Origin of the sequence: Kitasatospora sp. NPDC089913, from assembly GCF_044748625.1 — a bacterium.
Lineage (GTDB): Bacteria > Actinomycetota > Actinomycetes > Streptomycetales > Streptomycetaceae > Kitasatospora.
This window is the reverse complement of record NZ_JBIVGI010000026.1, coordinates 1-114831: the sequence shown is the minus strand read 5'-3', so window position 1 is coordinate 114831 and position 114831 is coordinate 1. Positions and strand designations below refer to the sequence as shown.

Annotated in this window: 89 protein-coding genes, 7 tRNA genes, 1 pseudogene and 1 riboswitch (1 of these 98 only partly in view); of the genes and pseudogenes, 47 read left to right on the top strand and 50 right to left on the bottom strand. The window is 74.2% G+C overall.

The window, feature by feature from the left end:
- The 4 genes from ACIPYS_RS31245 to ACIPYS_RS31230 all read right to left on the bottom strand — a co-directional run.
- Nucleotides 1–871: part of an Ig-like domain-containing protein coding region (locus tag ACIPYS_RS31245; RefSeq protein WP_400752409.1), annotated on the bottom strand (this coding region is incomplete at its 3' end). Its footprint begins 2093 nt before the window's first position; the window shows 871 of its 2964 annotated nt.
- 295 nt (nt 872–1166) lie between these two features.
- Nucleotides 1167–1242 (bottom strand) — tRNA-Arg (locus ACIPYS_RS31240).
- Between the two features lie 31 nt (nt 1243–1273).
- Nucleotides 1274–1349 (bottom strand) — tRNA-Arg (locus tag ACIPYS_RS31235).
- Between the two features lie 166 nt (nt 1350–1515).
- Nucleotides 1516–1606, bottom strand: a tRNA-Ser gene (locus ACIPYS_RS31230).
- A gap of 180 nt (nt 1607–1786) precedes the next feature.
- On the opposite strand from ACIPYS_RS31230, the gene ACIPYS_RS31225 reads away from it, so the two are divergent.
- The gene (locus ACIPYS_RS31225) at nt 1787–5521 is read left to right on the top strand and encodes a PAS domain-containing protein (protein ID WP_400752406.1); all 3735 of its coding nucleotides are present in this window, start codon (nt 1787–1789) and stop codon (nt 5519–5521) included.
- A 91-nt stretch (nt 5522–5612) separates the two neighbouring features.
- Here the strand turns inward: ACIPYS_RS31225 and ACIPYS_RS31220 are convergent, their stop codons facing one another.
- Nucleotides 5613–7274 (bottom strand): long-chain fatty acid--CoA ligase, encoded by a 1662-nt coding sequence (locus ACIPYS_RS31220; protein ID WP_400752403.1) that lies wholly within the window; start codon nt 7272–7274, stop codon nt 5613–5615.
- 179 nt (nt 7275–7453) lie between these two features.
- Here ACIPYS_RS31220 and ACIPYS_RS31215 point away from each other — a divergent pair, with 179 nt between their 5' ends.
- The gene (locus tag ACIPYS_RS31215) at nt 7454–7651 is read left to right on the top strand and encodes a hypothetical protein (protein WP_159424945.1); all 198 of its coding nucleotides are present in this window, start codon (nt 7454–7456) and stop codon (nt 7649–7651) included.
- 7 nt (nt 7652–7658) lie between these two features.
- Here the strand turns inward: ACIPYS_RS31215 and ACIPYS_RS31210 are convergent, their stop codons facing one another.
- Nucleotides 7659–8537, bottom strand: a complete 879-nt coding sequence (locus ACIPYS_RS31210; RefSeq protein ID WP_400752399.1) for a DUF1906 domain-containing protein — start codon at nt 8535–8537, stop codon at nt 7659–7661.
- Nucleotides 8538–8689: 152 nt separating this feature from the next.
- Here ACIPYS_RS31210 and ACIPYS_RS31205 point away from each other — a divergent pair, with 152 nt between their 5' ends.
- Complete coding sequence (locus ACIPYS_RS31205; RefSeq protein ID WP_400752396.1) at nt 8690–9760, top strand: EamA family transporter; 1071 nt, start codon at nt 8690–8692, stop codon at nt 9758–9760.
- Between the two features lie 171 nt (nt 9761–9931).
- On the opposite strand, the gene ACIPYS_RS31200 is transcribed toward ACIPYS_RS31205, so the two are convergent.
- The 8 genes from ACIPYS_RS31200 to ACIPYS_RS31165 form a co-directional block, all read right to left on the bottom strand.
- Nucleotides 9932–10702, bottom strand: a complete 771-nt coding sequence (locus ACIPYS_RS31200; protein WP_375916117.1) for a pyridoxal 5'-phosphate synthase — start codon at nt 10700–10702, stop codon at nt 9932–9934.
- Nucleotides 10703–11217: 515 nt separating this feature from the next.
- Nucleotides 11218–11547, bottom strand: coding sequence for a hypothetical protein (locus tag ACIPYS_RS31195; RefSeq protein ID WP_093861109.1), 330 nt, complete (start codon nt 11545–11547; stop codon nt 11218–11220).
- A 426-nt stretch (nt 11548–11973) separates the two neighbouring features.
- Complete coding sequence (locus ACIPYS_RS31190; RefSeq protein WP_400752391.1) at nt 11974–13338, bottom strand: FAD-binding oxidoreductase; 1365 nt, start codon at nt 13336–13338, stop codon at nt 11974–11976.
- A 127-nt stretch (nt 13339–13465) separates the two neighbouring features.
- The gene (locus ACIPYS_RS31185) at nt 13466–14887 is read right to left on the bottom strand and encodes an MFS transporter (protein ID WP_400752388.1); all 1422 of its coding nucleotides are present in this window, start codon (nt 14885–14887) and stop codon (nt 13466–13468) included.
- A 79-nt stretch (nt 14888–14966) separates the two neighbouring features.
- A complete protein-coding gene (locus ACIPYS_RS31180) occupies nt 14967–15803 on the bottom strand; it encodes a MerR family transcriptional regulator (RefSeq protein ID WP_093861112.1) in 837 nt (278 codons plus the stop codon).
- 94 nt (nt 15804–15897) lie between these two features.
- A complete protein-coding gene (locus ACIPYS_RS31175) occupies nt 15898–17025 on the bottom strand; it encodes a peptidoglycan-binding protein (protein ID WP_197698772.1) in 1128 nt (375 codons plus the stop codon).
- Between the two features lie 199 nt (nt 17026–17224).
- Nucleotides 17225–17312: transfer RNA gene (locus tag ACIPYS_RS31170), tRNA-Ser, on the bottom strand.
- A 66-nt stretch (nt 17313–17378) separates the two neighbouring features.
- Nucleotides 17379–19175, bottom strand: a complete 1797-nt coding sequence (locus ACIPYS_RS31165) for a S1C family serine protease (RefSeq protein WP_400752383.1) — start codon at nt 19173–19175, stop codon at nt 17379–17381.
- 184 nt (nt 19176–19359) lie between these two features.
- A riboswitch (TPP riboswitch) is annotated at nt 19360–19509 on the top strand.
- On the opposite strand from ACIPYS_RS31165, the gene ACIPYS_RS31160 reads away from it, so the two are divergent.
- From ACIPYS_RS31160 to ACIPYS_RS31145, 4 genes are all read left to right on the top strand, one after another.
- Nucleotides 19502–20902 carry a purine-cytosine permease family protein gene (locus ACIPYS_RS31160; RefSeq protein ID WP_400752380.1) on the top strand — a complete coding sequence of 467 codons (1401 nt, stop codon included), beginning with the start codon at nt 19502–19504 and terminating at the stop codon, nt 20900–20902. It overlaps the preceding riboswitch by 8 nt.
- A gap of 309 nt (nt 20903–21211) precedes the next feature.
- On the top strand, nt 21212–22069 hold the full coding sequence (locus ACIPYS_RS31155; protein ID WP_231978645.1) for a glycerophosphodiester phosphodiesterase family protein: 858 nt from the start codon (nt 21212–21214) through the stop codon (nt 22067–22069).
- Between the two features lie 497 nt (nt 22070–22566).
- Entirely contained in the window at nt 22567–22971 is a 405-nt protein-coding gene (locus ACIPYS_RS31150) for an ATP-binding protein (protein WP_353653573.1), read from the top strand.
- A 175-nt stretch (nt 22972–23146) separates the two neighbouring features.
- Nucleotides 23147–24133, top strand: coding sequence for a DUF5926 family protein (locus tag ACIPYS_RS31145; RefSeq protein WP_093861114.1), 987 nt, complete (start codon nt 23147–23149; stop codon nt 24131–24133).
- A 281-nt stretch (nt 24134–24414) separates the two neighbouring features.
- Here ACIPYS_RS31145 and ACIPYS_RS31140 read toward each other — a convergent pair whose 3' ends face one another.
- Nucleotides 24415–25071 carry a bifunctional DNA primase/polymerase gene (locus tag ACIPYS_RS31140; protein WP_093861115.1) on the bottom strand — a complete coding sequence of 219 codons (657 nt, stop codon included), beginning with the start codon at nt 25069–25071 and terminating at the stop codon, nt 24415–24417.
- 711 nt (nt 25072–25782) lie between these two features.
- Here ACIPYS_RS31140 and ACIPYS_RS31135 point away from each other — a divergent pair.
- On the top strand, nt 25783–27381 hold the full coding sequence (locus ACIPYS_RS31135) for a PP2C family protein-serine/threonine phosphatase (RefSeq protein WP_400752375.1): 1599 nt from the start codon (nt 25783–25785) through the stop codon (nt 27379–27381).
- Between the two features lie 259 nt (nt 27382–27640).
- A complete protein-coding gene (locus ACIPYS_RS31130) occupies nt 27641–29146 on the top strand; it encodes an aminopeptidase P family protein (protein WP_231978647.1) in 1506 nt (501 codons plus the stop codon).
- Nucleotides 29147–29301: 155 nt separating this feature from the next.
- On the opposite strand, the gene ACIPYS_RS31125 is transcribed toward ACIPYS_RS31130, so the two are convergent.
- The 3 genes from ACIPYS_RS31125 to ACIPYS_RS31115 all read right to left on the bottom strand — a co-directional run bounded on the left by ACIPYS_RS31125 (nt 29302) and on the right by ACIPYS_RS31115 (nt 33260).
- Nucleotides 29302–30963 carry a hypothetical protein gene (locus ACIPYS_RS31125; protein ID WP_400752371.1) on the bottom strand — a complete coding sequence of 554 codons (1662 nt, stop codon included), beginning with the start codon at nt 30961–30963 and terminating at the stop codon, nt 29302–29304.
- A complete protein-coding gene (locus tag ACIPYS_RS31120; protein WP_400752369.1) occupies nt 30960–31655 on the bottom strand; it encodes an RNA polymerase sigma factor in 696 nt (231 codons plus the stop codon). The genes ACIPYS_RS31125 and ACIPYS_RS31120 overlap by 4 nt, the downstream gene beginning before the upstream one ends.
- 216 nt (nt 31656–31871) lie before the next feature.
- Entirely contained in the window at nt 31872–33260 is a 1389-nt protein-coding gene (locus ACIPYS_RS31115) for a hypothetical protein (protein WP_400752366.1), read from the bottom strand.
- 199 nt (nt 33261–33459) lie between these two features.
- Here ACIPYS_RS31115 and ACIPYS_RS31110 point away from each other — a divergent pair, with 199 nt between their 5' ends.
- Entirely contained in the window at nt 33460–34575 is a 1116-nt protein-coding gene (locus tag ACIPYS_RS31110) for a helix-turn-helix domain-containing protein (protein WP_093861122.1), read from the top strand.
- 34 nt (nt 34576–34609) lie between these two features.
- Here ACIPYS_RS31110 and ACIPYS_RS31105 read toward each other — a convergent pair whose 3' ends face one another.
- Nucleotides 34610–35407 (bottom strand): MerR family transcriptional regulator, encoded by a 798-nt coding sequence (locus tag ACIPYS_RS31105; RefSeq protein ID WP_400752363.1) that lies wholly within the window; start codon nt 35405–35407, stop codon nt 34610–34612.
- A gap of 262 nt (nt 35408–35669) precedes the next feature.
- On the opposite strand from ACIPYS_RS31105, the gene ACIPYS_RS31100 reads away from it, so the two are divergent.
- Nucleotides 35670–36575: an aquaporin gene (locus tag ACIPYS_RS31100; protein ID WP_400752360.1), complete on the top strand. Its 906-nt coding sequence runs from the start codon at nt 35670–35672 to the stop codon at nt 36573–36575.
- Nucleotides 36576–36696: 121 nt separating this feature from the next.
- Here the strand turns inward: ACIPYS_RS31100 and ACIPYS_RS31095 are convergent, their stop codons facing one another.
- From ACIPYS_RS31095 to ACIPYS_RS31075, 5 genes are all read right to left on the bottom strand, one after another.
- Nucleotides 36697–37926, bottom strand: coding sequence for a hypothetical protein (locus ACIPYS_RS31095; RefSeq protein WP_231978796.1), 1230 nt, complete (start codon nt 37924–37926; stop codon nt 36697–36699).
- Nucleotides 37927–38197: 271 nt separating this feature from the next.
- Complete coding sequence (locus tag ACIPYS_RS31090; RefSeq protein WP_400752357.1) at nt 38198–39484, bottom strand: LPXTG cell wall anchor domain-containing protein; 1287 nt, start codon at nt 39482–39484, stop codon at nt 38198–38200.
- 260 nt (nt 39485–39744) lie between these two features.
- Nucleotides 39745–40749 carry an NAD(P)-dependent oxidoreductase gene (locus ACIPYS_RS31085; RefSeq protein WP_400752354.1) on the bottom strand — a complete coding sequence of 335 codons (1005 nt, stop codon included), beginning with the start codon at nt 40747–40749 and terminating at the stop codon, nt 39745–39747.
- A 53-nt stretch (nt 40750–40802) separates the two neighbouring features.
- The gene (locus ACIPYS_RS31080) at nt 40803–41216 is read right to left on the bottom strand and encodes a hypothetical protein (RefSeq protein ID WP_400752351.1); all 414 of its coding nucleotides are present in this window, start codon (nt 41214–41216) and stop codon (nt 40803–40805) included.
- Between the two features lie 292 nt (nt 41217–41508).
- Nucleotides 41509–42072 (bottom strand): heme-binding protein, encoded by a 564-nt coding sequence (locus ACIPYS_RS31075; RefSeq protein ID WP_093861127.1) that lies wholly within the window; start codon nt 42070–42072, stop codon nt 41509–41511.
- A 300-nt stretch (nt 42073–42372) separates the two neighbouring features.
- Here ACIPYS_RS31075 and ACIPYS_RS31070 point away from each other — a divergent pair, with 300 nt between their 5' ends.
- The 4 genes from ACIPYS_RS31070 (at nt 42373) to ACIPYS_RS31055 (ending at nt 47428) form a co-directional block, all read left to right on the top strand.
- On the top strand, nt 42373–43668 hold the full coding sequence (locus ACIPYS_RS31070; protein WP_400752348.1) for a sensor histidine kinase: 1296 nt from the start codon (nt 42373–42375) through the stop codon (nt 43666–43668).
- Nucleotides 43665–44309 (top strand): response regulator transcription factor, encoded by a 645-nt coding sequence (locus tag ACIPYS_RS31065; protein ID WP_093861128.1) that lies wholly within the window; start codon nt 43665–43667, stop codon nt 44307–44309. The genes ACIPYS_RS31070 and ACIPYS_RS31065 overlap by 4 nt, the downstream gene beginning before the upstream one ends.
- 504 nt (nt 44310–44813) lie before the next feature.
- Nucleotides 44814–45464 (top strand): TetR/AcrR family transcriptional regulator, encoded by a 651-nt coding sequence (locus ACIPYS_RS31060; RefSeq protein WP_231978651.1) that lies wholly within the window; start codon nt 44814–44816, stop codon nt 45462–45464.
- 179 nt (nt 45465–45643) lie between these two features.
- Nucleotides 45644–47428, top strand: a complete 1785-nt coding sequence (locus tag ACIPYS_RS31055) for a hypothetical protein (RefSeq protein ID WP_400752343.1) — start codon at nt 45644–45646, stop codon at nt 47426–47428.
- Here ACIPYS_RS31055 and ACIPYS_RS31050 read toward each other — a convergent pair.
- Together ACIPYS_RS31050 and ACIPYS_RS31045 are read right to left on the bottom strand one after the other, a co-directional pair.
- A complete protein-coding gene (locus ACIPYS_RS31050; protein ID WP_400752340.1) occupies nt 47343–49520 on the bottom strand; it encodes a tetratricopeptide repeat protein in 2178 nt (725 codons plus the stop codon). The two genes, ACIPYS_RS31055 and ACIPYS_RS31050, sit on opposite strands and share 86 nt — an antisense overlap.
- A 491-nt stretch (nt 49521–50011) precedes the next feature.
- Nucleotides 50012–50085 (bottom strand) — tRNA-Gly (locus ACIPYS_RS31045).
- A 275-nt stretch (nt 50086–50360) separates the two neighbouring features.
- Between ACIPYS_RS31045 and ACIPYS_RS31040 the strand changes: the two genes are divergently transcribed.
- Nucleotides 50361–50582 (top strand): hypothetical protein, encoded by a 222-nt coding sequence (locus tag ACIPYS_RS31040; protein WP_030392517.1) that lies wholly within the window; start codon nt 50361–50363, stop codon nt 50580–50582.
- An 82-nt stretch (nt 50583–50664) separates the two neighbouring features.
- A complete protein-coding gene (dcd, locus tag ACIPYS_RS31035; protein WP_093861129.1) occupies nt 50665–51240 on the top strand; it encodes a dCTP deaminase in 576 nt (191 codons plus the stop codon).
- Nucleotides 51241–51313: 73 nt separating this feature from the next.
- Here the strand turns inward: dcd and ACIPYS_RS31030 are convergent, their stop codons facing one another.
- From ACIPYS_RS31030 to ACIPYS_RS31015, 4 genes and pseudogenes are all read right to left on the bottom strand, one after another.
- On the bottom strand, nt 51314–52204 hold the full coding sequence (locus ACIPYS_RS31030; RefSeq protein WP_093861130.1) for a metal-dependent hydrolase: 891 nt from the start codon (nt 52202–52204) through the stop codon (nt 51314–51316).
- 150 nt (nt 52205–52354) lie between these two features.
- Nucleotides 52355–53398 (bottom strand): YIP1 family protein, encoded by a 1044-nt coding sequence (locus ACIPYS_RS31025; protein ID WP_400752334.1) that lies wholly within the window; start codon nt 53396–53398, stop codon nt 52355–52357.
- Between the two features lie 216 nt (nt 53399–53614).
- Nucleotides 53615–54688: pseudogene (locus ACIPYS_RS31020) on the bottom strand (sugar phosphate nucleotidyltransferase); the annotation flags it as partial.
- Between the two features lie 374 nt (nt 54689–55062).
- Nucleotides 55063–57285 (bottom strand): (Fe-S)-binding protein, encoded by a 2223-nt coding sequence (locus tag ACIPYS_RS31015; RefSeq protein WP_093861133.1) that lies wholly within the window; start codon nt 57283–57285, stop codon nt 55063–55065.
- A gap of 322 nt (nt 57286–57607) precedes the next feature.
- Here ACIPYS_RS31015 and dnaK point away from each other — a divergent pair, with 322 nt between their 5' ends.
- The 6 genes from dnaK to ACIPYS_RS30985 all read left to right on the top strand — a co-directional run bounded on the left by dnaK (nt 57608) and on the right by ACIPYS_RS30985 (nt 64300).
- Nucleotides 57608–59455 (top strand): molecular chaperone DnaK, encoded by a 1848-nt coding sequence (dnaK, locus tag ACIPYS_RS31010; RefSeq protein WP_400752329.1) that lies wholly within the window; start codon nt 57608–57610, stop codon nt 59453–59455.
- Nucleotides 59452–60087 (top strand): nucleotide exchange factor GrpE, encoded by a 636-nt coding sequence (gene grpE / locus ACIPYS_RS31005; RefSeq protein WP_093861135.1) that lies wholly within the window; start codon nt 59452–59454, stop codon nt 60085–60087. Before dnaK ends, grpE begins: the two co-directional genes overlap by 4 nt.
- A 158-nt stretch (nt 60088–60245) precedes the next feature.
- On the top strand, nt 60246–61400 hold the full coding sequence (gene dnaJ, locus ACIPYS_RS31000) for a molecular chaperone DnaJ (RefSeq protein WP_093861136.1): 1155 nt from the start codon (nt 60246–60248) through the stop codon (nt 61398–61400).
- A gap of 49 nt (nt 61401–61449) precedes the next feature.
- Nucleotides 61450–61920, top strand: a complete 471-nt coding sequence (locus ACIPYS_RS30995) for a heat shock protein transcriptional repressor HspR (RefSeq protein WP_375969123.1) — start codon at nt 61450–61452, stop codon at nt 61918–61920.
- Nucleotides 61921–62115: 195 nt separating this feature from the next.
- The gene (locus tag ACIPYS_RS30990) at nt 62116–63126 is read left to right on the top strand and encodes a helix-turn-helix domain-containing protein (protein ID WP_093861138.1); all 1011 of its coding nucleotides are present in this window, start codon (nt 62116–62118) and stop codon (nt 63124–63126) included.
- Between the two features lie 547 nt (nt 63127–63673).
- On the top strand, nt 63674–64300 hold the full coding sequence (locus tag ACIPYS_RS30985; protein WP_093861139.1) for a hypothetical protein: 627 nt from the start codon (nt 63674–63676) through the stop codon (nt 64298–64300).
- Between the two features lie 7 nt (nt 64301–64307).
- Here the strand turns inward: ACIPYS_RS30985 and ACIPYS_RS30980 are convergent, their stop codons facing one another.
- The 3 genes from ACIPYS_RS30980 to ACIPYS_RS30970 all read right to left on the bottom strand — a co-directional run bounded on the left by ACIPYS_RS30980 (nt 64308) and on the right by ACIPYS_RS30970 (nt 68073).
- Complete coding sequence (locus ACIPYS_RS30980; protein WP_400752322.1) at nt 64308–65327, bottom strand: LuxR C-terminal-related transcriptional regulator; 1020 nt, start codon at nt 65325–65327, stop codon at nt 64308–64310.
- The gene (locus ACIPYS_RS30975) at nt 65314–66342 is read right to left on the bottom strand and encodes a LuxR C-terminal-related transcriptional regulator (RefSeq protein ID WP_400752319.1); all 1029 of its coding nucleotides are present in this window, start codon (nt 66340–66342) and stop codon (nt 65314–65316) included. The genes ACIPYS_RS30980 and ACIPYS_RS30975 overlap by 14 nt, the downstream gene beginning before the upstream one ends.
- A 606-nt stretch (nt 66343–66948) precedes the next feature.
- A complete protein-coding gene (locus ACIPYS_RS30970) occupies nt 66949–68073 on the bottom strand; it encodes a C4-dicarboxylate ABC transporter (protein WP_093861142.1) in 1125 nt (374 codons plus the stop codon).
- A 71-nt stretch (nt 68074–68144) separates the two neighbouring features.
- Between ACIPYS_RS30970 and ACIPYS_RS30965 the strand changes: the two genes are divergently transcribed.
- From ACIPYS_RS30965 to pyrE, 8 genes are all read left to right on the top strand, one after another.
- The gene (locus tag ACIPYS_RS30965) at nt 68145–69212 is read left to right on the top strand and encodes a LysR family transcriptional regulator (RefSeq protein WP_400752315.1); all 1068 of its coding nucleotides are present in this window, start codon (nt 68145–68147) and stop codon (nt 69210–69212) included.
- Nucleotides 69213–69283: 71 nt separating this feature from the next.
- The gene (clpB, locus tag ACIPYS_RS30960) at nt 69284–71890 is read left to right on the top strand and encodes an ATP-dependent chaperone ClpB (RefSeq protein ID WP_093861144.1); all 2607 of its coding nucleotides are present in this window, start codon (nt 69284–69286) and stop codon (nt 71888–71890) included.
- A gap of 161 nt (nt 71891–72051) precedes the next feature.
- A complete protein-coding gene (locus ACIPYS_RS30955) occupies nt 72052–72615 on the top strand; it encodes a YbjN domain-containing protein (RefSeq protein ID WP_093861145.1) in 564 nt (187 codons plus the stop codon).
- Nucleotides 72616–72763: 148 nt separating this feature from the next.
- Nucleotides 72764–73954, top strand: coding sequence for a pyridoxal phosphate-dependent aminotransferase (locus ACIPYS_RS30950; protein WP_400752310.1), 1191 nt, complete (start codon nt 72764–72766; stop codon nt 73952–73954).
- A gap of 444 nt (nt 73955–74398) precedes the next feature.
- Entirely contained in the window at nt 74399–74926 is a 528-nt protein-coding gene (locus ACIPYS_RS30945) for a DUF2617 family protein (protein ID WP_093861147.1), read from the top strand.
- A gap of 142 nt (nt 74927–75068) precedes the next feature.
- Complete coding sequence (locus ACIPYS_RS30940) at nt 75069–76718, top strand: spermidine synthase (RefSeq protein WP_400752306.1); 1650 nt, start codon at nt 75069–75071, stop codon at nt 76716–76718.
- A gap of 129 nt (nt 76719–76847) precedes the next feature.
- Nucleotides 76848–78095, top strand: a complete 1248-nt coding sequence (locus tag ACIPYS_RS30935) for a hypothetical protein (RefSeq protein WP_400752303.1) — start codon at nt 76848–76850, stop codon at nt 78093–78095.
- 51 nt (nt 78096–78146) lie between these two features.
- Nucleotides 78147–78683 carry an orotate phosphoribosyltransferase gene (gene pyrE / locus ACIPYS_RS30930; RefSeq protein WP_093861149.1) on the top strand — a complete coding sequence of 179 codons (537 nt, stop codon included), beginning with the start codon at nt 78147–78149 and terminating at the stop codon, nt 78681–78683.
- Between the two features lie 55 nt (nt 78684–78738).
- Here pyrE and ACIPYS_RS30925 read toward each other — a convergent pair whose 3' ends face one another.
- Complete coding sequence (locus ACIPYS_RS30925; protein WP_197698774.1) at nt 78739–79458, bottom strand: DedA family protein; 720 nt, start codon at nt 79456–79458, stop codon at nt 78739–78741.
- A gap of 150 nt (nt 79459–79608) precedes the next feature.
- Between ACIPYS_RS30925 and fbaA the strand changes: the two genes are divergently transcribed.
- From fbaA to ACIPYS_RS30910, 3 genes are all read left to right on the top strand, one after another.
- Nucleotides 79609–80850 (top strand): class II fructose-bisphosphate aldolase, encoded by a 1242-nt coding sequence (gene fbaA / locus ACIPYS_RS30920; RefSeq protein WP_286158640.1) that lies wholly within the window; start codon nt 79609–79611, stop codon nt 80848–80850.
- A gap of 56 nt (nt 80851–80906) precedes the next feature.
- A complete protein-coding gene (locus tag ACIPYS_RS30915) occupies nt 80907–81320 on the top strand; it encodes a DUF3151 domain-containing protein (protein ID WP_093861152.1) in 414 nt (137 codons plus the stop codon).
- Between the two features lie 352 nt (nt 81321–81672).
- Nucleotides 81673–82512: a DUF3152 domain-containing protein gene (locus ACIPYS_RS30910; RefSeq protein ID WP_400752296.1), complete on the top strand. Its 840-nt coding sequence runs from the start codon at nt 81673–81675 to the stop codon at nt 82510–82512.
- Between the two features lie 70 nt (nt 82513–82582).
- On the opposite strand, the gene ACIPYS_RS30905 is transcribed toward ACIPYS_RS30910, so the two are convergent.
- From ACIPYS_RS30905 to purS, 4 genes are all read right to left on the bottom strand, one after another.
- Complete coding sequence (locus ACIPYS_RS30905) at nt 82583–83419, bottom strand: sterol carrier family protein (protein WP_400752293.1); 837 nt, start codon at nt 83417–83419, stop codon at nt 82583–82585.
- A gap of 72 nt (nt 83420–83491) precedes the next feature.
- Nucleotides 83492–85747 carry a phosphoribosylformylglycinamidine synthase subunit PurL gene (gene purL, locus ACIPYS_RS30900; protein WP_093861155.1) on the bottom strand — a complete coding sequence of 752 codons (2256 nt, stop codon included), beginning with the start codon at nt 85745–85747 and terminating at the stop codon, nt 83492–83494.
- Nucleotides 85747–86424: a phosphoribosylformylglycinamidine synthase subunit PurQ gene (gene purQ, locus ACIPYS_RS30895; protein WP_093861156.1), complete on the bottom strand. Its 678-nt coding sequence runs from the start codon at nt 86422–86424 to the stop codon at nt 85747–85749. Before purQ ends, purL begins: the two co-directional genes overlap by 1 nt.
- Nucleotides 86421–86681 (bottom strand): phosphoribosylformylglycinamidine synthase subunit PurS, encoded by a 261-nt coding sequence (purS, locus tag ACIPYS_RS30890; protein WP_078879748.1) that lies wholly within the window; start codon nt 86679–86681, stop codon nt 86421–86423. The genes purQ and purS overlap by 4 nt, the downstream gene beginning before the upstream one ends.
- Nucleotides 86682–87141: 460 nt before the next feature.
- Here purS and ACIPYS_RS30885 point away from each other — a divergent pair, with 460 nt between their 5' ends.
- The 7 genes from ACIPYS_RS30885 (at nt 87142) to ACIPYS_RS30855 (ending at nt 91760) form a co-directional block, all read left to right on the top strand.
- Nucleotides 87142–87459 (top strand): Lsr2 family protein, encoded by a 318-nt coding sequence (locus ACIPYS_RS30885; RefSeq protein WP_030304494.1) that lies wholly within the window; start codon nt 87142–87144, stop codon nt 87457–87459.
- 127 nt (nt 87460–87586) lie between these two features.
- Nucleotides 87587–87659: transfer RNA gene (locus ACIPYS_RS30880), tRNA-Gly, on the top strand.
- Nucleotides 87660–87693: 34 nt separating this feature from the next.
- A tRNA-Gly gene (locus ACIPYS_RS30875) sits at nt 87694–87769 on the top strand.
- A 164-nt stretch (nt 87770–87933) separates the two neighbouring features.
- Nucleotides 87934–88938, top strand: a complete 1005-nt coding sequence (locus ACIPYS_RS30870) for an ATP-binding cassette domain-containing protein (protein ID WP_400752288.1) — start codon at nt 87934–87936, stop codon at nt 88936–88938.
- Nucleotides 88935–89789, top strand: coding sequence for an ABC transporter permease (locus tag ACIPYS_RS30865; protein WP_400752285.1), 855 nt, complete (start codon nt 88935–88937; stop codon nt 89787–89789). The genes ACIPYS_RS30870 and ACIPYS_RS30865 overlap by 4 nt, the downstream gene beginning before the upstream one ends.
- Nucleotides 89790–89887: 98 nt before the next feature.
- Nucleotides 89888–91114, top strand: coding sequence for a sensor histidine kinase (locus ACIPYS_RS30860; RefSeq protein ID WP_093861159.1), 1227 nt, complete (start codon nt 89888–89890; stop codon nt 91112–91114).
- A gap of 25 nt (nt 91115–91139) precedes the next feature.
- Entirely contained in the window at nt 91140–91760 is a 621-nt protein-coding gene (locus tag ACIPYS_RS30855; RefSeq protein ID WP_030392485.1) for a response regulator transcription factor, read from the top strand.
- Between the two features lie 71 nt (nt 91761–91831).
- Here the strand turns inward: ACIPYS_RS30855 and ACIPYS_RS30850 are convergent, their stop codons facing one another.
- From ACIPYS_RS30850 to purD, 4 genes are all read right to left on the bottom strand, one after another.
- A complete protein-coding gene (locus tag ACIPYS_RS30850) occupies nt 91832–92731 on the bottom strand; it encodes a phosphoribosylaminoimidazolesuccinocarboxamide synthase (protein WP_093861160.1) in 900 nt (299 codons plus the stop codon).
- Between the two features lie 117 nt (nt 92732–92848).
- A complete protein-coding gene (locus ACIPYS_RS30845; protein WP_400752280.1) occupies nt 92849–94390 on the bottom strand; it encodes a N,N-dimethylformamidase beta subunit family domain-containing protein in 1542 nt (513 codons plus the stop codon).
- Between the two features lie 234 nt (nt 94391–94624).
- On the bottom strand, nt 94625–96202 hold the full coding sequence (locus tag ACIPYS_RS30840; protein ID WP_093861162.1) for a hypothetical protein: 1578 nt from the start codon (nt 96200–96202) through the stop codon (nt 94625–94627).
- Between the two features lie 648 nt (nt 96203–96850).
- A complete protein-coding gene (gene purD / locus ACIPYS_RS30835) occupies nt 96851–98128 on the bottom strand; it encodes a phosphoribosylamine--glycine ligase (protein ID WP_093861163.1) in 1278 nt (425 codons plus the stop codon).
- Nucleotides 98129–98597: 469 nt separating this feature from the next.
- Between purD and ACIPYS_RS30830 the strand changes: the two genes are divergently transcribed.
- Nucleotides 98598–99383 (top strand): SLATT domain-containing protein, encoded by a 786-nt coding sequence (locus tag ACIPYS_RS30830; RefSeq protein ID WP_400752275.1) that lies wholly within the window; start codon nt 98598–98600, stop codon nt 99381–99383.
- A gap of 127 nt (nt 99384–99510) precedes the next feature.
- On the opposite strand, the gene ACIPYS_RS30825 is transcribed toward ACIPYS_RS30830, so the two are convergent.
- The 3 genes from ACIPYS_RS30825 to ACIPYS_RS30815 form a co-directional block, all read right to left on the bottom strand.
- Nucleotides 99511–100158: a hypothetical protein gene (locus ACIPYS_RS30825; protein WP_093861165.1), complete on the bottom strand. Its 648-nt coding sequence runs from the start codon at nt 100156–100158 to the stop codon at nt 99511–99513.
- 120 nt (nt 100159–100278) lie between these two features.
- Entirely contained in the window at nt 100279–101385 is a 1107-nt protein-coding gene (locus tag ACIPYS_RS30820; RefSeq protein ID WP_400752272.1) for a GntR family transcriptional regulator, read from the bottom strand.
- A gap of 251 nt (nt 101386–101636) precedes the next feature.
- Nucleotides 101637–102434: a carbon-nitrogen family hydrolase gene (locus tag ACIPYS_RS30815; RefSeq protein ID WP_400752269.1), complete on the bottom strand. Its 798-nt coding sequence runs from the start codon at nt 102432–102434 to the stop codon at nt 101637–101639.
- A gap of 174 nt (nt 102435–102608) precedes the next feature.
- Between ACIPYS_RS30815 and ACIPYS_RS30810 the strand changes: the two genes are divergently transcribed.
- Together ACIPYS_RS30810 and ACIPYS_RS30805 are read left to right on the top strand one after the other, a co-directional pair.
- Nucleotides 102609–103430, top strand: a complete 822-nt coding sequence (locus ACIPYS_RS30810; RefSeq protein WP_093861168.1) for a maleylpyruvate isomerase family mycothiol-dependent enzyme — start codon at nt 102609–102611, stop codon at nt 103428–103430.
- Nucleotides 103431–103580: 150 nt separating this feature from the next.
- Nucleotides 103581–104420, top strand: coding sequence for a Bro-N domain-containing protein (locus ACIPYS_RS30805; RefSeq protein WP_400752266.1), 840 nt, complete (start codon nt 103581–103583; stop codon nt 104418–104420).
- A 59-nt stretch (nt 104421–104479) separates the two neighbouring features.
- On the opposite strand, the gene ACIPYS_RS30800 is transcribed toward ACIPYS_RS30805, so the two are convergent.
- On the bottom strand, nt 104480–105856 hold the full coding sequence (locus tag ACIPYS_RS30800) for a nitrate/nitrite transporter (protein ID WP_400752263.1): 1377 nt from the start codon (nt 105854–105856) through the stop codon (nt 104480–104482).
- Between the two features lie 86 nt (nt 105857–105942).
- Nucleotides 105943–107178, bottom strand: coding sequence for a M64 family metallopeptidase (locus tag ACIPYS_RS30795; protein ID WP_093861171.1), 1236 nt, complete (start codon nt 107176–107178; stop codon nt 105943–105945).
- Nucleotides 107179–107562: 384 nt separating this feature from the next.
- Here ACIPYS_RS30795 and ACIPYS_RS30790 point away from each other — a divergent pair, with 384 nt between their 5' ends.
- Nucleotides 107563–108639 (top strand): hypothetical protein, encoded by a 1077-nt coding sequence (locus ACIPYS_RS30790; RefSeq protein WP_400752259.1) that lies wholly within the window; start codon nt 107563–107565, stop codon nt 108637–108639.
- A 343-nt stretch (nt 108640–108982) separates the two neighbouring features.
- On the opposite strand, the gene ACIPYS_RS30785 is transcribed toward ACIPYS_RS30790, so the two are convergent.
- From ACIPYS_RS30785 to pdhA, 3 genes are read right to left on the bottom strand one after another with little or no spacing between them, the layout of a single operon-like run.
- On the bottom strand, nt 108983–110386 hold the full coding sequence (locus ACIPYS_RS30785) for a dihydrolipoamide acetyltransferase family protein (RefSeq protein ID WP_093861173.1): 1404 nt from the start codon (nt 110384–110386) through the stop codon (nt 108983–108985).
- Between the two features lie 15 nt (nt 110387–110401).
- Complete coding sequence (locus ACIPYS_RS30780; protein ID WP_400752255.1) at nt 110402–111376, bottom strand: alpha-ketoacid dehydrogenase subunit beta; 975 nt, start codon at nt 111374–111376, stop codon at nt 110402–110404.
- Nucleotides 111376–112518, bottom strand: a complete 1143-nt coding sequence (gene pdhA, locus ACIPYS_RS30775; RefSeq protein ID WP_093861175.1) for a pyruvate dehydrogenase (acetyl-transferring) E1 component subunit alpha — start codon at nt 112516–112518, stop codon at nt 111376–111378. The genes ACIPYS_RS30780 and pdhA overlap by 1 nt, the downstream gene beginning before the upstream one ends.
- Before the next feature lie 380 nt (nt 112519–112898).
- Here pdhA and ACIPYS_RS30770 point away from each other — a divergent pair, with 380 nt between their 5' ends.
- Nucleotides 112899–113558, top strand: a complete 660-nt coding sequence (locus ACIPYS_RS30770) for a response regulator transcription factor (RefSeq protein WP_030392468.1) — start codon at nt 112899–112901, stop codon at nt 113556–113558.
- A 65-nt stretch (nt 113559–113623) separates the two neighbouring features.
- A complete protein-coding gene (locus tag ACIPYS_RS30765; protein WP_093861176.1) occupies nt 113624–114712 on the top strand; it encodes a phosphotransferase enzyme family protein in 1089 nt (362 codons plus the stop codon).
- Nucleotides 114713–114831: the final 119 nt, after the last annotated feature.

Here is a 114831-nt window from a genome sequence, read left to right as displayed (position 1 = left end):
CCGCGCCGTCCGCCCGCCCGGCGTCGGACCGCCGGAACAGCCAGCCGGGCCGCCCGTCGGCCTTGGCCCCCTGGGTGGCGGCGTCACCGCCCAGGTAGAGGTCGGAGAGCAGGTGGGAGGCGTTGCCGTAACCCTGCGGCGCGGTGCCGACCCCCTCGTCGAGGGTGACGGTGTAGGCCTGGGTGAGCGGGGCCGGGGCGGTGGTGGAGCCGGCCCGGGCGGTCGAACGCCGCTCGACCCGGAAGACCGCCGTGCGGAAGGTGCCGGCCAGCTCCAGACTGCCCTCGGCGGCGGACCCGGGGTCGCCGTCGGCGCCGCCGTCGGCCCGGGCGGGGGCGAGGGTGTTGCCGTCGACCGTCCAGCCGGGCCAGTCGGTGCGGTTGACCAGGGTGGGGGCGGCCGGTGAACCACCGGTCAGGGTGAGTCTGGTCGCGGTGCCGGTGGAGCCGGATCTCGCGGTGGTGGTTCCGGCGAGTCCGCTGAGGTGCAGCCGGGGATTGCGGACCGCCCGGGAGAACGTCAGCCGAAGCGTTCCGACGGTGCGCCAGGAACCGTCCGTCTGCGGACGGTCCTCGGCGATCCGGAAGGACTGCGCGGGGTCGCCGGGCCGGAGTCCGTCGGAGTAGAGCACCCGGGAGCGGCCGGCGCCGACGCGGTCCGCCAGCTTCCCCGGGCCGGCGGTGACCGACATCCCGGGGTCGGCGGAGAAGTCCAGTCGGACGGAGAGCCCGGAGGGCAGCACCGCGCCGCGTTCGGCGGTCCAGCTCCCGGGCGACTGCTGGGCGGCCGAGGGCGGCGGGTTCCAACCGATCAGCAGCCCGGCCGCCAGCACCGCGGCTGCACCGGCCGCAGCCGGGAACTGTCGGTTCATCCGGCTCTCCTTCGGATCGGCTGCCGGGCGGCCTGGGTGACCGGGCAGTATCGACACAAGATGTGACAAAACGGAATCACGATCCTGGTCCGGTCATACCGCGACACTTGCACTATTGGCCGTATGACACCCGATTGGCAGCCTCGGGCTCCCGGCAGGACGGGATGTACCCGAATGGATCGCCGTCCACCCATCGGCCCCCGCGCGGGACGGACGGCCCGCGCCCGCCCGGAGCACGGCCGGGGAGCCCCGGAAACGAAAGAACCCCCGGCCGCCAGGGCCGGGGGTTCTCTTCTGGTGCGCTCAGCAGGATTCGAACCTGCAACCTCTTGATCCGTAGTCAAGTGCTCTATCCGTTGAGCTATGAGCGCAAGTGCCGGACGGATCCGGCCTTGCGGGGTTTGGTGCGCTCAGCAGGATTCGAACCTGCAACCTCTTGATCCGTAGTCAAGTGCTCTATCCGTTGAGCTATGAGCGCTCGCCCTGGTGAACGTTGCCACCGGGGCGGTGCGGGAACAACATTACATGACCTGCGGCGCGGGACGAAATCGATTGATCCGGGCACCTCGGGCGGTCCGCGCCGCCGGACCCCGGACACGGGAAGAGCCCCGCCGACAAGATCGTCGACGGGGCTCTTCCGGCTGCGGAGGCTGAGGGATTTGAACCCTCGATCAGGAATAACCCCGAAACCGCATTAGCAGTGCGGCGCCATAGACCGGACTAGGCGAAGCCTCCTCCACATGGACCAACCCCGCATGCGCGGAGCCGTTCCCTGTGCCTGTGATGATGCCACAACCCGGGGGCCCGGCACCAACCGCCGACAACGTTACTAGGCGGGTCGTCCTCGCCGCAAAGAAGAATGAGATACTGCCCTCTCCGGAGAGAGCTGCCCTGAAGCCGAGGAGACCTGTCGACGTGAGCAGCAGGCCGATCCGAGGCGCTGCTCGCCTCGCCGCCATACTCGACGCCCTGCCCGATGCGTTGTTGCTGGTCAACAGCAACGGCACGGTCGTCGACGCCAACACCGCGGCCGTACAGGCGCTCCAGGCGCCCGGCACCTCGCTGGTCGGCATGGGTGTGCTCGACCTCCTCCCGGAGTTCGACCCGAGCCGGATCCCCGGTTCGATGAGACCGGCCACCCGCGAGGACGAGGCGCTCGACCGCCCGGTCCGGATGACGGCCCGGCGCACCGACGGCAGCACCTTCCCGGTCGAGGTCTCCGGCAACGACTTCGACGACGACGGCTCCGGCGCGGGCGAGGGCCGCGGATACGCGGTCTCCTCCCTGGTCCCCTACGACCCGTACCGCGAGGGCTCCCGCTCCTCCGACCTGCTCCTGCTGCTGGTCCGCGACCTGACCGGCCGGCTCGGCGTCGAGGCCGAGCTGCGCCGCCAGCACAAGCAGACCGAGATGATCCTGCGGGCCGCCGCCGAGGGCGTGCTCGGTGTCGACCTCGAAGGCCGCTGCGTGCTGGTCAACCCGGCCGCCGCGCACATCCTGGAGTACCGGGCCAGCGAGCTGGGCGGCCGTGAGCTGCACCCGCTGATCCAGCACTCCCGGGCCGACGGCACCCCGCTGTCGCTGGAGGAGTCCGCGCTGCTGGACACCCTGACCTCCGGCCGCAAGCACCGGGTGCGCGGCACCGTGCTGTGGCGCAAGGACGGCCGGCCGGTCACCGTCGACCTCACCACCGCCCCGGTCAGGGACGGCGACCAGCTGGTCGGCGCGGTGATGACCTTCACCGACCGCAGCCGCGAACTCGCGCTGGTCGCCCGGAACGAACACCTCACCGCCGTCCTGGAGAGCGAGCTCGGCGGCGCGCTGACCGCGCTGCACCGGCGGATCGACACGCTCGCCGCGGACCCGGCCGGGCAGCTCTGGCCGGAGGCCAACTGGACGCTGCGCCGGCTCGCCGACGAGTGCCGCCGGTTCGGCAAGCTGATCGACGGTGTGCTGGCCCACCAGCGGTCCGAGGCCGGCGAGAGCGCCGCCGTCGCCGCGGCCGCGGACGGCAAGGGCGGGCCGAAGCCCGCCGAGCGGGTCCCGGTCGCCCTGGACAAGGTGGTCCGCCGGGCCGTCGAGCACGCGGGCGAACTGGTCGGCGCCGGACGGGTGCGGTTCTCCGTGCACGCGGCCGCCGTCGAGGTGATCGCCGACGAGCAGCGGCTCGCCCAGGCGCTGGCCCACCTGGTCGCGGACGTCAGCGGGGTCGGCCTGTCGCTGGACGCCGAACCCGAGCTGCCCTCCCCCGGGCTCGCCGCCCCCGGTGCCCCGGCCCTGCCGCCGGGCGGGGGCGACACCCCGGCCGTGGTGCTGGCCGCCGCCCAGCGCGGCGAGGTCGCCCGGGTGGAGATCCGCGGCCCCGGACGCGGCGGCAGCCCCGTCCACCTGCCGATAGCCCGCGCCGTGGTCGAGCGCCACGGCGGGGTGCTCCAGCCGCACGAGCTGCCGGGACGCGCCGGCACCACCTATGTCGTCGAACTGCCGCTGGACCCGGTCGCCGCGAAGGCCGCCGCCGAGCGGGCGGGCGCCGAGGGCCGCTCGGACCGGCCGAAGGAGAGCGACAGCGCCGTCCTGCCCGACCTGCCGGGCATCCCGCCGCCGCCCACCGCGCGCGCCGGGGAGTCGGCCGCCGAGAAGACCTCGCCCACCGGTCCCGGCACTCCGGGCCCCGGTGCGGATCGCGACTCCGCGACCACCCCGGCGGACGGCACCGCCCGGGAGGCCGGGCGCGGTGCCGCCGCGGCCGCCGCCCCCGACGGTCCGCCCGCCGCCCCGGCCGTCGAGCCGGGCACCGACCCGGCGCCGGTCGCCGAGCAGCGCCGGGGCCGCCGCGGGCGCCCCGCCGTCGAGCAGCCGGCCGACGGCCCCGAGGCCGCCCAGGACGCCCCCCGCCCGGGCGACCGTCCGGACATCCCGGCCGACCAGTGGCCGAACGCCCCGGCCCGGATCGAGCGCGCCGTCCCCGAGCAGTGGAACGGCACCGGCAACGACCCCGCGTACGGGCGGCAGGGCCTCGGCGGCCCGAACGACCCGCAGAGCGACCCGTGGGGCAAGGACGACGGCCGCTCCGGCACCGCCTACGCCGTGCCGGTCGACGCCGGCCGCCCGGCCCCGGGCCCCGGCGACGGGGTCACCGGCGCGGACGACGAACGCCGGACCGCCGACGCTCCGGCGGACGGCCCGCGCACGCCGATCGCCCTCGGCCCCGGCCCCTCCTCCCCGGAGGAGCCGACGGCCGGGCAGGGCGGTCAGGACGCGGCGGGCGGTCCGGAGGAGTCCGGTTCCGAGCCCCGGCCGTCCCGGCGCCGCCGCGCGCTGCCCGGCAACGAGGACTCCTCCGGCGGCTTCGCCCTGCCCGGCGTCCCCGAGACCCCGGTCTACCCCGGACTGGAGCACGCCCTGCCGGCCGGTCCGGCCCCGGCTCCGGCCGATCCCGCCGGTCCGACGCCGACCGGCCGCCGCCGCCGGCTCGCCGTCCCGCCCGGTCCCGGCGGTGAGAACGGCGGCCCGGCCGAGCCCGTCGGTGTCGCGGCGGGTGCGCCCGCCGCGCTGCCCGCGCTGCCGTCGGCGGCCCCGGCGCTCCCGGACGGCGCCGCACCCGGCGGCCCCGCCGGCGACCGCCACGAGGGCGGACCGCGACCGGTCGGCACCGGTCTGGGCGAGCTGACCCCGCCGCGGCCGCTCGGCGGCACCGGTGGGCCCGGCGGCTCGGGGCCGGGGGCCCAGGCGGGCCCGGTCGCCCCTGTCGTCCCCGTACCCGCGGCGGCACCCGTCGAGGTCCGGCCCGCGCCGAGAGCGGTGGCCGAGCTGCCCGCCGCGCCCGCGCCGGCGGTTCCGGCGGCCCTGCCGATCGCCCCGGCGGGCGGCCGTCCCGAGTCCGGCGAGCGCCCGGTGCCCGCGCCCGCCCCCGACGGCGGGCCGCGCCGGCTGCTGGTCTGGCCCGAGCCCGACCCGGCCACCAGCCAGGCCCTGCAGGACCGCGGCTACCGCCCGGTGATCGTCCGCTCCCGCGAGGAGGTGGACGCACAGGTCTCCGGGTTCCCCGCCGCGCTCTTCGTCGACCCGCTGACCGGCCCGATCACCCGCACCGCGCTGCAGTCGCTGCGCACCGCCGCGCTGAACAGCCGGGTCCCGGTGGTGGTCACCGCCGGTCTCGGCCAGGCCACCCGGGACGCCGCGTACGGCGCCGACCCGGCCGTGCTGCTGCGCGCCCTCGCCCCGCGCGACGGCGAGAACCACGCCCCGCGCGTGCTGCTGGTCGAGAGCGACCCGGACATCGCGGTCGCGATGATCGGCAGCCTGGAGCGGCGCGGCATGCACGTCGAGCACGCGGTGGACGAGAACGACGCCGTGGCCCGGGCCAGCAGCGTGCAGCCCAACCTGGTGGTGATGGACCTGCTCCAGATCCGCCGCCGCCGGGTCGGCCTGCTCGACTGGCTGCGCGCCAACGACCGGCTGCACCGCACGCCGCTGGTCGTCTACACCTCGGTGGACCTCGACCCGCGCGAGCTGCCCCGGCTGCGCACCGGCGAGACGATCCTGTTCCTCGCCGAGCGCTCGACCAGCGAGGACGTCCAGTCCCGGATCGTCGACCTGCTCGGGCGGATCGGCGCCATGGGCGAGGCGGGCGTCGCCGCGGCGGGCTGAGCGCGCGGGTGCGGAACGCCCGGGGCCGGCCACCCCCCTTCGCGGGGGGCGGCCGGCCCCGGTGGTTCCGGCGGGGGTGTCCCGCCGGGTGTCACTCCTTGCCGAGCAGCGTGACGTCCAGCTTCCGGTCCGCGTAGTCGGCGCGGATCACCTTCTTGTCGAACTTCCCGACCGAGGTCTTCGGCACCGCCTCGACCAGCGCCCAGCGCTCCGGCAGCTGCCAGGAGGCGATCCGCCCGGCCAGGAAGGCCCGCAGCTCCGGCAGCCCGACGGTGGCGCCCGGCCGCAGCACGACGGTCGCCAGCGGACGCTCGCCCCACTTCTCGTCCGGTACGGCCACCACCGCGGCCTCGGCCACCTCGGGGTGCGCCATCAGGTGGTTCTCCAGGTCCACCGAGGAGATCCACTCGCCGCCGGACTTGATCACGTCCTTGGCCCGGTCGGTGAGGGTCAGGTAGCCGTCCGCGGTGATGGTGCCGACGTCGCCGGTGCGCAGCCAGCCGTCCTCGGAGAACTTGTCGTCCGGGCGCTCCGGGTCCTGCCCGGCGCCGCCGTAGTACGCCCCCGCGATCCACGGGCCGCGGACCTCCAGCTCGCCCGCCGACGCTCCGTCGTGGGGCATCCGCTCGCCGCCCGGGCCGATCAGCCTGGCCTCGACGGAGGCCGGGAAGACGCCCTGGCTGACCCGGTAGGGCCACTCCTCCTCCGGGGTGAGGCCGCCCGGCGGCTGGGCGAACGAGCCGAGCGGCGAGGTCTCGGTCATGCCCCAGGCGTGGATGACCCGGATGCCGTGGCGCTCCTCGTACCCCTGCATCAGCGAGGGCGGACAGGCCGAGCCGCCGATGACGACCATCCGCAGGCTGGAGGTGTCGTAGTCGCCGGCGTCCAGCTCGTCCAGCAGCCCGCTCCAGATCGTCGGCACGGCCGCGCTGACGGTGGGCCGCACGGCGGCGATCATCTCGGCCATCGGCCGGGGCTGCAGGAAGCGGTCCGGCATCAGCAGACTGGCGCCGGACATGAACGCGGCGTGCGGGATGCCCCAGGCGTTGACGTGGAACATCGGCACCACCGGCAGGGCGGTGTCGCGCGGGGTGAAGGCGAAGTTGTCGCCGGTGTTGACCTGGAGACAGTGCAGGTAGACCGAGCGGTGGCTGTAGAGGACGCCCTTCGGGTCGCCGGTGGTGCCGGAGGTGTAGCAGAGCACGGCGGCCCGGCGCTCGTCGATGTCGGTGAGCCAGGGGTACTCGTCCGGCCGGCCGGCGATCAGCTCCTCGTAGTCGTGCACGCCGCCCGCGAAGCCGGCCAGTACCGAGCGGTCGCCCGGGCCGCTGACCACGATGTGCTTGAGCGTCGGGGCGAGCCGCGGCAGCACGGCGGCCAGCAGCGGGAGCACCGTGCCGTTGACGATGATCACGCGGTCGGCGGCGTGGTCGACGATGAAGGCCAGCTGGTTCGCGGGCAGCCGCAGGTTGAGCGTGTGCAGCACCGAGCCCATCGCCGGTACGGCGAGGTAGGCCTCCAGGTGCTCGGCGTTGTTCCACATCAGGGTGGCCACCCGGTCGTCCGCCGTGACGCCGAGCTCGTCCCGCAGGGCCCAGGCCAGCCGGGCGGCCCGCGCCCCGACCTCCGCGTAGGTCCGGACCACCGGTCCGGTGCCGTCCCAGGTGGTGACGGTCGAGCGGGCGTGGACGGTCGACCCGTGCTCAAGGATTCGGGCGACGGTGAGCGGAACGTCCTGCATCGTGCTGAACACGGGTCCTCCTCGACCTGGGCTGCACTGCGGCGGTGCTGCCCCCGGCCCGGCCGGAGTCCGGCTACTGGGCGGTAATACGGGGCAGGTGAGCCCGATTGTGCCGCGCCTCACCCCCGCTGTCAGCATTCCGGCACAGTTGCCCCGATCACGGCCGCCGGGACGGGCGGGATACTGGGGGCATGGGTGACGGGCGTGACGAACGACGGGCGGGACCGCTGCCGAGCGGGCTCCGGATGCCGTGCCCGTCCTGCGCGGAGGGCGTGCGGACGGAGGCGCGGATGGGCCTGCGCGGGGGCCGGACCGGCACCGGGCACATCCCGCAGACCTGCCGCCACTGCGGCGGCCTGGGCTTCCTGGGGCTCGCCCTGCGGGAGTGACGCCGCCTCAGCCGGCCAGCGGGGCGTCGACCTGGTTGCGGTCGACGGTGAGCGTCGCCCCGCCGTAGGTCTCCTCGACGTTGCCGCGGTACTGGTGGACGCGCTGGTGCGAGGTCCAGAGGTCCGGGGCGAGCGCCCCGCCGCCCGCCGTGTCGGCCCGGTCGTCCCAGCGGGCGTACCAGAGCGTGTCGGGCAGCGGCGAGCTGCCGGCCCGGGCGGCCGCGGCGAGGTCGGCGATGCCGGAATCGAGACTGGAGTAGAGGCCGGAGCCGTAGCCCGCCAGGTGCAGGGCCTGGGTCCAGCCGAGGGTGAAGTCGACCACGGCCTGCCCGCACGCCGGGTCGCGCGACGGGTAGGCCTCGATGTCCAGGAAGACCGGACTGCCCTTGCCGAGCCCGACCGCCTTGAGACCGGCGACCGCCTCGAGCGCCTCCTCCCGGCCCTGCCGGACCGCCCGCGCCGGGTCGATCCGCTTCGGCTTGCGGCTCAGCTCGCTGCACGGTGCCTGGAGGCCGACGTGGACGGGCAGGAAGCGCCACCCCATCGCCCTGGCCTGCCGCACCCAGTCGGCGCCGAGCCTCGGCTGGGCGCAGCCGCGCTGGCTCCCGCTGGTATAGATGCCGACCGCCCCGTACGGCGAGGAGTCGCGCCAGGCCCGCATGGTCTCCAGCGGTGGCGCGGTGCAGGCGTCGAAGGCCGCGCCGGTGAAGAGGTCCCGGGCCCGGGCGGCGGGCGGACCGAACCGGTCGGGGAGGACGGTGGCCCGGATCCGGGGGGCGGCGGCGACCACCGGCACGGTCTCGTCGGCGCTCGCGCCCGGACCGCCGGCGGCCAGCAGCAGGACGAAGGAGGCGGCGGCGATGGCCGCGGGGCGGAGATAGCGCACGCCGCCTTGATACTGACGGAGCGTCGGACAACCGCGGCAACCGCGCCGCACGGGCCGGGAAAGCCCACCCTTTCGGACGCACCCGTCCGCATCCGTCCCGATATTTGTAACGAGCTTGCTGCCCGGTGGCTCCTTACGGCAAACTCGCCTTTATGCCCACGCCCCACCTCAGCGAAACCTCCGCCCCGACGACGGCCTCCGCCGTCGCCGAGGCGCTTGTCATGCCGCCCGCCCCCAAGGGCGAGCCCGCCGGCGAGCGGGGCGGCTGGCGACGAGGCGGGGCGCCCGCGGAGGGGCTGCCACCGGACCCGCGACCCGGCCGACCGTCCGGCCGACGGTTCCCGAACTTCCTGCGGCGCCCGGAGAGGATCCCGGCGCCGCTGCTCTGTCTGACGGCGATGTTCCTGGTGCAGACCGGGATCGCGTTCTCCAAGCCGCTGTTCGGCCCGCTCGGGGTCAGCGGCACCACCTTCCTCCGGCTGGGCTTCGCGGCGCTCGTCCTGCTCGCCGTCACCCGGCCCCGGCTGCGCGGGCGCCGGCCGCGCGACCTGGCCGCCGCGGGTCTGCTCGGCATGGCCTCGGCCGGGATGACCCTGCTGTTCGCCGGGGCGATCGACCGGCTGCCGATGGGCACCGCCGCCACCATCGAGTTCCTCGGCCCGCTCGCGGTGGCGCTGTTCTTCGCCCGCCGCGCCAGCCACCTGCTGTGGGCGCTGCTCGCGGCCGGCGGGGTCGCCCTGCTGACGCTGCTCGGCGAGGGCGGGGAGGGCGGCACCGGACTGGACCCGGTCGGCCTGCTCTGCGCCTTCGGGGCGGCGGCCTGCTACGCCGCGTACATCCTGTTCACGGACAAGGTCGGGGCGGCGTTCCAGGGTTTCCAGGGGCTGGCCGTGTCGATGACGGTCGGCGCGCTGGTGGTGGCGCCGTTCGGGCTCGGCGAGGCCTGGGACGGACTGTTCGCGCCGGACGCCTCGCCGCTGTTGCTGCTGCTCGCGGTCGCCGGGGTGTCACTGCTGCTGCCGGTGATCCCCTACGCGCTGGAGATGACGGCGCTGCGGCGGATGCCCCAGCGGGTCTTCAGCGTGCTGGTGAGCCTGGAGCCGGCGGTCAGCGCGCTGGTCGGGCTGGTGGTGCTCGGACAGCTGCTGGGCGCGTCCCAGCTGGCGGGCATCGGCTGTGTGGTGGTGGCGAGCGTCGGGGCCACCCTGACCGGGCGGCGCTGAGCCGGGCCGGGGCGGGCCGGGGGCGGGGGCGGGGGCGGGGGCGGGGCGCGCATCCGGTCGATGCGCGCCCCCGGCCGTCCGCCGCGGTACGTCGGGTACTGCGGGTGCTCCCGGCGCCTCGGGTCCTTCAAGTGCTCCGGGTGCTGCGGGTGCCTCCGGCACCCGGGTGCTTCAGGGCCAGAGCAGGGTGCGCGACCACTCCGGGGTGAGCACCGGTCCGGTTCTGGTGTAGCGGAGGCGGACGTGGTGGCGCTCGGCCTCGCCCTGCCAGAACTCGACCTCGTGCGCCCAGAGCGTGTAGACGGCGTGCCCGGCGGCGACCGCGTCCGGGGTGGCCTCCAGCCGGCGCCGGGCCACCGCCACCGCCTCCTCGTACTCGGCCGGCGAGGCCAGCGGCTCGCTCTGCCGCCCGACCAGCGCGCCGATCCGGGCATCCGGGGAGCGGGTGGCGAACTCGGCCGCCGCGACCAGGTCGGCGGCCCGTTCGACGGTGCCGCGGACCCGCACCTGCCGGCCGAGCCGGGGCCAGTAGACGGTGAGCGCGGCGGCCGGGTGGTCGGCCAGCTGGCGGCCCTTGGGACTGTCGGCGGCGGCGGAGAAGACCCAGCCGGTACCGGCCGCGTCCACGTCGCGCAGCACCAGGACGCGGGCGTCCGGCAGGCCGTCGGCGTCGACCGTGGAGAGGGTGAACACCTGCGGGTCCAGCACCCCGGCGTCGACGGCGGTGGCGAGCCAGTCGACGAAGAGCGGGCCGGGCTCGGCCGGGGCCGCCCCGGTGTCGAAGCCCGGCAGCGGGCGGGCCATCGGCGGACGGCCCAGCATCAGCTCGGGCACGGAACGGGGCTCGGACCGCGTTTCCGGGCGCGGCTCCGGGCCCGACCCGGGACCGGGTGCGGGCGTCGTCCCGCCCGGGCCGCTCAGGTCCTCGTCCTCGGCTGCCATCGCGCCCTTCCTTCCGGTTGCCGCCGCCGCAGCCCCTCGCCGGACGGGCCGCCGGGGGCGCCGGGCTCGGGGGTGCACTGTCGGAGCGCAACCGTACCGCCGCACGGTGACGGCTCAGGGCGCGGGCCCCGCGCCGGCCCGCCCGCGCCTGCCCGTGCCCGCCCCCGGGAACGGGCGGCCGCACCCGGTGCGCCCGGACACGCCGGAACACTCCCGGCTCGCCCGGACACGCCGGACACGCCCGGACACGCCCGTGGGCGGCACCGGTGCTCGGTGCCGCCCACGGGGCCGGTTCGCGGTGACCCTTTCCGCTGCCCGGTTGCGCACTGTGCGATCCGTTCCGATCGCGGTTCTTCCGATCCACTTCGCGGTCCGCTCCGGACCCGTCGCGGGTGCTCAGCCCACCCGCGTCCGCCCCGGCCGGCCCCGGTGCCCCGTCGACGGCGCCCCCGCCGTCGACGGCTCCCGGTCGGTGCCGGCACCCGGGACGTCCCGGTGCCCGATCGCCCGGGTGCTCAGTGGAAGATCGGCGCGAAGACGATGCTGTAGTTCTTGTTGGACTGGCCGGCCAGGATGGTGCCCGAGTTGTCCTTCACCGCCAGGGTGTTGGACTGGTTCGAGGCCCCGGAGCCGGTCGCGGTCTGCTGGTTGGAGATGTAGTTGCCGTCGACCGAGCCGAAGACGTTGCCCGTCCCGACGTTCGACACCACCCCGCTGTTGGACCCGTCGTTGGCGAGCGCGCCGTTGTCGGCGGCGGCGGCACCGGCACCGGCGAGCAGCAGGCCGGCCGCGAGCGGGGCCGCGAGCAGCACACCGGCGGTACGGCGGATTCGGTTGCGAGCCATGGGAGCCTCCAAGAAACGGTAATCGTGCATTGGGTGCGGGAGTTCGCCGGCCAGACGAACACCTGCGGGCTGCGACGCCGGGTCACAGACTTCCGCAACAAATCGACAAAGCACCACCCCCGGGTGCCCTTTTCGCCCTTTAGCGTGATATCCAGCAGCCCCGCGCATAACTGCGAACGATCCTGGAAGCGCGCCGACACACCGCCGCCGACCTGGCATTTCGCCCGAACGGTCGGACACGACCGAGTCATCGGGGGCGGCGCGAAGGGGGCACACGGACAACCCGGCGCACCACCCTGGCGCGCGAAAGAGACAAACACGCCCCCGCCGGGTGCGGTCACGCCACCGTGTCGATATTTCAGGCCATCCTGCGACAGTCTGAAAATCCTGAGAACAATACCTTTGTTGCCCCGCCCGAAAGGCCGGTCAAACCGCCTTGCCGGGATTGAGGATCCCCAGCGGATCGAAGACCGCCTTCAGCTGCCGCTGCAGCTCCACCGCCACCGGCCCCAGCTCCCGCGCCAGCCACTCCCGCTTGAGCAGCCCCACCCCGTGCTCCCCCGTGATCGTCCCGCCCAGCTCCAGCCCCAGCGCCATGATCTCGTCGAAGGAGCGCTGCGCCAGGGCGGACTGCTCCGGGTCCGCCGCGTCGAAGATGACGATCGGATGGGTGTTTCCGTCCCCGGCGTGACTCACCACCCCGATGGTCAGCCCGTGCCGCTCCCCGATCGCCGCGACGCCCTCCAGCATCTCGGCCAGCCGTGAGCGCGGCACCGCCACGTCGTCGATCATCGTGGTGCCCAGCCGGTCCAGCGCGGGCAGCGCCAGCCGACGCGCCTCCAGCAGCAGCTCGGACTCGGCCTGGTCCTCGGCCGGCACCACCTCGGTCGCCCCGGCCGCCCGGCACAGCTCGCCGACCGAGGCCAGCTCGGCCACCCGGTCCGGACCGTCGAAGGCGACCAGCAGCAGCGCCCGGGTCGACTCCGGCAGGCCCATCCGCCCCAGCTCGTTGACCGCGCGCACGCTCACCGGGTCCATCAGCTCCATCAGCGAGGGGGTGAAGCCGCGTGCCATCACCTCGCAGACCGCCGCACCCGCCGAGGCCGTGCTCGGGAACTCCGCCGCCAGGGCCAGCTGCGGGGCGGGGGCCGGCCGCAGCGCCAGCACGGCGCGGACCACGACCCCCAGGGTGCCCTCGGAGCCGACCAGCAGCCGGGTCAGGTCGTAGCCGGCCACGCCCTTGGCCGTCCGGCGGCCGGTGGACAGCAGCCGTCCGTCGGCCAGCACCACGTCGAGACCGAGCACGTACTCGGCGGTCACGCCGTACTTGACGCAGCAGAGCCCGCCCGCGCCGGTCCCGATGTTGCCGCCGATGGTGCAGGACTCCCAGCTCGACGGGTCGGGCGGGTAGGCGAGCCCCGAGGCGGCCGCCGCCCGGGAGAGCTCGGCGTTCACCACCCCCGGCTCGACCACCGCGATCCGGTTCACCGGGTCGATCTCCAGGATCCGGTTCATCCGCAGCATCGACAGCACGATGCAGCCGTCGACCGCGTTGGCCGCGCCGGACAACCCGGTCCTGGCCCCCTGCGGGACCACCGGGACGCGCAGCGCGGTGGCGGTGCGCAGTACGTGCTGCACCTGCTCGACCGTCTCCGGGAAGACCACCACGGCCGGGGTGCCGGCCGGGCAGAAGTCCGCCATGTCGTGCCGGTAGGCCTCCGTCACGTCCGGGTCCACGGCCATCGCCCCGGGCGGGAGGCCCTCCGCCAGCCGGTCCGTCAGGTCACTCATCGCCGCCTCCGCCCTCCGCCGCCCGTCCCCGTCCGCACTCTGCCCGCCGTCCGCCCGCCCGGCAAGTGCGTCGGGGCGGCACGTACGTCGAGCCGGCACGTACGCCGGGGCGGCACACAGGGGGAGGTCAGGCCCGGCGCAGCACCGGCGAGGCCAGCGCGAGGACCCCGGCGGCCGCGGTGGCCAGTGCGCAGAGGGCGATCGGCAACCGGGGTCCGGCCGTGTCGGCGAGCAGGCCGAGCCCCCCGGTCGAGAGCACCAGCGCGGCGCTCTGCACCAGGGTCAGCAGGGCCTGCACCCGGGAGAGATGGGTGTCCGGCGCGGCTCCCAGCACCAGCGGCCCGAGCCGGCCGGCGAACAGCCCCGACCCCGCGCCCGTCAGCAGCCCACCGGTAACGGCCGCCGCCGGGACCGGCGCCGCGGCCAGCAGCGCGATGCCCGCGGCGGCGGCGCAGAGCCCGGCCGCCGCCTCCGCTCCCGCCCCGCGCGGGGGCCGGCCGGGCCGGGAGCCCCGGCGGGCGAGCAGGACCGCCACCACCAGGACCCCCGCGCCCTGGGCACCCGCCACCAGACCGGCCGCTCCCGCGCCCCACCCGGCGGACCGGGCCAGCAGCGGCCCGAGCAGCGAGACCACCGGCAGCACCGCCCCGGCCGCGGCGCCGGCCAGCAGCAGCGCCGCGCGCAGCAGCCGGTCGCCCGACACCAGCCGCACCCCGGCGACGGCCTCCCGGACCGGACCGGGGGGCCGTTCCGTGCTGTTCCCGGCCGTGCTGTTCCCAGCTGTACCGATCCCGGCCGTGCTGTTCCCGGCCGTACTGTTCCCGGCCTTACCGATCCCGGCCGGCGGGGCCGGGCGCGGGTCGGACACCGGCAGGAACAGCAGCACCAGCAGCAGGACGGCGAAGCTCGCCGCGTCCGCCAGCGCCGCGGCGGGCAGCCCGCCCGCCGCGACCAGGGCGCCGCCGAGGGGTGCCCCCAGCAGGGCGGCCGCCTGACCGCCCGCCTGGCGCAGCGCCAGGGCCCGCGGCAGGTCCGCCGCGGGCACGAGCAGCCGGGGCACCGACCCGCTCGCCGGGAGGTAGAACGCGTCCACCACGCCGATCACCAGCGCCGCGAGCAGCAGCAGCCCGAGCGGACTGCCCAGGACTCCGGCCGCGGCCGCCAGCGCGAGCGTCGCGGCCAGCATCACCGCGTCCCCGGCGAGCATCACCCGGCGCGCGCCCCGCCGGTCCGCCACCGCGCCGCCGACCAGGACCAGCGCCGTCCGGGCCGTCGTGATCACGGTGAGCACCAGACCGGCGGCCGCCCCGCCGTGCGCGGCGGCGGCCCAGCCCAGGGCGAAGGCGAGGGCGGCGTCGCCCAGCGCCCCGAGCTGCGCGCCGGCGAGCCAGCGCAGGTACGGCGCGGGCAGCGCCGCCCGGCCCGGGCGGGCCCCGGCGGAGGCGGCTGCGTCGGCCTCGCCGTCCCCGGCGGCGTCCCCGGCGGCGGGCACGGCGGCGGGCACGGCGGCGGCATCGCCGGTGGGCGTGCGGTAACCCGTGGTCGTCATGCGCGACGACGCTAGGACCCTCGACCGGCTTCAGGGCAAGCGCCGGACCGCCCGGGCGCGGGTCACCGCCGGGCGCGGATCAGGCCCGGACCACCGGCTCCTGCAGCTCCGTCACCCAGTCCGCCCGGTCCTCGGGGCACTCCAGGTAGAGCTCCCGGGCATAGCCCGCCGAGCGGTAGCCGTTCTCCTCGACGAAGCGCGCCAGCGCCTGGAACGAGCCCAGCGCCTCGTCCATCGAGCCCCGGTGCACCACCGTCGCCGCCGCCTCGACGGCCGGCAGCTCGACCACCGCGAAGCCGTGCTCCTCGCCCGTGGCCGTGCCGGTCCCGGCCGCGACCGGCACGGCGACCCGGATCAGCACCGAGCCGTCGCCGTCCCCGGTGTCCTCGTAGCGGGCGACGGACGGCCCGGCGGCCGCGACACCGGCCGCCGCCAGGCGACCGCAGAGCTCCTCGAACAGCGGGCCGACGACCGGCCCGATGTCCTGCGGCTCGTAGCTCGCCGCGACACCCGACAGTTCGGCCGCCCGGACCGACGGCAGCCGCTTCACCACAACGTCCTGTGCGGACATGGTCCCCTCGCTCTCGATCGTCCGGAGCCTCGTCTCCACCCGGGCCAGCCGTTCCACGTCCGCGGCGATGGCCGCGGCGAGCTCGGCCCGCCGCAGCCGCAGCATCCCGCGCAGCTCCGCCGGGTCCACCTCCTCGTCCAGGACGGCCCGCACCTGCTGCAGTGTGAAGCCGAGTTCCTTGAGGGCGATGACCCGGTTGAGCCGGGCGAGCTGGGACGCCTCGTAGCAGCGGTAGCCGCTCGACGGGTCGACCCGGGCCGGCCGGAGCAGTCCGACGGCGTCGTAGTGACGCAGCATCCGGACCGACACCCGGCCGTGCTTGGCGAAGTCTCCGATGTTCAACATGGTCCCTCCATTGCAGGACCTCACACGGTGTCATGGTCAAGCCCCGGGCCCCGCCCGCCCGCCCGCCGGCACCCGGCGGGCGGCGCGCGGTGGATCAGTCGGTCACGTCGAACCCCCGCCGGTCCCCCAGCGTGCGCAGGCTCCGCTGGCCGGGGACCCCGTTGGCGTCCTCCCCCGCGTAGCCGAGGCTGCGCTGGAAGGCCGCGTACGCCTGTACCGTCCGGGTGCCGAGCGAGCCGTCCACCCAGCGCTGCTCCAGGAAGCCCTCGTCCGCGAGGGCCTGTTCGACGATCCGCACCTCGCCCCCGTAGGTCTGGTGCCCCTGCTCGGCGCCCGGGTCGGTGCGGGCGGCCGCGACCACGTGGGCGAGCGACACCCGGCGCGGCGAGGGCAGCCGGCCGAGCAGCCGGCGCAGCGACCCCTCCCCCGGCACACCGTCGGCGTCCGGCCCCGAGTACCCCAGACTGCGCTGGAAGTCCCGGTAGTTGAGCGTGTCGGCGTCCCGCCAGTCCTCGTCCGGGCCGGCCGCGTAGTGCCCGCCGAAGCCCTGCCGGACGAGCGCCTCGCCGACCTCCCGGACCTGCGGTCCGTGCGCTCCGTAGCCGTACTCCAGCCCGTTGATCGTCACCCGGTACCGGGCCGGCCCGGGATCGCCGGCCGGGCCGGAGTCCCCGCGCGGCGTGGGCACCGGCGCACCGCCGGCCGCCGCGGCGATGCCGGGCAGCACCACCTCGCGGAACTGCCGGGCCCGGACGTCCCCCGGGCAGGCCGTACCGCCGTCCGACCACTGCGGGAACATCCGGTGCACCCCGAAGCCGGGCGCGTCCCACTGCGGGCAGATCCGCACCGGGATGCCGTGCCGCTGGTGCAGCCACACCCCGAGCGCGACCAGGGCGGCGACCTGGGCGTCCGTCCAGGGATCGCTGCTCGTGTCGTCGCTGGCCGTCTCCACGCTGACCGCGCCGGTGCCGTCGGCCCTGCGGTTGGCGCCCATATTGGCGTCGGCACGCGTCTCGGTGCCGACGAACTGCCCCACGCCGCCGTCGTATCCGACCCCGAAGTGCGACTCCAGGTTGGTCGAGTCCCGCCAGTACTCGTACATCCGCCGCGGCGTCCACGGCGCCGCCACACTGTGGAAGACCACCTGCGTCGGCGTGATCGCCGGCTGCTCGTCCGACTCTGGCTGGAGCTCCATCTTCTCCGCGCCGGGGTACCAGGCCATCCGTCTCTCCTTGCCGGGCCCAGGGCACTTCGCCCCTTACGCCCGAACACACGAGACCCGGCCCTCCCCGGAACGACGCATCCCCCACAAACCCCCCGTTCAGGTGAAAACGGGGCACTTCCCACCCCGAAAAGCACGAAGGCGGGTGCCGACCCTGAGGTCGACACCCGCCTTGAGCAGGTGGTTCTTCTCCTACCGGCGGAGAGCGTGGGATTCGAACCCACGGTACGGGGTCACCGCACGACAGTTTTCAAGACTGTTCCCTTAGGCCGCTCGGGCAGCTCTCCAGGCGGAGGTCAGCCTAACGGGTCCGGTGGGGTTCGGTGCACCGGGTTTCCGGGGTGGGGCGGGGGTCAGTCGCCGACGCGGGTGCCGAGGGTGACCTTGGTGGTGGCCGTCTGGCCGTTGCGGGTGTACTCGACGTCGACGGTCTCGCCCGGCTTGTGCGTCCAGATCTTGCTGACCAGGGCGGGGCCGTTCTCGATCGGGCTGCCGCCGAGCTTGGTGATCACGTCGCCCGGCTTGAGGCCGGCCTGGTCGGCGGCGCCGCCGGGGGTGACGGCCGGCTGGCCCTGGATGTCGCGGGTCTGGATCTGCGCGCCGTCGCCCTTGTAGTCGTCGTTGCGCAGCACGTCGAGCTTGGCGTAGACCGGCTTGCCGGTCTTGATCAGGGTGTCCGCGACCCACTTGGCCTGGTTGACCGGGATCGCGAAGCCCAGGCCGATGGAGCCGGCCCGGCCGTTGCTGGAGGCGTTGGACTGGATCGCGGAGTTGATGCCGATCACCGCGCCCGAGGAGTCCAGCAGCGGACCACCGGAGTTGCCGGGGTTGATCGAGGCGTCGGTCTGCAGCGCGTTCATGTACGAGGCCTGCGCACCGGTCTCGTCGCCGGAGGCGACCGGGCGGTCCTTGGCGCTGATGATGCCGGTGGTGACGGTGGACTCCAGGCCGTACGGGGCACCGATGGCGATGGTGGAGTCGCCGACGTTGACCTTGTCGGAGTCGGCCAGCGGAAGCGGCGTCAGCTTCCCCTTCGGCGGGGTGTCGAGCTTGATCACCGCGACGTCGTAGCCCTCGGCGCGGCCGAGCACCGAGGCGCCGTAGGAGCTGCCGTCGGCGAACTTGACGGTCAGTTTGCCGCCGCTGGTGGAGGCGGGCGCCACCACGTGGTTGTTGGTGAGGATGTGGCCCTCGGTGTCGAAGACGAAGCCGGTGCCGGTACCGGACTCGCCGTTGCCCTGGGCCTTGATGGTGACGACGCTGGGCAGCGCCTTCTGCGCGATTCCGGCCACCGAGCCCGGGGCGGGCTCGTTCTTCTGGGTGTTGTTGGCCTGGACCGTGGTGGAGCTGCGGTCGGCCTTGGCACTGACGGAGGTGTCGTCGCGGTCGGCGACGGCCACTCCGACCGCGCCGCCGGCCACACCGGCCACCAGGGCCACCGCCGCGACCAGGGCGATCAGACCGCCGCGCTTCTTGCGCGGGCCGCCGGGACCGGGGGCGCCGAGGTACTCGCCCGGGTAGCCGAGCGGGCCGCCCGGACCGCCGGGGGCCCCGGGCGCGCCGGGGGCGATGTCGTGGGAGCCCCAGCCGCCGAGCGGCTGGCCTGCGCCGAACGGGTGGTGGTGCTGCCCGGTCGCACCCGGGGCCGGCGGGGCGGCGGGCGTCCCGTACGGGTCGTGCTGGGCCGCGGCGGGCGCCGCGTAGGGGTCGTGCGGGGCCGACGGCGCGCCGTACGGGTCGTGCGCGGCGAGGGCCGGGGGCACCGGGGTGCCGGGGGCCGGGGTGGCGTACGGGTTGCCGCCCTGCGGGGCGGCCGGGGCGGCGGGCGCCGCCGGAGCCGGGGCAGGCGGCAGGACCGGCGGCGGGGCGTCCAGGTAGCCGGGCTCGGCGGCCGGGGGTGCGGCGGGCGCGGCGGGCGCCGGCACCGGCGGGGCCGCCGGCTCGGGGGCCGTCAGCTTGCCGAACGCCACGGTGGGGGTGAACCCGCCGGAACCCCCCTCGACGGCCGGAGCCGACGGCTCCGCCGCGGGGGACGGGCCGGCCGCACTCTGCTGCGCCGGACCGTCAGCAGGGGAACCCACCACCCCCTGGCCGCCGGAGGGCTGCTCCCCCTGCGGCCCGGTGGACCCAACCTCGCGCTCGGTGCTCACGGACGACCTCCATCGCTGACAGGACCAACAACCATAGTTTTTCGCACACTCGATTCGATTGCCGTAAGGAGCCTTCTGAAGAACTCATAAGAATCCTTAGCCCGACCAGACGGACGCCCCGGACGCCGCCCGCCCGGCCCCCTGGCCTTGGCGTTCTTCCCCGTGCCCGCTAGCCTGTCGCTCCGAACTGACACGCGGGAGCTTGGACCCACCAGGCTGAGAGTGCGCCGGTCGACCGTACGCCACGGGATCCGTGGACGGACCGTCGAGGGGGCGCAGACCGCCGGAACCTGTCCGGGTAATGCCGGCGTAGGGAGATATCGGCCGTGCCGCCTGCCTCGACGTCCTCGACGTCCTCCTCGTCCTCGTCCTCGGCGACCGCCGTCCTGGAGCCCCAGACCCGGGTCGAGGCGCCGCTGGTGCTCGACACCGAGCCGCCCCGCACCCTCCGCTTCCGCGACCACTTCGCGCTCTGGATGAACCTCGGCGTCTCGCTGATCGGCTTCACCACCGCCGCGACCGTGCTCGGCGCCAAGGGCAGCGAGCTGTCGCTGGCCGCCGCCGTGACCGCGATCGTGGCCGGCACCGCGGTCGGCACGGCGATGCTCGGTGTCGCCGCGCTGATCGGCGCCCGCACCGGCGCGCCCGCCATGGCGACCCTGCGCGGACTGTTCGGCACCCGGCTGTCCTACGTGCCGACGGTGCTCAACATCGTCCAGTGCATCGGCTGGGGCGTGTACGAGCTGCTGACGATCGCGCTCGGCGCGCAGACCGTCGTCGGCACCGAGGGCTACCGCTGGCTCTTCGTCGTCCTGGCCGGCGCGATCACCACCGCGCTGACCATCTGGCCGCTCGGCGCGATCGCCGTGCTGCGCCGCTTCGTCGCCGTCGCGGTGGCGGTGGCGATGGTGTACTTCACCGTCCAGCTCGGCCGGAACGGCGTCGCCGACCCGGGCGCGGGCAACTGGCACGGCTTCCTGCGGGCGACGGACGCGATGATCGCGGTGTCCATCTCCTTCGTCCCGCTCGCCGCCGACTACACCCGGCACTCGCGCACCCCGCGCTCGGCGTTCTGGGGCAGCTTCTCCGGCTACACGGTGGCGCAGGTCTGGTGCTACGTGCTCGGCCTGATGGCGCTGCTCCAGGCGGACGGCGACCCCGACCGGATCTTCGACTCCTTCCTGGGCGTCTGGGCGGGCTGGCTGTTCCTGCTGGTGCTGGTGCTGCGCGAGACCGACCAGTCCTTCGCGAACGTCTACTCGACCGCGATGTCGATCCACAACCTGCTGCCGAAGGTCGACCGCCGGGTGCTCACCGGCGGCACCGGCGCGCTGATCACCGTGCTCGCGCTGCAGATCACCGCGTTCACCGACTCGTACTACGCCTTCCTGGGGCTGATCGGCTCGGTCTTCGTGCCGATGTTCGCGGTGCTGGCGGTCGACTACTTCCTCGGCGCCGGGCGGCGCGGCTGGGACCTCTCGGACGGGGCGCCGTCCCGCTGGCTGATGCTGCTGCCGTGGGCGCTGGGCTTCGCGGTCTACCAGCTGATCGCGCCGACCGCGGTGGCCGGCTGGTGGACGGACTTCTGGACGTCCGCGCAGGAGCTGCTGCACTTCACCCCGCAGGAGTGGACCTCGGCCTCGCTGTTCGGCTTCCTGGTGCCCGCCCTGGCGACCTGGGCGCTGACCCCGTTCACCCGCGGCCGGGCCGTCACCGACGCGCGCTGACCGGGCGGCCCGGGGCGGCCCCCGGAACGCCCCGGGCGGCCGTCCGCCGGAATGTCCGTCGAATGCCGAATGCCCGGGGAATTCCGGCGGAACTCCCGCGGAACGTCCACGGAACACCGGTCCGACGCCGCTCGGAACGCCTGCGGAGCACCGCCGGGAGCCGGGCGGAACGCCACGGGAGCAACCGCCGGAACGCCACGGGAGCGCCCGTCGGAACGCCCCCCGCCGCGCGACGGAGTGACGAAGTCGGCCCCCCGGGTTGGGGCCGACGTCGCCTCCGTGTCACTTCCGCCGCCTATCGTGGGGGGTGTGACCAGCCCTGATGTCTCACCCGTGACGGCCCGCACCGACCGGAGCGTCCAGGTGATCGCCCACCGCGGTTCCTCGCACGCCCTGCCCGAACACACCCTCGCCGCCTACCGCAGGGCGCTCTCCGAGGGGGCCGACGCGCTGGAGTGCGACGTCCGGGTGACCGCCGACGGACAGCTGGTCTGCGTGCACGACCGGCGGATCGGCCGGGTCTCGGACGGCCGGGGCACGGTCTCCGCGATGACCCTGGCCGAGCTGGAGTCGCACGACTTCGGCGCCTGGAAGACCGGCAGGCCGAGCGAGGACCCGGAGCTGCGCGGCGTGCTGCGGCTGGAGAGCCTGCTGGAGCTGGCCGTGGACTCCGGGCGCCCGGTGGACCTCGCGATCGAGACCAAGCACCCGGTGCGGTTCCGCGGCCGGGTGGAGTCCGAGCTGCTGCGGCTGCTGGACCGGTTCGGCGTCGGCGGGGCGGGCGCGGGCCGGGGCACCGACGCGGCGGCGACCGGCGCCGACCACGGCGTCAGCGCCCGGATCATGAGCTTCTCCTCCGTCGCGCTGGCCCGGGTGGCGGCCGCGGCGCCGCAGTACCCGAGGGTGTTCCTGTTCGAGCGCGGCCTGGTGCTGCGCGGGCGGCTGCGCCCCGGTGCGCCGCTGCCGGGCGGGGCGCGGATCGCCGGACCGGGCATGGACCTGGTGCGGGCCCGGCCGGGGCTGGTGACCAGGCTGCGCGAGCTGGGCCACCAGGTGCACGTGTGGACGGTCGACGAGCCGGCCGACGTCGAGCTGTGCCTCGAACTCGGCGTGTCGGCGATCATCACCAACCGCCCGGCGGAGGTGCTGGCCCAGCTCGGCCGGTGACGGCGCCCGGCCCGCGGCGGTGCCGTGTTCTGCCGCGATCTGCCGCGTTCTCCCGCACGGTGCGGTGCCGTGCCGCACGGGCAGACCGTGGAGCCGTGGTGAACCGTTCAACCACTGTGACAAGTTGATCGTCTTGGTAGGGACTCAAACCTTTCGGCAACGATTTCTGGCGCAATTCATACAGTTTCACGACGGAGGGTGAGCGCGGAATCACCTGTCGCGCACCCTCGGTAGACCGGCCTGAAATGACCGCGCGGGATCGCCGCCCGGTCGTTTCCGACGTATTGCCAAGGGGCATCCATCCCTCGGCATACGCTGAAGGAGGTCCGGGGGTGGCGTTGATGGTGGCGCGTGAAGTGCCGACTTCATCGACCATGGCAGTGCCGCACGGCCCAGCGAGTGTCGGGGTCGCACGGCGCCGACTGCGTCGAGATCTGGGAGACCGGGAGATACCGCAACCGGTCATTGATGATGCTGTTCTGATCCTTTCCGAGCTCTTGAGCAACGCCTGTCGCTACGCCCGGCCGCTCGGGCCGCTGCCGGCCCTCGGCCGGGGCGCCCGCGCCGAGGCGGCGGAACCGCTGCTGGTCGGCGCACCGCCCCGGGCCGTCGGCCCGGCGGCACCGGCCGCCGCTCCCGGCGAGCCCGACGAGGACGCGGGCGGCGTACTGGTCCGCTGGCAGATGCACGCCGACGGGGTGCTCACCCTGGAGGTGACCGACGGCGGCTCGCCGACCCGGCCCGCGCCGTCCAGCCCCTCGCTGACCTCGCACGGCGGCCGGGGACTGAGCATCGTGGACCAGCTGGCGAGCGACTGGGGCGTGCGCGACGCACCGGGCGAGGTGACGGTCTGGGCGGCTCTCCCGGCCCGGGCCCGGCACGCCCGGCGGACGGCCGGCTGACACCGGGAGCCCCGAGGACCGGCGCACGGCGGCGGACCGCCCGGGCGCCCGCCGTCCGCCGGGCCCGCACCGCCCGGCGGCGGGCCGTGCCCGCGCCCCGGTGTGCGCCACACTCCCGGGGAACGTCAGTAGGCTGCCCGGAGCACAACACCACCGTTCCCGGGAGAGCCGCACCATGGGCAAGAAGGCCGCCAAGAAGGCGCCGCAGCGCAGCCAGTCCACCCCCGCCGTCACGGGCGACATCCCCGTGGTCGGGGCCCGCGAGGACTGCCCCTGCGGCTCGGGCCGCCGCTACAAGGCCTGCCACGGCCGCGAGGCCTCGCACGCGGTCCAGGAGCTCGTGCACCGCCCGTTCGAGGGCCTGGCCGGCGAGGCGGACTGGGTGGCGCTGCGCGAGCTGGTGCCCGCCGCCACCGTGCCGCTGACGCTGGCCGCCGGGGTCGCCGAGGGCGCCAACGGCGAGGTCCCGTCGGTCACCCTGGCCACCGTGCTGCCGCTGGCCTGGCCCGCGCTGCGCCGCCAGGACGGCTCGATCCTGCTGGGCCTGCAGACCCAGTCCTCCTCCGGCGACCTGAGCCGCGACCTCGGGGACGCCCTGGAGCTGGCCCTGGCCGCCGAGCCGGGCTCGCCGGTGCCGGCCCGCCGGACCGTGCCGGGCGGCCGCCGCCTGCAGGACCTGCTGGACCCCGCCGCCGCCTTCGAGCCGGCCGTGCACACCGGCTTCGAGTTCTGGCTCGAGGACGCCGAGACCGCCACCGGCGAGGTGGCCGCCTCGCTGGAGCGCGCCAACGCCTCGGCGATCCCGACCGAGAAGCTCGCCGGCCTCGACTCGGCGTACTGGTGCGGCACCCCGGACAAGAACCACCTGCGCTGGGTGATGACCGTGCCGGAGGAGCAGCTGCTGGACGCGCTGGCCCGGCTGACCGCCGCCGAGAAGTCCTCGCTCGGCCCGGACACCCGTCTGGTCGGCTCGTTCCGGGCGCACGGCCTGACCGTGCCGGTCTGGGACCTGCCGGTCGACATGACCGCGGCCGACTGCGAGAAGCCGGCCGCCGAGTTCGCCGAGCTCCTCGCGGCGACCCTCGCCGACCCGGCTCCGCTGACCGCGGACGAGCGGCGGGCCCGGGCGAACCTGGTGAACCGTCAGGTCACCCTGAACTAAAGGCGGGTCGCAAGGAACGCCGCCGACCGCCCGTTCGACGTGATACGCGTCACATTGTCGCCCGCAACCCGCAATTTCCGGGCTGCGACGGCGTCTTGGAAATTGGCGCGGGCGCAGATCCTTGTTACTGTCTAAAGAGTCCGGTCGCTGGTGCATCCCCCGTCGCCAGCGGCCGGATCTTTTGTTTTTCCGAACATCCCACGCCAACGCGGGTCGGCCGTGCCCGATCGATACGCCGGGCGCCCCGGTCGTACCGCGCGGGCAGCGGCCCGGCCGCGCCGTCAGTAGGCCGAGCGGCCGCTGTCCAGCTGGACCGCCGCGTCCACCAACTCGCCCAGCAGTGGACCGACCTGGGGCAGCCAGACGCCGCCGTCGGCGCCCTGACGGGGCGGCAGCACCCAGCGCACCCGGTCCCCGGCCCCGCCGCCGGGCGGCAGCGGCAGGAATCCGCCACTCCCGTGGTAGCGCAACGACCCCGGCACCCAAGGGAGTTGGACGAGCATCTCGCCGAGCGCGTCGAGCGAGTAGGGGGCGACCAGCATCGCGTAGCGGTCGGGCATAGCCAGCACCGGGCCGAGCCGCAGCCGGAGCGCGGCCAGATAGGCGAGCGCGCGGGCCCCGGCCGCCGCCGGCAGGCTGACCGCGGAGACCGTCCGGCCGGTCGCGACCAGCACCGGCGCGTCGGGGCAGCGCCGCTCCCACCACCAGCGCACCATCCGGGCGTCGGCGGTGGCCGCGAGCAGGGTCGGGTCGTGCGGGTGGGCCCCGGGCACCGGGCAGTCCTCGTCGCCGCAGGAGCACGCTCCGCCGGCGAGCAGGACGGTTCCGGGAACCACGGGCCAGCGGTGTTCGGTGGCTGCCGACAGGGCCCCGGCCAGCCGGGCCGCCCGGGCCGCCGACCGGCTCCTCGGGTCGTCGCGCAGTGGGTTGTCACGCATTGGCACCCGTTCCTTTCCGTGACCGCTCGAAGGCTCCGGCCCGCGGCCGCCGGGCCGGCCGCCGCCACCGGCCGGGGACGCCGGACGGCCCGCGCACCGGACGGAGGGATCGGACCGGGAGCCGGGCCGGGGCCGAACGGCGGGCGGGGCGAGCGGCGGTGCGGACGGCGGTGCGGACTGCGGCGCGGGCCTGGAGCACGCGGTGGAGCACGATGTGAAAGGGCCGCGGAATAGAACAGCCCTTGGAACGAGAATCCCGTATGCGACCGGATGGACGCCGCCCGGGCGCGGTTGGTTCCACCGTACGAGTGAGTCGCTTCCGGCCGGCCCGGCCGGCCGGCGGTAAAGGCATACGATCCGGACGGCCGCCGGAACCGTCCCCTCGGTTCTGCCCGTTCACCGGCCGCTCCATGCCCGCCGGGCGGAGCCCTCGCACCCCGCCGGACCGTGGTGCGAGCGACCGGCGCGCGCGGAGCAGAGCGCGCCCCCGACCGGGCCCACCAGGCCCGGAACCCGCCACCGGCCTTGTCCCGACTCTGGACATGCCCCGAATGGCCTGTGTAGAAGTGGTGGCATTGCTGTCGATCAATGACGAGTAGTAGCGAATCGAGGCGAAACGCGCCCCTTTGGCCGTGCTCGCTCCAAACGGCCGTCCCCCGGGGGGTTCCGCATGATCCGCGTGACACGTACCACCGCGTCAGGAGTGGCGGCATGACCGAGTCCCCCCCACCGTCGGCGTCCTCCGAGCCGGTCGAGCCCGGCTGCACCAGCGGGCTCTCCGTCCTCGATCCGCCGGGCTTCCACGGCCCGGCCCCGGCGTCGGGCGGCCAGCCGTCCCCCGGACGGCCCGAGGGCACGGACCGCCGCCCCGAGGACGGCGCGGGCCCGGACCCGGCCCCCGGCACACCCGGCACCGCGGCCCCCGCACCGGCCGGCGTGCAGGACCGTTTGGCCGGACGGCTGTCCGATTTCGCCAGCCTGCACGAGCACACCGAGCGGCTCGCCCGGGCCCGCGGCCTCGGCGCCACCCTGGACGCCGTCCTCGCCTCCGGCGCCGCGCTGCTCGGCGCCGACCGCGCCCTGCTGGTCACCGTGCTGCCCGGCGGAGGCCCGAGCCAGCCGCTCGGGCTCGGCCTGGACCGCGCCAGCCTGGGCGCGCTGGAGACCGTCCCGGCCGACCAGAGCCTGCTGGCCCGGCTGCTGCGCGAGCACGACCGGCCCGCCGAGGTGCGGTCGCACGACCTCGCCGAGGACCCGGCGATCGGCGCCCGGCTGCGCGAGCTCGCCGGGCAGCTCGGCCTCGGCGGCTGCTACGGCCTGCCCCTCGCCACCGAGGAGGACGGCCCGCTGGCCGCCGCCCTGTGGTTCTACGACGCCCCCGCCGACCCCACCGACCGCCGCCGCGACCTGGCCCGCCGCTACTCCGAGGTCGCCGCGCCGCTGCTCGCCAAGCAACTGGACGCGGAGAAGGTCCGGCGCACCACCGAGGCCCTGCGCCGGGGCCTGCTGCCCGACCGCCTCCCGCAGCCCGGCGGGCTCCGGCTGGCCGCCCGGCTCGTCCCGGCCGGACTCGACCGCTCCTGCGGCAGCGACTGGTACGACGCGATCCCGCTGCCGGACGGCACCGTCGGGCTGACCGTCGGCTCGGTCTCCGGCGACGGCCCCGGGGCCGGCCCCGGTTCCGCCCCCGGCGCGGCCGCCGCGATGGGCCGGGTCCGGGCCGCGCTGCGCGCGTACGCGGTGCTGGAGGGCGAGGACCCGGTGTCCGTCCTGGGCGACCTCGAACTGCTGCTCAAGACCACCGAGCCGACCCGCAGCGCCACCGCCGTCTACGCCTGGGTGGAGCCGGAGGAGCGCCGGGTCACCCTGGCCGGGGCCGGGCACTGCCCGCCGGTACTGGTCACCAGGTACGGCGCCGAGTTCGTCGAGACCTCGCTCTCCGCGCCGCTCGGCATGCTCTCCTGCTGGGAGGCGCCCGGGGTCGAGTTCACCGTCGAGCGCGGGGACACCCTGATCCTCTACACCGAGGGACTGGCCCGCCGCTTCGGCCAGACCCTGCACTCCGGACAGACCGATCTGCGCCGGGCCGCCGCCGACGCCCCCCGGGACGTCCGGACCGACCCCGAACGGCTCTGCGCCCACCTGCTCGCGGCCGCGGCCGAACGGGACGCCGACCGGCGGGAGCGGGCCGACCGCCGCGCGGCGGGCCGTGATTCCGCCGACCCGGACGGCGGGGCCGCCCCCCGGCGCTCCACCGACCGGGCCCCGGCCACCGACGACCTGATGCTGCTCGCCGCCCGCTTCGAGTGACCGCCCGGTGCCGGACGCGCCCCGCGCCGCTCCGGCACCGGTAGCGGCCCCGTGCCGGCGCGGTACCGGCACAGCAGGGCCCGGCACGGCCCGGTACCGGTACAGCACGACCGGGTACCGGTACAGCACGGCCCGGCACGACCGGGTGAAGGCCCGAACGGGTGAGCGGCCGGGCGTCCGTACCATGGACGCACGGCCGCCCACCTGTGTCGTGATCCGACGCGCCCCGGGCGGCACCACGCGCAAGGAGGCGACGTACGTGACCGAGGACCGCACCCCGGCGGTGGCCGAGAACCCCGAGGCCGCCGGCGGCGACGAGGAACCGCAGCAGTTCAAGGGCCGCAAGAACGGCCTCTACTCCGAGGTCTCCGACGAACTCGCCGCGTCGATGAAGTCCGGCTGGGCCGACACCGAGCTGCACGGCCTGACCCCGGTCCCGCAGGCCCGCTACGCCGCCGAGCGCCGGGCCGCACTCTCGGCCGCCCACCCCGGCGTGCGCCTGGTCGTCCCGGCCGGCACCCTCAAGATCCGTTCCAACGACACCGACTACGGCTTCCGCGCTTCCAGCGAGTACGTCCACCTCACCGGTGACCGCACCGAGGACGCCGTACTGGTCGCCGAGCCCACCGGTGCCACCGGCCACGACTTCGTCCTCTACCTGCTGCCCCGCTCCGACCGCGAGAACGGCGAGTTCTGGCTCGACGGCTACGGCGAGCTCTGGGTCGGCCGCCGGCACAGCCTCACCGAGCAGGAGCAGCTGCTCGGCCTGCCGGTCCGCGACGTCCGCAAGGCCGCCGACGAGCTGGCCGACCGCGCCGCCGACGGCGTGCCGACCCGGATCGTGCGCGGCTACGACGCCGGCCTGGAGGCCGCGCTCGCCGACGTGCTGGACGCCGAGCAGGACGCCGGGTTCAAGGAGTTCCTGAGCGGCCTGCGGCTGGTCAAGGACGAGTGGGAGATCGGCGAGCTGCGCGCGGCCTGCGCCGCCACCGTCAACGGCTTCACCGACTGCGTGCGTGAGCTGGGCCAGGCCGTCGCCACCTCCGAGCGCTGGATCGAGGGCACCTTCTGGCGCCGCGCCCGCGTCGAGGGCAACGACGTCGGCTACGGCTCGATCTGCGCCGCCGGCGCGCACGCCACCACCCTGCACTGGGTGCGCAACGACGGCGAGGTCCGCCCCGGCGAGCTGCTGCTGCTGGACGCCGGCGTGGAGACGGAGACCCTCTACACCGCCGACGTCACCCGCACCCTGCCGATCAACGGGCGCTTCGACGAGCTGCAGCGGAAGATCTACGACGCGGTCTACGACGCCCAGGAGGCCGGTATCGCGGCCGTGAAGCCCGGCGCCCGCTTCCGCGACTTCCACGACGCCTCGCAGCGGGTGCTCGCCGAGCGGCTGCTCGCCTGGGGTCTGCTGGACGCCTCGGTGTACGACGTCGAGAAGGTCCTGGAGCTCGGCCTGCAGCGCCGGTGGACCCTGCACGGCACCGGCCACATGCTCGGCCTGGACGTCCACGACTGCGCCCACTCGCGCACCGAGGAGCACGTCGACGCGCTGCTGGTGCCGGGCATGGTCCTCACCGTGGAGCCCGGCCTCTACTTCCAGCAGGACGACCTGACCGTCCCCGAGGAGTACCGCGGCATCGGCGTCCGGATCGAGGACGACATCCTGGTCACCGCCGACGGCAACGAGAACCTCTCGGCCGGCCTGCCGCGCCGGGCCGAGGACGTCGAGGCGTGGATGGCCTCGTTCGACCGGGGCTGACGGACGACGGCCCGGGGCGGATGCGCCCCGGGCGGCCCGGTCGCCGGTGGTCCGGCGCGGCCCGGTCGCCGGTGGTCCGGCCCCCGAGCAGTGGGGGCCGGACCGCCGGCGGCCCCGTCGCGGCACGGCGGCCGCCGACCGGCGGACCGGGGTGGTCAGGAGTCGGCCGCCGCCCTGAACTTCGGCTGGATCACCACCGGCGGCGCCTCCCGGCCGTCGCCCCTGGCCCCGACGACCACCGCGAAGTCGGCGTCGGGCTTCCAGCCCTCCGGGACGCTGATCTGGAACTCCAGGTACTTCGAGTCGTGCGGCCGGATCAGCCGCTCCAGCAGCGAGGTGTCGACCACCAGCTGCCCGTTGCCGTCCGGTGCGACCGGGAGCCGGCGGACCCCGTTGCCCGCGCCGAACCTGGCCTCGACGACGGCCTTGGCCGCGTCCGCGCCCGTCAGCACCAGGGTCGGGACCACCGAGGCCAGCGGCGCCGCGCCCGGATTGCCGATGCTGAGCGCGAACCCGCTGGGCCGCCCGGCGATCACCCCGTCGCCCGGCGGGTAGCTGAGCGTCAGCGTGGGCGCCGTCCGGCTGGCCGCCGGGGCGCTCGTCAGCAGCAGGGGCGCCAGCGCCGAACCCTCCTCGAACCGCTCCGGCGTGGTCGGCAGCACCGCCACGGCCTCGAGCAGCAGCGTCCCCTCCGCGCTGTCGATCGAGGGGTCCAGCCGGTAGCGGAGCGTCCGGGCGGCCCCCGCGGCGAGCGGGAACGCGGCCGCGTCGCCCGAGGTCAGATAGGCGCCCGAACCCACGGTCAGCGGGACGTCCGTCCAGCCGCCGTCCTCCTCCTCGCGCTGGAGCCGGCCGCGCACCGTCCGGCCGGAGCGGACGGCTCCGGTGAGCGTCCGGACCGACACCACCGGGGCCACCGCCTCGAACAACCGCTGGGTGGTGTTGCGCCAGGTCACCGAGAAGGTCGTCGGGCCGGCGCCGACGATCGCCTCCGTCCCGGTCAGGCCGTCGAAGCTCAGCGCGACGCCGCCGCCCTGGCGGACCGTGCCCGAGGGCGCGGGCGCCGCCGGGGACGGGCGAGCGGACTGTGCTCCGGCCACCGGACCACCGGGCGACGGAGCGGAGGCCCCGGCTCCGGCCCCCGGCGGTGCGGGGTCCTCCCCCTCCTGGCCGGGCGGAGGCGGCGCGGTCCCGGCACCCGGGACGGCGGCGGACGGCCCAGGGGCCGTCCCCCCGGCCGCTTCCCCGAGCGGGTGGGCGGGGTCGTCGGCGGGCGGGGCGGGGACGCCGCTCGGGGAGGCCCCGTCGGTGCCCCGGGTGGGCACCGGGCCGTCGCTCATCGTCGCCGCCGGCGCGTCGTCGCCCTTGTCGGCGAGCATGTCGGTGGGGACGGTGAGCACGCCGACGATCATGGCCGCGGCGAGCCCCATCAGGGGCAGGCCCACCAGGTAGGCGGGCCGCCTGCGGTTGCGGGGCCCCTTCGGCGGATCGGCCGGGCGCAGGTCCTGGGCGGTGATCCGGGCGGCGCGGGCTGCCAGTGCCTCCCGGAGCAGCCGCTCCATCGGCGATTCCCCGCCGACCGGGGCGGTGACGCCGGTGCCGGCGCCGCCCGCCGCGGACCGGGTGCCGCGCGGGCCGTCCCGCTCGGGGCGCTTCGGGTCGTCCCGGTCGGGGCGCTTCGGGCCGGGGCGCTTCGGCCCGTCCCCCTCGGGACGCTTCGGGCCGTCCCCCTCGGGGCGCTCCCGGTCGGGGCGCCGCGGGCCGGAGGCGTCGCCGTCCGGCCCGTGGTCGGACGTGGGCCGCCGGTCGTCGCTCATCGGGCGTCCCCCAGCTTCCGTTCCAGGGCGTCCAGGGCCCGGCTCGCGGTGGACTTCACGGTGCCGCGCGACACCGCGAGGATCTCCGCGATCTCCGACTCCGACAGGTCGGACCAGTAGCGCAGCACCAGCACCTCGCGCTGGCGCGCGGTCAGCTCCTGCATGGCCACCAGCACCCGCCGGTGCTCGTCGTGGAGGACGGCGTGGTCCTCCGCCGAGGGCGCGTCCGCCTCGTGCGGCGGCACGTACTCGCGGGCCGTGCGGCGCCGCCGGAGCACCGAGCGCGCGCCGTTGACCACGGCCGTGCGCAGATAGGCCAACGCGTTGTCGAGGTCGTCGAGCTCGTCGCCGTGCCGTTGGTACAGCTTGGCGAAAGCTTCCTGCACGACATCCTCCGCCTGGTCCTGATGGTCGACCAGCAGGACCGCGAGCCGGACCAGGCTCAGCCGGTGCGTGAGGTAGAGCTCGGTCAGCGTCGGCCCGGCCTCACGGGTCCGGCCGCCACCGGCCAGCAGCCTGAACCCGGCCCGGCGCCGGCCGGCCGTCTGCGCGGCGACCGGGACGTCGAGGACCTCCCCGGCGCCCTGCGGCTCCCGGGCGCCGAACAGCAGCGCCAGCAGCCGGCGGAGGCCGGTCCCCCGCCCCTGGTCGACCTGGGCGGCCTGGGCGGCCCGCCCGATGGCCATGGACATCCGTCTTCGCTTTCCCCCCGACCGCGACCCGGCTCCGGCCGGTGCGTCAGGACATCGTCATTGGGTGGCCGGGCCCCGATCGCGCGATCGGGGCAGCCGGGCAGGTCGTGCCGGAGCGGGGTCGTGCCGGACCGGGGACGTGCCGCCGGATCCCGCCCGACCGCACCGGATCCCGCCGGTGCGCGGACCGGCGAGGGTCCGGGAGACAGGCCCTGGCTAGGAGGTCGCGTTCGGCGTGTCGTCCGCCATCCAGGTCATCCGCGGCCGGGCCTTCTGGGTCGGCAGGGCGCCGCCGTCGGCCGTCCCGCCGACCGTGAACTCCAGCCCGCTGCCGGCCCTCCAGCCCTTCGGCAGGTTGAAACGGAACGGGAAGACGGCCGTCTCGCCCGGCCCCAGCACCCGGGTCAGCCCGGCGGTGTCCACCCGGACCTGACCGTCGGCGTCGAGCGCGCCCGACAGCCGGCGCCACTCGCCGTCCACCAGTACCTCGGCGGAGAGGTCGCCCGGCACCAGGCCGTGCGTGGTGTTCCGGCCGAGCGGGTCGGTCACCCTGACCACCGGGGACACGGTGTGGTTGCCGGTGGCGTCCAGGTTGGCCATCTCCACCCGCAGCTCGGAGGGGATCCGGCCGACGGTCATGTCGGTCGCCTTCGTCGCCGAGAACCGGACCGGCTGCCCCGTCGTCACGTTCATCCGCGCCTGGGTGCCGCCGACCGACACCGCCTTGGCACCGCGGCCGACAAAACCGTCCGCCTGGATCGGCAGCCGGCCCGACATGCTGTCGGCCCCCAGGGTCAGGCGGTAGCGGACGGTTCGGCTCTCGCCCGGGTCGAGCGCGAACGCCCCCTGCTGGGGTCCGTTGTCCGGGGCCTTCTGGTCCGGCTTGACCTCTCGCCACTCGTCGAGGTCCTTGCGGTCCAGCACGCCCTTGGCCGTCGCACCGAGCCGCGCCACGGCGGCCGGGTAGTCGAACGGGAGCACCCGGACCACCGGGACGATCTCGTCGAAGCGCCGGTCGGTGGCGTTGGTCCAGGTCACCTCGAACTCGAAGTAGCTGCCGCCGCCGCGGATCTCCCAGTCGCCGCTGAGCGAGCGGATCGCGACGTCCACCCGCTCGGCGACCGCGGCGGGCATCTCTCCCGGCCGGTCCGGGACGGTGCCGGTCACCGGGGCCGGGCCACCGCCCGGGGAGGTGACCGGGGCGGGGACCGAGGGGCGGACGGTCCCGGCGGGCGCGCCCCCGGGGGTCCCGGCCGGCTTCGCCGCCGCGGGCACCGGAGCGTTCGCGGTGGCCGCGGGCGGAGCGGCCGGGACCCCCGGGGCGGACCCCGTCGGTACGGCCGACGCGGTGCCCGCCGTCCCCGGCGTCCCGGCCGGGGTGGGCGTACCCGCTGCGGTGGCCGTGGGCGACGCCCCGTCCGGGACGGACCGCGCGTCGGCCACCGGTGCGACGAGTGCCACGCCCGAGGGTGCCGGAGCCGCGGACCGGGCCGGCCGGGCGTCCGCGCCCGCCTCGGCCGGAAGCAGCGCGTAGCCGGCTGCGCCGGCCACGACGGCCGCCAGCGGAACGGTCCTGACGAGACGCCGGACTGTGGACGGACGCATGGTGGGTTCCCCGTGGTAGTCGGACTCGGCCGGTGAGCGAGACCCGGCACCGGTGCGGTCGTGTCCGCGCCGAATCGGCCCTCACCCTTTCAGACGCCCATACTCCCCAGGAGTTGTGGGTGGTTCGAAGGAAATTTCGAACTGGCCGGAACGGCTACACTCACCGGCATTCCGCCACCGCCCGTCACCAGGGGATCCCATGGCCGAGCAGCACTCGACCGGGCCGGCAACCGTTGCCGTCACCGCCGCGACCACCGACACCGCCGCCACCACCGACACGGCCACCGGTGCCGTCCCCGGCCCGGTGGCCGTCAGCATCGGGCGGCGGCCGGAGCCGGTGCACGAGGTCGCGGTCTACGCCTTCGACGGCATGACTCCGTTCGAACTCGGTGTCGTGGTCGAGGTGTTCGGCCTGGCCCGGCCCGAGCTGAGCGGGCTGCTGGCCACCCCCTGGTACGGGCTGCGGGTGTGCGCCGACCGCCCCGGTACCCCGCTCCGCTCGGTCGGCGGATTCACCCTCACCGCCGAACACGGCCTCGACGACCTCGCCGCCGCCGACACCGTGGTGGTCCCCGGCGTACCGAACGCGTTCGGCGGGACGGTCTCCCCCGCCCTGGTCGAGGCGCTGCGCACCGCGCACGAGCGCGGCGCCCGGATCGTCTCGATCTGCTCCGGGGCCTTCGCCCTGGCCGCCGCCGGTCTGCTCGACGGTCAGGAGGCCACCACCCACTGGCGGTACGCCGAACTGCTGCGGCAGCGCCACCCGGCCGTCCGGGTCAACCCGGACGTGCTCTACGTGGACAACGGATCGGTGCTGACCAGCGCGGGCAGCGCGGCCGGGATCGACCTCTGCCTGCACCTGGTCCGGCGCGACCACGGCGCGAAGGTGGCCAACAGCGTGGCCCGCCGGTTCGTCGTGCCGCCGCACCGGGACGGCGGCCAGGCCCAGTTCATCGAGGCCGCCGTCCGGCCGGTCGAGGAGGAGGACGACGGCGTCGCCCGCTCGATGCAGTGGGCACTGGACCACCTGGCCGACCCGCTCACGGTCACCGGGCTGGCCCGGGCCGCCCGGATGTCCGACCGCTCCTACCTGCGTCACTTCACCGCCCGCAACGGCACCAGCCCGATGCGCTGGGTGATCAGCCAGCGCGTCGCGGCCAGCCTGCCGCTGCTGGAGGCGCCCGACGGCACCGTCGAGGAGATCGCCGGTGCGGTGGGGTTCGAGAGCGCCGCGACCTTCCGGCACCACTTCGGGCGCGTCATGCGCACCTCCCCGACGGCGTACCGCCGGTCCTTCGGCCGCGGCGCGGCGTGACCTCGGTCGGGCGTGACCCCCGGTCGGTTCGGTGTCAGCCCTCCCCGCCCGCGCGGCGGGCCGCGTTGGCGAGCACGGCGTCGTGCAGCCACTGGGCCAGGCCCGGCGCGAGCTGCTCGTAGACCGCGGTGAACCGCGGGTCGGCGAGGTACATCCCGGCGAGACCGCGGTGGATCTCGTAGGTGCAGTCGTAGAAGTTGTCGCGGATGTGCTGCCGGTGCGCCTCGGCGAGGTCCGTCGCCGGGCCGCCGTCGGCGGGCTCGCCGGCGGTGAACAGTTCGACCAGACGGGCGTTGAGCGCGTCCGCCTCGGCCTTGATCCGCTGCCAGTCGCCCTTGTCGTAGCCGCCGGTGCGGCGCTGGGACTCCGCCCAGGCCGGGGTGTCGCCCCAGCGCTGCTCGGCCTCGCTCTCCCACTCCTCGCGGTAGTGCTCGCCGAAGAGCTCGAACTTCTCCTCCGGGGTCAGCTGAATACCCATCTTCTCTGCCTCCATGGCGTGTTCGACGGCCGCGGCCAGTTTCTGGAGGTGGGCGATGCGGTCGGTCAGCAGCCGGTGCTGGCGCCGCAGGTGCTCGCTCGGGCTCACCGAGTCGTCGTCCAGGACGGCCGCGATCTCCTCCAGGGGGAACCCGAGTTCGCGGTAGAACAGGATCCGCTGCAGTCGGCCGAGGTCGGCCTCGTCGTACCGGCGGTAGCCGGCCGGCGTGCGGCCCCGGGGGGACAGCAGGCCGATCTCGTCGTAGTGGTGCAGGGTCCGGACGGTCACCTTGGCGATCCGCGCCACCGCGCCGACCGTGAGGCCGGTGCGGCCGTCCTCGTCTCCGCTGTTCATCGGGGTACTCCCTTCGTGCTGACCACGACCCTGCCTCCTCCCGTTGCGTGAGGGTCAAGCGCGGGGCCGGACGTGGCGGCCGGGTCTCGCGGGCCGGACGCGCGCGTCGGGTCCAGTGTCGGGGTCCGGTGTCGGAGTCCCGTGTCGGGTTCCGGTGTCGGGGTCCGGTGGAGAAGTCTCCGACCCGGCCGGGCCGGACCGGCGCCGGTTTGTGGGGTCCGGCCAATTGCCGGGGCGGCCGGGCGGCCACCAGCATGTGCGCGTGACCACGCCCGTACCGCCCGGCACGCCGCTGCCGAAGCCCACGCCGCCGACCGACTCCCCGCCACCGGCTTCCCGGCCGACCGCCACGACCGGCCGGACCGCCGGGGCACGACCGGCCACCGTGGCCGAGCCGGTCGCCGTGGCCGAGCCGGTCGCCGTGGCCGAGCCGGTCGCCGACCTGCCGACCGTCGCACCGCCGCCGGGCCGCCGACTGGTGGCGGAGCTGGTCGGCACCGCCCTGCTGGCCGTCGTCGTGGTGGGCTCCGGACACCAGGCGGACGCGCTGACCCCGGACGCCGGGCTGCGCTTCCTGGCGAACGTCGGCGCCTCGGCGGCGGCCCTGACGGTGCTGATCACCCTGTTCGGCCCGGTCTCCGGCGGGCACCTCAACCCGCTGATCACCGCGGGCGCCTGGTGGACCGGCCGGGGCACCCCCGCCGGGCTGCCGCTGCGCGAGGCGGTCGGGTACGCCGCCGCGCAGACCGTCGGCGCGGTGGCGGGCACCGGACTGGCCGACGCGATGTTCGGACACCCCGCGTTCCGGCTGTCGGAGGTACCGCGCGGGAGCGGCGCGCTGTGGCTGGGCGAGGCGGTGGCCACCGGAACCCTGCTGCTGGTGGTGACCGGGGCGACGGCCGCCGGGCGGGGGCGGCTGGTCCCGGGACTGGTCGGCCTCTGGGTGGTCGCGGCCTGCTGGGCGACCTCCTCGGGCGGCTTCGCCAATCCGGCCGTGACGCTGGGCCGGGCGCTCACCGACGGCTGGACCGGGATCGCGCCCGGATCGGTCCCCGGCTTCGTGCTCGCCCAGTGCGCGGGGGCGGTGGCCGGGACCGGCCTGGCGGTGCTGCTGTTCGACGGCCGGCAGCGTGCGCGCTCCGCCGTCAGCGAGGAGCCGCCCCGCTGAAGCTCGGTGCGGAAGTCCGGGCGGGGGCAGGACGGTGCCTGGTCCGACCCGTGGCGAGGACGGTGGTTCCCGCGCACCGCGCGCCGGAGAACGCCCCGCACCGGACCTTCCGGAACGAGCTTCAGGGGCTCCGGAGCGTCGCCGGCTGCCTGGGCACCGGGGGCGCGGCGGTCCGCCGGCGACCGCTCCGCCGCCGGCCCGACCGCTGCTGCGGGAGGCCTTCGCCGGGACCGCCGTCCGGGCCGCCCCGGCCGGGGGGACGGCGGCCGGAGCCGCGCCGCCGCTGGGCGGGCAGGAGCAGCACGCACCCGGCCGAGACCACCACGAAGGCGAGTCGCACCAGTCCGCGCGCCGGGTCGGACGGCAGGAACAGCGTGCCCCCGTACAGGGCGACCAGCGCGATCCAGCTCCACCACGGCACCAGCCGCCGCTGTCCGACCGTGTCCCAGAGCAGCGTGCCGAGCATGATCGACGCGGTGTAGTACGTGTAGACGCTCGGGTCCAGCAGGATCCGGGCGTCCGCCCCGAGCAGGACGACGGCCGGCCAGCGGCCGCGCCACACCGCCAGGGTGCCCAGGCCCAGGCCCAGGGCGAACTGCGCCGGACGGTCCCACCAGGGCGTCGTCGGATCGGTCACCCCGAACCAGCGCAGCGCCGAGGCGGTCTGGTTGGGGATGGTGAACTTCGCGGCCGCGACGGTGTCCAGGTCACCCAGGTAGAACGGCAGCCAGGCGACCGCCACCAGCCCGGCGAACCAGAGCCCCGTCCGCACCCACCTGGCCCTGGGCAGGGCGAGGATCAGCGGCGCGAACGCCAGCGCCCACGGTTTGGAGTCCACGGCCAGCGCCAGGTACACGGCCACCGCGGTGGCCCGGCCCCGGCTGAGCTCGTGCGCGGCGAGGGTGGTGAAGAACAGCGCCAGCACGTCGTCCAGGTGCGCGAAGCGGACCGACACCTCGACCCACATCGGGATGAACGCGAGTCCGGCGACCAGCAGCCGCTGCTGGAGCCGGCGGTGGTTGGTGCCGGTGCCCAGGTGGTACTGCGCGGCCGTGCGGCCCACCAGGACCAGCATCGCCAGCCCGAGGCCGGACATCACCGCCTCGGCCAGCACCTCGCCGGTGTGCCCCGGGAACGGCGCGAAGAGCCGCGCCACGGCCAGACTGACCGGGCCGATCTGCAGCTCGGGGTGGTGGGCGTAGAGGGCGAGACCGCCGTCCGAACGACCGCTGAAGAGCAGTTCCTCGCCCTGGCGCAGGTAGTGCCAGGAGAAGCCGCCGCTCGGCTCGACCAGCAGGAACCAGAGCACCGTCCAGGCCAGCAGCAGGACGTGGTGTCTGCGTACCGGCAGGCTGCCGATCCGGCCGGTGGCCGCCTCGTAGTCGGTCCAGGCCCGTCCCGGCCGTCCTGACCGCTCCCGGCGCCCCGCGCCCGTTCCACGCACCCCAGTACCTCGTCCGCCGTGCCGCCCCCTCGGCCGGTCATCCTAGGCGACCGAACGGAACCGCCCGTGCCCCCGGGTTCGGGAGCACGGGCGGTTCCGCTTCGGGCGGTGCGCCTCGGCGGTGGGCCGGGACGGGCCGGGACCGGCCCTGCTGCGCGTGGGCCCGGACGGGCCGGACTCAGCCCTGCTGCGCGGTGCGGCGGCGGCGCAGCACGACCAGGGTGCCGACACCGGCCGCAAGGACGGCGCCGCCCGCGATCGCGATGCCGGTGCTGTCGTCACCGCCACCCGTGGTGGCGAGCGCCTTGTCCGCGTTGGACTTGGCCTTGGCGACGGCCGCCGGGGTGATCGGCAGCGGCTTGACCTTCGGAACGCTGACCGGGAAGTCGATCGGACCGGCGGCGTCGTCCTGGGTCGGCGCGGGGCTCGACGGGGCGGCGGTCGCGGGCGCGCTCGGGGAGGTGCTCCCGCTCGGCGTCACGGTGGCGCTGGCCGAGGGCGAGGCCGAGGTCGACGGGGTGGCGGTCGTCGACGGGGTGGCCGTCGTGGACGGCGTGGCGGTCGTCGACGGCGTGGCCGTGGTCGACGGGGTCGCGGTCGTGGACGGCGTGGCCGTCGTCGACGGGGTCGCGGTCGTGGACGGCGTGGTCGACGGCGTCGCCGTCGTGCTCGGGGTCGTCGAGGCGGTCGGCGAGGCGGTCGGCGACGTGCTGGTGCTCGGGCTGCCGGTCGGCTTCACCGTCGGGCTCGTGCTGGGGGTGGTCGGCTTCGTCGTCGACGGCGTGGCGGTCGGGCTCGGCTTGCCCGGGCCCTCGGCCACGATCTTGAAGCGCTTGCCGCGGATGCCGTCGCAGCTGAACTCGGCCTCGCCGGTGGGCGTGTTGCCCTCGGCCTCGGCGGAGAAGACCACCGGAACCACGCCGGCGTTGCCGCGCGGCGCGTCCTTGGCCACGGTGACGCGGACGGCGACCGTCAGGCTGCTGCCCTTGGTGACGGCCAGCAGCGAGTCCTCGAAGTCCGGGTTGCCGTCGGCCTGGAGCTTGGCGAGCAGGAACAGCACGCCGTCGTCGTCGGCCTCGGCGCCGGGCGCGGCTCCGGCCGGGTGCCAGGCCTTGGTCTTGTCCAGCGCCTCGGGCAGCTGGTACTCGACCTTCAGGTCCTTCGCCTTCAGGGTGTCCTGGGCGTTCTTGAACTTGAGCAGCGGGTAGAAGACGAAGTCCGTCTTCGTGTTGTTGTCGATCGTGAAGCTGAACTGCTTGGACTCGCCACCGGCGACGAAGGTGCCCGGCACCCCGTCCAGCGACAGGTCGAGCTGGCGGTGCGCGGCCTTGTCGGCCTGCGGCGCGGCGGCCGAGGGCGCGCCGGTGGCGGCGGCGACGGCGCCCTGGGCGCCGGTGAGGGCCATCGAGGCGGCGAGCGCGGCGGCGCCGGCCAGAGCCAGGCTGCGAGGTATGGAGATGGACAAGGAGAACCTCACGGGAGTGTCCGGGCGCGGCCCGGGAGCGCGGGTGGACCCGGTGGTTGTCCGAGCCGCGATCCCCCCGCGAAGGCTGAAAGTCCGACGGAGACTACCGAAGGCCCCCGCTGTGCCGGAAGGTGGGTGCCGGTTTGAAACGTCACCAGGCCGTTTTCTGTCCGATTGACCCAACTCTGCCCGTGAAAGGGACTTTTGCCCCCGGCCGTCGAGGGGAGCCGCTTGCTTGGTACACGGTGGGGGCAGGGGCGCTACGCGGGGAGTCCGGCCCGCCGTCGCGCGACCGCCGCGACGGCCGCCCAGTCCTTCTCGCCGTCCCCGTGCGCGAGCGCGTCCAGGAACGCGTCCCGCAGCACGCTGCCGAACGGCAGCGGCACCCGCGCCGAGGCCCCGGCGGTGAGCGCGAGGCCGACGTCCTTGAGCCCCAGCGGCAGCTTGAACCCGGCGGGCTCGTAACGGCGTTCGGCGACCATCGCGCCGTACCCGGAGTAGACCGGCCCGGGGAACAGCGTGCCGCTGAGCATCTCGATCAGGTCGGTCGGCCGGACCCCGTTCGCCTCGGCCAGGCTGCACGCCTCCGCCATCGACTCGATCGCGCAGGCCAGCAGGAAGTTGGTGCTGATCTTGGCGGTGTTGGCCTGGGCCGGGCGCTCGCCGAAGTGCCAGACCCGCCGGCCCATCGCGGCGAGCAGCGGTTCGGCCGCCGCCAGCGCAGCGGGAGTCCCGGCGGCCAGGATGTCGAGCTCCCCGGCGGCCGCCACCGGCGGTCGTCCGAGCACCGGCGCGGCGACGTACCCGATGCCGTGCTCGGCGTGCAGTGCTTCGGCCCGCTCGGCCAGGTCGACCGAGACGGTGGCCATGTTGATGTGCAGGGTGGCCGCGGCCCCCGCCAGCAGGGCCGGGTCGAGCAGCAGCCGTTCGACGGCGTCGTCGTCGGCGAGCATCGAGACGACCGTGTCGGCCGCGAAGACGTCGGCCGGCCCCTCGGCCGCCTCGGCGCCCAGGGCGACCATCGCGGCCACCGGCTCGGGCGAGCGGTTCCACACCCGGACGGTGTACCCGGCGCGCAGCAGACTGCCCGCCATGCCCCGGCCCATCGCACCCAGTCCGACGAAGCCGACCGTCGTCCCGCTCATCGCACGCTCCCGCTGTCGCCCGGCGGACGGACCGGTCGTCCGACCACGAGCAACCGACTGTACGTCAGCCCGCCGGGCCGCCGACCGACCCGATCCCGGCGCCCGGAGAGACGGGTGCACGGAGAGGTCGGCGCACGGAGAGGTGGGTGCACGGGCGGTGGGGGCGGGTGCGGTCAGGCGGCCGCCGCGCGGTGCCCGTCCGCCGCCCCCGCCTCCAGCCGCGCGGCCACCCGGTGGCGCAGCAGCTGGTACTGGACCTGGAGCCGGCCCGGACGCTGCGGGCGGGCGACCGGGCGACCGGGGCCGACCTCCTCGTCCGGACCGAAGCGGGAACGGGTCATGTCGACCTCGGCGCCGGCGGCGGACCGGTTCCACCAGTGCAGGTCCGTCCGGACCCCGCCGACGTACACCTCGCCCATCATCAGCTCGCCGCCCAGCAGGTCGTGCACCACCAGGGCGGTCGCCCCGCACTGGCCGTGGGCGGGATTGTCGGGACGCCAGTGGGCCTGGTCCTCGGGCGCGCAGGTGTCGACACCCCAGGAGGAGCGGATCGCACGTTCGATGTCGTTGAGGGTCCACGCCGTCATAGCGGGAAGCCTGCCACGCGGCACCGACAGCGGCAGCGGCTTTTCGGCCAAAGTGCCCGTGTTCTGCGACGACCCGGGTGACCTTCACCCGTACGGGGAGCCCTCGGGGCGGTGGCCGGAGGGCCGTTCCGGGGCGACGGCCGCGGGCGCGGGACCGGGATCGGGCGCGGGACCGGGATCGGGTGCGGGACCGGGATCGGGTGCGGGCGCGGGCGCGGGCCGGTGCGCGCCGGAGCGGTCGGGGGTCCGCTCCGGCGCGTGCTCCGTCCCCGTGCCCTTCACCGGCCGGGTATCACTTCCCGAGCGCCTCGACGCCCGCCTGCGCGAACTGCTCGTCCAGGTCGCCGCTCGGGGCGCCCGCGACGCCGATGGCCGCGACCGGCGCACCCTTCGACTGCACCGGCGCACCGCCCGCCAGGAACAGGGTGCCCGGGATGTCCTTCAGGTTCGGCGCCTGGGCGAGCCGCTTGGCCAGCTCGGAGGTGGGCGCGTTCCAGGAGACCGCGGTGAAGGCCTTCCGCACGGCCGACTCGGGCGACTGCGGGCCGGCGCCGTCGCCCTTGAGCAGCACCCGGGTGACACCGTCACGGTCGACGACCGCCACCGAGACCTTCTGACCGGCCTTGGCCGCCGCGTCCAGGGTGGCCTCGGCGGCCTTGGTGGCGGCGGCGATGGTCAGGCCGGTGGTCTGGGCGAGGTTCTTGTCCCGGGTGTCGGCCTTGACCGCGGCGGCGGCGACGGACGGGGTGTCGGTGGCCTCGGCACTGGCCGAGACGGCGCCGAGGGTGGCGGCGGCCAGCGCGGCGGCGGCGACGGTACCGGTCAGCACCTTGGTACGAACGGAGATCTTCTTCATGGTCCGGCTCCTCGTCGGATGGTGTCGCTGGGAACGGAATCGATCCTCCGGCGGCCGCCCCCGCGCCGCATCGGCGGTCCGGGCACTCCCCGCGGGCATGATGGACGACGGACCCGTCAGCCGATCGGCTGATGCGTCCCCGGGCCGGACGGGTCACCATCGAGGGATCGCCTCGGGGGATCGTCCGGGGGATCGCCCCGGCCGGGGCAGCGTTGGTCACGACGACCGGCCACGAGCACGGCTACGGCCACGACGACCGGCCGTCGGAAGCGAACGAACGAACGAGCGAGGAGCGGCCCCGTGCACCACCCCGGCCCCCCGCTCGACCCGGACGCCGGCCGGCTGGCCGTCCTGCTCGACTCCGCGTTCCTGCTGCTGCTCGCCACCTCGCTGAGCCGCTTCCTCACCCACCACCCGGGCAGTCCGCGGATCCCGTGGGTGCTCGGCCTGAGCATCGCGCTGGCCGTCGTCCAGCCCGTCGGCTCCTGGCTCGCCCACCGCCGCCCGCCCGCCCCCGGGCAACGCCGCCCCGCCTGGCCGCTGGCCGTGGTGACCGTGCTCTGGGTGGTCCTGGTGCTGCTCGCGCCGAGCTTCTCCTGGTGCGCCGTGCCGCTCGTCTACACGGCCCTGCGCACGCTGCCCACGCCCGCGGCCGTCCCCCTGGTGGCGGCGCTCACCCTGCTGGTGGTGGTCGGTGAGGTCCGGCTGCCGGGCGCGACCGACGCCAACCTCCTCCTGCTGCCGCCCGCCGTCGCCGCACTGGCCACCGGCGTCTTCCTCTACATGGAACGGCAGGCCGAACGGCAGCGGGCGCTGATCGCCGACCTGGTCCGCACCCGGCGCGAACTCGCCGCCACCGAGCGGCGGGAGGGCACGCTGGCCGAGCGCGAACGGCTCGCCATGGAGATCCACGACACCCTCGCCCAGGGGCTCTCCAGCCAGCAGATGCTGCTCCAGGCCGCCGACCGCACCTGGGACGGCGACCCGGCGACCGCCCGGGGCCACGTCCGCACCGCCGCCGCGGTGGCCGCCCGGAACCTCGCCGAGGCCCGCCGCTTCGTCCACGACCTCGCGCCGGCCGAGCTCGCCGACGGCGGCACCCTCGACCGGGCGCTGCGCTCGCTCGCCGAACGGGAGTCGGCCGAGAGCGGGCTGCCGGTCCGCTTCCACCTGGACGGCGCACCCGTGCCGCTCCCGGCGGCCGCGCAGTCCGCCCTGCTGCGCATCGCCCAGGGCGCGCTCGCCAACGTCCGGGAGCACGCCGGGGCCACCGCCGCCGGTCTCACCCTCTCCTTCCTCGGCGACCAGGCCGTCCTGGACATCGCCGACGACGGCCGCGGCTTCTCCCCCGACGACACCGCCCCCACCGGGGGCCGGGGCCACGGCCTGCCCGCCATGCGGGCGCGGCTGCGCCAGCTCGGTGGGACCCTGACCGTGGAGAGCGCCCCCGGGGAGGGCACCGTCGTCTCCGCCGCGGTCCCGCTCACCCCCGACACCCCCGACACCCCCGACACCCCCGACACCCCCACCACTTCCTCCACCCCGTCCACCCCCACCGCCCCGGACCGTCGCCAGGGCCCAGGAGCCGTCCGATGAACCCCGCCCCCGCCCCGTCCCCGGTCCGGCTGCTGGTCTGCGACGACCACGCGGTGGTCCGGGCCGGCCTGCTCGCCCTGCTGGCCAGCGCCGGCGACATCGAGGTGGTCGGCGAGGCGAGCAGCGGCGAGGAGGCGGTCGACCTCGCGGCCCGGCTGGCCCCGCAGGTGGTGCTGATGGACCTCCAGCTCGGCGACGGCATCGACGGGGTGGAGGCCACCCGGCGGATCACCGCCGCGCCGGAGGCGCCGCACGTCCTGGTGCTGACCACGTACGACACCGACGCCGACATCACCCGGGCGATCGGCGCGGGCGCGACCGGCTACCTGCTGAAGGCCGAACGGCCGGAGGAACTCTTCGCAGCGGTGCACTCCGCCGCCCTGGGCCGCACGGTGCTCTCCCCGCCGGTCGCCTCCCGGGTGATGGCGCAGATGCGGGCCCCGGCGCCGCAGCTCACCGAGCGCGAGACGGAGATCCTCGCCCAGCTCGCCCAGGGGCTCGGCAACCGGGAGATCGCCCGGGCGCTGTTCATCAGCGAGGCGACGGTGAAGACCCACCTGGGCCGGATCTACGACAAGCTGGGCGTCGACACCCGATCGGGCGCGGTGGCGGTCGCCAAGGAACGCCGTCTGCTGCGCTGACGGCGTTCGAATACCGACATTCCGTTCGGAATATCGGATTCCGAGCCACCGGCCCGAGATCCCGGTCCGGAATCCCCCGGCACCCGAACGAGCGATCCCACCAGCAGCTTCCACCGGCGCCCCAACGCCCCTCGCCGCCCCTTGCCAACCGGACGGCAATCCCCGATTGTGGATGTTTCATGGATTAGGGGTATTGACAAACCAACCATGCGGTTTGTTACCGTAACGATCAACGACGCCCCACGGTCAAGGGGGCCCGCCGGGCCTGTGCGGAACGCTCTCGCCGGAGAGCGGTGCCAGGGGGGACGGCGGAGTCCGGGGTGGTCGGGGGGAGCGGCGTAGACGTCGCGCGTCGACGCGGCGCGGAGCGGGTCCGGGGGGACCCGCTCCGCGCCTCCCTGCTTTCCGGCCCCGTTTTCCCGCCCTCACCACCGTCCGCACTTCACGCCCCTCCAGGTAAACTGCACCGGGTAGTGCAATACGCCGAGGAGGGGAACCCGCCCGATGAGCACAGCGAACCCGGCAGCGACCACCGGCTCACGCCGCATGCCCGAGAAGCGCCGGGCCATCGCCCGCGCGGCGAGCACGGTGTTCGGCCGCGAGGGCTACACCCGGGCCAGCGTCGACGCCATCGCCTCCGAGGCCGGCGTGTCCAAGCGCACCATCTACAACCACTTCGGCGACAAGGAGAAGCTCTTCCTCTCCGTCGCCCTGGAGACCGCCGGCGAACTCACCGAGATCATCGCCGGCCTGGCCGACCGGCATCTGCACAAGATCGTCGACCTGGAGGCCGACCTCACCGCCTTCGCCGTCGACCGCGCCAAGGCCGTCCTCGCCGCCGGCGAGCACTACGCCCTCGGCCGCACCATCCGCGCCGAGGCCGGCAACATCCCGCCCGACGTCCTCGCCGCCTGGCTCGCCGCCGGCCCGCTCGCCTCCCAGCGCGACCTCGCCGACCACCTCGTCCGCCTCGCCTCCCAGGACCTGCTCACCCTCGACGACCCCGACCTCGCCGCCACCCACTTCACCCTGCTCACCTTCAGCGGAGCGGCCGACCAGTCCTTCTACGGCGCCGTCCCCATCTCCGACACCGCCCTCCACAGCACCGTCACCACCGGAGTCCAGGCCTTCCTCCGCCTCTATCCGCGCCCCTGACGCCATCCTTGCGCCGCCCCGACCCGCCGCCCCGACCCGCCGCCCCGACCCTCCCCCGGTCGGCTCGCGCGGCGGGACCGCCGGGCAGTCGGGCCTCGGCGCGATACGTTGACGGTTCCGATTCCAAGATCGGCGACGGCGGCCGCAGAGGTCTCGAACCGGAAGGGCTGGGAGGCAGCGTGGGCGAGGACCCGAAGCACTGGGTTCGCGTGCCGGTGGGACCCGAGGCGGCCCGGTGGGCCACTCGCGGCCGATGCCGACGGGTGCTGCTGGTCGTCCACAACGTGACGGCCGCGACGCGACTGATCGATGTGCTGCCGCTGTTCCGCGACGACCTGCGGCTCCAGGTACTGGCGACCTGCACCGGCTCGTCACCGTTCCAGTCGGGCGTGGCGGAGCTGCTCGCCTCGACGGGCGTCCCGGTGCTGCCCTGGGAGCAGGCCCTCTCGACTCCCGTGGACCTGGCGGTGTCGGCAAGCCTCGGAGGTCAACTCGATCTTCTGAAAGGCACGTTGGCGATCCTCTCGCACGGCGCCGGATACAATAAGACGCTCGCCGCACCGGACACCGGACACCGGACACCGGACACCGTGTTCGGGCTCGGACCGGAGTGGATCCTCACCGCCGGAGGCACCCCGGTCGCGGACGCCATGGTCTTCTCCCACCCGGAGCAGATCGCCCGCCTCGCCGAGTCCTGCCCCGAGGCCCTGCCGACCGCCGTACTGGCCGGCGACCCCTGCTTCGACCGCATCCTCGCCGCCCGGCACCACCGGGACCGGTACCGGCGGGCCCTGGGAGTACATCCCGGCCAGCGCCTCGTCCTGCTGAACTCCACCTGGAACCCGACCTCGCTCTTCGGTGACTCCGGCCCCGAGGACGTCCTCCCGCTGCTGCTCCCCCGGCTGACGTCCGAACTCCCCGCCGACGAGTACCGGGTGGCGGCCGTCCTCCACCCGAACATCTGGCACGGCCACGGCCCCGGCCAGATCCGCCTCTGGCTGGACCGGGCCCGTCGGGCCGGGCTCGCCCTCGTCGACCCGCTCGAAGGCTGGCGCCAGGCCCTGATTGCCGCGGACGTGGTCCTGGGCGACTTCGGTTCGGTCAGCTACTACGCCGCCGCCTGCGGCACCCCCGTGCTCCTGGGCGCCGCCGACCCCGACGCCCTCGGGACGGAATCGCCCGTCGCGGCGTTCGTCCGGTCCGCACCCCGACTCGATCCGTACAGCGCGCTCCCGCCCCAGCTGGACGAGCTGCTGACCGAACACCGCCCCCTCGACGGGCCGGACCGGCTGACCAGTTCGGCCCCGGGACAGGCCGCGGCCCTGCTGCGCGGCCTCTTCTACCGGATGATCGGCATCACCGAACCGGCCGGACCGGCCGTGCTCGACCCGCTGCCGCTGCCGCCGTACGAGCCGCCGCTGCGCACCGCTCCCCTGCGCGTCATCACCCGCACCGCCGCGGACGGCAGCATCGCCGTCCTGCGCTTCGCCGAGCCCCGCTACGAACCCGACGGCGCCGAGGGCGAGGGACACCTCGCCGTGCACGAGGACACCCTCGACCCCGGTGCGCTGGAGTCGGCCGACGTCATCCTCCGGTACGGCGAGCCCGACGACCCCCGGTTCGGCCCGCCCCACGCGTGGGCGGCCGAGGTGCTCGGCCGGTACCGGTCCGCCTCGCTCGCCGTCTACGTCACCGGCCCTCGCGAGTGCGTGGTGCTGCACCGCGGCGGACTGTGCCTCAGGCTGACCGCCGACGGTGACGGCGACCCGGCCGCACACGCCTCGGCGCTGCTCGCACGGCTGCACGCCGGCCCCGCGGTCGTGGCGGCGCCCACCACCCTGACCGTCAGGACCGGCACCCGTCCGACGCGGGTCCGCGTCACGGTCGATCGGAAGAGTGACCGGGAGAGTGACCGGAGGATCGATCGGGCAGGCACCGGGCGCGCAACCCGGCCAGATAGGTGAGGTGCACGGTCGCGTTCTCCCGCCCCAGCAGCGCGACGGCCTCGTCGACCAGCGGCAGCGCCCCGGCCCGGTCGGCCGCGTCGAGGTGGAGTTCGGCGAGATCCGTCAGCACCCGGGCGGTGTTGTAGCGTTCACCGCTCTCGCGGAAGAACTCCCGTGCGACGGAGAGCTGTTGCTCCGCCTCGTCGAAGCGGCCGAGGCCCCTCAGCGCCCGCCCCCGGTGCCGGTGCAGCAGCGCCCGGGCCCGCGGCACATCGGCGGCCCCGTCGTCGGCCGGGCCGATCCGGTCCAGCAGCCCGTCCGCCTCCTCGAAGCACTCCAGGGCCGATCCGAAGCGCCACTGCCGCAGCCGCAGCAGCCCCAGCGACTCGACCGCTGTCGCCCGGCCGCGCCCGTGCCCGGCCCGCTCCTCGTCCGCCGCGGCCGCCAGAAGTTCGCCCTCCGCCTCCTCGTCCTGACGCAACTCCATCAGGGCGAAAGCGAGTTGGATGTGCATCCGGCCGGCCGTCCGGGTTCCCGGGCAGTGCCGGCCGGCCGTCCGGGCGCCGGCCCTCAGCGCGGGCAGCAGCACATCGTGGCAGCCGGCCTTCAACTGCACGGCCCAGAGCGCCTCGACGGTCTGGCAGACGGTGTCGAAGCGGCCGAACTCCTCGGCGGCGAGCACGGCTTCGACCAGGTTGCCCGCCTCGGCGACCAGCGCGGCGACCGCCGCGCCCTCGTCCTGGTACGGCCCCGGACCCAGCTCGGCGTACAACGGGCCGAGGTGCCAACGCTCCTTCAACGCCGCGTAGTCGGCGCGGACGGCGAACCTCAGGTACCAGTCCGCGGCGCGGGCCACGGCCGCGGCGCACCCCGCCAGGCCCTCCTCGCGGGCCGCCGCCTCCTCCGCGTGCGCACGCACCGCCGGCCGGTAGCGGTAGCGGCCGTCCCCGGTGCTCTCCAGCAACCGGAGCTCCGCCAGCTCGGCCAGCACCCGCCCCGCGGCGTCCTCCGCGACCTCGGCCGTCGCCGCCGCCACGGCCGCGTCCAACGAGGACCACGGCCGCAGCGAACCGAGCCGGTAGATCCGCGCCGCCTCCGGCCCGAGCCGCCGGTAGGCCTCCTCGGCGACGGCCCGCACCGGGGGCAGGGGGTTCGGGGAATCCGCCGCGCCGTCGCCACCGATCGGCCCCGTCGCCAGGTACGGAGCCATCGCCCGCAGCGCGAACGGCGAACCGGCGCAGCGCTCCAGCACCGAGGGAAGCGCGGCGCGGGCCGTCGCCACGGCGGACCGTCCCGCCAGCTCGGCCAGCAGCCGCCTGGCGTCCCGGTCGGACAGCGGGCCGACGGGAACGGCCACCGCGTCCAGCCCGGTGAGCGGCCGGCGGGCGACGACCAGGGTGAACACGCCGCGCGCCGCCGTGATCAGCGGATCGACCTGGGCCGCCGACTGCGCGTGGTCGAGCACGACCAGCAGCCGCCGTCCGGACAACAGGGAGCGGAAGAGGTCCACCCGGTCCTCCACGGCGGGCGGAACGTACTCCGCCGGCACACCGAGGCGCAGCAGGAAGTGCCGCAGGACGGTGGCGGCCGTCGGAGCGGTGCTCGCCGAACCGCCCCGGAGGTCCGTGTACAGGGTCCCGTCCGGGAACCGGCCGGCCTCGCGTCCGCCCCAGTGGAAGGCGAGCGCACTGGTACCGATCCCCGCCGGACCGTGCAGGACGGCCACCTTCGGCAGGCCGTCGGGCTTGCGGTCCGCCTCCCGGTCCAGCAGCGCCAACGGGCCCTTCCGGTCGGTGAAGAAGCGCGCGGAGGCCGGCAGCAGCCGCGGCACCCCGTGCACCGCCGCCCCACCGGTACTCCTCCCGCTCATCGCGGCGGCCAGCGCCCTCGCCTGTTCGGGGCTGCGCGACGCCTCCGCCACGAGCAGCCCCGCCACCGACTCCCGCTCGGCCGCCCCCACCGGCGCCGGCACCTCGCGCCCCACCACCCGGGCCACCAGCCCGCCCATCGTCTCCCAGGCCCGCTTCCCCGCCTCGTTGGCCATCCCCGCACCGGCCGCACCCAGGAAAGCCGTCACCATCGACAACGACAGCGGATCCACCGCGCCCACCCCCGGTCCTCCGTGAGGCAGAGGTTCTCCAATGCCCCGACCTGTTGCATCCGGCCCCACCGTAGCCTGCCGGGCCGGACCGCCGGAGGACCTTCGCCCGCACCCCCGCGAAGCCGGTCCGGACCTCCTCCGCGGCCCCCGCGGCACCGCTGCGGAACCACCTCAACTCCCCGGTTCCGCAGTATCCGTCGACCGTTCCGGCAGCGCTGCGGAGAACCGGCACGACCGCGTCGTCCACCGGCCCCGCCCGCACCGGGCAGGCCATTCGCGACGGCCCTCGTCGTCGCATCGCCGGACACCGGGAACACCTGGCGACAAAGCCGCTGCGACGATGCCCCGAACGCGCCGCCGCCGGCTCCCGGCGCCCTGCCCGGGCCTCGCTCGGATCGTCTGCGGCGCACTCCGCCACCCAGCTCCCGGCCATGCCGGAAATAGCTGGACCGGTCCGGAGAACGCAAAAGCCGCAGGTCGCTGACCTGCGGCTTTATCGATGGAGCGGGCGACGAGAATCGAACTCGCGCTATAAGCTTGGGAAGCTCATGTTCTACCATTAAACTACGCCCGCCTGACGAGTCGTCAGAGACGCTCGATCTGCCCTCACTGTACCCCATCCGTGACGGTCGCCGCACAGGCGGCCGGAGGTCGTGGCGGAGCCGCGCGGGGTGGGGGCGGGGGCGTACTGTGTGGGCCGCGCGAGACTGCCCCGGCGGGTGGGTGCGGGCGGCGAGCCTTGGTGTGGAATGTCCGGAACTTCCCCTAATGTGACGCTGGTCCCGGGGGCTCCGCCGTTCGGGGCGACGAGTACGGGTGAGTACCGGGGTAAGGATGGGAAGGGGATCGATGGAGCAGCGCGCCGTCGTTCGTTGTGCCGAGGGGCACCTGTTCAGCACCACCACGTTCCCGATGCAGAATCTCGGCGCCGGCCGGCTGGGGCCGGGGCGGCTGATCCGGTGCCCGCAGTGCGGACGGCTGAGGAGTTCGGTGCTCGCCGACGTGCGGGAGCTGTCCGAGCCGCAACTGGCCCGGGCACTGCGGCTGGAGGCCGCGGAGTTCCTCGCCTGACGAGGGCGGTCGTGGGAGAGATGTGACGGGTGCGGCCCCGGGCGATTCGTCCGGGGCCGCATCGTGCACGTAACCTCGAAGCGTGCTGCTCTCTGACAAGGACATCCGGGCCGAGATCGACAACGGCCGGGTGGTGATCGATCCGTTCGACCCCGCGATGGTCCAGCCGTCGAGCATCGACGTGCGACTGGACCGCTTCTTCAGGGTCTTCGAGAACCACCGCTACCCGCACATCGACCCCTCCGAGGAGCAGCCGGACCTGACCCGTCTGGTCGAGCCGGAGGGCGACGACGCGTTCATCCTGCACCCGGGCGAGTTCGTGCTGGCGTCGACCTTCGAGGTCATCACGCTGCCCGACGACGTCGCCTCGCGGCTGGAGGGCAAGTCCAGCCTGGGCCGGCTCGGTCTGCTGACGCACTCCACGGCGGGTTTCATCGACCCCGGGTTCAGCGGGCACGTCACGCTGGAGCTGTCGAACGTCGCGACCCTGCCGATCAAGCTCTACCCGGGTATGAAGATCGGGCAGCTCTGCCTGTTCCGGCTCTCCTCGCCCTCGGAGCACCCGTACGGCTCGCAGCGGTACGGCTCGCGCTACCAGGGGCAGCGCGGCCCGACGCCGTCGCGTTCCTACCTGAACTTCCACCGCTCCGAGGTCTGAGCGGCGCCGCGAGCAGCGCGAGCGGGCACGACACGGGCGGCCACCCTGGACGGGGTGGCCGCCCGCCGCCGTGTCAGGCCCGCTTCGGGCGGGTGACGGCGACCAGCTCGCTGCCGTCCTCGGAGAGCCGCAGTTCGGTGCGGAGCTCGGCCAGCTCGCCCAGGTGGTGCAGATGGGTGCCGCCGCAGAAGATCCGCGCCGCGCCCTCGGGCAGCTCGCAGTTCCACTCGCGGCGGGCGGTCAGCTCGGGGCCGGGGACGTCGATGCGCACCGGGGCGTCGGCGGCGACCCAGCCGGCCAGCCGGCGGTTGACGGCCTCGGTCAGCTCGGGGAGGGCGTCGGCGAGGGCCGGGAACTCCTCGGTGGCCTCGGCGGTGAAGCCCTTCTTGCGCAGCGACTTGCCGAGCCGGTAGGTGTCGGTGCTCGCCTCGGTGTCCATCACCGAGCTCGCCATGGCGAGGCTGTCGAAGTCCGGGTGGCCGAAGGCGTCGGTGCGGCCCGGGTCCTTGCGCCAGCGCGGCGCGAGCGCCTCGTTGAGGGCGAGGGCGAGCAGGTGGCAGCCGCTGTGGGAGGCGCTGAGAGCCCCGCGCCGGCCGGCGTCGACGGCGAGGGCGGCGGTCCGGCCGACGATGTCGCCCGGGTCCGCCGCGAGGACGTGCAGGACCAGCCAGGACCACTCCTCGTCGCCGCGGCGGACCGGGATGTCGGCTCCCACCAGCACCGGGCCGCCGTCCGGGCCGACCGCACCGGTGAGGCAGTCGACGACGGCCAGCTCCACGCCGTCCACGGTGAGCGTGCCGAGGTCGGCGGGCTGGTCCGGCCAGGTGTGGTCGAGCGGGTGGAACGGCGTCGCCCCGGTGACCACGGCGTACCGGCCGCCGTCCAGCGGGTGCACCGCCAGCACCGTCGACTCGCCGGTCACCGCCCCGGCCGGGAAGCTGACGTGCGTGGTGGGGAGGGTCATGCCTGGCTCCGTGCGGGTGAGGGTGGACTGGACAGGGGAAGGGCGCGGCCCGGACGGGACGGCCCGGGAAACGGCGACGGGCCCCGCGAGGCGAGGCCCGTGCTCCATTGTCCCCGAGGTCCGGGGGCGGGTCGGGAAGGGGGACGGGGGTCAGCCGAGGGTCGGCAGCTTGATCAGCACCAGCAGCGCCAGCAGCTGCAGCGCCGCCGCACCGGCCGCCTTGCCCCAGGGGAGGTCGTGCACCCGGCGGACCATGCTGGTCAGCAGGAACGCGCAGAGCAGCCAGGTGGCCCAGCCGACCACCTGGACCAGCAGGTTGTCGGCCGGCAGCACCAGTGCCAGCAGCAGCCGGGGCGCGTCCGTGACCCAGCCGATCAGCACGGCCAGGCCGACCGTGGACTGCCACGGGCCGTCGCCGCCGAACTGCCGGGCCAGCGCGTAGGTGACCCCTCCGAGCATGGCGCCGGCCAGGGTGAAGCCGATCGCCGCCGCCAGCAGCGCGGTGAGCGCCACGGTGAAGGTGGAGTTGACCACGTCGTCGCGGGTCATGCCGAGGCCGAGCACGGCGAGGGCGCCGTAGAGCAGGGAGACCGTGACGGCGGGCAGCCAGACCTGGTGGTCGCGGGTGCGGTCGAAGATCGCGGTGGGGGTGCGGAAGAGTCCGGTCAGCAGTTCGCGCCAGCTCGGCCTGGGGCCGGTGGCCTGCGGTGCGGACTGGCCGCCGGCCCGGTAGACGGCGACGTTGTCGTCGCCGTAACCCTGGGCCCGGCCCTGCTGACCGGGGCCGTCGGGGTACGGCGGCTGCTCCGGAGCGTAGGAGGACGGCTCGCCCGCGTACGGGTCGGCGCCGACCGGGAAGGCCCGGGTGTGACCGGGCTGGTCGGCCGCGTACGGGTCCCGCTGCGGCCCGCCGTAGGGCTGCCCCGGCTGCCCCGGGTAGGGCTGCTGCCCCGCGTACGGGTCCCGCTGCCCGCCGTACGGGTCCTGCTGCGAGGCGTACGGGGAGCGGGGGCCGGGCCCGTACGGGTCCGCCGGGCCCTGCTGCGGGCCGCCGGGTCCCTGCTGCGGGCCGGTGAAGTACTCCGGTCCGTCCGTCGGCCCGTACCCCCCGGGCGCCGCCTGCTGCTGCGGGGGCGCCGACCACCCGCCACGGGGTTCGGCGCCCTGACCGCTGTCGTATCGATTGCCAGCCACGTTCCGAAGGTACCCGCCCGGCGGGCGCCCCGGTGGCCGGGCACCGGACCGGGTCCGGTTTGCAGCGAGCCTGTTACTGCCGCGGGGCCACGGCGGCGCGTTACCGCCCCACGGCCACCTCCGGCCCGTGCACGGAGGCGGCTACTGCCCCACGGCCACCTTCGGCCCGTGCACGGAGGCCGCGGCGCTGGTGCCGGCCGGGCACCCGCCCGGGCCGGCCGAGGTACGGACGGCACCGACCGGCAGCAGGGTGCCGCAGGCGATCCGGATGCCGTTCGGCAGCTCGTTGTCGGACTCCACGATCGCGCCGTCCCCGATCACCGCGCCGTCCAGCGCGGTGCGGTCGCCGACGGTCGCGAAGGCGCCCACGATCGAGTCCTTGACCAGGGTGTCGGCGCCGATCACGGCACCGGGCAGGATCACGCTGCCCTCGACGATGGCGCCGGCCTCGACCACCGCCCCCTCGGCGACCACGGTGCCGCCGCTGAGCACCGCGCCGTGCCGGACGGTCGACCCGGGCAGCAGCAGGGCGTCGCCGGTCGGGCCGGGCACGGCGGGCGAGTCGACCTTGCCGAGCACCAGGTCGGCCGAGCCGCGGACGAAGGCGGCCGGGGTGCCGAGGTCGAGCCAGTACGAGGTGTCCACGACGCCGCGCAGCAGCGCGCCGGTGGCCAGCAGCTCGGGGAAGGTCTCGCGCTCGACGGAGACCTCGCGGCCGGCCGGGATGCGGTCGATGACGGAACGGGTGAAGACGTAGCAGCCGGCGTTGATCTGGTCGGTGACGATCTGCTCCGGCGTCTCCGGCTTCTCCAGGAACTCCAGCACCCGGCCGTGCTCGTCGGTCGGCACGAGGCCGAACGCGCGCGGGTCCTCGACCCGGGTGAGGTGCAGGGTGACGTCGGCTCCGGCGGCCACGTGGCCGTCGCGCAGGGCGGCGATGTCGACGCCGGAGAGGATGTCGCCGTTGAACACCAGGACCGGCTCGTCCGGGCCGCAGGTGAGCCCGGTGGCCGCGTTGCGGATGGCGCCGCCGGTGCCGAGCGGCTCGCGCTCGGTCAGGTAGACCAGCTCGATGCCGTAGGGGGTGCCGTCCTGGAAGTGGTCCTCGAAGACCTCGGCGAGGTAGGAGGTGGCGAGCACCACGCGGGTGACCCCGGCCGCCGCCGCGCGCGCCAGCTGGTGCGCGATGAACGGGACGCCTGCCACCGGCAGCATGGGCTTGGGGGTGTGGGTGGTCAGCGGACGCAGTCGCGTGCCCTTACCACCGACCAGCATGATCGCCTCGGTCATGGTCTGCGCTGTTCCCCTTGTGCTCTGTGCGGCCCGGCCCGGCGGGCCGATACCTCCGTCGGTGTGGTGTACGCCGTTCCGGGGGCCGGAACGGATCGACCGGCTCACGGCCGGTCCGGCGCCTACTGTATTTCCTTCCGACAGGAGCGCCGCGCGGTGGTCCTGCCCTCGGCACCCGGGACGGAGCCGGGCGGCGGCCGGAACGGAACCGGGCGGCGGTCCGGAGAGCCCGGGGCCGTCACCGGAAAATCCCCGGGCGGTCACCGGAAAGACCCGGCCCGGGCGGATGCCGGTGGCACCCCCCGGGCCGGGCGGTTGTTGCAGAACTGTCGAACAACCGGGCCGGTTCACGGCCCCGTCGGTCGGGACGCCGCTCAGGCGTCGACCGTCTGCGGCTCCTCGGCCGCGGCCGGCGGGACCGCCTTGACCGAGTCGAGCAGCAGCTGGGCGACGTCGACGACCTTCAGGTGCTCCTTGGCCGCGCCCTCGTTCTTCTTGCCGTTCACCGAGTCGGAGAGCATCACCAGGCAGAACGGGCAGGCGGTGGAGACGATGTCCGGGTTCAGGGACAGCGCCTCGTCCACGCGCTCGGTGTTGATCCGCTTGCCGATGCGCTCCTCCATCCACATCCGCGCGCCGCCGGCGCCGCAGCAGAAGCCGCGCTCCTTGTGGCGGTGCATCTCCTGCTGGCGCAGACCGGGGACCTTGTCCATGATCTCGCGCGGCGGGCTGTAGACCTTGTTGTGGCGGCCCAGGTAGCAGGGGTCGTGGTACGTGATCAGGCCCTCGACCGGGTTGACCGGCACGAGCTTGCCTTCGTCGATGAGGTGCTGCAGCAGCTGGGTGTGGTGGATGACCTCGAAGTGGCCGCCCAGCTGCGGGTACTCGTTGGCGATGGTGTTGAAGCAGTGCGGGCAGGTCGCCACGATCCGCTTGACCGGGGCGTCCTCCAGCGCGGCGTTCAGGGTCTCGACGTTCTGCGCGCCGAGCATCTGGAAGAGGAACTCGTTGCCCAGCCGGCGGGCGGAGTCACCGGTGCAGGACTCCTCCTTGCCGAGGATGGCGAACTTCACGCCCGCGGTGTGCAGCAGTTCGGCGAAGGCCTTGGTGGTCTTCTTCGCCCGGTCCTCCAGGGCGCCGGCGCAGCCCACCCAGTACAGGTACTCGACCTCGGCCGGGTCGATGTCCTCGCCGATCACCGGCACCTCGATGCCGGTCTCCTTCTTGAGCTCCTTGACCCAGTCCAGGCGGGCCTTGGTGGCCATGCCCCAGGGGTTGCCCTTGTTCTCCAGGTTCTTGAGCATGGTGCCGGCCTCGGTGGGGAACGAGGACTCGATCATGACCTGGTAGCGGCGCATGTCGACGATGTGGTCGATGTGCTCGATGTCGACCGGGCACTGCTCGACGCAGGCGCCGCAGGTGGTGCAGGACCACAGCACGTCCGGGTCGATGACGCCGTTCTCCTCGGCGGTGCCGATCAGCGGGCGCTCGGCCTCGGCGAGGGCGGCCGCCGGGACGTCCGCCAGCTGCTCGGCGGTGGCCTTCTCCTCGCCCTCCATGTCCTTGCCGCCGCCGGCCAGGAGGTAGGGGGCCTTGCCGAAGGCGTGCTCGCGCAGGCTCATGATCAGCAGCTTCGGCGAGAGCGGCTTGCCGGTGTTCCAGGCCGGGCACTGCGACTGGCAGCGGCCGCACTCGGTGCAGGTGGAGAAGTCGAGGATGCCCTTCCAGGAGAAGTGCTCGACCTGGGAGACGCCGAAGACGGCGTCGTCGGCCGGGTCCTCGAAGTCGATCGGCGCGCCGCCGCTGGTCATCGGGCGCAGCTCGCCGAGCGCGGTGGAGCCGTCCTCCGCGCGCTTGAAGTAGATGTTGAAGAAGGCCAGGAAGCGGTGCCAGGCGACGCCCATCGAGGGGTTGATGCCGATGGTGATCGCCCAGGCGAAGGAGGTGCAGATCTTCAGCATCGCGAAGACGTAGACCAGGTTCTCCAGGGTCCCGTGGGACAGCCCGCGGAACGCCGCCACCAGCGGGTAGGAGATCAGGTACTTGGCCTCGTAGGAGCCGACGTGCTCCAGCGCGCCCTCCAGGCCGCGCAGGATCATGATGCACAGGCCGATGCCGAGGATCGTGTACTCGACGTAGAAGGCCTGCCAGGCGATCGAGCCGGCGAAGCGCGACTTGCGGCCCGCCCGGCCGGGCAGGCTCAGCAGCCGGATCACGATCAGGGCGGCGATGCCCAGCGTGGTGAAGGTGCCGACCAGCTCGGTGAAGAGCTCGTACGGCAGCCAGCCGCCGAGCACCGGCAGCACGAACTCGGCGTCGAACAGCTGGAAGAACGCGGTGAGCAGGGTCAGGCCCAGGGTGAAGAAGCCGACCGCGACGAACCAGTGGGCGACGCCGACGATCCCCCAGCGGTTCATCCTGGTGTGGCCGACGAACTCCACGGCCACCGTCTTCGCCCGCTGGGCGGGCTGCCCGAAGCGGGTGGCGTCCGGCTGGCCGGTCCGCACCACCCGGTAGATGTACAGCGCCGCACGAGCGGCGAGCGCGGTGCCGACCACGAACGTGACCAGCGAGATGACGATCGCTGCTAGCTGCATCGGCTCTCCGTCTCCTGCGGCTTGCTTGTTACGGGTGTGCGGTTTCTCCGGGGCAGTGTACTCGTCGGTAACTTCCTGGGCCGACGGCTCGGACATTACCGCCGGGCACCACTTCTCCTGAAGATGCTCAAGGTATGGCGGCAGTCACGTGAACGCACGCCCGGGGGCACCCCGGCCGTGTCCCGGCCGGGCGCCGGAGTCCGTTCGCGCACCCCGCCGCTCACCAAAGTTGAGCGCCGAGGACTCATAGCTGTTGACGCGTCCCGGCCTGTCATGCATCCTTGAGCCTGTAAAGCTCAACTCTTCCGTGGAGGTATTTACGATGGCACGCGCGGTCGGCATCGACCTCGGCACGACGAACTCGGTCGTCAGCGTTCTGGAGGGTGGCGAGCCCACCGTCATCACGAACGCCGAGGGCGCGCGGACCACGCCGTCCGTCGTCGCCTTCGCCAAGAACGGCGAGGTGCTCGTCGGCGAGGTGGCCAAGCGCCAGGCGGTCACCAACGTGGACCGCACCATTCGCTCGGTCAAGCGCCACATGGGCACCAGCTGGAAGATCGGGCTGGACGGCAAGGACTTCAACCCGCAGCAGATCAGCGCCTTCATCCTGCAGAAGCTGAAGCGCGACGCCGAGTCCTACCTGGGCGAGACGGTCACCGACGCCGTCATCACCGTTCCGGCGTACTTCTCCGACTCCGAGCGCCAGGCCACCAAGGAGGCCGGTGAGATCGCGGGCCTCAACGTCCTGCGCATCGTCAACGAGCCGACCGCGGCCGCCCTGGCCTACGGCCTGGACAAGGACGACCAGACCATTCTGGTCTTCGACCTCGGCGGCGGCACCTTCGACGTCTCGCTGCTGGAGATCGGCGACGGCGTCGTCGAGGTGAAGGCCACCAACGGTGACAACCACCTCGGTGGCGACGACTGGGACCAGAAGGTCGTCGACCACCTGGTCAAGGTCTTCCAGGCCGGCCACGGCGTCGACCTGTCCAAGGACAAGATGGCGCTGCAGCGTCTGCGCGAGGCCTCCGAGAAGGCCAAGATCGAGCTGTCCTCGTCCTCCGAGACCTCGATCAACCTGCCCTACATCACGGCCTCCGCCGAGGGCCCGCTGCACCTGGACGAGAAGCTCACCCGGGCCCAGTTCCAGCAGCTCACCTCGGACCTGCTGGAGCGCTGCAAGGTCCCGTTCCACAACGTCATCAAGGACGCGGGCATCGCCCTCTCCGAGATCGACCACGTCGTCCTCGTCGGCGGCTCGACCCGTATGCCGGCCGTCGCCGAGCTCGTCCGCGAGCTGACCGGCGGCAAGGACGCCAACAAGGGCGTCAACCCGGACGAGGTCGTCGCCATCGGCGCCTCGCTCCAGGCCGGTGTCCTCAAGGGCGAGGTCAAGGACGTCCTGCTGCTCGACGTCACCCCGCTGTCCCTCGGCATCGAGACCAAGGGCGGCATCATGACCAAGCTGATCGAGCGCAACACCACGATCCCGACCAAGCGTTCCGAGATCTTCACCACGGCCGAGGACAACCAGCCGTCCGTGCAGATCCAGGTCTACCAGGGCGAGCGCGAGATCGCGGCGTACAACAAGAAGCTCGGCATGTTCGAGCTGACCGGCCTGCCGCCGGCCCCCCGCGGCCTGCCCCAGATCGAGGTCACCTTCGACATCGACGCCAACGGCATCATGCACGTCGGCGCGAAGGACCTCGGCACCGGCAAGGAGCAGAAGATGACCGTCACCGGCGGCTCCGCGCTGCCGAAGGACGACATCGAGCGCATGATGCGCGAGGCCGAGCAGTACGCGGCCGAGGACCACGAGCGCCGCGAGGCCGTGGAGACCCGCAACCAGGCCGAGCAGCTCGTCTACTCCACCGAGAAGTTCATCGCCGACAACTCCGACAAGCTCCCGGCCGACGTCAAGACCGAGGTCGAGACCGCCATCGGCGAGCTCAAGGAGGCCCTGAAGGGCGACGACATCGCGAAGATCCGCGAGGCCTCGGAGAAGGTCTCCACCACCGCCCAGAAGCTCGGCCAGGCGCTCTACGCCAACGCCGACGCCGCCGGTGCGGCGGGCGCGGCCGGCGACGCCGGCGAGGCCGGTGCCAAGGACGACGACGTCGTCGACGCCGAGATCGTGGACGACGAGAAGCCCAAGGGCGGTGCGGCATGACGGAGAAGCCGCAGGGTGCCGAGCCCGGCGACGACTCCGCCGCCGAGGAGGCCGTGATCAAGGCCGCCGAGGAGGCCGCCGCGGCCGGTGCCGAGAGCACCGACGCCGGCACCCCCGGGGACGCCACGGCCAAGCGCGAGCTGGCCGAGCGCACCGCCGACCTCCAGCGCCTCCAGGCCGAGTACCAGAACTACCGCAAGCGGGTCGAGCGCGACCGGCTGACGGTCCGCGAGATCGCCGTCTCCAACATCCTGGAGTCGCTGATCCCGGTCCTGGACGACATCGGCCGGGCCCGCGACCACGGCGAGGTGACGGGCGGCTTCAAGTCCGTCGCCGAGTCGCTGGAGACGGTCGTCGCCAAGCTGGGCCTGCAGCAGTTCGGCAAGGAGGGCGAGCCCTTCGACCCGACCATGCACGAGGCGCTGATGCACAGCTACTCCTCGGAGGTCACCGAGGACACCTGTGTCCAGATCCTCCAGCCCGGTTACCGGATCGGCGAGCGGATCATCCGCCCGGCGATGGTCGCGGTCGCGGAGCCCCAGCCGGGCACCCAGACCGCGCCCGGCCCGGACGCCGACACCGCCGAGGGCGGGGAGAAGAAGGACCAGGCCGACGGTGGCTCGGACAGCTGACCACCGGTGACAGCTGACAACCCTTGCGCTGCGGAGTCGTACGCCGGCCAGTACGGCGGACGGCTCCGCAGCGCGCTGTCGAGGTTCCCCGGCACCACTCGCCGGGTTCCGACCGTTGACAGCACTGTGACGATGGACCTCGGGAGGTGGCGCCGGCCATGAGCGGCAAGGACTACGTGGAGAAGGACTACTACAAGGTCCTCGGCGTGCCGAAGGACGCCAGCGCCACAGAGATCAAGAAGACCTACCGCAAGCTGGCGCGCGAGTTCCACCCCGACGCCAACAAGGGCGACACCAAGGCCGAGGAGCGGTTCAAGGACATCTCCGAGGCGTACGACGTCCTCTCCGACGAGAAGCGCCGCAAGGAGTACGACGAGGCCCGCAGCCTCTTCGCCAACGGCGGCTTCCGGTCCGGCGGCCCCGGTGGCACCGGCAGCTACAGCTTCGACTTCGGCGACCTGTTCAACGGCAACCAGGGCGGCGGCGGCAGCGGCGGGATCGGCGACGTCTTCGGCGGGCTCTTCAACCGGGGCGGCCGGCAGGCCCAGCCGCGGCGCGGCTCCGACGTCGAGACCGAGGTGACGCTCTCCTTCGAGGAGGCCGTCGACGGTGCGACCGTCCCGCTGCGGATGACCAGTCAGGCCCCCTGCCGCCTCTGCAACGGCACCGGTGCCAAGTCCGGCACCACCCCGCGGGTCTGCCCGACCTGCGTCGGCTCCGGCACCGTGAGCCGGGGCCAGGGCGCCTTCGCGCTCTCCGAGCCCTGCCGCGACTGCCGCGGCCGCGGCATGATCGTCGACGACCCGTGCACCGACTGCCACGGCAGCGGCCGGGCCAGCTCCGCCCGCACCATGCAGGTCCGGATCCCGGCCGGCGTCCAGGACGCCCAGCGGATCCGGCTCAAGGGCAAGGGCGCCCAGGGCGAGCGCGGCGGACAGCCGGGCGACCTCTACGTGACCGTGCACGTCGACCCGCACCCCGTCTTCGGGCGCAAGGGCGACAACCTGACCGTGACCGTCCCGGTCACCTTCCCCGAGGCCGCCCTCGGCGGCACCATCGAGGTGCCGACCCTGAACGGCCCGTCGGTGAAGCTCAAGCTGCCCCCGGGCAGTGCCAACGGCCTGACCCTGCGGGCCCGCGGCAAGGGCGCCACCCGCAAGGACGGCACCCGCGGCGACCTGCTGGTCACCGTGGAGGTCGTGGTGCCCCAGACCGTCACCGGCGACGCGCTGACCGCACTGGAGCAGTACCGCGAGGCGACCGCCTCCGACGACCCACGAGCCGCCCTGTTCAGAGCGGCGAAGGGAGCGTGACGACCAGATGATCCCCGACGAACCCATCGGACCCGGCCTCGGTGACGGCCTGCCCGGTGGCGGCGCCCGCCGCACCACGCGGCGGAGCGCCCCGCAGCCCCAGTACGTGCTCACCGAGGAGACCCCGGTCTACGTGATCTCGGTGGCCGCCGAGCTCTCCGGTCTGCACCCGCAGACCCTCCGCCAGTACGACCGGCTCGGCCTGGTCTGCCCCGACCGCACCGCCGGCCGGGGCCGCCGCTACTCCGCGCGCGACATCCAGCAGCTGCGCGAGGTCCAGCGGCTCTCCCAGGACGAGGGCATCAACCTGGCCGGCATCAAGCGGATCATCGAGCTGGAGAACCAGGTCACCGCCCTCCAGTCCCGCATCGCCGAACTGGCCGACTCCCTGGAGGGCGCGGCCACCGCGCTCCAGCAGCGCGAGGCCACCATCCACGCCTCCTACCGCCGGGACCTCGTCCCCTACCAGCCGCCCACCCCGCACTCCAGCGCCCTGGTCGTCTGGCGCCCCAAGCGCTGACGCCGTCCGCCCGTACGACGGCTGCCGCCGGTTTCCCCCTGGCCGGGGGGTGCCGGCGGCGCGGCGTTGGTGAGAGGGTGCTGAGGACCGGGCCGCGGTGCTCCACCGGCGCGGCCCGATCTGGCATGCTGCATCACGTTTCCTGCTTGGATACCTGGCAGTACTGGTAAGCACGGCCACGGCAAGGAGCCCCAGATGAGTGGACGAGAGCAGCTCAGTGCCACCGCGGGCGGTACGGGCATCCTCTCCAAGGAGGCGCGTGCGCTGTACCTGGCCGTCATCGGCGAGAACGGCCGGATCGCGGAGGACGCGGAACTCCTCCGCGACTGCGCGGCCCGGGACGAACTGGTGGGCCTCGGCCTGCTCGTCCCCGACACCGACGAACCCGGGGTGCTCGTCGCGGTGGACCCCCAGCAGCTGTCCGAGAGCCTCAGCGCCTCGTGGCAGCGCCAGGCCCTCGACCTGCTCACCCGCGCGTCCGCGCTCAACACCGACCTGCACGACCTCACGGCCGCCTACCACTCGCCGGAGCAGGCCGGCGGCACCATCGAGTACGTCCGCGGCAAGGTCCTGATCAACCAGCGGGTGCAGCAGATCGTCTCGAGCGCCACCGAGGAGATACTCGCGGCCCAGCCCGGCGGCCCGCGGCCGTCCGAGGCCCTGGCGGGCATCCTCGAACGGGACCTCGTGTCCCTGCGACTGGGCATCACGCTCAGAACGATCTACCACCCGAGCACCCGGTACCACGCCCCGACCAGGGAGTACGTGGCCGCCATCACCCACGCCGGCGGCCGGGTGCGGACGCTCGACGAGCCCTACACCCGACTGATCGTGATCGACCGCCGGATCGCGGTGATCCCCGTCGCCGAGGACCTGAACCTCGCCGCGTTCATCCACGACCAGGCCGTCATCAGCTACCTGATCAGCGAGGTCTTCGAACGCAACTGGAGCCACGCGCTGGACTTCGACGGGGCCCGCGCCGTCCCGCAGCAGGTCGTCTCGGGGATGCGGCAGACGATCATCGACCTGATGCTGGAGGGCGTGAACCACCGGGTGATCGCCCGGCGGCTGGGGATCAGTGAACGGACCCTCGCCCGCCACCTCGCCGAGATGCGCGACGAGCACAACGTCGAGTCGCTCTTCCAGCTCGGCTACGCGCTGGCCCGCACCACCAACGGCGAGGTCCTCCCCGAAGTCTTCGGGTGACCGGTCACCGACCCCGTCGGCTCAGTTCCAGATGGTGTCCGTCGCCAGGGCGACGGTCCTGTGCGCCGCGGCCTCGTCACCCACGCGGACGTTCCAGATCGTGTCGTCCCCCGGGACGACAGCACTGACAAGAAGCCCCGCGCCGACGACAAGTGGGACCAGGACAAACCGAACCACCCGACGTATACGAGACATGATGTCCCCTCTCCTGGCAGGGCTAATTCCGGGTATCCAGCCCACTGTTTAGAACAACGTGCCACATAATGCCGCACAGACGCGTGCGAAGGCCAGGGGGACGGAACGCACAGTGCGTCATCTCTCTGCCAGTCATCGAGATGACACCGCGGTTCTGTGGACGGTGATGACGGTCGACAGAGACGATCAGTGCACTCCCCAGAGGGGGCGACCAGGAAGAACGTGGGGACAACAAAGCTATACATGAGCACGACAAGATAGTTTTGACGGCAACGAATGCGCAGCAGCATTCCGATAGGCACCACCCAACGGGGCGAATCCGGCCTGGTTGGCATCTATCCCCGGAGTCATCATGACTGAGCCCTACCTGCGTCACCACGACAGCCAGGCCCCCGAGGGCCGGCGTGCACGAGTCTTCCTGGCCGCGCCGCTGATGCGGTTGACCGGGCCGGCGGACAGTGTGGTGACTCTCGCCAGCCGGACGCGGCTGACGACCCTGCGCACCACCCTTCTCCGCAGTGGCGCCGCCGTCTACAGCGCCCACCACAGCGATGCCTGGACCGTCGCCGGGCGCGCCCCCGAGCCGCGGGTGCCGTCGGACTTCCGCGCGCTGCAGTCCGCGGACCTGGTCTTCGCCTACGTCGGCGCGCCGCTCTCCGCCGGCGTCAGCCTGGAGCTGGGCTGGGCGTCCGCGCTGCGCAAGCCGATCGTCCTGCTCGTGGACGAGGCCATCACCCACAACCCGCTGATCGCCACCATCGAGCAGGTCGCCCCCGTCCTGCCGCTGGTCTTCGACGACACCTGGTCCCAGGAGGCGCTCCACCACACCGTGGAGACCGCCCTCGACTGGGCCGGCATGGCGCTCTCCCTGCGCGAGGGCTTCTGGACCGCCCCCGGCGAGCAGTTCACCGTCCCCCGGCAGCAGCCCCCGGCCGTCGGCCCGACCGGCTACTGGCCCACCGGCGCGGCCACCGGCTGATCGCGGGTCAGCCACCGGGTTCCCCCGCCCGGGCTCCGCGCATCTGCCAGCCGAGCTGGAACAGCGTCTCCGCGTCGTACATCTCCCGGAGCCGGGAGATGTGGGCGGCCACGGTCCGCTCGCTCAGTCCCAGCCGTACGGCGATCGTCCGCTGGGTCAGTCCCTGGGCGAGCAGCCGGCCGACCTGCTCGTGCACCGCGGAATCGGCCGTACCGGCGGCCAGCGCCGCCCAGTTGACGCCTTCGGCGTGGTGCCAGTGCTGCTCGAAGGTGTCCACCAGGAACGCCACCACGGCCGGATCGGTCACCAGCACGGCCTTCGTCCCGTCCGCGCCCTTCGGCAGCACCGCCACCGAACGGTCGAAGATCACCAGACGGCTGAAGTCGGCGGCCAGCGTCCGGATCGAGCAGCCGAGCCGCGTGACCTCCGCGGCGTAGTCGACCGTGGCCGGGTCGAGCCTGGCCGGCGGCTGGTGGATCGTCCGGACGCTGCCGCCCCTGCGCAGGTAGGCACTGGTGTGGTGGAGCATGTCCGCGACGACGCCGGCCGGACGGGCGCCTCCCGGCTGCATGGTCATGGACTCGTGCGGGTACTCCCGCGCGAGGCAGGTCAGCAGCGTGCGGATCTCCGGCACACCCTCGACGTGCTCCACACCACCCGTCACATCGAGGTGGCGCGAGGTGCGTTCGTAGGCCCGGACGAGTTCGTCCAGGCGGTCCGGCAGCCGCTCGGACTGCTGGAGCAGCCTGACCCCCTCCGCGCGCAGGTCCGCCGCCACCTGGTCGGCGAGCGCCCGCGGGCTCACGGCCACGTACGACGAGTCCAGGGCGTGCGGCACCAGCAGGCCGAGGCGGATCAGCGCCGCCAGCGCGGCCCGGTCCGCCGGGGCCACCTCGGCGGACCCGATCCGGCCGCCCCGGCCCAGCACCCCGAGGTAGAGCTCCCGGGCGGCCTCGTCCGGCAGTGCCGCGTCCAGCACCTCCGAGGTCCTGGGGACGGCCGCGGCCGACGGGTCATCCGTCGTCACGGCCGCCCCGCATCAGCCAGCCGAGCTGGAACAGGGTCTGGGCCCCGTAGCGGTCGCGCAGTCGGGAGATGTGGGCGGCGACCGTCCGCTCGCTGAGGCCGAGGCGGGTGGCGACGGCGCGTTGGGTGAGGCCGCGGGCGAGGAGGCGGCCGACGCGTTCGGGAGCGCTGTGGGCGTCGCCCCGGCCGGGCGCGGTGGAACGGCCGATGGCGTCGGCGCGGCACCAGTCGCGTTCGAAGGCGTTCACGATGAACGCGATCGCGGCCGGGTCGGTGATGAACGCGGCGGTGCTGTGGTCCTCCGAGGCGGAGATCACGGCGACCGAGCGGTCGAAGATCATCAGCCGCTGGATGGGCTCGTCCAGGATCCGGATCAGCGAGCCGCGCCGGGTGACCTCCTCGGCGTAGGCGAGGGCGGGCGGTTCGGACATCGCGACCGGCTGGTAGATGGTGCGCAGCGAGCAGCCGCGCCGGAGCAGCTGGACGTCCTGCTGGATCGCGATCTTGAGCGCGTCGGCCGGGCGGGGCCCCGGCTGGACGGTGAGGACCTCGGTGCGGCAGTCGGAGACCAGCTGCGAGATCCGGTGCCGGATGTGGATGTGGCCCTCGATGTGGACGGCGCCGCCGGAGCGCTCGGGCGGGCGGGGCATCGCGTCGTAGGCGCGGGTGAGGGCGTCCAGGGTGCCGGGGAGGTTCTCCGCGCGGACCAGGAGCCGGGTGGCCTCGCTGCGGAGTTCGGCGCCGAGCCGGTCACTGACCGAGCGGGGGCTGACGGCGGTGTAGCAGGCGTCCATCGGGTTGGGCATCAGCAGGCCGATGGAGACCAGCCGGCGGACGGCCTCCCGGTCGGCCTCGGGGACGTCGGCGACGCGGACGCGCCCGCCGTCGGCGAGGATCGCGAGGTAGAGGCCGCGGGCGGTCTCGTCGGGTTCGCCGGCGGCCGCGGCGGTCGCGCCCTCGTCGTCGGGGACGCCGCCCGGGGCGTGCTCCGGATCCACCGTCGCTCCGAACGTCACGTCGAACGCTCCCTGCCGGGTTCTCTCGGGGGTGTGGGGGCCTCCGCGCGCCGCACGGTGCCCGGCGGCCCTCACGGTACTGGGGACCGACGGGCCCCCGGACCCCGGGTGCCGTCGCACACGGGTCCGGGGAGCCGTCGGTCCACGCCGCGGTCCCGGCGCTTCCGGCGAGGCGGAGCAGCAACGCCTCGCCGGCTCCGGTCCCGGGGGCCATCACCACACATGGCGTCCCGGCCGGCGCTCTTCCCCCCGATATGCAGGCACGTGCGGACGTGCCGGTCGCATCCAGTATTGAAGAGCAAGTCACCGTCATCGGGCTGCGGTTGCCCGGACGACCTGGCGTGGCTCCACCCTCACAGCGTGACGGCCGGTGAACAAGTGCCGCCCTGCTGCATGTTCTCGCAATTGCAGAAACCTGCAGCACCGGGACGGCCCGGACCGCCGCGCGCCGCTGCCGGTTCCTGCGAAAGACCAGGTCAGGGCGGTGCGATGGAAGTTTTCCGACCGTCCGTCCGGTCGGTGGCGGACGCCCGGAATCCGGAAAACCGGACGCCGGGGCCCACCGCGGCGGTGCCACCGCTCCGCCGGCGCCGGTCCGGGCGGGCCTCAGCGGGCCAGCAGCCGTCCGCCGGCCAGCGCGGCGGCCGTGCCGCCGGCCGCGAGCGCCCAGCCCGCCAGCAGCAGCGCGAACAGGCCGACGGCGAGCCCGGTGAACCCGGCGAAGCCGGTGTGCCGGGCCAGCGCGGCCGCCCCGGTGACACAGGTGCCGACCGGGAAGGTGAACGCCCACCAGGTCATCCCGAAGCCCATCCCGGCCCGCCGGGCGCGCAGATTGGCGGCGAGGGCGAGCAGCAGCCACAGCATCGCGACACCGAGCACGGCCACGCCGTACAGCTCGGCGAGCGGAAGCGCGACCGGGGCGAGCCCGGGGAGGACCGGGCCGGCGGCGTCGGCCAGCTGGTGCACGGCGGTGGTCGACTGGCCGAGCGGGCCGAGCACCAGGAACAGGGTCGGGGTGAGCGCCAGGGCGGACAGCTTGCTGTGCACCAGGCCGGTGAGCACCACCGGCAGCAGGGCCAGGGTGGCCAGCAGGCCGACCCCGAACAGCGCCGCGCAGCCGTACAGCAGGGCCTCCCGGGCACCGCCGGCGGGCAGGTGCGGGACGAGCGCCGGGCCGGCGGCGGAGGCGACCAGCGGGGCGACCACGGGCAGCAGCCAGGTCGGGTTGGCGCCGAGCGGGGAGACCCGGTGCCGGGTGATCATCAGATAGGGGATGCCGACCGCGACGGCCAGCGCGTACAGCGTGCCCGCCGTCCACAGCACCAGGTCGATCGCGACGGCCGGGCCGGTGCCGAGGACCCGGGAGCCGACGGTCAGGGTGCCGAGGCCGACCGAGAGCAGCGCCATCGGCGGACAGCCGTAGAAGACGGCGGTGGCCGGGTTCTCCAGCAGGTGCTCCCGGGCGGCCTCCCGGTGCCGGGTCAGGTGGACCGCGCGGGCGGCGCCGAGCACCAGCAGGGCGGCCAGTCCGAGCGCCCAGGCCACCTCGGCGAACCCCAGCAGGCCGGGCCACCGGACCGGGAGGGCCGCCGCGCCGTTCGCCACGATCGCGGTCCCCATGACCACCGCGTACCAGTTCGGGGTGAGCTGGGAGAGGTCGAGGCGGCGGGCCCGGGCGGCGAGACGGGCCCGGGCGGACAACGGGGGAGCGGCGCTGAGCAGGGTGACCATGGCATCAACCGTGCTCCGGGAGGACGGCCGCCGGTAGCGCCGCCCGCTCTATGAGGGCATAGCCTGAATCTATGCCCCTCTCCCCGCGCGTCCCCGAAATCGGTGCCCTGGAGCTGCTGCTCGCGGTGGCCCGGCTCGGCAGTGTCGGCCGGGCGGCCGCCGAGCTCGGGGTGAGCCAGCCGACCGCCAGTGCCCGGATCAAGGGCATGGAGCGGCAGATCGGCGTCCCGCTGCTGGAGCGCTCCCCGCGCGGCTCCCGGCCCACCGAGGCGGGCCGGCTGGTGGTCGAGTGGGCCCGGCAGGTGGTGGAGGCGGCGCAGGCGCTGGACGCCGGGATCGACGCGCTGCGCGAGCGCCGGGACGCCCGGCTGACCGTGGTGGCCAGTCTGACCGTCGCGGAGTACCTGATGCCGGGCTGGCTGCTGGCGCTGCACGCGACCAATCCGGGGACGGCCGTGACGCTGCGCACCGCCAACTCGGCGGACGTGGCCGGGCACGTGCTGTCCGGGGACGCCGACCTGGGCTTCGTCGAGGGGCCGCTGCCGCCGGCCGGCCTGGCGGGCGCGGTGGTGGCGGCGGACCGGCTGGTGGTCGTGGTGGCGCCGGACCATCCGTGGGCGCGACGGCGCTCGCCGCTGTCCGGGGCGGAGCTCTCGGCGACCCCGCTGGTGCTGCGCGAGCCGGGCTCGGGGACCAGGGAGGTGCTGGAGATGGCGCTGGCCCCGTACGGCGGCGCCGCGCCGCCGCGGCTGGAGCTGGCCTCGTCGACGGCGCTGAAGGCGGCGGCGATGACCGGCGCCGGGCCGGTCTGCCTGAGCGAGCTGGCGGTGGTGGAGGAGCTGGCGACCCGGCGGCTGGTGGCGGTGCGGCTGGCGGAGGAGCTGGACCTGCGGCGGCCGCTGCGGGCGGTCTGGCCGTCCGGGCAGCGGCCGACCGGTCCGGCCCGGGACCTGCTGGCGCTGACCCGGCGGACGGCGGGGACGCACCAGGCGAGGATGGCCCAGGCGCGGACCCTCCCGCCGAGGACGGCGGCCCGGCCGGCCACCGGGACGGGCGCGGCCGCCGGCACCGCCGGGGCGGCCGCGCGGAGCGAACGGCCCGTTCTGCGGGCCCGCCCCGACCGTTCACGCAAAAGTTGAGCGGAATAGACTCAACTTAGTGCATGCTGTAGAGAGCAGACATCAGCTCGACGAGGGAGGACCCCCCAGCAGTGGACGCCAGCAAGTTCACCACCAAGACGCAGGACGCCCTGTCCGCCGCGATCCGGCAGGCCGGCGCGGCCGGCAACCCGGACGTCAAACCGGTGCACATCCTGATCGCCCTGCTGGAACAGCCCGAGGGCATCGCCGCACCGCTGCTCGAGGCGGTCGGCGCGGACGTGTCCGCGACCGGCGCCGACGCCCGCCGCCAGCTGGCCGCGCTGCCGAGCGCCTCCGGCTCCACCGTCGCCGCGCCGCAGCTGGCCCGCGACACGATGGCCGTGCTGACCGAGGCCGGCAAGCGCGCCGACGACCTCGACGACCAGTACGTCTCCACCGAGCACCTGCTGGTCGGCCTGGCCGCCGAGGGCGGGGCGGTCGCCGAGCTGCTGGTGCGGCAGGGCGCCACCGCCAAGGCGCTGCTGGCCGCGTTCAAGGACGTCCGCGGCAGCGCCCGGGTCACCTCGCCGGACCCCGAGGGCACCTACAAGGCCCTGGAGAAGTACGGCACCGACCTCACCCGGGCCGCCCGGGACGGCAAGCTCGACCCGGTGATCGGCCGGGACCAGGAGATCCGCCGGGTGGTCCAGGTGCTCTCCCGCCGGACCAAGAACAACCCGGTGCTGATCGGTGAGCCCGGCGTCGGCAAGACGGCCGTGGTCGAGGGCCTGGCCCAGCGCATCGTGGCCGGCGACGTGCCGGAGTCGCTGCGCGGCAAGCGGCTGGTCGCCCTGGACCTCGGCGCGATGGTGGCCGGCGCCAAGTACCGCGGCGAGTTCGAGGAGCGGCTGAAGGCCGTCCTCAACGACATCAAGCAGAGCGACGGCCAGGTCGTCACCTTCATCGACGAGCTGCACACCATGGTCGGCGCGGGCGCCGGCGGGGACTCCGCGATGGACGCCGGCAACATGCTCAAGCCGATGCTGGCCCGCGGCGAGCTGCGGATGGTCGGCGCCACCACCCTGGACGAGTACCGCGAGCGGATCGAGAAGGACCCGGCCCTGGAGCGCCGCTTCCAGCAGGTCCTGGTCGGCGAACCGGACGTCGAGGACTCGATCGCCATCCTGCGCGGCCTCAAGGGCCGGTACGAGGCGCACCACAAGGTGCAGATCGCGGACGCCGCACTGGTCGCCGCGGCCACCCTCTCGCACCGGTACATCACCTCCCGCTTCCTGCCGGACAAGGCGATCGACCTGGTCGACGAGGCGGCCTCCCGGCTGCGGATGGAGATCGACTCCTCGCCGGTCGAGATCGACGAACTCCAGCGCTCCGTCGACCGCCTGCGGATGGAGGAGCTGGCCCTGGAGAAGGAGTCGGACCCGGCCTCGGTCGACCGGCTGGCCAAGCTCCGCCGCGATCTCGCCGACAAGAACGAGCAGTTGAGCGTGCTGACGGCCCGGTGGGAGCAGGAGAAGAAGAGCCTGAACCGGGTCGGCGAGCTCAAGGAGCGGCTGGAGGACCTGCACGGCGCGCTCGAACGCGCCCAGCGGGACGGCGACTTCGAGCGCGCGTCGAAGCTGATGTACGCCGAGATCCCGACCGCCGAGAAGGAGCTCGCCGACGCCCAGGAACGTGCCGCCGGCGAGGACGCCTCCGCCTCGATGGTCAAGGAGGAGGTCGGCCCGGACGACGTGGCCGATGTGGTGGCGTCCTGGACCGGCATCCCGGCCGGCCGGCTGATGGAGGGCGAGAGCTCCAAACTCCTGCGCATGGAGGAGGAGTTGGGCCGACGCCTGATCGGCCAGACGGAGGCCGTGCAGGCCGTGTCGGACGCCGTGCGGCGCACCCGCTCGGGCATCGCCGACCCGGACCGCCCGACCGGCTCCTTCCTCTTCCTCGGCCCCACCGGCGTCGGCAAGACCGAACTCGCCAAGGCCCTGGCCGACTTCCTCTTCGACGACCAGCGGGCGATGGTCCGCATCGACATGAGCGAGTACGGCGAGAAGCACTCCGTCTCCCGGCTGGTCGGCGCCCCGCCCGGGTACGTCGGCTACGAGGAGGGCGGCCAGCTCACCGAGGCGGTCCGCCGCCGCCCGTACAGCGTGGTGCTGCTGGACGAGGTGGAGAAGGCCCACCCCGAGGTCTTCGACGTGCTGCTCCAGGTGCTCGACGACGGCCGGCTCACCGACGGCCAGGGCCGCACGGTGGACTTCCGCAACGCGATCCTGATCCTCACCTCCAACCTGGGCAGTCAGTTCCTGGTCGACCCGACCACCCCGGACGAGCGGAAGAAGGACCTCGTCCTGGAGTCGGTGCGGTCCGCCTTCAAGCCGGAGTTCCTCAACCGGCTGGACGACATCGTGGTCTTCGAGCCGCTGGGCACCGCCGAGCTGACCCGGATCGTCGACCTCCAGGTGGCCCGGCTCGCCGAGCGGCTGCGCGACCGCCGGCTCGGCCTGGAGGTCTCCGCGGCCGCCCGGGACTGGCTGGCGCTCACCGGCTACGACCCGGCGTACGGCGCCCGGCCGCTGCGCCGGCTGGTGCAGTCCGCGATCGGCGACCAGCTGGCCCGGGCGATCCTGGCGGGCCAGGTGCACGACGGCGACACCGTGCTGGTCGAGCGGGACGAGACCGGCGACCGCCTCACCGTCCGTGCCCGCGGACCACTGGAGAAATGACCCTCCGGGACCGGTCGCCCGGGCCCGCCGCACCCCCGGCGGGAATCCGGGCGACAGGCCCTCCGGGCACCCCTGTGAGGCGGGCCCCGGATGAGGCAGGATGGACTCGGAAGGGCGGCCTCTCATTGCCGACCACCACGTGCACTGAGGAAGAGGACCCCATGAGCATCGACCCGTCGTCCATCCCGTCCTTCGGCGCGCCGCAGGGCGGTCAGCCCGGCGGTCAGGGCGGCCGACCGGCCGGCCCGCCGCCGATCATCGTCCCGGACCAGGCCCTGGTGGGCCAGCTGCTCGACCAGATGCAGCTCAAGCACGTGGTCGACGAGGAGGGTGACCTCACCGCTCCCTGGGAGGGCTTCCGCGTCTACTACATGTTCCGCGGCGAGCAGAAGGAGCTCTTCGCGGTCCGGGCGTTCTACGACCGCGCGTACCCGCTGGAGAAGAAGGGCGAGATCCTCGACCTGATCGACGAGTGGAACCGGGAGACCCTGTGGCCCAAGGTCTACACCCACACCCACGAGGACGGCGTGGTCCGGCTGATCGGTGAGGCCCAGATGATCGTCGGCACCGGCGTCAACCTGGACTACTTCGTCACCACCACGGCCAACTGGACCCAGGCCGCGGTCGGCTTCGAGCAGTGGATCGTCGAGCGCCTGGGCCTCCAGGACGAGATCGAGGGCGAGGGCGGCGAGGACAAGCCGTCCGACGGCTCCGACGAGAACTGAGCCCGCGGGAGACCCCGGGCACGGCCCGCCACCGGCACACCCGGTGGCGGGCCGTCCTTGTCCCCGGGCCCCCTCGGGCCCCAGGATGGGCCGACCGGGCCCCGGAACGGACCCGACCGCCGCCGCCACCGAGGTACGAGGAGCCGTGATGGGTGCGAGGCCGCTGCTGAACCGTCGTCTGGACGGGCTCGGTACGACGATCTTCGCGGAGATGTCCGCGCTGGCCACCGCCACCGGCTCGATCAACCTCGGCCAGGGGTTCCCGGACACCGACGGCCCCGAGGAGGTCCGCGAGGCCGCCGTCCGGGCCCTGCGCGACGGGCGCGGCAACCAGTACCCGCCCGGCCCGGGCGTCCCCGAGCTGCGCAGCGCGATCTCGGAGCACCAGCGGCGCCGCTACGGCCTCGCGTACGACCCGGACACCGAGGTGCTGGTCACCGCCGGCGCCACCGAGGCCATCGCCGCCGCCCTGCTCGCCCTGCTGGAGCCCGGTGACGAGGTGATCGCCCTCGAACCGTTCTACGACTCCTACAGCGCCTGCATCGCGATGGCCGGTGCGGTCCGGGTGCCGCTCACCCTGCGTGCCCCCGACTTCCGCCCCGACCTGGACCGGCTGCGCTCGCTGGTCACCCCCCGTACCCGGCTGCTGCTGCTCAACTCGCCGCACAACCCGACCGGCCTGGTCCTCTCGCCCGAGGAGCTCGCCGCCGTCGCCGAACTCGCCGTCGAGCGCGATCTCCTGGTGGTCACCGACGAGGTCTACGAGCACCTGGTGTTCGAGGGCGCCCACCACCCGATCGCCGCCCTGCCCGGCATGCGCGAGCGCACGGTCTCGATCTCCTCGGCCGGCAAGACCTTCTCCTTCACCGGCTGGAAGGTCGGCTGGGTGACCGGCACCCCCGAGCTGGTCGCCGCCGTCCGCACCGCCAAGCAGTACCTCACCTATGTCAGCGCCGGTCCGTTCCAGTACGCCGTCGCCGAGGCGCTCGCGCTCCCCGACAGCTACTTCGACGGCTTCCGCGCGGATCTGCTGCACAAGCGCGACCTGCTCGCGGACGGCCTCGACGCGGCCGGGTTCCGGGTCTTCCGCCCCGGCGGGACCTACTTCGTCACCACCGACATCACCCCGCTGGGCGAGCAGGACGGCATCGAGTTCTGCCGCACCCTGCCCGAACGCTGCGGGGTGGTGGCCATCCCCAACGCCGTCTTCTACGACGACGCCGACGCCGGCCGCCCGCTGGTCCGCTTCACCTTCTGCAAGCGGGTGGACGTGCTGGAGGAGGCGGTCGACCGACTGACCCGGCTCCGTCCCGTCGACCGGACCTCTCGCACGTCCTGACGATTCGTCAGTTCGCCCGGCGGGCAGCGGTCTTGCTGCCTTCCGGGCAATTCCTCGTGCCTGCGCGGCAGGGCTTCGCCCGGGCCCGGTGCCGTGCGCCCGGCACATCCGGGGCGAGAGCGCACGCGTGGTGCGAACAGCGCGCAAGCCGCGTACACGGCGTGCGGGCCGGAACGAAAGGCGCGCGCGGTGCACAGTCGCACACCGGGTCGATCAGAGCAGCGAAGCCGATGTGCTCGAAACGGTGAATGCTTGACAAAGTTGGGTAAATCACCGACGGACCCGGCGTATTCGTGCTTCTCTGCTGCTGAATCTCCAGCCGGAATCCTTCCTTCCACGGTCGGCCGCGCCCTGGACCGCACAGCCACGAACAGCCCCGCCTTGACCCGGGCCCGATCGCTGCTGCTCGGAGGGCGCGCACGGAGCTGAAACGCGGAGCCGAGCATGCTCACCACTTTGCAGACCTCCTACACGGACACCCGCGCGGGTGACCTGGCCTGGTGCCTGGGCGGCGAGCCGCTGCCCGCCCTCGCGGTCCGCGACCTGAGACTCGACGGCCCCGGCCACCCCGGCCCGTCCGGCACCCTCCAGCTGCGCCTGCTGGGCGCCTCCCACCAGGTGGCGATCGCCGCCGGCCCCGGCCACTGCCTGGAGACCGTCGCCTGCCTGCCCGGCCGCCGCACGCCGCTGCCGGCCCGGGTGGCCAAGCAGGTCGACGGCTGGGAGTACGAGTTCGCGGCCCGGATCGAGGCCCTCCCGCCGCACGACTTCGCCGCCCGGGCGCAGGAGTTGCTCGCCCTGGTCGAGGGCCACCCGCGCGGCCTGGCCGGCGTGTTCCCCGGCGATCCCAGCGCCTTCACCGCGCTGGTCACCCAGGGCGGGGCGGACCGCCTGCTCTGGCGCACCTGGCACGCCTATCCGCAGGAAGGACGGCTGGTCTGCACCCGCTCCTCGCTGGTGGTCTCCCGATGACCGGCACCGACCCCACCGAGCCGTGCATAGCTCCAGCCGCGCGCCTTCATTCGTACGCAGGAACGATTCGTCAACCTGCGATACCGCCCTGTCCGTCGAATGGGCGCAGCCGTCCGTCCCGAACGTCGCCTAGCGTTTGTTCGTGATCAATCATCCGGTCGGTCCGCCCCCCGCACAGCCGGGCCTCGACCTCGACGACGGCAGCCCACCCCGGCCCGGGCGGAGCCTGACCTCCCTGCCCGCCCGCCGTCGGTCCCGCGTGCGTGCCCGCCCCGAGCTCGCCCGGCTGGTGGTGCTGCTCGCCGCGTTCGTCTGCGCGGCCTGCGGACTCGTCTACGAGCTGGAACTGGTGGCCCTCGGCGACTATCTGCTCGGGGACTCGGTCACCCAAACCTCGGTCGTGCTCTCCGTCATGGTGTTCGCGATGGGCCTCGGCTCGCTGCTCGCCAAACGCTTCACCCGCCGGCCCGCCACCGCCTTCGCCCTGGTCGAGTGCGCCCTCGCCCTCACCGGCGGCCTGTCCGTACTGGCGCTCTACTCCTGCTGGGCCTGGATCGGCCGCTACCAGGCCGCGATGGTCGGCCTGACCTGCCTCATCGGCGTCCTCATCGGCGCCGAGATCCCGCTGCTGATGACCCTGGTCCAGCGGATCCGCCGCGAGGACGCCGGGCGCGCCGCCGCCGACCTCTTCGCCGCCGACTACGTGGGCGCGCTGATCGGCGGCCTCGCCTTCCCGTTCCTCATCCTGCCCCTCCTCGGCCCCGGCAGCGGCGCACTGGTGACCGGCGCCGTCAACGCCGTCGCCGGGGGCGCCCTGGTGCTCTGGCTCTTCCGCGAGGAACCGGACCCCCGGGTCCGGCGGCTGCTGTGGGGCGGCTGCGCGCTCGTCCTCGCCCTGCTCGCCTCGGCCGCGCTGTGGTCCGGCGCGGTCGAGCGGGCGGCGCGGCAGGCCCTGTACGGCGGGCAGATCCGCTCCGTCAGCCAGAGCCGGGACCAGGAGCTCGTGCTCACCGGCCCGGCCGAGGGCCCGCTGCGGCTGTACGTCGACGGCCGGCTCGCGGTCTGCGGACCGGACGCCTACCGGGGCGACGAGGCGCTCGTCCACCCCGCCATGGCCGCCGGACCGGACGGTCGGGTGCTGCTGCTCGGCGGCGGCGACGGGCTCGCGCTCCGGGAGGTGCTGCGGCACAGCGGCGTCCGCTCGGTCCTGGTGGTCGACCCGGACCCGGCGCTCCCCCGGCTCGCCCGCACCGACCCGGGCCTGGCCGCGCTCTCCGGCCGGTCCCTGGACGACCCCCGGGTGCGCACCGCCGAGGCCGACCCGCTGGACTGGCTGCGCGGCGTCCGGCCCTCGCCCGGCCAGTCCTTCGACGTGGTCCTCGCCGACCTGCCCGCCCCCGCCGACGGCGGGCCGGTGAAGTTCCACTCCCAGGAGTTCTACGGCCTCACCACCCGACTGCTCGCCCCGGGCGGACGGCTCGCCGTGCGCGGCGGCGAGGAGCAGCACGGGCGCCAGGGGCTGTGGCAGGTGGAGTCCGGGCTGCGGGCGGCCGGGCTGCGGACCGTCCCGTACGCCGTCGCGGGCAGCGCGACGGCCAGTTGCCGCCCCGGGCCGGAGAGCAGCCAGAGCTTCCTGCTCGCCGCGGCCGCCCAGCCGCCGCTCACCCTCTCCCCCGACGCCCCGCCGCCCCGGGCCCTGACCGCGGACGGCCTGCGCGCCTCCGCCGCCCGGCTCACCGCGCTGCGGCCGCTGCGCCCGCCCGCCGCCCTCACCCTGCTCGGCCCGCACTGACCCGGCTCCGCCGGCCGCCGGCCCCACCGGTCGGGGCCGGCGGCCGGGCGGCGGCGAGCGGGCGAGCCACGGCGACAGGTAGGGGACAGGGCGGCGCCGGGCGCGGGTTCGGTCGGTAGGCTCCGTGACATGGAGCATGAGGTTGTCGTCCCGATGCCGGCCGGGCAGGTCCGGCAGGCCCTGCAGGATCCGGCGCTGCTGGCGCGTTCCGTGCCGGGGCTGAGCACCGAACCGGCCGCCGTCGGCAGTGGCCCGGCGGAGGAGATCGGGGGGCGGCTGAAGCTGCGGATCGGCAGCTCCACCATCACCTACAAGGGCGTGCTCTCACTGATCGAGGGCCGCGAGGGCGTGCTGACGGCTTTCGCCGAGGGCCAGGAGGCACGCGGCAGCGGCGAGGCGACCGCCACCGTCCGGATCAGCGTCGCCGAGGGCGCCGGGGAGGGCACCTCGGTGGTGCGCTTCACCGGTGACCTGAGCGCCACCGGGCGGCTGACCGAGTTCGACGGCGAGACGCTCGACGCGGCCGGCCGCCGGCTGCTGGACCGTTTCGCCACCGCCCTGACCTCGCCGGACGGCGCCGCCGGGACCGGCCCGGACGGCGAGGCCGAGGACGAGAGCGGGGCCGAGAGCGGGGCCGAGGCCGGGAGCGGAGCCGGGCCGGAGGCGGAGGCCGTCACCGGGACGGGCGCGGACGCCGCCGGGCAGGCCCGGGACGCCGGGGACACCCGGGAGCCCGACGGGTCCGACGGGTCCGACGGGTCCGGTGATCCGGACGACTCGGAGGACTCCGGCGACTCGGAGAACGCCGAGGACTCCGAGGACTCCGAGGACTCCGCCACGGTGGTGTTCCTGGAGAACCGCCACGAGGCCCTCGACGAGGACCGCGAGGACGAGCCCGGCGACGACCTCGACGACGACCTCTCCGACCTCATCGCCTTCTCCGACGCCGACGCGGAGCGCTTCGGCCTCCCGCTCGGCGACCCGGACGAGGCCGACGACGTCGACGAGCCCGCCGCCGGCGAGGCCGGGACCGGCACGCCCGCCGCCGGGATCGAGCGCGAGGTCTCCGCCGAACTCCCCGCCGAGCCGCCCTTCGGCTACGAGCCGGAGCCGGTGCTCGGCGGCCCGGTCCGCCGCAGCATCGTCGGCCGCTCCGCCGAGGAGGTCGACCACGCCCCGCCGCGCGGCCCGTACGCCCCCGCCCTGCCGGCCCGCAGCGCCCGCGCCCGGGCCGCCTCCCGCTGGGGCGGCGACGCCGGCGGCATCGTGGTGCCCGGAGTGGGCGGCCGCAGCACGGTGCCGTGGATGATCGGCGGCGGGGTGGCCCTGCTGGGCGGCACCGTGGTGCTGGTCAGGGCGCTGCGCCGTCGCCGCTGACCGGCCCGGGACCGGGGCGGGCCCCGGAGGCAGGCCCTAGACTGGACGTCCATGAGCAACGACCGCGACGCCCTGCTGGCACAGATCAAGAACAAGGCCGTCGTCCACGGCAAGGTCACCCTTTCCTCCGGCAAGGAGGCCGACTACTACGTCGACCTGCGCCGGATCACGCTGGACGGCCAGGCCGCTCCGCTGGTCGGCCGGGTGATGCTGGACGCGACCGCGCACCTGGAGTACGACGCCGTGGGCGGGCTGACCCTGGGCGCCGACCCGGTCGCCGCCTCGATGCTGCACGCCGCCGCCGCGCGCGGCCGTGAGCTGGACGCCTTCGTGGTCCGCAAGGCCGGCAAGGCGCACGGCCTGCAGCGCCGGATCGAGGGCCCGGAGGTCAAGGGCCGCCGGGTGCTGGCCGTCGAGGACACCTCCACCACCGGTGGCTCGGTGCTGACCGCCGTCGAGGCCCTGCGCGAGGCGGGCGCCGAGGTGGTCGGCGTCGCAGTGATCGTCGAGCGCGGCGGCGCCGCCGCGGTCGAGGCCGAGGGCCTGCCCTACGTCACCGCGTACACCCTGGACGACCTGGGCCTCTGAGCCCCGACACCCGCCCGGCCGTTGTGCTCGGTGGAAAACGTCCTCGGTGGACGGCTCAGCCGCGCCGGTGCCGGCCGCCGCCGGCCTGGACGGCGTCGGCGTTCTCGGTCTCGGGACCGGCGGCCTTCTTCTTGCGGCGCTCGCGGAGCACCTCGACCAGCATCGGCGAGATCGAGAGCAGCACGATCAGCAGCACGGCCGGGATCAGGTACTTGTCGATCACCGGGGCGAGCGCGTCACCGAAGAAGTAGCCGATCAGCAGCATCGACTCGGTCCACAGCACGCCGCCGACGACGTTCCACAGGAAGAAGGTCCTGGCCGGCATCTCCAGGGTGCCCGCGACCGGGTTCAGGAAGGTCCGGACGATCGGCATGAAGCGGGCGAGCACGACGGCCTTGCCGGGGCCGAAGCGGTTGAAGTACTCCTCGGCCTTCTGCACGTACTCGCGCTTGAAGATCTTCGATTCGGGCTTGTCGAACATCTTCGGTCCGACCTTCACCCCGATCTGGTGCCCGAGCTGGGCTCCGGCGATCGCCGCGATGGGCGCCCCGATCAGCAGGGTCGCGATCGGCAGCCGGTGGCCCTCGCCGAGGACCGACGAGGCGGCACTCGAGGCGGCGACACCCGCGATGATGAGCAGCGAGTCACCCGGGAAGAAGAACCCGACCAGCAGGCCGGTCTCCGCGAAGATGATCGCGATCAGCCCGATCGCACCGAGGGACGAGATCAGTGATTTGGCGTCGAGCAGATTGACGGCCAGCTGGTTGTAGTCCACGGCCGCAGGATAGCGGGCCCGTCTTCGTCCGGGCCTCGCCCCAGGGGGTCGGTGGGTGCTCATCCTTTCGTCGCACGTCACCGCCGTACCGGGGGCGCGGCCCCGGGAACGGCGGGCCGCCGGGGGCGGCCGTCCCGACTGGCGGGCCGCATGGTGGAGGCGGTGGGCATTCTGGGAGGATGGCACCGGCGACCGGCCGCGGTGGCGAACACCCTCATCGCCGCTCCGCGGCCGCTGCCTCTGACCTCGGTACCGGTCAAGCCGCACGCAGAGCCGCGCACCGGCCCCGGTACCCCGGAGTCGTCACCAGGCGTACACAGCGTCGGACAGCACCGTCCGTACGCCGCACACCGACAGGAGCGGATTCGCATGCCCATCGCAACTCCCGAGATCTACAACGAGATGCTGGACCGGGCCAAGGCGGGCAAGTTCGCCTACCCGGCGATCAACGTGACCTCCTCGCAGACCCTGCACGCCGCGCTGCGCGGCTTCGCCGAGGCCGAGAGCGACGGCATCATCCAGATCTCGACCGGCGGCGCGGAGTTCCTGGGCGGCCAGCACAACAAGGACATGGTGACCGGCGCCGTCGCGCTCGCCGAGTTCGCGCACATCGTCGCCGCCAAGTACGACATCACCGTCGCGCTGCACACCGACCACTGCCCGAAGGACAAGCTGGACGGCTACGTCCGCCCGCTGCTGGCGGTCTCCGCCGAGCGCGTGGCCAAGGGCCAGAACCCGCTGTTCCAGTCGCACATGTGGGACGGCTCCGCCGAGACCCTGAGCGACAACCTGGCCATCGCCGAGGAGCTGCTCGCCCAGGCCGCCGCCGCCAGGATCATCCTCGAGGTCGAGATCACCCCGACCGGTGGCGAGGAGGACGGCGTCACCCACGAGATCAACGACGAGCTGTACACCACCGTCAACGACGCCGTCCGCACCGCCGAGGCCCTGGGCCTGGGCGAGAAGGGCCGCTACCTGCTGGCCGCCTCGTTCGGCAACGTGCACGGCGTCTACAAGCCGGGCAACGTCGTGCTGAAGCCGGAGCTGCTGCGCGAGCTCCAGGACGCGATCGGCAAGCAGTACGGCAAGAACGACCCGTTCGACTTCGTCTTCCACGGCGGCTCCGGCTCGACCACCGAGGAGATCGCCACCGCGCTGGAGAACGGCGTCGTGAAGATGAACCTGGACACCGACACCCAGTACGCGTTCACCCGCCCCGTCGCGGGCCACATGTTCGCGAACTACGACGGTGTGCTGAAGGTCGACGGCGAGGTCGGCAAGAAGAACACCTACGACCCCCGCACCTGGGGCAAGCTGGCCGAGGCCGGCATGGCCGCCCGGGTGCTCGAGGCCGCCCAGCAGCTGCGTTCGGCGGGCAACCGCCTGAAGTAGGGGCCCCCGCCCCCAGTGGTCCTGCGTCCATGCCCCCCGGTGGTTCACTGGGGGGCATGAGCATTCACGAGAACCTCCTCGGGGGTCCCGCCCCGACGCACCTGCCCGCCGAGCCCGGCCCGCTGGAGCTGATGGCCGGCGGCGCCTCCCCGGCCGAGGTGGCGGCGAAGTTCCCGACCTCCTCGTTGGCCTGGGCCCAGCTCGCCGACGACGCCTTCGCGGCCGGCCGGGTCGTGGAGTCCTACGCCTACGCCCGTACCGGCTACCACCGCGGCCTGGACGCGCTGCGCCGCAGCGGCTGGAAGGGCCACGGCCCGGTGCCGTGGGAGCACGAGCCGAACCGCGGCTTCCTGCGGGCGCTGCACGCGCTCGGCCGGGCCGCCGCCGCGATCGAGGAGAAGGAGGAGGCGGAGCGCTGCGCGCAGTTCCTCCGGGACAGCTCGCCGACCGCCGCCTCGACCCTGGGCTGACACCCGGACGGCCGTGCCCCGGTCCGCCCGCGAACCCGCCGCCCCCGGTGCCCGACAGGGCACCGGGGGCGGTTTCTGTCCGTTCTGTGCATACCCCGTACGTGGACATTCACCGGTCCGCCATGCCAGGGTGGGCGGGCCAGGGGGGCGCGCACGTCAGTTCGAGGTTTCGCGGCCCCACGGGTCGACAGAAAGCCCCAGCGTGCCCGCGAGCAGTCCCGTCCGCCGTCCCCGTACCGCCGCACACCCCGGGCGGCGCCCCGCGCGCCGCGCGGGCGGATCCGGCGGCCGGCCCCGCGGCGGGGCGGGCTCCCGTCGCCGTCGGCCGCCCCGGCGCCGGATCGGGCCCGGCATGCTCACTGCGCTGCTCGCCTCGGTGCTGATCCTCGGCGGCACCCTGTTCGTCCTGAACCGCCCCGGCACGCTGCCCGGCGCCGACCGGACCACCCGGGCCAGGGTCGCCCCGCCGGACGGCACCGCCACCGCCGCCGCCCCGGCCGTGCCCACCACCGCGGTGCCCCCGGCCCCGCAGTCCGGGCCCCCGGCGGCCGCGGCTCCGGCACCGGCCGCCCCCGCCGCTCCGCCCGCGCCCGCCGCCACCCCGCAGCCGACGGGCCCGGAGACCCCGGCGGCCAAGGGCGCCGGCACCTTCACCGTCGCCCAGGGCTCCGCCGACCCGGTCGGCCGGGGCACCGTCCGCCGCTACCGGGTCGAGGTCGAGGACGGCATCGGCATCGACCCGGCGGCCTCCGCCGCCCGGATCCAGGGCATCCTGGCCGACAAGCGCGGCTGGACCAACGACCGCCGGAACGGCTTCCAGCTGGTCTCCACCGGTGCCTACGACTTCACCGTGAAGATCGCCTCCCCCGCCACCGTGGACCGGATCTGCGGCGCGGCCGGGCTGGACACCCACGGCGAGGTGAACTGCAACGTCGGCAACCAGGTGGTGGTCAACGTCAAGCGCTGGACCATCGGCTCGCCCCAGTTCGACGGTCCGATCGACGAGTACCGGGCGCTGGTGATCAACCACGAGGTCGGCCACCGGATCGGCCACGGCCACGAGGGCTGCCCCGGCCCCGGGAAGCCGGCACCCGCGATGATGCAGCAGATCTACGGGCTCAAGGGCTGTACCGCCAACGCCTGGCCGTACAGCGCCGACGGCGGCTACCTGGGCGGTCCGGCCGTCCCCTGAGACCCGCTCTCCCCCGGGCCCGGCCGTCCTTCAGGGCCCTGGGGCCTCCGGGGGCCCCGCGGGTCCCGGGTCAGGCCAGCACCGGCAGGTACGCCCCCAGGTCGCTGCGCTCACCACTCGCCGAGACCGTGGCGGCGGCCACCGCGTCCGCCCAGCCGACACGGCCGGTGGCCAGCCGGATCCAGGTCAGCGGGTCGGTCTCGACCACGTTGGGCGGCGTGCCCCGGGTGTGCCGCGGCCCCTCGACGGCCTGCACCACCGCGTACGGCGGCACCCGCAGCTCGACCGCGCCGCCGGGCGCCCGGTCGGCGAAGGCGTCGGCGAGCAGCCGGGTGACGGCGGCGACGGCCTGCTTGTCGTGCGGGAAGTCCGCGGCTCCGAGCGCGTCGGCCAGGTCGTCGGCGTGCACGACCGTCTCCACCAGCCGGGTCACCCACATGTCGGTGAGCAGCATCGAGCCGAGCCGGATCTCGAACCGCCGGGCCGGGTCCTGGTAGTCGGTCCCGGCCAGGACCGCGGCGAGCCCCGCCACGGCCTCCTGGAAGGCCGCCGCCACCGCCGCCGGCCCGCCCCCGAACCCGCCCGCCGGGTCCGCCGCCCGCGCCCGGGCCTGCTCGTCGAGCAGCGGGGCGACCGTGCCGACCCGCTCGACCCACCGCAGCAGGTCCAGCGGCGGCCGCCCCTCCGGCGGGTCCTCGACGTGCGCCGGCACCCAGTCGATCTGGACGGCCAGGTGCGCGATCAGCTCGCGCACCCGCCACTCCCCCAGCCGGGTCGGCCGGTCGAGCAGTTCCCCGGCGTCCGGACGGGCGCAGAGCAGCCGCACGGCCTCGTTCAGCGCGTCGATCTGCCCGGCGAGTGCGGCGCGCACCTTCTCGGGCCGGTAGGTACGGGACTTGGCAGGCATGGGGCCCAACATACGCCGAGGGGCGGACGGTCCTGGAAGGACCGTCCGCCCCTCGGGCGGCAGCGTCGCCGATCAGGCCAGCAGGGCCTCGATGACGCCGGTGTGGGCGTCCTTCAGCTCCGTCAGCGGAACGGTGAACTGCCCCTGGACGTCCAGGGAGTCGCCGTCCACCACACCGATGCGGACGGCCGGCAGACCCCGCGCGGTGCACATGTCGTTGAACCGGAGCTCCTCGCTGCGCGGCACGGCCACGACGGCGCGGCCGGCCGACTCGGAGAACAGGAACACGAACGGGTCCATGCCCTCGGGCACCACGATCCGGGCACCCCGGCCGCCCTTGAGGCAGCTCTCCACCAGCGCCTGGCCCAGGCCGCCGTCGGAGAGGTCGTGCGCGGCGTCGACCATGCCGTCCCGGGAGCCGGCGATCAGGATCTCGGCGAGCAGCCGCTCGCGCTCCAGGTCGACCTTGGGCGGCAGGCCGCCCAGGTGGTCGTGGACCGCCTGCGACCAGGCCGAGCCGCCGAGCTCGTCCTCGGTGTCACCGAGCAGGTAGAGCAGCTGCCCCTCCTCGGCGAACGCCATCGGGGTGCGGCGGGTGACGTCGTCGATGACGCCGAGCACCGCGACCACGGGGGTCGGGTGGATGGCGACCTCGCCGGTCTGGTTGTACAGCGAGACGTTGCCGCCGGTCACCGGGGTGCCCAGGGTCAGGCAGGCGTCGGCGAGGCCGCGGGTGGCCTCGGCGAACTGCCACATCACGTCCGGGTCCTCGGGGGAGCCGAAGTTGAGGCAGTCCGAGACCGCGAGCGGCTTGGCACCGCCGGCCGCGACGTTGCGGTACGCCTCGGCGAGGGCCAGCTGGGCGCCGGTGTACGGGTCCAGCTTGGTGTAGCGGCCGTTGCCGTCGGTGGCGACCGAGACGCCGAGGTTGGTCTCGTCGTCGATCCGGATCATGCCCGAGTCCTCGCCGTGCGAGAGCACGGTGTTGCCGAGCACGTACCGGTCGTACTGGTCCGTGATCCAGGACTTGGAGGCCTGGTTCGGGTGCGAGGCGAGCTTCAGCAGGTCCGCCTTGAGGCCCTCGCCGGTGGTCGGGCGGGCCAGCCGCTCGGCCGTCGGGGCGTCGCCCTGCAGCGCGTCCTGCCAGCTCGGGCGGGCGTACGGGCGCTGGTAGGTCGGGCCCTCGTGGGCGACGGTGCGCGGCGGCACGTCCACCACGAGCTCGCCGTGCCAGAAGATCTCCAGCCGCTCGCCGTCGGTGACCTCACCGATGACGTTGGCGATGACGTCCCACTTCTCGCAGATCTCGAGGAAGCGGTCGATCTTGTCCGGCTCGACGATCGCGCACATGCGCTCCTGCGACTCGCTCATGAGGATCTCCTCGGGCGAGAGCGTGTGGTCGCGCAGGTGCACCGTGTCGAGGTCGATCCGCATGCCGCCGGAACCGGCCGAGGCCAGCTCGGAGGTGGCGCAGGACAGCCCGGCGCCGCCGAGGTCCTGGATGCCCTTGACCAGCTTCTCCCGGAAGATCTCCAGGGTGCACTCGATCAGGAGCTTCTCCTGGAACGGGTCGCCGACCTGGACCGCCGGACGCTTGGCCGGCTTGGTGTCGTCGAAGGTCTCGGAGGCGAGCACCGAGACGCCGCCGATGCCGTCGCCACCGGTGCGGGCGCCGTACAGGACGACCTTGTTGCCGGCACCGGAGGCCTGCGCGAGGTGGATGTCCTCGTGCTTCATGACACCCACGCACAGCGCGTTGACCAGCGGGTTGCCCTGGTAGCAGGAGTCGAACACGACCTCGCCGCCGATGTTCGGCAGGCCCAGGCAGTTGCCGTAGCCACCGATGCCCGCGACGATCCCGGGCAGCACGCGCCGGGTGTCCGGGTGGTCGGCCGCGCCGAACCGCAGCGGGTCCATCACGGCGACCGGGCGGGCGCCCATCGCCAGGATGTCGCGGACGATGCCGCCGATGCCGGTGGCCGCGCCCTGGTAGGGCTCGATGTACGACGGGTGGTTGTGCGACTCGACCTTGAAGGTGACCGCGTAACCCTGGCCGACGTCGACCACACCGGCGTTCTCGCCGATGCCGACGAGCATGGCGTCGGTCTCCGGCTTCTTGTCGCCGAACTGCTTCAGGTGGACCTTGGAGCTCTTGTACGAACAGTGCTCCGACCACATGACCGAGTACATGGCGAGTTCCGCGCCGGTCGGGCGGCGGCCGAGAATCTCCCGGATCCGGGCGTACTCGTCCTGCTTGAGGCCGAGCTCGGCCCAGGGCTGGGCGGCGTCCGGGGTCTGCTCGGCGTTCTTGACGGTGTCGAGGCTCATCAGGCGTTCACCAGCTGCTTCAGGACGGAGGTGAAGAAGCCCAGGCCCTCGGTGGTGGGACCGGTGAGCGGCTCCACGGCGTGCTCGGGGTGCGGCATCAGACCGACGACATTGCCGGCGGCGTTGGTGATGCCGGCGATGTCACGGTACGAACCGTTGGGGTTGACGTCGAGGTAGCGGGCGACCACCCGGCCCTCGGCCTCCAGCTCGTCCAGGACCCGCTCGTCGGCGACGAAGCGGCCCTCGCCGTTCTTCAGCGGCACGACGATTTCCTGCCCGGGGGTGTAATCCCCGGTCCAGGCGGTGCCGTTGTTCTCGATCCGCAGCTTCTGGTCGCGGCAGACGAAGTGCAGCGAGTCGTTGCGGGTGAGCGCGCCGGGCAGCAGGTGGGATTCGCACAGCACCTGGAAGCCGTTGCAGATACCGAGAACGGGCATTCCCTGCCGGGCCTGCTCGATGACGGTCTCCATCACCGGCGAGAACCGGGAGATCGCACCGCAGCGCAGATAGTCGCCGTAACTGAATCCGCCCGGCAGGACGACGGCGTCGACCTGGTGGAGATCCTTGTCACGGTGCCAGAGGGCGACCGGCTCGGCGCCGGCCAGGCGGACCGCGCGCCGGGCGTCGCGGTCGTCGAGGGAGCCGGGGAAAGTGACGACGCCGACGCGGGTGGTCACTTGCCGTCCTCCTCGACGCGGACGGTGAAGTCCTCGATCACGGTGTTGGCGAGAAAGGTCTCGGCGGCTTCGCGGATACGGGCGAGCGCGGCGTCGTCGACCGGGCCCTCCAGCTCCAGCTCGAAACGCTTGCCCTGGCGGACGTCGGAGATCCCGGTGAATCCGAGACGGGGCAGCGCGCGCTGCACCGCCTGTCCCTGGGGGTCGAGGATCTCCGGCTTGAGCATGACGTCGACTACGACGCGTGCCACTGGCACTCCCGGTGGTGTCTTCGTGAGGCGGGGGAACTCCAGACTACCGGGGGTTTCGGGCGTGTTTGCTGGCCGGGGACGGTGACGCGCGTAGACCGACGACCCTTACGCCACAAGGGCTCCACCTGCCCGCCACCCCCCGCCGGGTGCCCCTTTTCGCCGGATTCCGGAGCCCCCGCGAGAACCACCGAAGAGCACCCGAATACCGGCACTCCGGACAGATCGGCCAGTCGAGTGCACCGGTATCCGGCACCCGGCGAAGACACGTGAATATCCGGAAAAGAAAGCCGGACTCTTCGATTTCTCCCCGCTTCGGGTGCAGAATAGGGCCACCTGCCGCGGCGAGTGCTGCGTATCCGGCACGGCCATCCGGCCTGCCCGTATGCGCTTGCGCGAAGGGTGCACATCAGGCCCCGGGGCGCACCCGCGTCCTTGTCGGCCGAATTGCCCGAGAGGATTGACACCCATGGCTCAGCGTGTAGTTGTCACGCTCTCCGACGACCTGGACGGCGGCGCGGCCGCAGAAACCGTCCACTTCGGCGTCGACGGGAAGTCGTACGAGATCGATTTGTCCGTGGACAACGCGGAAAAGCTGCGGGAGGCCCTCGCCCCGTTCGTCGCGGCCGGCCGCCGCCAGAGCCGTACCGGAAAGTCCTTCCGCCGCACCGCCCTCACCCCCGACCCGGCCGCCGTGCGCGCCTGGGCCCAGTCCCGCGGCATGGAGCTGCCCGCCCGCGGCCGCATCCCGAAGCACGTCTACGAGGCCTTCGCCGAGGCGAACTGACCGCCCCGGTACCGGTCGTCCCGCCCTCGGCAGAAGGGTGGGGCGACCACCCCGAAAGATGCTGTAGAGTATTCCTCGTCGCCGCAACGGAGAGATCCGGAGAGGCGGCGGGTGCCCCAGGCACCAGGCGGACGTGGCTCAGTTGGTAGAGCATCACCTTGCCAAGGTGAGGGTCGCGAGTTCGAATCTCGTCGTCCGCTCGCAGTAGCGAGCACAACTCAATAGTTCCATCCTGCGGACGTGGCTCAGTTGGTAGAGCATCACCTTGCCAAGGTGAGGGTCGCGAGTTCGAATCTCGTCGTCCGCTCCAGTACGAAGGGCCCTCTCGGAAGAGAGGGCCCTTCGGCGTTTCCCGCTCCGGGCGGAATCCCGGAGGCACCCATGACATTTGTCACCGCCCACCCGTGGATCCGCACCGGGTTCCGGTGAGACCGCGCACTGCCCGCGCGGCCCCGCCGGCGGAAGGCTTGGGACATGGAAACGAGCCAGTCCCACGCCGCCGGCGACCACGTGATCGAGGTCACCGACCTGCACCGCCACTACGGCGCCGGCAGTGACCGCTACCACGCGGTCCGCGGCGTCGATCTGACCGTCGGCCGCGGCGAGCTGTTCGCCCTGCTGGGCACCAACGGGGCCGGCAAGACGTCCACCATGGAACTCGTCGAGGGCCTCGCCGCCCCGACCGGGGGCCGGGTCCGGGTGCTCGGGCACGACCCGCACCGGGAGCGGGCCGCCGTCCGCCCCCGGATCGGCATCATGCTCCAGGAGGGCGGCTTCCCCGGCGACCTCACCGTTGCCGAGACCGGCCGGGCCTGGGCCGGCATCACCAGCCACGCCCGCCCCCTGGACGAGGCGCTGGAGCTGGTCGGCCTCGGCCACCGCCGCGGGGTCCGGGTCAAGCAGCTCTCCGGCGGCGAGCGCCGCCGTCTCGACCTGGCGATGGCGCTGCTCGGACGGCCCGAGGTGCTGTTCCTGGACGAGCCGAGCACCGGCCTCGACCCCGAGGCCCGCGCCGCCGTCTGGCAGCTGGTCCGCGAGCTGCGCGCCGAGGGCACCACGGTGCTGCTCACCACGCACTACCTCGAGGAGGCCGAGGAACTCGCCGACCGGCTGGCGATCATGCACGGCGGGCAGATCGTCGCGGCCGGCACGGTGGCCGAGGTGATCGCCGGACGCCCGTCCCGGATCGGCTTCGAACTGCCCGCCTTCACCGGCACCTCCCTCCCGCCGCTGGCCGGCGCCACCGTCACCGTCGACGGCCGGAAGGTCACCGTCAAGACGCCCGCCCTGCAGGCCACCCTGACCGAGCTGCTCGGCTGGGCCGACCGGCACGGGATCGCGCTCGGCGCCCTCGACGCCCGCAGCGCCTCCCTGGAGGAGGCCTTCCTGGCCATCGCCTCCGAGGCGGGCCACCGGCCCCCGGCCGACACCCCCGCCGCTCCCCCCGCCCGCCGCAAGCTGATCGGACTCGCCCGATGACCACCGCCACCACCACCGCCGGTCCGCAGCGGGCCCGCTCCTCCGCCGCGGGCCCGCGGAGCACCGTCGTCCGCCGGCTGCTCGCCCTCGGCCGGGCCGAGGGAGTGCTGCTGCTCCGCAACCGGACCGCCCTGTTCACCGCCGTCCTGCTGCCGGTGCTGCTGATCGGCGGGCTCAAGAACGTGCTCGACCAGCAGGCCAAGGACAGCCCCGGCCTGGACGTCGACTCGCTGCTGGTCAACGGCGCGGTCGGCATGGTGCTGGCCTTCGTCGTCTACTACAACCTGACCGCCGCCTACGTGGCCCGCCGCGGCGAGCTGGTGCTCAAGCGGCTGCGCACCGGGGAGGCCCGGGACATCGAGATCATGGTCGGCACCGCCGTCCCCTCGGTCGGTCTGGCCCTGCTGATGTGCACGGTGATCGGTGTCGTCGGCGCCTCCGCCCTGCACCTCACCGCACCGGTCAACCCGCTGCTGCTGGTGGCCGGCCTGGCCCTGGTCGTCGCGACCATGATGGCGCTGGCCGCCGTCTCCAGCGCCTTCACCCGGACCGTGGAGAGCGCCGGCATCACCACCATGCCGGTCCTGCTGCTCACCCAGTTCGGCTCCGGGCTGTTCGTCCCGCTGGAGGTCATGCCCGAGCGCGTGGCCGACATCTGCCGCCTGCTGCCCACCACCCCGGCCTTCCAGCTGGTCCGGGTCGGCTGGTTCGGCACCGACGGCTCCGAGGCCCCGACCGGGTTCGCCGGCAGCTGGGCCGCCGCCGCTCCGCACCTCGTCACCGGGAGCGTCTGGCTCGCCCTCGCGGTCTGGGGCGCCGTCCGGTACTTCCGCTGGGAGCCGCGCCGCTGAGCGTCCCTCCGCCCGGTACGGATCCGAAGGCCCGCTCCCCGTTCGACCTCTGATAAGAAGGCCGCAGCACGATCATGACGGAACGGGGAGCGGAAGAAATGGATGTCGTGAATCCGGTGCGCGCATGGCGGGGCCGTTCCAAGCCCCAGCGCTCCGAGCTCTACCTCCGCTGGTCGCTCTACCTGATGGCGCTGGCTCCGCTGCCGGTCACCGTGCTGATCAACTCGGCCGACCCGGACTCCGGCGCCGAGCCCGCGTCCAGGGTCGCCCTGGTGCTCGGCCTCGCCCTCACTCTGGTCACCCTGCGCGCCTACCGCACCTCGCTGGACCACTACCTCAAGCGGCCCACCGACCACCTGCGCTGGCTCGCCCTCACCGGCGGCGTCGCGGTGGCCGGCGCCTGGGTGCTGCTGCTGCTCGGCCCGCGGGTCGACCCGGTCCCCGGCGGGGAGCAGGTGGTCTTCACCCTCCCGATCGTCAGCACCATGCTGTTCTCCTCCTTCGGCCCGGCCTCGGTCGGACTGCCGCCGCGCCGGGCGGCGCTCGCCGGCGCCGCGGCGCTGCTGGCCGTCGCTCCCGCGATGCTGCTGGTCGGCGCCGAGCCCGGCACCACCGCCGGGATCCTGGTCGGCAGCGGCCTGGTGATGGTCTTCATCGGCTGCAGCTGCCGCAGCTTCGCCTGGCTCCAGTCGGTGGTCCAGGAGCTGGACACCGCCCGCGAGGCGCAGGCCCGGCTGGCCGTCGCCGAGGAGCGGCTGCGGTTCTCCCGCGACCTGCACGACGTGATGGGCCGCAACCTCACCACCATCGCGCTCAAGAGCGAGCTGGCCGTCCAGCTGGCCCGGCGCGGCCGCCCGGAGGCCGCCGAGCAGATGGCCGAGGTGCAGCAGATCGCCCAGGAGTCCCAGCGCGAGGTCCGCGACGTGGTCCGCGGCTACCGCACGGCGGCCCTGCACGCGGAGGCGGTCGGCGCCCGCGCGGTGCTCCGCTCGGCCGATGTGGCCTGCGAGATCGACCTCGGCGAGCACGCCGAGCAACTGCCGGAGGCGGTCCAGTCGGTGCTCGGCTGGGTGATCCGCGAGGCCACCACCAACGTGCTCCGGCACAGCGAGGCGGGCCACTGCTCGATCAGGCTCCGCCACGAGGGCGGCCGGGCCCTGCTGGAGCTGGAGAATGACGGGGTGCCGGCCGTACCGCTGCCCTCCCAGGGCGGCGGTACCGGCCTGAGCGGCCTGCGGGAACGGCTCGCCGCCCACAACGGCGAACTGACCGTCCCGGACGCCGGGCCGGGACACTTCCGGCTGCTCGCCAGCGTCCCGCTCTGACCCCCGCCGTACGGAAGGCCCGCCGATGACCGACCCCGCGCCCGTCCGCGTCCTGCTCGCCGACGACGAGCACCTGATCCGCGGCGCGCTCGCCGCGCTGCTCTCCCTGGAGGAGGACATCGCCGTGGTCGCGCAGGCGGCCTCCGGACCGGAGGCGCTGGCGATGGCCGAGGCGCACCGGCCGGACATCGCGGTGCTGGACCTCCAGATGCCCGGCCTGGACGGCATCGAGGTGGCCACCCGGCTGCGCGCGCTGCTGCCGGACTGCCGCTGCATGATCGTCACCGGCCACGGCCGCCCCGGCTACCTGAAGCGGGCGCTGGAGGTCGGCGTCCGGGGGTTCCTGCCGAAGACCGTCTCCGCGGCGGACCTGGCCGGGATCATCCGGACCGTCCGGGCCGGCGGCCGGTACGTCGACCCGGAGCTCGCGGCGGACGCGATCTCCGCCGGGGAGACACCGCTGACCCCGCGCGAGACCGATGTGCTGGAACTGGCCGCCGACGGCACCTCGATCGCCGGGATCGCGGAACGCGCCTCGCTCTCCCAGGGCACCGTGCGCAACTACCTGTCCTCGGCCGTCGCCAAGCTGGGCGCGGAGAACCGGCACGCGGCGGTGCGGATCGCCCGCGAGCACGGCTGGATCTGACCGCCGGCCCGCGGGCGGCCCGGCCCCGGACCGGCCGGGCCGCCCGGGTCGGGCCGGGGCTCAGGCCCAGGTCAGGCCCAGGTCAGGCCGGTGATCCGCTCGTACGCCTCGACGTACTTGGCACGCACCCGCTCGACCACCTCGGCCGGCAGCTCCGGCGGCGGCTGCTCGCTCTTCCGGTCCCAGCCGGAGGCCGGGGAGGTCAGCCAGTCGCGGACGATCTGCTTGTCGAAGGAGGGCTGGGGGTGGCCCGGCTCCCACTCGTCGGCCGGCCAGAAGCGCGAGGAGTCCGGGGTGAGCACCTCGTCGCCGATCACCAGCTCGCCGTCCAGCAGGCCGAACTCGAACTTGGTGTCGGCCAGCAGGATGCCCCGGTCACGGGCGATGTCCCGGGCCCGGGAGTAGACGTCCAGGGTGGTCCGGCGGAGCTGGTCGGCCAGCTCGGCGCCGACCCGGCGGGCGGTCTCCTCGTAGGGGACGTTCTCGTCGTGCTCACCGACCTCGGCCTTCAGGGCGGGGGTGTAGATCGGGGCGGGCAGCTCGGACCCGTCCTCCAGGCCCTCGGGCAGCGCGACGCCGCAGACGGTGCGGGAGACCCGGTACTCCTCCAGGCCGGAGCCGGCCAGGTAGCCGCGGGCGACGCACTCGACCGGCACCATGTCCAGGCTGCGGCAGACCAGGGTGCGGCCCTTCCAGTCGGCCGGGGCTCCGGCCGGGACCTCGGTGGAGACCACGTGGTTGGGCACGATGTCGGCGATCCGCTCGAACCACCACAGCGAGAGCTGGGTGAGGATGCGGCCCTTGTCCGGGATCTCGTTGGGCAGCACCCAGTCGTAGGCCGAGGTGCGGTCGCTGGCGACCATCACCAGCTCGCCCGACTCGGCGCGGTACAGGTCGCGCACCTTGCCGGTGTGCAGGTGGACCAGGCCGGGCACCTGGACCGGCTCGGGCTTGGTGACAAATCCGCTCAAGATCGTCTCAGTCCTCAGGGGTCGTTCGCGGGCGTGGGGCGCGAAAGGGGAGGTCACTGGGGTCGAGTCTGTCATGGCCACCGGCCCGGCCCGGGGGCCGGACCCGGACCGCGGCGGTCAGCCGTTCTTGCAGAGCCGGTCCAGCAGGTTCGCGGTGGCCCGCTGGATCCGCTCGTCCGTGAGCCCCGGGCGGTCCAGCGCGGGCGACCAGGCGAAGGTGCCGGAGGCGAAGACGTACGCGCCGCTCGGCGCCCGGTAGAGCGAGGTCTCCTGGTGCCGGACGCGGCCGGCCAGGTCCCGGTACGGGGAGTGCGCGAGCAGCACCCGCTCGCTGTGCTCGGGCAGCGCGACCTTGGGGTAGTAGCGGTCCGCCTCGCCGGCCACCAGCCCGGGCAGTTCCTCGCCCTCCTGGACGCCGGTGCCGTCCCAGAGCCAGTGCGCGGTGTGCCGGGCGACCAGCGGAACCGGTGCGGCGACCCGGCCGGAGTACTGCAGCCCGAGCAGGTGCTGCTCGGGCTCGCCCGCGTCGCGCCACAGCGCGCTGGCGGCGCCGGGCACCCCGGCCGCGGGGCTGCCCGGGCCGACCTTCTGGCGCTTGCGGCAGTTGAGCATCCGGTTGGGCTCGCCGGAGGGGCCCGGGCTCAGCTCGACCCGCCAGTACATGGTGTTGGCGGAGAGGAAGACCAGCGAGGTGCCGCCGTCCCGGGCCCGCTCGGCGGCGCGTCGCATCGGCTCGGACCAGTACTCGTCGTGGCCGGGGAAGACCAGCGCCCGGTGCCGGGAGGCGTCGACCAGGCCGGCGTGCAGGTCGGTGGCGGTGGCGTAGGAGAGGTCGTAGCCGTAGCGCTCGGCCCAGCGGATGAAGTCGTAGGCGTGGCCGACGTGCAGCGGCAGCCCGGCCGTGGCGTGCGGCCGGTCGAAGGAGACGGTGACGGCCGCCTCGGGCTCGCCGACCAGCCGGCCGCCGTCCCAGGCGTGGTAGAGGCTGGCGCCGCTGCGGCCGTCCTCGGGGAAGAGGTTGTACGCCTGCCAGGTCACGTCGGGCAGCACCAGCAGCAGCTCGGCGGAGCGGTTCTGGTCCTCGAAGTCCCGTACCGTGAAAGGGATGTGGCTGCGGTGCAGCATGTCGGCGGTGGTGAGCACGGCGACGTAGGCGCCGGGCCGCCAGTGCTGCGGGACCTGCAGCCGCCAGGTGTGCCACCAGTGGTGGCAGGAGACGGTCCGGCCGACCACCATCGGGGCCGGCTGGGACATGCCGGCGATCAGCGGACTGGACGTCATGTGGTGGGCGCCGTCGCCCGCGTAGTGGCCGATCCGGAAGACGTCGACGGTGAACTCGCGGGGCGGGTTGACGGTGACCCGCAGGTCCACCGAGCCGCCGGGACGGACCACCCCGGCCGAGGCGAAGCCCTTGATCTGCTGTTCCTCGTCGTTGGCGCCGAGCGGGCTGCCGACCGCCGGTCTGCCCCGCACCCCGGCGGACAGCGGGCGCTGCCCGGGCGCGTCCACCGAGACGTACCAGGGCACCTCGACGCCCTCGGCACCGGCGACGTACTGGTCCGGGCTGCGCAGCCAGGGCAGCGGGCCCTGGCCGAAGGGGTCGGAGACGCTGTGCGCGTGCGTCCCGGACTCCCAGCGGCGGTTGAGTTCGGTCCCCACGCGCGCCCCTCCCAGGTGCACCTTCGCCGGTTGGCACGTGCCTCCCGGATGTGCGTGCGGTCTAATACACCACACCGTGCTGGCGCTGCGTCACCCCACGGTAGCAACTAGTGGCGGGAATCTTCCGGGCCGTCGGAAGGACGGCCTCCGGCCTGCGAAGACCCGGGGCTGCCGGTCCGGCCGGGGGCGCTCACCACCGGGGCTCACGCCCCCGAGCCGCCGGCCGGGGCGGGGTCAGAGCCGGACCGGCTTCTCCAGCCGGACGTCCGCGGCGTCCAGCCAGGCCCGCAACGGCCCGTCCTGGCCCTGTTCGACGGCCTGGGCGACCGGCTCGGCCAGGTCGGTGCGGCGGACCCCGCCGAGCAGCAGCACCGGGCCGTCCAGCCAGTCGAGCCCGGGGACGGCGCCCGCGGTGTCCACGGCGGCGCAGCAGACCATCGCGGTGACGTGGTCGACCAGGACGTCCCGCCCGGAGCGGACCGGTTCGAGCAGCGGCGCGGGCGTGGTGGCGCGGGCCAGCTGGGCGGCGAGCGCGGCGGCCAGCCGCTCGCCGTCGCCGTCGGCCAGCCGGCCCAGCAACCGGGTCAGGGTCGGGGCCCCGGGGCGGGCCTGCGGGGCGAGCAGGTCCAGCGCGGACTGCAGGGCGGCGGCGCGGGCCCGCCAGCCGGCGTCCACCACCTCGGCCGGGTAGTCGACCCACTCCAGCTCGCGCCAGGCGCCGGAGGCGGGCGCCCCGAAGAACAGTTCGGCGGCGAGCCGGGAGACCGCGGCGTCCACCTCGCCGGGCTCCTCCAGCAGGTCGCAGGCCGGGCGGTCGCCGAGCCGGCTGCTGTAGCCGTCGGCCAGCCGGTCGCGCCGGGACAGCTCGGTGAGCGCGGCCACCACTCCGGCGTTCAGGTGCGCCGGGTGCCGACCGAGCCGCCAGGCGGGCAGCGCGACCCGGGTGAGCAGCCGGTCCCAGCCCGCGTAGGCGAGGCCGACCTGCTCCTGGGCCGCGATCCGCAGGCCGTAGTCGACGCCGCGGGCCTGCTCGGAGGCCCAGCCGGCGACGGAGCGCTCCAGCTCGGCGGCGTGCTCGCGGCAGGCGCCCAGCAGCCGGCGGGTGATCCGGTCGGTGAGGCGGTCGGTCAGGGCGACCGGGCCCCGGCGGGGCGGGCGCGGTGCGCAGCCCCCGGGGAGGCCGGCCGGTCCGTCGGCGGGACCCGCGTCCAGGCTGGCGTCCAGGGCGCGCAGGAAGTGCCGGGCGGCGGCGATCTCCGGGTCCGCGGCGGCCGCGGTGCCGGCCACCACCGGGGCGAGCAGGGCCCGCAGCTCACCGGCGCGCATCCACCAGAGGAACGGCGAGCCGACGACCAGCACCGGGGCGGTCGGTTCGTGGCCGGCCGCCCGGGAGCGGCGGGGCCCCGGCGCGGGCACGTCCTCGAGCCAGCTGTCGCAGTCCGGGGTGAGCGCCACGGCGGACGGCGCGGGGACCTCCAGCCGGTCCGCGAGTTCGTCGATCAGCCGGTACAGCTCGGGGGCCTGGGCGCGGTCCAGCGGCACGGCCGGGGTCTGCGGCGGAACGGCCCGGCGGTAGGCGCGGGCGGCCAGCCCGGCCACCAGGAGGGTCAGCGCGGCCACCGCGCAGACCGTCCAGCGGGCGATGTCCCAGCCCACCCCGTCGGGGGAGCCGGGGGCACCGATCCGCCCGGTGAACCGGCCGGCGAGCAGCACCACCGCGGTGGCGGCGGGCAGCGCGGCGGCGGCCAGGGCGAGACCCCGGATCCGCAGGACCGCCTGGGCGTGAGCGCGCGCGGTGTCGACAGCGGCCATACGGTGCGGCACCCCCTTCGGAGCCCCGGGACACCCGTGACGGGGCCCTGAGCCGATTCGAAACGATCAGTTCCGACCGGGAAACGGTGGTGTCCGAGCCCCGGTAGTACATGCTGCGTGGCGCTTCCGACATTTTCGACGCCCGGGTCCGGGTGGGTGTTCCGGATCGGCCCGGTTTCCACTCGTCCCGGTGACACCGCCCGAAAACCGGACGGCCGCCCCCGGGAAGCGCCCGGCGGGTCCGGTCCGGCCGGACGCCGTCCAGCATCCCCCCGCACGACCGCCCTCACCCGGCGGCGGCCGGAAGCCGCCCGACCTGTGGTGCCGTGGTCCAGCGCACCATAAGGCCGGGCAGCGGGTTACGTCAGCCGGATGCGGTCGCTGTCACTCGATGGGCTGGATTCCGGGGACCGAACGGTGTGGCGGCACCGGGCGCCGCTCCCGTCCCACCCGGCCCGGAAACACCGGGGCGCGCTGCGTCCATGGGGGTTGTCCCGGGGCGCGAGGAGGGTGCCGGGGCTCGGACCGGACGTGCCCACGGGGGCCGCGCCGACGGCCCTGGCGAGGCGGGCGCGGCCCGGAACGCCCGGGCCCCCGGCGCGCGGAGGCGTGCCGGGGGCCCGGGGACGGAACGGGGGCGGGCGGCCGCTACTGCGCGGCCTTCAGGGCGATGTCCCCGCGGTGCTGGCCGCCGGCCAGTGAGATCAGCCCGACCGACCGGTACGCCCGCTCGCGCGCCTCGACCAGGTCCGCGCCGGTCGCGGTGACGGACAGCACCCGGCCCCCGGCGCTCAGCACCCGGCCCTCGCCGTCCGCCTTCGTCCCGGCGTGCAGCACGTAGGCGGTGCCGTCGGCGGACTCCGCCTCGGCCAGGCCCTCGATCGGGTCGCCGGTGCGCGGCGCGGCCGGGTAGCCCTCGGCGGCGATCACCACGGTGACCGCGGCGCCCTCGTCCCAGCGCAGGGGCTCCAGCTCGTCCAGGGTCCCGGTGGCCGAGGCGTGCAGCACGCCCGCCAGCGGGGTGCGCAGCCGGGCCAGCACGACCTGGGTCTCCGGGTCGCCGAAGCGGGCGTTGAACTCGATCACCCGGGTGCCGCGCGAGGTCAGCGCCAGACCGGCGTAGAGCAGGCCGGAGAACGGGGTGCCGCGGCGGCGCAGCTCGTCCACGGTCGGCTGCAGCACGGTCGCCAGGACGTCCTCGACCAGGCCCTCGGGGGCCCAGGGCAGCGGCGAGTAGGCACCCATGCCGCCGGTGTTGGGACCCTGGTCGCCGTCCAGGGCGCGCTTGAAGTCCTGGGCGGGCTGGAGCGGGAGGACGGTGGTGCCGTCGGTGATCGCGAAGAGCGAGACCTCGGGGCCGTCCAGGTACTCCTCGATCACCACCCTCCCGCCGCCCGGACGTCCGGGACCAGCCGCCAGACAGGCCTCGGCGTGGGCCAGCGCCTCGGCGCGGTCGGAGGTGACCACGACGCCCTTGCCGGCGGCCAGGCCGTCGTCCTTGACCACGTAGGGCGCGCCGAAGGCGTCCAGGGCCTCGGCCGCCTCGGCGGCGGTGGTGCAGAGGTAGGAGCGGGCGGTGGGCACACCGGCGCCGGCCATCACGTCCTTGGCGAAGGCCTTGGAGCCCTCCAGCAGGGCGGCCTCCGCGGACGGGCCGAACACCGGGACACCGGCCGCGCGCACGGCGTCGGCGACGCCCGCGACCAGCGGGGCCTCCGGGCCGACCACGACCAGTTCGGCGCCGAGCCGCCCGGCGAGCGCGGTGACCTGCGCGCCGTCGAGCTGGTCGACCGGGTGGACCGTCGCCACCTGCGCGATCCCGGCGTTGCCCGGGGCACAGTGCAGCTCGGTCACGGCGGGATCTTGGGACAGAGAGCGGCACAGGGCGTGTTCGCGGGCGCCGCCGCCGATGACGAGGACCTTCACGCTGGGCAAGGGTAGTCGGTGGCCGGTTCCGGCCGCTCTCCGGTCCCGTAGGAAGAGACGATCGAGGGGGTCGGGTACACGCACGGCCTCGGAGGATCGTCCAGTCCCGGGGTGCCGGAGTCGCGCCGCGGTGCCCGGGTCAGGACAGCGGGTCACCGGCGGCTCCCTCGGACGGGTGAAATCCCGCCGACCGCCGCAACCCTCCCACCTCGGGATCCGGTGGCCGAATCCGATAACGATCATTGGTGAAGCGCCCCCATGGTCAGCCATTTGGCGGTAAGAAGTGCTGTTGGACCACCGCCGGCGGCCGTCGGCGGTGCCGCCCCGGGACGCCCGCACCCGCCCCGGAACGGCGGCGTGTTCGGCGCGTTGTCCGGCGTTTCACCGGCCGTCAGGCCGACGACACGTCAGTCCGCGCAGAGTCGGGACCAGCCAGACCAGCCGTCCGCCCGCCAAGGGAGCCCCACAGGTGAGCCAGCCGGAAATGCAGCCCGAGGAGAGTGCCTGGGGCAAGGAGATCGGCGAGGAGGACCCGCCCGCCGCGACCCTCGCGCACCGCGCGTCGACCCGCCGCCGGTCCGACCTGAGTGCCCGCCAGTTCCCGCTCGGGGACTGGGGCGAGCCCGCCGAGCGGCTGGAGGAGCTGTACCGCTGGTCCGAGGAGCGGGCGGTCGAGGCGATCGACTGGTACCGCCGGGACCGGATCTGGAAGCGCCGCTGGGCCAGGCTGCTGCGCTTCGGCACCACCGGCTTCGCGGTCGGCGGGGTCACCGCCCCGCTGGTCGACCTCACCGGGACGGTCGCCCACGCCACCGAGTGGGGCTACGTCGGGCTGGCGCTGGCCGGCGCCTGCTACGGCGCGGACCGGGCGTTCGGGCTGACCTCCGGCTGGATGCGCGACGTCTCCACCGCGCAGGCGCTGCAGCGGCGGCTGGAGGCCTTCCAGTTCGACTGGGCCTCGGAGTGCGTCCGGGAGGTGCTCGGCCCCACCGAGGGGACGGCGGGCGAGGCCGCCGAGCGGTGCCTCGGGGTGCTGCGGCGGTTCTGCGAGGACGTCTCGGACATGGTCCGCACCGAGACCTCGGAGTGGATGCTCGAGTTCCGGGCCGGGATGACCCGGCTGCCCACCCAGGCCTCCGGCAGCTGGGGCGGGCGTACCGAGCCGGGCGTCGGGGCCCAGGTCCGGGTGCTGCCGCCGCCGGGGGCCAGGCCCACCATGCCGCGCCAGCGGCCGCCGGAGGGCCCGCTGCGGTAGCGGGGGGCGGGCGTCCGGGCGCGGGAGGGCGCCGGCCGGCCGTCGGCGGGCAGGGGGCGGCGGGTCGGCGGGCGGTGGGTCGGCCGACCGTGGGTCGGCCGGCGGTCGGCGGCCGACGCCCGGCGGCTCAGGCGAAGACGACCATCGAGCCCTGGTGCAGGCTCCGGGTCGCCGCCGCGTACAGGCCCGCCCAGGCGTGCCGCTCGCGGGCGAACGGGTGCAGGTCGTCCAGCGGCGGGCCGAACGGCTGCTCCAGGCCGGTCGGACCGAGCGGCCTGGTCGGCGCGGGCGGGTCGAGGAGGTCGATGCCCAGCGCCGGGGCCACGGCCTGGAGCTCGCGCAGCAGCCCGTGGCTGGAGCCGAGCGGCCCGCCCGAGGCCAGCAGCGACTCCTCCACCAGCGGGGCGGCGAACTCGATCGGCACATAGGCGCCGGCGTGGTCGAAGTGCCAGACCAGGTGCGACTGCTCGGCGCTGCTCTCGAACATCTCCAGCAGCTGCTCGTAGTCCCCGCCCAGCGCGTCCACCGGTGTGATGTCCAGGCCGGTGAGGCCCAGCAGGTAGGCCCGGCGCAGGAAGTGCAGCGAGTCGTAGTCGAAGGCGGCTATCGGCTCGACCGCCCCGCTGAGCCCGGGCACGTACCGGTAGACCGGCATCTCGGGCAGGCCGTTGCCGGCCAGTACCCGGTTGTAGAGCGCGAGGTCGTCCCGGAACGGGTTGTCGGGGCTGTGGCTCAGTACGTCCACCAGCGGGACGAGCCAGAGGTCGCAGGCCATGGGCCGGCTCTTCCTCTCCGGGCGGCGGGAACCGGCCGCGCGGGGGCGGACGGCGGACGGACGGGGGTCGGTACCCGGACGGTCGGTACGAGGAGCGGCCGGGACGAACGACCGCCCACCCTACCGGCCCGGCGCGCGATGCGGATCGGGCCGTCCCTCGGGCAGTTGGCCGGACGGCGGTTCGGGCAGCCTGCGGCCGAACCGTCCGTACGGGACCGACCGCGGCTGCGGCACCAGACCGAGGCCCAGACCCAGTTCACGGCCCAGTTCGCGGCCCAGTTCACGGCCGAGGTCGCGCTCCCGGCCCGGGGCGCCGTCGGCCTCCCGGCCCGGTTCCGCCGGGTGGCGCGCGGCACCCGGCGCCGGCTGCTCCGGCCCGGTGACGCCCGGGGACTGCGGCCGCGGGTCGCCGTCCGTCTCCGCCTCCTCCCCGGTCCCGGATGCAACGGCCGCCACCGGGCCGTCCCCGGCCCCGGGACCGCCCGGTCCGGCGACCGGGCGGCCGGTCAGCAGCGGCAGCACCCCGACCGACTCCACCTGCTGCCCGGCCAGCTCGGCCAGCAGTCCGACGGTGAAGAGGTTGTACTCGCAGACGATCCGGTGCGCGCGCGGCACGTCGCGTGCCGCGATCGCGTCCACCAGGTCGAGGTGGCTGTCCCAGCAGACGCCGCCCAGCTGCGGCATCGACCGCAGGTACCGCGCGGCGAACATCCACGACTGCACCCGCAGCCAGTCCAGGTAGTCGGCGATCCGGCGGTTGCCCAGCAGGCCGGCGACCTCCTGCCAGAACCGGCGGTCGCAGCCCACCATCACGTCCAGGTTGCCCGCCCGGGCCGCCCGCACCGCGGCGTCGGCCCGGCGGCGCAGCGAGGGCAGCCGGCTGTCGTCCGGCGGGCCGGGGTTCACGGCCAGCCGACGGAAGTAGCTGTCGGTGATCAGCACCCGGGACTCGAAGATCTCGCGGAAGTCCTCCCAGCCGAACTCGGGAACGGTGAAGCCCCGGTGGTGCTCGGCCCGGAGCAGCCCCTGTCCGGCGAGGTCGACCAGCGCCTCGCGGGCCGGGGTCGCCGAGACCTCGTAGAGCTCGGCGATCTCCTTGACGGTGAAGTTCCGCCCGGCCGCGAGCCGGCCGGCCATCATCTCCTCGCGCAGCGCGCCCGCGATCTGCTCGCGCAGGCTGTTGCGCTGGATCGCGGGACGGGAGCCGCCCGCACCGGTGCCGAACATGCGCGCGACCTCCTCGGGCGGGCCGGCGGCCTGACGGGACGGACCGGCGGAAGAACGGCTGGTAACACGACGAAGGCTCATCTTCTCAAAAAGGACACCGCTGTGTACAAGCCCCCCACATGCGCCCGCCCGCGCCCCCGCCCCGTCCTGCCCCTTCTCTTCTCCTCTGCGCTGTTCCCCACTGCCCGGCCCGGCCCCCGGCCGCGGTCCGGAGCCGCACCGCCCCTCCGGCTCGCGGACGGGGAGGGCCGTCAGCGCTGGACCGGCGCCGGGATGCCGAGCAGCCGGTCCCGGTGCACCGGGAACTCCGCCCGCGCCTTGGCCACCTCGGCCGGATCGAACTCCACGGTCAGCACCTCCTCCCCGGGCCCGGCCTCGCCCAGCACCCGGCCCCACGGGTCCACCGCGATGCTGTGACCGGCCTGCTCCACCCCGCCGTGCGTGCCCGCCGTGTTGCAGGCCAGGACGTACGCCTGTTCCTCCACCGCGCGGGCCCGGTTCAGCAGCGTCCAGTGCTCCCGCCGCCGCGCCGGCCAGGCCGCCGGGACGACCAGCACCTGCGCCCCGGCGTCCAGCAGCGCCCGGAACAGCTCCGGGAAGCGCAGGTCGTAGCAGGTCGCCAGGCCCAGCGTGCCGACGTCGGTGGCCGCGGTGACGATCTCCTGACCGGCACCCATCACCACCGCCTCGCCGCTGTCGAAACCGAAGCGGTGGATCTTGCGGTAGGTGTGCACCAGCTCGCCGTCCGGGGCGAACAGCAGCGAGGTGTTGTAGATCGGCCCGTCCGGATCGCGCTCGACGATCGAACCGGCGTGCAGCCAGACGCCGGCCGCCTTCGCCGCCGCCGACATCGCGTCCGAGGTCGGCCCGTCCAGCGCCTCGGCGCCGTCCGACCAGAGGTCGTAGGCGAAGCCGCCGAGGGCCCACAGCTCGGGCAGGACCACCAGGTCGGATCCCCGCTGGGCCCGCACCAGGGCGGCCGCGCGGGCCCGCCGTTCGGCCGGGGGCTCCGTGTCGGAGACCACGAGTTGGATCAATGAAGCGCGCACAGTACCACCGTCCACGGCAAGAGTCCTACGATCGTCACCCGAAAGCGCTGCCCTGCTCTCACCCGGCAGCGTAACGTGCGGTTAGCGTGTGCGCCCGGGACCCGGACCTTCCCGACCGGTCCCCGAGCGCGCGACACGCGTGGCAAGGCAGCTGACGGAGGGCCGGAGATTCCCGTGACGGACAACCAGACCGTGCAGGCGTACACCGACGCGTGGACGCAGTCCATCGAGGCGATATCCGAACTGGTGGCACCCCTGCCGGAGGGCTCCTGGAACCGGGCCACCGAGTGCCCCGGCTGGTCGGTCCGGGACGTGGTCTCGCACGTGATCGCCGTCGAGTCCGAACTCCTCGGCGACCCGCGCCCGATCCACGCGCTGCCCCGCGACCTGCTGCACGTCACCACCGAGGCCGCCCGCTACCTCGAACTGCCCGTCGACAAGCGCCGCTGCCACACCGCGCTGGAGATGACCGGCGAGCTGGACTACACGATCATCCGCCGCTCCCGGGCGCTGCGGAACGCCAAGCAGCTGCCGAACGAGCCGGTCCGCTGGCCGGCCGGCCCGCAGAGCCGCGACATCCCGTACCACGAGCTGCTCCGCCTGCGCGCCTTCGACGTCTGGGTGCACGAGCAGGACCTCCGCCGCGCCCTCGGCACGCCGGGCAACCTCGACTCCCCGGCCGCGCTGGTCTCCCGCGACGTCCTGCTCCAGGGCCTGCCGAAGGCCGTCGCCAACCGGGCCGGCGCCCCGGCCGGCAGCACCGTGGTCGTCGACGTCACCGGCCCGGTCGAGTTCCTGCGCACCGTCCGGGTCGACTCCTCCGGCCGCGGCAGCGTGGACGAGTCCATCAGCCTGGCCCCCGACGTCCAGCTCACCCTCGACTGGGAGACCTACGTCCGCCTCGCCTGCGGCCGCGGCCGGCCCGGCTCGGTGATCGTCGAGGGCGACCGGGAGCTCGCCGACCGCGTCCTGGCCAACTTCTCCGTCACCCCGTAGCCCTCCGCGTCACCCGCCCGGCGTACACGCACCGCGCGCGCCGGGTGGGTGCGCCTCGTGCTCCCGTACGTCACGTTGGAACCAGTACCCCCCCCTGTTCGCCGTCGTTGTTCCGGTCAGCATCACCCGGAAGAAGGAGGGGCGTCCGAAATGGACGACGAACAGACAGTGCAGGGGCGGATGGAACTGGTCCGGTCGAGCTTCCCGGTCACGGGCCAGCCGATCAGGGTCGTGATGATCGACGGCGAGCCGTGGTTCGTCACGGCGGACGTGTGCACGGTGTTGGGCCGCATGAACCCGAGTCGTGTCCGCCAGGTCGTCGGAATCGAACACACGCGAGTGATCAACTCGCGCGCGATTAACCTAACTTTTGGGAAGGTTAATCGCGTTTCCGCAGGTGAAAAACCCTACGAGCGTGGCAATCCGATGCTGAACGTGATCAGCGAAGCCGGCCTCTACAAGCTGATCATGCGCTCGAACAAGCCGACCGCCAAACCGTTCCAGGACTGGGTCACCCGGGAACTCCTCCCCTCCGTCCGCCGGGGCGACACCGACATCCCCACCCAGCAGCGGCGGATGGCGGAGACGCTCACCGAGGCGATCGGGCAGCAGGTGTACGTCGTCGCGCGAATCGAACACGAGGACTGGCCGGGCCTGACCGTCCACTCCGACGGCACGGTCCACTGCCGGCACGGGGAGATGTCCCTCCGGCTGCCCGGCCAGGACGACAGCGGGCCGCCGTTCGGCCCGTACTTCGAGTGCCGGGGCGGGGAGAGCGTCGGGATCCGGGGGAGCCGGCCGGTCCCGGGCTGCCCGAAGCTGCGGATCGTGGACCTGGTCCGGATGCGGGACGAAGCCCGGTCCGAGCCGGCGGCCGAGCCGACGCGTGACCACGCCCTCATGTACGCGGTGGTGGACTGCGGCCGGATCGACCGGATCCACGGAACGCCCCGGCAGTTCGCCGAGTTCATGCGCGAGTACGCGGACTGACCGAACGGGGGAACCCTCGGTCCGACCGAGGGTTCCCCCGTTTCCGCAGGTCGGGAACCTTAGCCGGAAGCCGCCGCCAGCCTCCGGCGCAGCCGCAGGATCATCACCGTGCCCACCGCCATCGGCACGTACTGCCAGCAGAACGCCCACCGGAAGGCGCTCGCGGAGTACCCGGCCGCGCCGTCCGGGGTGAGGGTGTCGAGCAGCACGCCGATGCCGAACAGCGTGATCATCGTGCCGATGAATCCGCCCATGTTGACGATGCCGGAGGCCGTGCCGAGGCGCTCGACGGGGTTGCGGGCGCGGGCGTAGTCGAGGCCGACCAGGGACGCCGGGCCGTTGCTGCCCATCACCAGGACGACCGTGACCAGCAGCCAGAGCGGCGGGTGCCCCGCGGGCCAGGCGAGGGTCACCGCCCAGAGCAGCGCGGTGACGCCGATGGTGGTGAGCACGATCGGCATCCGGGCCCGGGAGGTCCGGGAGAGCAGTCGGCCGAAGAGGAAGCCGAAGCTCATGTTGGCGAGCACCAGCAGGGTGAGCACCCCGCCCGCCCCGGTGCGGGTCATGCCCTGGGCCTGGACCAGGTAGGGCAGGCCCCACAGCAGGCCGAAGGCGTTGCCGGGGAACTGCGTGGTGAAGTGGATCCAGAGCCCGAGCCGGGTGCCCGGCTCCCGCCAGGCGTCCCGGACCTGCTTGCCGACGGCGGGGCGGGGCCGTCCGGCCGCCGCGACGGCCGGCGCGGGCCCCTCCGGCGACTCGCGGAGGAACAGCGCGACGAGCGCGAAGACGGCGATGCCGAGCAGGGCGATGGCGGTGAAGGTGGGCGTCCAGCCCTCGCTGTGCAGGGCCTGGGCGAGGACGACGGTGGTCACCAGGTTGCCGCTCATCCCGGCGAGGCCGGTCAGCTGGGCGACGAGCGGGTTCTTCGCGGCGGGGAACCAGCGGGCGGCGATCCGCAGCACGCTGATGAACGTCATGGCGTCGCCGCAGCCGAGCACGGCCCGGGAGGCCAGCGCGGGGCCGAAGGCGTCGGAGAAGGCGAAGGCGAGCTGGCCGGTGCTGAGCAGCACCACGCCGAGCAGCAGGACCTTGCGCGGGCCGAACCGGTCGACCAGCACGCCGACGGGTATCTGCATGGCCGCGTAGACGAGGACCTGGAGGATCGAGAAGGTGGAGAGCGCCGAGGCGCCGATGCCGAAGCGGTCGGCGGCGTCCAGACCGGCGACCCCGAGGCTGGTGCGGTGGATGACGGCCAGGACGTAGACGCTCGCCCCGATGGACCAGGCGGTCCAGGCGGCCCGGCCCCCGGGCGGCTGCCAGGGACCGGCGGCCGGAACGGCGGCCGGACCGGCGGTGGTGCCACCGGTGCGGTCGGCTGTGGCGCGAGGAGCGGAGGCGGACAGGGGGCGGGCTGAACGGGCGGGCTCCACGGTCATAGTGGCCCCAGATTAGTCATCCCATCATTGGATGCCCAGGGTGACGGCCGCCACGGAGCCCGCCACCGGCCCCTTCCCGCTCCGCCTCAGCCGGCCACCGTCCAGGAGACCGCGCGCGTCATGTAGCGCTCCCGGAACGCCTCGTCGCGCACCCAGTCCGTGGTGTCCCGGACGGTCGCCGTGACGGTCGCGGCGTGCCCGGGCTCCAGCGGCAGCGACGCGGTGTCCAGCCAGCTGCGGTCCGCCGCCTGGGGCTCGACCGGGACGCCGTCCACCGTCCAGTCCACCCGCAGCTGCCGGGCGCCGGTCAGCGGGACCGGCCGGACCTCCAGCCTGGGCCGGCCGGTGACGTCGCCCGGGGCCGGTACGGCGGCGTCGGTGGGCCGGATCCGGCGGTAGATCTCCTCGATGATCGCTTCCCGCGAGGGCAGGTTGTAGGCCCCGCCGAGGGTGCGCATCACCGAGTCCGGGGTGGGCCGGTAGATGCCGTTGGCGCTGCGGTACGCGCCGATGGTCCCGGCGCCGTCCGGGGACTCCGCGCCGAGCCAGCGCCACCACTTGGACTGCTTGCGGCGCATGTCGTCGGCGTTCTCGGTGGAGAGGTTGGGGTAGTCGGCGTCGTCGGGCGCGCTGTCGTACTCGTCGCCGAGGTCGCCGACGGTGTGCCCGATCTCGTGCTGGATGATCCGGCCGGCGTCCGGGCTGCCGCCGGCCAGGGTGGTCACCCCGGTGCCGCCGGCGCCGCCGTACTCGGTGGAGTTGGCCAGCGCGATCAGGTACTGCGGGCCGTCGCCGCGGCCGGCGAACCGGGCCGTCGCCTCCTCGTCGGCGCAGAGCAGCCGGGCGGTGCCCTCGCACCAGAAGTGCATGCCGAGCGGGGTGGCGGGGCTGCGGCCGCGGCTCTCGGTCTCGGCGATGCCGGAGACCGGGGAGACCACCTCGACCCGCCTTATGTTGAAGAACCCCTGGTAGCTGCGGAACGGCTCGATCTCCATCAGCGCCCGCCAGGCCCGGTCGGCCTGTTCGCGGAACACGTCCTGCTCCTCGGCGGTGTAGCCGTCGCCGAGCAGGACCAGGGTGATCCGGTTGGCCGGGTCGCCGGTCCGCCGTATGTCGACGGTCGGCGCGTCCCCGGCGGTGCGCAGATCGGCGTGCTGCACCGCGGTGTGCGGCGGGACCGCGCGGTCCGCCGGGGCGCCGGCCCCGATCACCCCGAACGGTGAGGGCCCGGCCAGTTCGAGCGCGGCCGGGAGTACGGCGGTGGACACCAGCACGAGCGCGGCCAGACTCCGGACGATCCGGCCAGGGTTGCCAGGCGGCATACGGGTGCGTCCTCGACGTTCCGGTCACCCGCGTCGCCCGGGTGGTGGACGCGAAGACGTACCCGCCCCGGCGTGTCGCCCTCACCGAACGGCGAAAAAGTCACCGAACTGGCCGAACCACAAGAATCTGACCAGTCATACCTATGAGTCCAACCAGGCGGATGTCGATCACCGACCGTGACCTTCGATCCACCGAAAATAATCGTGAGAATCTTTGGTTCGTCCTGCAACTGACGCCCCGGGATCGCTGTCTGTACCAGCGAAGGACGCGGGAGAGAGCATGACCGGCCAGACCGGGGGGCGCTTCCGACGCGATGGAGCGATCCGGCCACCTTCGAAACCCACACCACCGTCACCACGACATCAGACCTCGGGGGTCCTGTCATGCGCACGTCTACCATGCCCTCTTCCGCCAAGAGCACCGTCGTCCGCCGTCGCGTCGCGGCCGTCGCCGCCACCGTCCTGCTCGCCGGCTCCGTCCAGCTCCTGACCGCCGAGTCCTCCTGGGCCTGCGGCGCGTCGGACGGGGCGGCCGCGGCCGCCACCGCGAAGCCGACCGCGCCCGCCGCCCCGAAGGCCGGCACCGCGAAGCCCGGCACCGACGCCGGGAAGGCCGCGCCGGCCGCCCATGACGGAGCCCCCGGGATCGGCTTCTTCATGACCCCCTCGCTGGCCGTCACCGCGGGCGGGCCGAAGGTCGACGTCCCCGTCGAGATCGGCAACTTCACCGGGGCCGCCTACCGCAACGTGGTGCCGACCCTCTCGCTCGCCGCCCACCTGGCCGGCAACGGCGAGGGCGGCGTCTCGTACCTGGACTCCAAGTACCTGGCCGTCGAGTACAACGCCGACGGCAGCTGGCAGAAGCTCTCGCTGCGGCGCGGCTGCGACCCGACGCTGTTCGCCACCCCGGCCAAGGGGGTCCCGGTCGCGGACGGCCACGCCAACCACGTCACCTTCCGCGTGAGCGTCGCCGCGGGTGCCCCGGCCGGCCTGGACCTCCTCTACGTCGGCCTCGGGGCCACCGCCGAGGACGGGTCGCGCAGCGAGTGGGCGCAGAAGGAGATGACGGTCAAGGTTCCCGGGACCGCGAAGCCCGCCCCGGCCAAGCCGGCCGAGCCCACCGCGAAGCCCACCGCGAAGCCCACCGCCAAGCCGACCGCGCCCGCGAAGCCGGCCGCCAAGCCCGCGCCCGTCTCCGACGCCACCCCGGCAGCCACCGCGAAGCCGACCGCGCCCGCCGCCGCGCCCGCGAAGCCCGCCGCGACCGCGCCCGCCGCGCCGGCCGCACCGAAGAGCACCCCCACCGCCGCCCCGGCCACCACCGCCCCGGCCGGCACCCCGGAGCTCGCCCAGACCGGCGCCGACACCCCGAACGGCCTGCTCGCGGGCCTCGCCGCCGGCCTCGCCGCCCTCGGTGCGGGCATGGTGCTGACCGTCCGCCGCCTGCGCGCCCGGCGCTGACCCGGACGCGGACGCCGGCGCCGACGACACCGCCGCCGTCCTCGACCGACGGACCTCACCGGGGCCCTCCCCCGTGCCGCGACCGGCACCGGGGAGGGCCCGCGCCGTGGGAGGTCCGGAAGTTCCGGCGGAACCGCGACAACCCCGACCGGAGCCGGACGTCCCACTCGTCAGAGGACGAAACCTGGAGCCGCACCATGCACGAGCAGACCCGCCACCGCACCGACGTCGACCGCACCGACGACGACACCGCTTGGTCCTGAACACCACCGGGACCGAGAACGAAGGGGCCCGGCTCCGCACATCGGTGCGGAGCCGGGCCCCTTCGGGTCTCCCGGGCGGGTCAGCCCCAGGTGATCAGGCGCTTCGGGTGCTCCAGGATGCCCGCGATGTCGGCCAGCACCTTGGAGCCCAGCTCGCCGTCCACCAGCCGGTGGTCGAAGGAGAGGGCCAGCGTGGTGACCTGACGCGGGACGACCTTGCCCTTGTGCACCCACGGCAGTTCCCGGACCGCCCCGAAGGCGAGGATGGCCGCCTCGCCGGGGTTGAGGATCGGGGTGCCGCTGTCGACGCCGAAGACGCCGACATTGGTGATCGTGATCGTGCCGCCCTGCATGTCGCCGGGCGCCGTCTTCCCCTGGCGGGCCGTCTCGATCAGCTCGCCGAGCGAGACCGCAAGACCGGACAGGGTCCGGGCCCCGGCGTCCTTGATGTTGGGGACGATCAGGCCGCGCGGGGTGGCCGCGGCGATGCCGAGGTTCACCTGGCCCTTGATGACGATCTCCTGGGCCGCCTCGTCCCACTGGGCGTTGATCCCGGGGTGGCGCTTGACCGCGGTCAGCAGCGCCTTGGCGACCAGCAGCAGCGGGCTGACCCGGACGTCCCGGCCCAGCTCGCCGCTCTCCTTGAGCCGGCGGACGAACTTCATCGTCCGGGTCACGTCGACCTGGACGAACTCGGTGACGTGCGGGGCGGTGAAGGCCGAGGCCACCATCGCCTGCGCGGTCGCCCTGCGGACACCCTTGATCGGCACCCGGACGTCGCCCGCGCCGGGCAGCACCACGGCGGTGGACACCGGGGCGGCGGCGGCCGGCTCGGCGGCCGGGGCCGGCGCCGGGGCGGCGGCGGCCGCCGCGTGGGCGTGCAGGTCGTCACGGGTGATCACGCCGTCCGGACCGGTCGGGGTGACGACCCTCAGGTCGATCCCGAGGTCCTTGGCGAGCTTGCGCACCGGCGGCTTGGCCAGCGGCCGGTCGCCGGACACCTCGACAGCCGCCACCGGCACCGGGGCCGGGGCGACGACGGGCGCCGGAGCCGGCACGGCCGCCGTGGCGGTGGCCGTGACCGTGGTGCGCCGCGCCCGGCGCTGGCTGCCGCCGGTCCGCGGACCGTAGCCGACCAGCACCTCGCGCCGCTCGGGCTCGGGCGCCTCGGGGGCCTCGGCGACGGGGGCCGGGGCCGGGGCGACGGCGGCGGGTGCCCCCGCGGCTCCGGCCACCGCGACCGAGATGATCGCGGTACCGACGTCGACCGTCGCGCCCTCCGGGAAGAACAGCTGCTCGACGACCCCGTTGAACGGGATCGGCAGCTCCACGGCGGCCTTGGCGGTCTCCACCTCGCAGACGACCTGCCCGTCGGTGACGGTGTCACCGGGCTTGACGTACCAGCTGAGGATCTCGGCCTCGGTGAGGCCCTCGCCCACATCGGGCATCTTGAACTCGCGGAGCGAGCGAACTTCGGTGGTCATCGGCGCTCCCCGGTCTCAGTACGCGAACGCGCGGTCGACGGCGTCCAGCACCCGGTCCAGGTCGGGGAGGAAGGACTCCTCGACCCGGGACGGCGGGTAGGGCGCGTAGTAGCCGCCGACCCGCAGGATCGGCGCCTCCAGGTGGTAGAAGCAGCGCTCGGTGAGCCGGGCGGCCAGTTCGGCGCCCATGCCCAGGAACACCGGGGCCTCGTGCACCACGATGCCGCGTCCGGTCCGCTTGACGGACTCCTCCAGGGCGGCGAAGTCGACCGGGGTGAGCGAGCGGAGGTCGACGACCTCCAGCCGGCGGCCGTCCTCCTCGGCGGCCGCGGCGGCCTCCAGGCAGACCTTGACCATCGGCCCGTAGGCGATCAGCGTGGCGTCGGCACCGGGCCGGACGATCCGGGCGTCGTGCAGGCCCAGGTCGGCGGAGTCGCCGACCTCGCCCTTGTCCCAGTAGCGGCGCTTGGGCTCCAGGAAGATCACCGGGTCGTCCGACTCGATGGCCTGGCGCAGCATCCAGTGCGCGTCGTGCGCGTTGGAGGGGCTGACCACCCGCAGACCGGCGGTGTGGGCGAAGTACGCCTCGTGCGACTCGCTGTGGTGCTCGACCGCGCCGATACCACCCGCGTAGGGGATACGGACCGTGACCGGCATCTTGACGTGCCCGAGCGCGCGGGCGTGCATCTTGGCGAGCTGGGAGACGATCTGGTCGAAGGCCGGATAGACGAAGCCGTCGAACTGGATCTCCACGACCGGGCGGTAGCCGCGCAGCGCGAGGCCGATCGCGGTGCCGACGATGCCGGACTCGGCGAGCGGGGTGTCGATCACCCGGTCCTCGCCGAAGTCCTTCTGCAGGCCGTCGGTGATCCGGAAGACGCCGCCGAGCTTGCCGATGTCCTCGCCCATCAGGACGGTCTTCGGGTCGCTCTCCAGCGACTTGCGCAGCGCCCCGTTGAGCGCCTTGGCGATGCTGAGCTGGCCGGCCATCAGTGGTTCTCCCCCGCCTCGAAGGAGGCCGCGTACTCGATGTACCCGGCCCGTTCCTCATCGACCAGCGCGTGCGGCTCCGCGTAGACGTGGTCGAAGATCAGGGTGGGGTCGGGGTCCGGCATGCTGCGCACGCCCTCGCGCACCCGCAGCCCGAGCTGCTCGCTCTCCGCCTCGATCGAGGCGAAGAACTCCGCGTCGGCCAGGCCCTCCTTCTCCAGGAGGGTGCGGAGCCGGGTGATCGGGTCCTTGGCCTTCCAGGCCTCGGTCTCGTCGGCCGCCCGGTAACGGGTCGGGTCGTCGGAGGTGGTGTGCGCGCCCATCCGGTAGGTGAAGGCCTCGATCAGCACCGGGCCGTTGCCGGTGCGGGCGTGCTCCAGGGCCCAGCGGGTCACCGCGAGGCAGGCCAGCACGTCGTTGCCGTCGACCCGGATGCCCGGGAAGCCGAAGCCGGAGGCCCGGCGGTACAGCGGGATCTTGGTCTGGGTGGTGGTGGGCTCGGAGATCGCCCACTGGTTGTTCTGGCAGAAGAAGACCACCGGCGAGTTGTAGACCGAGGCGAAGGTGAAGGCCTCGTTGACGTCGCCCTGGCTGGAGGCGCCGTCGCCGAAGTACGCGATCACCGCGTCGTCGGCGCCGTCCTTGGTGATGCCCATCGCGTATCCGGTGGCGTGCAGGGTCTGCGCGCCGATCACGATGGTGTACAGGTGGAAGTTCTTCTCGTTCGGGTCCCAGCCGCCGTGGTTCACCCCGCGGAACATGCCGAGCAGGTTCAGCGGGTCGACGTCGCGGCACCAGGCCACGCCGTGCTCGCGGTAGGTGGGGAAGGCGTAGTCGCCCGGCCGCATCGCACGGCCGGAACCGACCTGGGCGGCCTCCTGGCCCAGCAGGGAGGCCCACAGGCCCAGCTCGCCCTGGCGCTGCAGCGAGGTCGCCTCGGCGTCGAAGCGCCGCACCAGCACCAGGTCACGGTAGAGGGCCCGGAGCTCGTCCGCCTCCACGGTGAGCGGGAAGTCCGGGTGCTCGACCCGCTCGCCTTCCGGGGTCAGCAGCTGTACGAGCTCCGGCTGGGCGTCCTTGGCCGTGGCGCGGACGCCGGGGGCAGCCTTCTTGCGGGCCCTCGCCGTGCTTTTGACGGTCACGTTCACTCCTCGGTCTGTCCGGCCGCCCGGGGTCGCCGGTGACCGGTCCGGTCACCGCCTCGCGGGGCGCGCGTGGGTGTGCGCACCCGCAGCGGGGCAGGTGGTGATCCTTTTCCGACGGCGTCCCTCACGAGAACGTTACCCAGCGTCCGTCCTCGACGCGTCTGCGCTAGGACGTCCTACTTGTTCGGGGTCTACAAACCGCGCGTGTGGCGCAGCTCTCAATTCGGTCGCGTTCAGGACACCAGCGCACGTTATCCGGGCGGAGCCTCCGGCGTAAGGGGGTTACCGGCATCGGTTTCGACCGCTCTGGCCGGATCGTGACCCCGGCGCGGTACGAGCGAGAGGTCTTTCGTAGGGTGATATGGGAGGCTTTGCGCGTGACTGATAACGGACAAATCACGGTATTCCTCCTCGACGACCACGAGGTGGTCCGCCGGGGCGTCCATGAACTCCTCTCCGTCGAGGAGGACATCGAGGTGGTCGGCGAGGCCGGCACCGCCGCCGAGGCGCTGACCAGGATCCCGGCCGTGCACCCCGATGTCGCGGTGCTCGACGTGCGGCTGCCGGACGGCAACGGCGTCGAGGTCTGCCGGGAGATCCGCTCCCGGATGCCGGAGATCAAGTGCCTGATGCTGACCTCGTTCTCGGACGACGAGGCCCTGTTCGACTCGATCATGGCGGGCGCCTCCGGCTATGTGCTGAAGGCGATCCGCGGCACCGACCTGATCACCGCGGTCCGGGACGTCGCGGCCGGCAAGTCACTGCTCGACCCGGTCGCCACCAGCCGGGTGCTGGCCCGGCTGCGGGACGGCGGCGAGAAGGAGGACGAACGGCTCTCCCAGCTCACCAAACAGGAGCGCCGCATTCTGGACCTGATCGGCGAAGGGATGACCAACCGTCAGATCGGCAATGAACTGCACCTCGCCGAAAAGACGGTGAAGAACTACGTCTCCAGTCTGCTCGCCAAGATGGGGATGGAGCGACGGACCCAGGCGGCGGCGTTCGTGGCGCGGCACCAGGCGGACCAGCAGCACTGATACGGGCGAAGCACACAATTTACGACCTGTCAAGGGCCCCCGCCGAGAGGTCCTAACCTCTGGCTGTGACTTTCAGCCAGACCCTTGCCTGTGCACCAGCCCGTCCCGACCTCACCGCACCCCCGATAGGAACGCTCAGCCCTCCCGTCCCCCACGCGGCGCTCGCCGAGGTCCTGCGCCGCTACCGGGTGGGCCGCCTGCTCACCGCCGAACCCGTCGCCGAAGGCCTGCTGAACCGCGGCTACCGGGTCACCACCGAGGCCGGCGGCTACTTCCTGAAGTGCTACGTCGACGCCGCGACCGCCGGCCGCGAGGCGGTCGCCGGCCACCACCGGGCGATGGCCGCCCTCGCCGCCCTGGGCCTGCCCGTCGAGCCCCCGCTCGCCCTCGCCGAACGGACCGGCACCATCGCCCCGTTCGGCGGCCGGCTGTTCGCCCTCTTCCCCTGGGTGGACGGCGGGCACCGCCACGGAACCGAACTGTCCCTGCCGCAGTGCGCCGAACTGGGAGCGCTGCTCGGCCGGCTGCACGGCGCCCTCGACGAGGTCTGCGCGCCCGTCGCACAACCCTCCGGCTACCGCAGCGCCGATCCCCTCGACAGCTCCGCACTCGCCCACGACCTGCGCGAACGGGCCCGCGAGCACCACCCCCGCGACGAACTGGACGCGCTGGTCGAGCGCCGGCTGGGCGAACGGCTGGAGCTGCTCGCCGAGCACGCCCACCGGCGTCCCGCCCCGGGCGCGGCTCCGCCCACCGGCTGGACCCACGGCGACTTCCACGGGCTCAACCTGCTGCACCGGGACGGACGGATCGCGGCCGTCCTGGACTGGGACAAGCTGGGCCGGCAGCCGCGCGCCGAGGAGGCCGTGCGCGCGGCCACCCTGGTCCTCAACGACCGGGTCACCGGGGTGCTGGACCTCGTCCGGGTCCGGCAGTGGTCACAGGCCTACCGGGCCACCGGGGCCGCCACCGCCGAGCACCTGGCCGCCGCGACCCACCGGGTCTGGTGGGAGCGGCTGAACGACTTCTGGATGCTCCAGTGGCGCTACCAGCGGGGCGACCACCGGGCCGACCCGCTCTACCCCGCCTCGGCGGGCCAGCTGGCGTGGTGGTGCGAGGAGTACGAGCAGGTCCTGGACGCCTTCGCCAACTGAACCGGCGGGCCGGCCGGGCCCCGCCGGGGGGGGGCCCGCCCCCCCCCCCCCGGGGCGGAAGCACACGCTGGGCACGCCGGGCGGGGGCCGCGCCCCCCGCCCCGGGCCGGACGACGGCG

Bases quoted from the DNA above. Each gene is read 5' to 3' on its own strand.
- ACIPYS_RS31215 (WP_159424945.1), top strand. From the start codon at position 7,454: ATGGGTGACGGGCGTGACGAACGACGGGCGGGACCGCTGCCGAGCGGG.
- ACIPYS_RS31205 (WP_400752396.1), top strand. From the start codon at position 8,690: ATGCCCACGCCCCACCTCAGCGAAACCTCCGCCCCGACGACGGCCTCC.
- ACIPYS_RS31200 (WP_375916117.1), bottom strand. From the start codon at position 10,702: ATGGCAGCCGAGGACGAGGACCTGAGCGGCCCGGGCGGGACGACGCCC.
- ACIPYS_RS31195 (WP_093861109.1), bottom strand. From the start codon at position 11,547: ATGGCTCGCAACCGAATCCGCCGTACCGCCGGTGTGCTGCTCGCGGCC.
- ACIPYS_RS31190 (WP_400752391.1), bottom strand. From the start codon at position 13,338: ATGAGTGACCTGACGGACCGGCTGGCGGAGGGCCTCCCGCCCGGGGCG.
- ACIPYS_RS31185 (WP_400752388.1), bottom strand. From the start codon at position 14,887: ATGACGACCACGGGTTACCGCACGCCCACCGGCGATGCCGCCGCCGTG.
- ACIPYS_RS31180 (WP_093861112.1), bottom strand. From the start codon at position 15,803: ATGTTGAACATCGGAGACTTCGCCAAGCACGGCCGGGTGTCGGTCCGG.
- ACIPYS_RS31175 (WP_197698772.1), bottom strand. From the start codon at position 17,025: ATGGCCTGGTACCCCGGCGCGGAGAAGATGGAGCTCCAGCCAGAGTCG.
- ACIPYS_RS31145 (WP_093861114.1), top strand. From the start codon at position 23,147: ATGGGCAAGAAGGCCGCCAAGAAGGCGCCGCAGCGCAGCCAGTCCACC.
- ACIPYS_RS31140 (WP_093861115.1), bottom strand. From the start codon at position 25,071: ATGCGTGACAACCCACTGCGCGACGACCCGAGGAGCCGGTCGGCGGCC.
- ACIPYS_RS31135 (WP_400752375.1), top strand. From the start codon at position 25,783: ATGACCGAGTCCCCCCCACCGTCGGCGTCCTCCGAGCCGGTCGAGCCC.
- ACIPYS_RS31125 (WP_400752371.1), bottom strand. From the start codon at position 30,963: ATGAGCGACGACCGGCGGCCCACGTCCGACCACGGGCCGGACGGCGAC.
- ACIPYS_RS31120 (WP_400752369.1), bottom strand. From the start codon at position 31,655: ATGTCCATGGCCATCGGGCGGGCCGCCCAGGCCGCCCAGGTCGACCAG.
- ACIPYS_RS31115 (WP_400752366.1), bottom strand. From the start codon at position 33,260: ATGCGTCCGTCCACAGTCCGGCGTCTCGTCAGGACCGTTCCGCTGGCG.
- ACIPYS_RS31110 (WP_093861122.1), top strand. From the start codon at position 33,460: ATGGCCGAGCAGCACTCGACCGGGCCGGCAACCGTTGCCGTCACCGCC.
- ACIPYS_RS31105 (WP_400752363.1), bottom strand. From the start codon at position 35,407: ATGAACAGCGGAGACGAGGACGGCCGCACCGGCCTCACGGTCGGCGCG.
- ACIPYS_RS31080 (WP_400752351.1), bottom strand. From the start codon at position 41,216: ATGACGGCGTGGACCCTCAACGACATCGAACGTGCGATCCGCTCCTCC.
- ACIPYS_RS31075 (WP_093861127.1), bottom strand. From the start codon at position 42,072: ATGAAGAAGATCTCCGTTCGTACCAAGGTGCTGACCGGTACCGTCGCC.
- ACIPYS_RS31065 (WP_093861128.1), top strand. From the start codon at position 43,665: ATGAACCCCGCCCCCGCCCCGTCCCCGGTCCGGCTGCTGGTCTGCGAC.
- ACIPYS_RS31060 (WP_231978651.1), top strand. From the start codon at position 44,814: ATGAGCACAGCGAACCCGGCAGCGACCACCGGCTCACGCCGCATGCCC.
- ACIPYS_RS31040 (WP_030392517.1), top strand. From the start codon at position 50,361: ATGGAGCAGCGCGCCGTCGTTCGTTGTGCCGAGGGGCACCTGTTCAGC.
- ACIPYS_RS31030 (WP_093861130.1), bottom strand. From the start codon at position 52,204: ATGACCCTCCCCACCACGCACGTCAGCTTCCCGGCCGGGGCGGTGACC.
- ACIPYS_RS31015 (WP_093861133.1), bottom strand. From the start codon at position 57,285: ATGCAGCTAGCAGCGATCGTCATCTCGCTGGTCACGTTCGTGGTCGGC.
- dnaK (WP_400752329.1), top strand. From the start codon at position 57,608: ATGGCACGCGCGGTCGGCATCGACCTCGGCACGACGAACTCGGTCGTC.
- grpE (WP_093861135.1), top strand. From the start codon at position 59,452: ATGACGGAGAAGCCGCAGGGTGCCGAGCCCGGCGACGACTCCGCCGCC.
- dnaJ (WP_093861136.1), top strand. From the start codon at position 60,246: ATGAGCGGCAAGGACTACGTGGAGAAGGACTACTACAAGGTCCTCGGC.
- ACIPYS_RS30990 (WP_093861138.1), top strand. From the start codon at position 62,116: ATGAGTGGACGAGAGCAGCTCAGTGCCACCGCGGGCGGTACGGGCATC.
- ACIPYS_RS30985 (WP_093861139.1), top strand. From the start codon at position 63,674: ATGACTGAGCCCTACCTGCGTCACCACGACAGCCAGGCCCCCGAGGGC.
- ACIPYS_RS30970 (WP_093861142.1), bottom strand. From the start codon at position 68,073: ATGGTCACCCTGCTCAGCGCCGCTCCCCCGTTGTCCGCCCGGGCCCGT.
- ACIPYS_RS30965 (WP_400752315.1), top strand. From the start codon at position 68,145: ATGCCCCTCTCCCCGCGCGTCCCCGAAATCGGTGCCCTGGAGCTGCTG.
- ACIPYS_RS30955 (WP_093861145.1), top strand. From the start codon at position 72,052: ATGAGCATCGACCCGTCGTCCATCCCGTCCTTCGGCGCGCCGCAGGGC.
- ACIPYS_RS30950 (WP_400752310.1), top strand. From the start codon at position 72,764: ATGGGTGCGAGGCCGCTGCTGAACCGTCGTCTGGACGGGCTCGGTACG.
- ACIPYS_RS30945 (WP_093861147.1), top strand. From the start codon at position 74,399: ATGCTCACCACTTTGCAGACCTCCTACACGGACACCCGCGCGGGTGAC.
- ACIPYS_RS30935 (WP_400752303.1), top strand. From the start codon at position 76,848: ATGGAGCATGAGGTTGTCGTCCCGATGCCGGCCGGGCAGGTCCGGCAG.
- pyrE (WP_093861149.1), top strand. From the start codon at position 78,147: ATGAGCAACGACCGCGACGCCCTGCTGGCACAGATCAAGAACAAGGCC.
- fbaA (WP_286158640.1), top strand. From the start codon at position 79,609: ATGGTGGAGGCGGTGGGCATTCTGGGAGGATGGCACCGGCGACCGGCC.
- ACIPYS_RS30915 (WP_093861152.1), top strand. From the start codon at position 80,907: ATGAGCATTCACGAGAACCTCCTCGGGGGTCCCGCCCCGACGCACCTG.
- ACIPYS_RS30910 (WP_400752296.1), top strand. From the start codon at position 81,673: ATGCTCACTGCGCTGCTCGCCTCGGTGCTGATCCTCGGCGGCACCCTG.
- ACIPYS_RS30905 (WP_400752293.1), bottom strand. From the start codon at position 83,419: ATGCCTGCCAAGTCCCGTACCTACCGGCCCGAGAAGGTGCGCGCCGCA.
- purL (WP_093861155.1), bottom strand. From the start codon at position 85,747: ATGAGCCTCGACACCGTCAAGAACGCCGAGCAGACCCCGGACGCCGCC.
- ACIPYS_RS30885 (WP_030304494.1), top strand. From the start codon at position 87,142: ATGGCTCAGCGTGTAGTTGTCACGCTCTCCGACGACCTGGACGGCGGC.
- ACIPYS_RS30870 (WP_400752288.1), top strand. From the start codon at position 87,934: ATGGAAACGAGCCAGTCCCACGCCGCCGGCGACCACGTGATCGAGGTC.
- ACIPYS_RS30865 (WP_400752285.1), top strand. From the start codon at position 88,935: ATGACCACCGCCACCACCACCGCCGGTCCGCAGCGGGCCCGCTCCTCC.
- ACIPYS_RS30860 (WP_093861159.1), top strand. From the start codon at position 89,888: ATGGATGTCGTGAATCCGGTGCGCGCATGGCGGGGCCGTTCCAAGCCC.
- ACIPYS_RS30855 (WP_030392485.1), top strand. From the start codon at position 91,140: ATGACCGACCCCGCGCCCGTCCGCGTCCTGCTCGCCGACGACGAGCAC.
- ACIPYS_RS30840 (WP_093861162.1), bottom strand. From the start codon at position 96,202: ATGGCCGCTGTCGACACCGCGCGCGCTCACGCCCAGGCGGTCCTGCGG.
- ACIPYS_RS30825 (WP_093861165.1), bottom strand. From the start codon at position 100,158: ATGGCCTGCGACCTCTGGCTCGTCCCGCTGGTGGACGTACTGAGCCAC.
- ACIPYS_RS30820 (WP_400752272.1), bottom strand. From the start codon at position 101,385: ATGTTCGGCACCGGTGCGGGCGGCTCCCGTCCCGCGATCCAGCGCAAC.
- ACIPYS_RS30805 (WP_400752266.1), top strand. From the start codon at position 103,581: ATGGACGACGAACAGACAGTGCAGGGGCGGATGGAACTGGTCCGGTCG.
- ACIPYS_RS30800 (WP_400752263.1), bottom strand. From the start codon at position 105,856: ATGACCGTGGAGCCCGCCCGTTCAGCCCGCCCCCTGTCCGCCTCCGCT.
- ACIPYS_RS30795 (WP_093861171.1), bottom strand. From the start codon at position 107,178: ATGCCGCCTGGCAACCCTGGCCGGATCGTCCGGAGTCTGGCCGCGCTC.
- ACIPYS_RS30790 (WP_400752259.1), top strand. From the start codon at position 107,563: ATGCGCACGTCTACCATGCCCTCTTCCGCCAAGAGCACCGTCGTCCGC.
- ACIPYS_RS30785 (WP_093861173.1), bottom strand. From the start codon at position 110,386: ATGACCACCGAAGTTCGCTCGCTCCGCGAGTTCAAGATGCCCGATGTG.
- ACIPYS_RS30780 (WP_400752255.1), bottom strand. From the start codon at position 111,376: ATGGCCGGCCAGCTCAGCATCGCCAAGGCGCTCAACGGGGCGCTGCGC.